At 65.1% G+C, this 112,775-nt stretch carries 109 protein-coding genes, 1 tRNA gene and 1 pseudogene (1 of these 111 running past the window's edge); 48 read left to right on the forward strand and 63 right to left on the reverse strand.

Translation table 11 applies throughout. The features are described 5' to 3' along the window. The 3 genes and pseudogenes from RBB31_RS13035 to yaaA form a co-directional block, all read left to right on the forward strand. Positions 1–339 (forward strand): annotated as a pseudogene (locus tag RBB31_RS13035) (alanine dehydrogenase); the annotation flags it as partial. Positions 340–508: 169 nt separating this feature from the next. After that, positions 509–2,548, forward strand: a complete 2,040-nt coding sequence (gene recQ / locus RBB31_RS13040) for a DNA helicase RecQ (protein WP_306129741.1) — start codon at positions 509–511, stop codon at positions 2,546–2,548. 136 nt (positions 2,549–2,684) lie between these two features. Continuing rightward, positions 2,685–3,443 carry a peroxide stress protein YaaA gene (gene yaaA, locus RBB31_RS13045; RefSeq protein ID WP_306129742.1) on the forward strand — a complete coding sequence of 253 codons (759 nt, stop codon included), beginning with the start codon at positions 2,685–2,687 and terminating at the stop codon, positions 3,441–3,443. A 19-nt stretch (positions 3,444–3,462) separates the two neighbouring features. Here yaaA and RBB31_RS13050 read toward each other — a convergent pair whose 3' ends face one another. The 10 genes from RBB31_RS13050 to RBB31_RS13095 form a co-directional block, all read right to left on the reverse strand. Further along, positions 3,463–4,683, reverse strand: a complete 1,221-nt coding sequence (locus tag RBB31_RS13050) for a phenylacetate--CoA ligase family protein (protein WP_306129743.1) — start codon at positions 4,681–4,683, stop codon at positions 3,463–3,465. A 46-nt stretch (positions 4,684–4,729) separates the two neighbouring features. Beyond that, complete coding sequence (locus RBB31_RS13055; protein WP_103762880.1) at positions 4,730–5,557, reverse strand: ABC transporter ATP-binding protein; 828 nt, start codon at positions 5,555–5,557, stop codon at positions 4,730–4,732. A 119-nt stretch (positions 5,558–5,676) separates the two neighbouring features. Further along, positions 5,677–6,957, reverse strand: coding sequence for an ABC transporter substrate-binding protein (locus RBB31_RS13060; protein ID WP_306129744.1), 1,281 nt, complete (start codon positions 6,955–6,957; stop codon positions 5,677–5,679). A gap of 91 nt (positions 6,958–7,048) precedes the next feature. Further along, the gene (locus RBB31_RS13065) at positions 7,049–8,125 is read right to left on the reverse strand and encodes a branched-chain amino acid ABC transporter permease (protein ID WP_306129745.1); all 1,077 of its coding nucleotides are present in this window, start codon (positions 8,123–8,125) and stop codon (positions 7,049–7,051) included. A 99-nt stretch (positions 8,126–8,224) separates the two neighbouring features. Further along, on the reverse strand, positions 8,225–8,473 hold the full coding sequence (locus tag RBB31_RS13070) for a hypothetical protein (RefSeq protein WP_306129746.1): 249 nt from the start codon (positions 8,471–8,473) through the stop codon (positions 8,225–8,227). Beyond that, positions 8,470–8,859: a VOC family protein gene (locus RBB31_RS13075; RefSeq protein ID WP_306129747.1), complete on the reverse strand. Its 390-nt coding sequence runs from the start codon at positions 8,857–8,859 to the stop codon at positions 8,470–8,472. The genes RBB31_RS13070 and RBB31_RS13075 overlap by 4 nt, the downstream gene beginning before the upstream one ends. Beyond that, positions 8,856–9,068 (reverse strand): hypothetical protein, encoded by a 213-nt coding sequence (locus tag RBB31_RS13080; RefSeq protein WP_306129748.1) that lies wholly within the window; start codon positions 9,066–9,068, stop codon positions 8,856–8,858. Before RBB31_RS13080 ends, RBB31_RS13075 begins: the two co-directional genes overlap by 4 nt. Before the next feature lie 3 nt (positions 9,069–9,071). Beyond that, on the reverse strand, positions 9,072–10,061 hold the full coding sequence (locus tag RBB31_RS13085) for a branched-chain amino acid ABC transporter permease (protein ID WP_306129749.1): 990 nt from the start codon (positions 10,059–10,061) through the stop codon (positions 9,072–9,074). A 143-nt stretch (positions 10,062–10,204) separates the two neighbouring features. Next, positions 10,205–11,023: an ABC transporter ATP-binding protein gene (locus RBB31_RS13090; RefSeq protein WP_306129750.1), complete on the reverse strand. Its 819-nt coding sequence runs from the start codon at positions 11,021–11,023 to the stop codon at positions 10,205–10,207. Positions 11,024–11,087: 64 nt separating this feature from the next. Beyond that, positions 11,088–13,061 (reverse strand): AMP-binding protein, encoded by a 1,974-nt coding sequence (locus RBB31_RS13095; RefSeq protein ID WP_306129751.1) that lies wholly within the window; start codon positions 13,059–13,061, stop codon positions 11,088–11,090. A 529-nt stretch (positions 13,062–13,590) separates the two neighbouring features. On the opposite strand from RBB31_RS13095, the gene RBB31_RS13100 reads away from it, so the two are divergent. The 3 genes from RBB31_RS13100 to RBB31_RS13110 are packed head-to-tail and all read left to right on the forward strand — an operon-like array spanning position 13,591 to position 16,816. After that, on the forward strand, positions 13,591–14,193 hold the full coding sequence (locus tag RBB31_RS13100) for a 2-hydroxychromene-2-carboxylate isomerase (RefSeq protein WP_306129752.1): 603 nt from the start codon (positions 13,591–13,593) through the stop codon (positions 14,191–14,193). After that, complete coding sequence (locus RBB31_RS13105) at positions 14,190–16,103, forward strand: PAS-domain containing protein (protein ID WP_306129753.1); 1,914 nt, start codon at positions 14,190–14,192, stop codon at positions 16,101–16,103. The genes RBB31_RS13100 and RBB31_RS13105 overlap by 4 nt, the downstream gene beginning before the upstream one ends. Continuing rightward, positions 16,100–16,816, forward strand: a complete 717-nt coding sequence (locus RBB31_RS13110) for a response regulator transcription factor (protein ID WP_306129754.1) — start codon at positions 16,100–16,102, stop codon at positions 16,814–16,816. Before RBB31_RS13105 ends, RBB31_RS13110 begins: the two co-directional genes overlap by 4 nt. 85 nt (positions 16,817–16,901) lie before the next feature. On the opposite strand, the gene RBB31_RS13115 is transcribed toward RBB31_RS13110, so the two are convergent. The 11 genes from RBB31_RS13115 to RBB31_RS13165 form a co-directional block, all read right to left on the reverse strand. Continuing rightward, positions 16,902–19,352 (reverse strand): FAD-dependent oxidoreductase, encoded by a 2,451-nt coding sequence (locus RBB31_RS13115; protein WP_306129755.1) that lies wholly within the window; start codon positions 19,350–19,352, stop codon positions 16,902–16,904. Then, on the reverse strand, positions 19,345–20,019 hold the full coding sequence (locus RBB31_RS13120; protein ID WP_306129756.1) for a hypothetical protein: 675 nt from the start codon (positions 20,017–20,019) through the stop codon (positions 19,345–19,347). The genes RBB31_RS13115 and RBB31_RS13120 overlap by 8 nt, the downstream gene beginning before the upstream one ends. Before the next feature lie 13 nt (positions 20,020–20,032). Next, entirely contained in the window at positions 20,033–20,932 is a 900-nt protein-coding gene (locus RBB31_RS13125) for a homocysteine S-methyltransferase family protein (protein WP_306129757.1), read from the reverse strand. 106 nt (positions 20,933–21,038) lie between these two features. Next, a complete protein-coding gene (locus tag RBB31_RS13130; RefSeq protein ID WP_306129758.1) occupies positions 21,039–21,665 on the reverse strand; it encodes a LysE family translocator in 627 nt (208 codons plus the stop codon). Positions 21,666–21,717: 52 nt separating this feature from the next. Next, positions 21,718–24,162 (reverse strand): FAD-dependent oxidoreductase, encoded by a 2,445-nt coding sequence (locus RBB31_RS13135; RefSeq protein ID WP_306129759.1) that lies wholly within the window; start codon positions 24,160–24,162, stop codon positions 21,718–21,720. Between the two features lie 39 nt (positions 24,163–24,201). After that, the gene (locus RBB31_RS13140) at positions 24,202–24,570 is read right to left on the reverse strand and encodes a GFA family protein (RefSeq protein WP_306129760.1); all 369 of its coding nucleotides are present in this window, start codon (positions 24,568–24,570) and stop codon (positions 24,202–24,204) included. Next, complete coding sequence (locus RBB31_RS13145; RefSeq protein WP_306129761.1) at positions 24,563–24,964, reverse strand: GFA family protein; 402 nt, start codon at positions 24,962–24,964, stop codon at positions 24,563–24,565. Before RBB31_RS13145 ends, RBB31_RS13140 begins: the two co-directional genes overlap by 8 nt. A gap of 1 nt (position 24,965) precedes the next feature. Further along, positions 24,966–25,586, reverse strand: coding sequence for a LysE family translocator (locus RBB31_RS13150; protein WP_306129762.1), 621 nt, complete (start codon positions 25,584–25,586; stop codon positions 24,966–24,968). Positions 25,587–25,596: 10 nt separating this feature from the next. Then, the gene (locus tag RBB31_RS13155) at positions 25,597–26,145 is read right to left on the reverse strand and encodes a helix-turn-helix domain-containing protein (RefSeq protein ID WP_306129855.1); all 549 of its coding nucleotides are present in this window, start codon (positions 26,143–26,145) and stop codon (positions 25,597–25,599) included. Between the two features lie 162 nt (positions 26,146–26,307). After that, on the reverse strand, positions 26,308–26,763 hold the full coding sequence (locus RBB31_RS13160; protein WP_306129763.1) for a GAF domain-containing protein: 456 nt from the start codon (positions 26,761–26,763) through the stop codon (positions 26,308–26,310). Positions 26,764–26,828: 65 nt separating this feature from the next. Further along, the gene (locus RBB31_RS13165) at positions 26,829–28,001 is read right to left on the reverse strand and encodes an acetyl-CoA C-acyltransferase (RefSeq protein WP_306129764.1); all 1,173 of its coding nucleotides are present in this window, start codon (positions 27,999–28,001) and stop codon (positions 26,829–26,831) included. A 118-nt stretch (positions 28,002–28,119) separates the two neighbouring features. Here RBB31_RS13165 and RBB31_RS13170 point away from each other — a divergent pair, with 118 nt between their 5' ends. The 3 genes from RBB31_RS13170 (at position 28,120) to RBB31_RS13180 (ending at position 30,714) form a co-directional block, all read left to right on the forward strand. Continuing rightward, positions 28,120–28,458 (forward strand): STAS domain-containing protein, encoded by a 339-nt coding sequence (locus RBB31_RS13170; RefSeq protein ID WP_306129765.1) that lies wholly within the window; start codon positions 28,120–28,122, stop codon positions 28,456–28,458. Positions 28,459–28,467: 9 nt separating this feature from the next. Next, positions 28,468–28,935 carry an ATP-binding protein gene (locus RBB31_RS13175; protein WP_306129766.1) on the forward strand — a complete coding sequence of 156 codons (468 nt, stop codon included), beginning with the start codon at positions 28,468–28,470 and terminating at the stop codon, positions 28,933–28,935. A gap of 201 nt (positions 28,936–29,136) precedes the next feature. After that, on the forward strand, positions 29,137–30,714 hold the full coding sequence (locus RBB31_RS13180; protein WP_306129767.1) for a gamma-glutamyltransferase family protein: 1,578 nt from the start codon (positions 29,137–29,139) through the stop codon (positions 30,712–30,714). A gap of 45 nt (positions 30,715–30,759) precedes the next feature. Here the strand turns inward: RBB31_RS13180 and hspQ are convergent, their stop codons facing one another. Next, the gene (gene hspQ, locus RBB31_RS13185) at positions 30,760–31,086 is read right to left on the reverse strand and encodes a heat shock protein HspQ (protein ID WP_103762965.1); all 327 of its coding nucleotides are present in this window, start codon (positions 31,084–31,086) and stop codon (positions 30,760–30,762) included. Positions 31,087–31,286: 200 nt separating this feature from the next. Between hspQ and RBB31_RS13190 the strand changes: the two genes are divergently transcribed. Beyond that, positions 31,287–31,883, forward strand: coding sequence for a lytic transglycosylase (locus tag RBB31_RS13190; RefSeq protein ID WP_306129768.1), 597 nt, complete (start codon positions 31,287–31,289; stop codon positions 31,881–31,883). Positions 31,884–31,903: 20 nt separating this feature from the next. Here RBB31_RS13190 and RBB31_RS13195 read toward each other — a convergent pair whose 3' ends face one another. From RBB31_RS13195 to RBB31_RS13215, 5 genes are all read right to left on the reverse strand, one after another. Continuing rightward, positions 31,904–32,500 (reverse strand): outer membrane lipoprotein carrier protein LolA, encoded by a 597-nt coding sequence (locus tag RBB31_RS13195; protein WP_306129769.1) that lies wholly within the window; start codon positions 32,498–32,500, stop codon positions 31,904–31,906. Positions 32,501–32,617: 117 nt separating this feature from the next. Beyond that, a complete protein-coding gene (locus tag RBB31_RS13200) occupies positions 32,618–33,196 on the reverse strand; it encodes an exopolysaccharide biosynthesis protein (protein ID WP_306129770.1) in 579 nt (192 codons plus the stop codon). An 83-nt stretch (positions 33,197–33,279) separates the two neighbouring features. Further along, on the reverse strand, positions 33,280–36,249 hold the full coding sequence (locus tag RBB31_RS13205; protein ID WP_306129771.1) for a DNA translocase FtsK: 2,970 nt from the start codon (positions 36,247–36,249) through the stop codon (positions 33,280–33,282). A gap of 15 nt (positions 36,250–36,264) precedes the next feature. Beyond that, the gene (locus RBB31_RS13210; RefSeq protein ID WP_306129856.1) at positions 36,265–37,443 is read right to left on the reverse strand and encodes an aminotransferase class I/II-fold pyridoxal phosphate-dependent enzyme; all 1,179 of its coding nucleotides are present in this window, start codon (positions 37,441–37,443) and stop codon (positions 36,265–36,267) included. Positions 37,444–37,654: 211 nt separating this feature from the next. Continuing rightward, entirely contained in the window at positions 37,655–38,983 is a 1,329-nt protein-coding gene (locus tag RBB31_RS13215; RefSeq protein WP_306129772.1) for an amidase, read from the reverse strand. Positions 38,984–39,074: 91 nt separating this feature from the next. Here RBB31_RS13215 and RBB31_RS13220 point away from each other — a divergent pair, with 91 nt between their 5' ends. Beyond that, positions 39,075–40,325, forward strand: coding sequence for an FAD-dependent monooxygenase (locus RBB31_RS13220; RefSeq protein WP_306129857.1), 1,251 nt, complete (start codon positions 39,075–39,077; stop codon positions 40,323–40,325). 104 nt (positions 40,326–40,429) lie between these two features. Here the strand turns inward: RBB31_RS13220 and rsmD are convergent, their stop codons facing one another. Next, positions 40,430–40,984: a 16S rRNA (guanine(966)-N(2))-methyltransferase RsmD gene (gene rsmD, locus RBB31_RS13225; RefSeq protein ID WP_306129773.1), complete on the reverse strand. Its 555-nt coding sequence runs from the start codon at positions 40,982–40,984 to the stop codon at positions 40,430–40,432. After that, positions 40,981–42,186: an NAD(P)/FAD-dependent oxidoreductase gene (locus RBB31_RS13230; RefSeq protein ID WP_306129774.1), complete on the reverse strand. Its 1,206-nt coding sequence runs from the start codon at positions 42,184–42,186 to the stop codon at positions 40,981–40,983. The genes rsmD and RBB31_RS13230 overlap by 4 nt, the downstream gene beginning before the upstream one ends. A 91-nt stretch (positions 42,187–42,277) precedes the next feature. Between RBB31_RS13230 and RBB31_RS13235 the strand changes: the two genes are divergently transcribed. Next, positions 42,278–42,766 (forward strand): peroxiredoxin, encoded by a 489-nt coding sequence (locus RBB31_RS13235; protein WP_306129775.1) that lies wholly within the window; start codon positions 42,278–42,280, stop codon positions 42,764–42,766. Between the two features lie 36 nt (positions 42,767–42,802). Here RBB31_RS13235 and RBB31_RS13240 read toward each other — a convergent pair whose 3' ends face one another. From RBB31_RS13240 to RBB31_RS13275, 8 genes are all read right to left on the reverse strand, one after another. Further along, entirely contained in the window at positions 42,803–43,531 is a 729-nt protein-coding gene (locus tag RBB31_RS13240; protein ID WP_306129776.1) for a hypothetical protein, read from the reverse strand. A 75-nt stretch (positions 43,532–43,606) separates the two neighbouring features. Beyond that, positions 43,607–43,792, reverse strand: a complete 186-nt coding sequence (locus tag RBB31_RS13245) for a hypothetical protein (RefSeq protein ID WP_306129777.1) — start codon at positions 43,790–43,792, stop codon at positions 43,607–43,609. Positions 43,793–43,800: 8 nt separating this feature from the next. After that, entirely contained in the window at positions 43,801–44,100 is a 300-nt protein-coding gene (locus RBB31_RS13250) for a 4a-hydroxytetrahydrobiopterin dehydratase (RefSeq protein WP_152476232.1), read from the reverse strand. After that, positions 44,097–45,284 (reverse strand): GNAT family N-acetyltransferase, encoded by a 1,188-nt coding sequence (locus RBB31_RS13255; RefSeq protein WP_306129778.1) that lies wholly within the window; start codon positions 45,282–45,284, stop codon positions 44,097–44,099. Before RBB31_RS13255 ends, RBB31_RS13250 begins: the two co-directional genes overlap by 4 nt. A gap of 60 nt (positions 45,285–45,344) precedes the next feature. Next, complete coding sequence (locus tag RBB31_RS13260) at positions 45,345–46,112, reverse strand: glycerophosphodiester phosphodiesterase family protein (protein WP_306129779.1); 768 nt, start codon at positions 46,110–46,112, stop codon at positions 45,345–45,347. Further along, a complete protein-coding gene (locus tag RBB31_RS13265) occupies positions 46,109–46,570 on the reverse strand; it encodes a RidA family protein (RefSeq protein ID WP_306129780.1) in 462 nt (153 codons plus the stop codon). Before RBB31_RS13265 ends, RBB31_RS13260 begins: the two co-directional genes overlap by 4 nt. Before the next feature lie 215 nt (positions 46,571–46,785). After that, positions 46,786–48,093, reverse strand: a complete 1,308-nt coding sequence (locus tag RBB31_RS13270; protein ID WP_306129781.1) for an HlyD family type I secretion periplasmic adaptor subunit — start codon at positions 48,091–48,093, stop codon at positions 46,786–46,788. Then, the gene (locus RBB31_RS13275) at positions 48,090–49,829 is read right to left on the reverse strand and encodes a type I secretion system permease/ATPase (protein ID WP_306129782.1); all 1,740 of its coding nucleotides are present in this window, start codon (positions 49,827–49,829) and stop codon (positions 48,090–48,092) included. Before RBB31_RS13275 ends, RBB31_RS13270 begins: the two co-directional genes overlap by 4 nt. Positions 49,830–49,996: 167 nt before the next feature. Between RBB31_RS13275 and RBB31_RS13280 the strand changes: the two genes are divergently transcribed. The 3 genes from RBB31_RS13280 to RBB31_RS13290 are packed head-to-tail and all read left to right on the forward strand — an operon-like array spanning position 49,997 to position 52,093. Next, on the forward strand, positions 49,997–50,794 hold the full coding sequence (locus tag RBB31_RS13280) for a VacJ family lipoprotein (RefSeq protein WP_306129783.1): 798 nt from the start codon (positions 49,997–49,999) through the stop codon (positions 50,792–50,794). Next, positions 50,787–51,389, forward strand: coding sequence for a phospholipid-binding protein MlaC (locus tag RBB31_RS13285; RefSeq protein WP_306129784.1), 603 nt, complete (start codon positions 50,787–50,789; stop codon positions 51,387–51,389). The genes RBB31_RS13280 and RBB31_RS13285 overlap by 8 nt, the downstream gene beginning before the upstream one ends. 50 nt (positions 51,390–51,439) lie before the next feature. Then, the gene (locus tag RBB31_RS13290) at positions 51,440–52,093 is read left to right on the forward strand and encodes an isochorismatase family protein (protein WP_306129785.1); all 654 of its coding nucleotides are present in this window, start codon (positions 51,440–51,442) and stop codon (positions 52,091–52,093) included. 69 nt (positions 52,094–52,162) lie between these two features. Here the strand turns inward: RBB31_RS13290 and RBB31_RS13295 are convergent, their stop codons facing one another. Beyond that, complete coding sequence (locus tag RBB31_RS13295; protein WP_306129786.1) at positions 52,163–54,349, reverse strand: transglycosylase domain-containing protein; 2,187 nt, start codon at positions 54,347–54,349, stop codon at positions 52,163–52,165. A gap of 343 nt (positions 54,350–54,692) precedes the next feature. Between RBB31_RS13295 and RBB31_RS13300 the strand changes: the two genes are divergently transcribed. The 5 genes from RBB31_RS13300 to RBB31_RS13320 all read left to right on the forward strand — a co-directional run bounded on the left by RBB31_RS13300 (position 54,693) and on the right by RBB31_RS13320 (position 59,715). Further along, the gene (locus RBB31_RS13300) at positions 54,693–55,031 is read left to right on the forward strand and encodes a P-II family nitrogen regulator (RefSeq protein WP_152490972.1); all 339 of its coding nucleotides are present in this window, start codon (positions 54,693–54,695) and stop codon (positions 55,029–55,031) included. 29 nt (positions 55,032–55,060) lie between these two features. Next, entirely contained in the window at positions 55,061–56,395 is a 1,335-nt protein-coding gene (locus RBB31_RS13305) for an ammonium transporter (protein WP_306129787.1), read from the forward strand. A gap of 128 nt (positions 56,396–56,523) precedes the next feature. Continuing rightward, positions 56,524–57,420 (forward strand): CPBP family intramembrane glutamic endopeptidase, encoded by an 897-nt coding sequence (locus RBB31_RS13310; protein WP_306129788.1) that lies wholly within the window; start codon positions 56,524–56,526, stop codon positions 57,418–57,420. A gap of 61 nt (positions 57,421–57,481) precedes the next feature. Further along, positions 57,482–58,444 carry an acetyl-CoA carboxylase, carboxyltransferase subunit beta gene (accD, locus tag RBB31_RS13315; protein ID WP_306129789.1) on the forward strand — a complete coding sequence of 321 codons (963 nt, stop codon included), beginning with the start codon at positions 57,482–57,484 and terminating at the stop codon, positions 58,442–58,444. Further along, a complete protein-coding gene (locus RBB31_RS13320; protein ID WP_306129790.1) occupies positions 58,441–59,715 on the forward strand; it encodes a folylpolyglutamate synthase/dihydrofolate synthase family protein in 1,275 nt (424 codons plus the stop codon). Before accD ends, RBB31_RS13320 begins: the two co-directional genes overlap by 4 nt. A 214-nt stretch (positions 59,716–59,929) precedes the next feature. Here the strand turns inward: RBB31_RS13320 and RBB31_RS13325 are convergent, their stop codons facing one another. Together RBB31_RS13325 and RBB31_RS13330 are read right to left on the reverse strand one after the other, a co-directional pair. Next, complete coding sequence (locus RBB31_RS13325) at positions 59,930–60,796, reverse strand: SDR family oxidoreductase (protein ID WP_306129791.1); 867 nt, start codon at positions 60,794–60,796, stop codon at positions 59,930–59,932. Positions 60,797–60,812: 16 nt separating this feature from the next. Beyond that, positions 60,813–61,250 carry a VOC family protein gene (locus RBB31_RS13330; RefSeq protein ID WP_306129792.1) on the reverse strand — a complete coding sequence of 146 codons (438 nt, stop codon included), beginning with the start codon at positions 61,248–61,250 and terminating at the stop codon, positions 60,813–60,815. A 96-nt stretch (positions 61,251–61,346) separates the two neighbouring features. On the opposite strand from RBB31_RS13330, the gene RBB31_RS13335 reads away from it, so the two are divergent. The 3 genes from RBB31_RS13335 to RBB31_RS13345 all read left to right on the forward strand — a co-directional run bounded on the left by RBB31_RS13335 (position 61,347) and on the right by RBB31_RS13345 (position 65,054). Further along, positions 61,347–62,831 carry an AMP nucleosidase gene (locus RBB31_RS13335; protein ID WP_306129793.1) on the forward strand — a complete coding sequence of 495 codons (1,485 nt, stop codon included), beginning with the start codon at positions 61,347–61,349 and terminating at the stop codon, positions 62,829–62,831. Between the two features lie 203 nt (positions 62,832–63,034). Continuing rightward, entirely contained in the window at positions 63,035–63,469 is a 435-nt protein-coding gene (locus RBB31_RS13340; protein WP_306129794.1) for a universal stress protein, read from the forward strand. A 40-nt stretch (positions 63,470–63,509) separates the two neighbouring features. Continuing rightward, entirely contained in the window at positions 63,510–65,054 is a 1,545-nt protein-coding gene (locus RBB31_RS13345) for a sodium:alanine symporter family protein (protein ID WP_306129795.1), read from the forward strand. 586 nt (positions 65,055–65,640) lie between these two features. Here the strand turns inward: RBB31_RS13345 and RBB31_RS13350 are convergent. Both RBB31_RS13350 and RBB31_RS13355 read right to left on the reverse strand, forming a co-directional pair. Continuing rightward, positions 65,641–66,720 carry a PAS domain-containing protein gene (locus RBB31_RS13350; protein ID WP_306129796.1) on the reverse strand — a complete coding sequence of 360 codons (1,080 nt, stop codon included), beginning with the start codon at positions 66,718–66,720 and terminating at the stop codon, positions 65,641–65,643. Between the two features lie 113 nt (positions 66,721–66,833). Beyond that, positions 66,834–67,547, reverse strand: a complete 714-nt coding sequence (locus RBB31_RS13355; protein ID WP_306129797.1) for a Crp/Fnr family transcriptional regulator — start codon at positions 67,545–67,547, stop codon at positions 66,834–66,836. 98 nt (positions 67,548–67,645) lie between these two features. Between RBB31_RS13355 and RBB31_RS13360 the strand changes: the two genes are divergently transcribed. The 5 genes from RBB31_RS13360 to RBB31_RS13380 all read left to right on the forward strand — a co-directional run bounded on the left by RBB31_RS13360 (position 67,646) and on the right by RBB31_RS13380 (position 72,338). After that, positions 67,646–68,491, forward strand: coding sequence for a helix-turn-helix domain-containing protein (locus RBB31_RS13360; protein ID WP_306129798.1), 846 nt, complete (start codon positions 67,646–67,648; stop codon positions 68,489–68,491). Next, entirely contained in the window at positions 68,488–69,486 is a 999-nt protein-coding gene (locus RBB31_RS13365; RefSeq protein ID WP_306129799.1) for an ArsJ-associated glyceraldehyde-3-phosphate dehydrogenase, read from the forward strand. Before RBB31_RS13360 ends, RBB31_RS13365 begins: the two co-directional genes overlap by 4 nt. Continuing rightward, positions 69,483–70,763: an organoarsenical effux MFS transporter ArsJ gene (gene arsJ / locus RBB31_RS13370; protein WP_306129800.1), complete on the forward strand. Its 1,281-nt coding sequence runs from the start codon at positions 69,483–69,485 to the stop codon at positions 70,761–70,763. The genes RBB31_RS13365 and arsJ overlap by 4 nt, the downstream gene beginning before the upstream one ends. A 345-nt stretch (positions 70,764–71,108) precedes the next feature. Next, the gene (locus tag RBB31_RS13375) at positions 71,109–71,396 is read left to right on the forward strand and encodes an HU family DNA-binding protein (RefSeq protein WP_306129801.1); all 288 of its coding nucleotides are present in this window, start codon (positions 71,109–71,111) and stop codon (positions 71,394–71,396) included. Between the two features lie 72 nt (positions 71,397–71,468). Beyond that, positions 71,469–72,338: a DMT family transporter gene (locus tag RBB31_RS13380; RefSeq protein ID WP_306129802.1), complete on the forward strand. Its 870-nt coding sequence runs from the start codon at positions 71,469–71,471 to the stop codon at positions 72,336–72,338. A 122-nt stretch (positions 72,339–72,460) separates the two neighbouring features. Here the strand turns inward: RBB31_RS13380 and aroC are convergent, their stop codons facing one another. Continuing rightward, complete coding sequence (gene aroC, locus RBB31_RS13385) at positions 72,461–73,564, reverse strand: chorismate synthase (protein WP_306129803.1); 1,104 nt, start codon at positions 73,562–73,564, stop codon at positions 72,461–72,463. A 207-nt stretch (positions 73,565–73,771) separates the two neighbouring features. Here aroC and RBB31_RS13390 point away from each other — a divergent pair, with 207 nt between their 5' ends. The 4 genes from RBB31_RS13390 (at position 73,772) to RBB31_RS13405 (ending at position 79,869) form a co-directional block, all read left to right on the forward strand. Further along, positions 73,772–75,412 carry an ABC transporter substrate-binding protein gene (locus RBB31_RS13390; RefSeq protein ID WP_306129804.1) on the forward strand — a complete coding sequence of 547 codons (1,641 nt, stop codon included), beginning with the start codon at positions 73,772–73,774 and terminating at the stop codon, positions 75,410–75,412. 557 nt (positions 75,413–75,969) lie between these two features. After that, positions 75,970–77,319, forward strand: coding sequence for an aminotransferase class III-fold pyridoxal phosphate-dependent enzyme (locus RBB31_RS13395; protein WP_306129805.1), 1,350 nt, complete (start codon positions 75,970–75,972; stop codon positions 77,317–77,319). A gap of 155 nt (positions 77,320–77,474) precedes the next feature. Then, complete coding sequence (locus RBB31_RS13400; RefSeq protein WP_306129806.1) at positions 77,475–78,851, forward strand: cytochrome ubiquinol oxidase subunit I; 1,377 nt, start codon at positions 77,475–77,477, stop codon at positions 78,849–78,851. Between the two features lie 7 nt (positions 78,852–78,858). Beyond that, a complete protein-coding gene (locus tag RBB31_RS13405) occupies positions 78,859–79,869 on the forward strand; it encodes a cytochrome d ubiquinol oxidase subunit II (protein WP_306129807.1) in 1,011 nt (336 codons plus the stop codon). 20 nt (positions 79,870–79,889) lie between these two features. On the opposite strand, the gene RBB31_RS13410 is transcribed toward RBB31_RS13405, so the two are convergent. Both RBB31_RS13410 and RBB31_RS13415 read right to left on the reverse strand, forming a co-directional pair. After that, positions 79,890–80,177, reverse strand: coding sequence for a hypothetical protein (locus RBB31_RS13410; RefSeq protein ID WP_306129808.1), 288 nt, complete (start codon positions 80,175–80,177; stop codon positions 79,890–79,892). Between the two features lie 67 nt (positions 80,178–80,244). Further along, positions 80,245–83,823 (reverse strand): hydantoinase B/oxoprolinase family protein, encoded by a 3,579-nt coding sequence (locus RBB31_RS13415; RefSeq protein ID WP_306129809.1) that lies wholly within the window; start codon positions 83,821–83,823, stop codon positions 80,245–80,247. A 123-nt stretch (positions 83,824–83,946) separates the two neighbouring features. On the opposite strand from RBB31_RS13415, the gene RBB31_RS13420 reads away from it, so the two are divergent. Continuing rightward, the gene (locus RBB31_RS13420) at positions 83,947–84,363 is read left to right on the forward strand and encodes a TIGR01244 family sulfur transferase (RefSeq protein WP_306129810.1); all 417 of its coding nucleotides are present in this window, start codon (positions 83,947–83,949) and stop codon (positions 84,361–84,363) included. Continuing rightward, positions 84,360–85,082 (forward strand): 2-dehydro-3-deoxygalactonokinase, encoded by a 723-nt coding sequence (locus RBB31_RS13425; RefSeq protein WP_306129811.1) that lies wholly within the window; start codon positions 84,360–84,362, stop codon positions 85,080–85,082. Before RBB31_RS13420 ends, RBB31_RS13425 begins: the two co-directional genes overlap by 4 nt. Here RBB31_RS13425 and RBB31_RS13430 read toward each other — a convergent pair. Genes RBB31_RS13430 through RBB31_RS13445 form a run of 4 tightly spaced genes read right to left on the reverse strand, consistent with a single transcriptional unit; the run spans position 85,079 to position 88,978 of the window. Continuing rightward, positions 85,079–86,011, reverse strand: coding sequence for a metal ABC transporter permease (locus tag RBB31_RS13430; RefSeq protein ID WP_306129812.1), 933 nt, complete (start codon positions 86,009–86,011; stop codon positions 85,079–85,081). The two genes, RBB31_RS13425 and RBB31_RS13430, sit on opposite strands and share 4 nt — an antisense overlap. Continuing rightward, positions 86,008–87,207 (reverse strand): metal ABC transporter permease, encoded by a 1,200-nt coding sequence (locus tag RBB31_RS13435; RefSeq protein WP_306129813.1) that lies wholly within the window; start codon positions 87,205–87,207, stop codon positions 86,008–86,010. Before RBB31_RS13435 ends, RBB31_RS13430 begins: the two co-directional genes overlap by 4 nt. Positions 87,208–87,213: 6 nt before the next feature. Next, positions 87,214–88,002 carry a metal ABC transporter ATP-binding protein gene (locus tag RBB31_RS13440; protein ID WP_306129814.1) on the reverse strand — a complete coding sequence of 263 codons (789 nt, stop codon included), beginning with the start codon at positions 88,000–88,002 and terminating at the stop codon, positions 87,214–87,216. Between the two features lie 10 nt (positions 88,003–88,012). Further along, on the reverse strand, positions 88,013–88,978 hold the full coding sequence (locus tag RBB31_RS13445) for a metal ABC transporter solute-binding protein, Zn/Mn family (protein WP_306129815.1): 966 nt from the start codon (positions 88,976–88,978) through the stop codon (positions 88,013–88,015). A 241-nt stretch (positions 88,979–89,219) separates the two neighbouring features. Between RBB31_RS13445 and RBB31_RS13450 the strand changes: the two genes are divergently transcribed. The 5 genes from RBB31_RS13450 (at position 89,220) to rfbA (ending at position 94,167) form a co-directional block, all read left to right on the forward strand. Next, a complete protein-coding gene (locus RBB31_RS13450; protein WP_306129816.1) occupies positions 89,220–90,635 on the forward strand; it encodes a mannose-1-phosphate guanylyltransferase/mannose-6-phosphate isomerase in 1,416 nt (471 codons plus the stop codon). 123 nt (positions 90,636–90,758) lie between these two features. Beyond that, positions 90,759–91,325, forward strand: coding sequence for a dTDP-4-dehydrorhamnose 3,5-epimerase (gene rfbC / locus RBB31_RS13455; RefSeq protein WP_306129817.1), 567 nt, complete (start codon positions 90,759–90,761; stop codon positions 91,323–91,325). Further along, positions 91,322–92,365 carry a dTDP-glucose 4,6-dehydratase gene (rfbB, locus tag RBB31_RS13460; RefSeq protein WP_306129818.1) on the forward strand — a complete coding sequence of 348 codons (1,044 nt, stop codon included), beginning with the start codon at positions 91,322–91,324 and terminating at the stop codon, positions 92,363–92,365. The genes rfbC and rfbB overlap by 4 nt, the downstream gene beginning before the upstream one ends. 55 nt (positions 92,366–92,420) lie before the next feature. After that, positions 92,421–93,311: a dTDP-4-dehydrorhamnose reductase gene (gene rfbD, locus RBB31_RS13465; protein ID WP_306129819.1), complete on the forward strand. Its 891-nt coding sequence runs from the start codon at positions 92,421–92,423 to the stop codon at positions 93,309–93,311. Next, on the forward strand, positions 93,298–94,167 hold the full coding sequence (rfbA, locus tag RBB31_RS13470) for a glucose-1-phosphate thymidylyltransferase RfbA (protein WP_306129820.1): 870 nt from the start codon (positions 93,298–93,300) through the stop codon (positions 94,165–94,167). Before rfbD ends, rfbA begins: the two co-directional genes overlap by 14 nt. Before the next feature lie 100 nt (positions 94,168–94,267). Here rfbA and RBB31_RS13475 read toward each other — a convergent pair whose 3' ends face one another. The 3 genes from RBB31_RS13475 to RBB31_RS13485 form a co-directional block, all read right to left on the reverse strand. After that, positions 94,268–95,380 (reverse strand): site-specific DNA-methyltransferase, encoded by a 1,113-nt coding sequence (locus RBB31_RS13475; RefSeq protein WP_306129821.1) that lies wholly within the window; start codon positions 95,378–95,380, stop codon positions 94,268–94,270. A gap of 94 nt (positions 95,381–95,474) precedes the next feature. Beyond that, positions 95,475–96,113, reverse strand: a complete 639-nt coding sequence (locus RBB31_RS13480; protein ID WP_306129858.1) for a ribonuclease HII — start codon at positions 96,111–96,113, stop codon at positions 95,475–95,477. A gap of 110 nt (positions 96,114–96,223) precedes the next feature. Next, on the reverse strand, positions 96,224–96,754 hold the full coding sequence (locus tag RBB31_RS13485; RefSeq protein WP_306129822.1) for a hypothetical protein: 531 nt from the start codon (positions 96,752–96,754) through the stop codon (positions 96,224–96,226). Positions 96,755–96,965: 211 nt separating this feature from the next. Here RBB31_RS13485 and RBB31_RS13490 point away from each other — a divergent pair, with 211 nt between their 5' ends. From RBB31_RS13490 to RBB31_RS13500, 3 genes are all read left to right on the forward strand, one after another. Next, positions 96,966–97,208 (forward strand): hypothetical protein, encoded by a 243-nt coding sequence (locus RBB31_RS13490; RefSeq protein WP_306129823.1) that lies wholly within the window; start codon positions 96,966–96,968, stop codon positions 97,206–97,208. 18 nt (positions 97,209–97,226) lie between these two features. Beyond that, positions 97,227–97,931 (forward strand): hypothetical protein, encoded by a 705-nt coding sequence (locus RBB31_RS13495; protein WP_306129824.1) that lies wholly within the window; start codon positions 97,227–97,229, stop codon positions 97,929–97,931. 162 nt (positions 97,932–98,093) lie between these two features. Next, entirely contained in the window at positions 98,094–99,704 is a 1,611-nt protein-coding gene (locus RBB31_RS13500) for a BCCT family transporter (RefSeq protein ID WP_306129825.1), read from the forward strand. Between the two features lie 339 nt (positions 99,705–100,043). Here the strand turns inward: RBB31_RS13500 and RBB31_RS13505 are convergent, their stop codons facing one another. The 3 genes from RBB31_RS13505 to RBB31_RS13515 all read right to left on the reverse strand — a co-directional run bounded on the left by RBB31_RS13505 (position 100,044) and on the right by RBB31_RS13515 (position 102,045). Beyond that, positions 100,044–100,649 (reverse strand): hypothetical protein, encoded by a 606-nt coding sequence (locus RBB31_RS13505; RefSeq protein WP_306129826.1) that lies wholly within the window; start codon positions 100,647–100,649, stop codon positions 100,044–100,046. Then, positions 100,646–101,512 carry an HAD family hydrolase gene (locus RBB31_RS13510; protein ID WP_306129827.1) on the reverse strand — a complete coding sequence of 289 codons (867 nt, stop codon included), beginning with the start codon at positions 101,510–101,512 and terminating at the stop codon, positions 100,646–100,648. The genes RBB31_RS13505 and RBB31_RS13510 overlap by 4 nt, the downstream gene beginning before the upstream one ends. Positions 101,513–101,968: 456 nt before the next feature. Further along, a tRNA-Arg gene (locus RBB31_RS13515) sits at positions 101,969–102,045 on the reverse strand. A 114-nt stretch (positions 102,046–102,159) separates the two neighbouring features. Here RBB31_RS13515 and RBB31_RS13520 point away from each other — a divergent pair. The 3 genes from RBB31_RS13520 to rpsO all read left to right on the forward strand — a co-directional run bounded on the left by RBB31_RS13520 (position 102,160) and on the right by rpsO (position 104,942). Further along, complete coding sequence (locus tag RBB31_RS13520; RefSeq protein WP_306129828.1) at positions 102,160–103,188, forward strand: LacI family DNA-binding transcriptional regulator; 1,029 nt, start codon at positions 102,160–102,162, stop codon at positions 103,186–103,188. Between the two features lie 327 nt (positions 103,189–103,515). Then, a complete protein-coding gene (locus RBB31_RS13525) occupies positions 103,516–104,508 on the forward strand; it encodes a calcium-binding protein (protein WP_306129829.1) in 993 nt (330 codons plus the stop codon). A gap of 164 nt (positions 104,509–104,672) precedes the next feature. After that, entirely contained in the window at positions 104,673–104,942 is a 270-nt protein-coding gene (rpsO, locus tag RBB31_RS13530) for a 30S ribosomal protein S15 (protein WP_057790702.1), read from the forward strand. An 88-nt stretch (positions 104,943–105,030) separates the two neighbouring features. Here rpsO and RBB31_RS13535 read toward each other — a convergent pair whose 3' ends face one another. From RBB31_RS13535 to RBB31_RS13570, 8 genes are all read right to left on the reverse strand, one after another. Continuing rightward, positions 105,031–105,978 (reverse strand): GGDEF domain-containing protein, encoded by a 948-nt coding sequence (locus tag RBB31_RS13535; protein WP_306129830.1) that lies wholly within the window; start codon positions 105,976–105,978, stop codon positions 105,031–105,033. Then, positions 105,978–106,556, reverse strand: coding sequence for a methanogen output domain 1-containing protein (locus RBB31_RS13540; protein ID WP_306129831.1), 579 nt, complete (start codon positions 106,554–106,556; stop codon positions 105,978–105,980). Before RBB31_RS13540 ends, RBB31_RS13535 begins: the two co-directional genes overlap by 1 nt. Before the next feature lie 144 nt (positions 106,557–106,700). After that, positions 106,701–107,261: a F0F1 ATP synthase subunit B gene (locus RBB31_RS13545; protein WP_306129832.1), complete on the reverse strand. Its 561-nt coding sequence runs from the start codon at positions 107,259–107,261 to the stop codon at positions 106,701–106,703. 5 nt (positions 107,262–107,266) lie between these two features. Continuing rightward, the gene (locus RBB31_RS13550) at positions 107,267–107,818 is read right to left on the reverse strand and encodes a F0F1 ATP synthase subunit B' (RefSeq protein ID WP_306129833.1); all 552 of its coding nucleotides are present in this window, start codon (positions 107,816–107,818) and stop codon (positions 107,267–107,269) included. A 214-nt stretch (positions 107,819–108,032) separates the two neighbouring features. After that, positions 108,033–108,269, reverse strand: a complete 237-nt coding sequence (locus tag RBB31_RS13555; protein ID WP_057790696.1) for a F0F1 ATP synthase subunit C — start codon at positions 108,267–108,269, stop codon at positions 108,033–108,035. 91 nt (positions 108,270–108,360) lie between these two features. Further along, complete coding sequence (locus RBB31_RS13560; RefSeq protein ID WP_306129834.1) at positions 108,361–109,140, reverse strand: F0F1 ATP synthase subunit A; 780 nt, start codon at positions 109,138–109,140, stop codon at positions 108,361–108,363. Further along, positions 109,130–109,492, reverse strand: coding sequence for an AtpZ/AtpI family protein (locus RBB31_RS13565; RefSeq protein WP_306129835.1), 363 nt, complete (start codon positions 109,490–109,492; stop codon positions 109,130–109,132). Before RBB31_RS13565 ends, RBB31_RS13560 begins: the two co-directional genes overlap by 11 nt. Positions 109,493–109,726: 234 nt before the next feature. Next, a complete protein-coding gene (locus tag RBB31_RS13570) occupies positions 109,727–110,263 on the reverse strand; it encodes a prolyl-tRNA synthetase associated domain-containing protein (RefSeq protein WP_306129836.1) in 537 nt (178 codons plus the stop codon). Positions 110,264–110,558: 295 nt separating this feature from the next. Here RBB31_RS13570 and ffh point away from each other — a divergent pair, with 295 nt between their 5' ends. The 3 genes from ffh to RBB31_RS13585 all read left to right on the forward strand — a co-directional run. Then, positions 110,559–112,064, forward strand: coding sequence for a signal recognition particle protein (gene ffh / locus RBB31_RS13575; RefSeq protein ID WP_306129837.1), 1,506 nt, complete (start codon positions 110,559–110,561; stop codon positions 112,062–112,064). A gap of 132 nt (positions 112,065–112,196) precedes the next feature. Next, positions 112,197–112,766, forward strand: coding sequence for a GNAT family N-acetyltransferase (locus RBB31_RS13580; RefSeq protein WP_306129838.1), 570 nt, complete (start codon positions 112,197–112,199; stop codon positions 112,764–112,766). After that, positions 112,763–112,775, forward strand: the 5' end (the start) of a protein-coding gene (locus RBB31_RS13585; RefSeq protein ID WP_306129839.1) for a GNAT family N-acetyltransferase. It continues 515 nt past the right edge of the window; only the first 13 of its 528 coding nucleotides appear in the window; its start codon is at positions 112,763–112,765; its stop codon lies beyond the right edge, outside the window. The genes RBB31_RS13580 and RBB31_RS13585 overlap by 4 nt, the downstream gene beginning before the upstream one ends.

Here is a 112,775-nt window from a genome sequence, read left to right on the forward strand (position 1 = left end):
CGGCGCGGTGCTGGTGGACGTGGCCATCGACCAGGGCGGCTGCTTCGAGACCTCGAAGGCCACCACCCATGCCGACCGATCTATGACGTGGACGGGATCATGCATTACTGCGTCGCCAACATGCCGGGCGCCGTGGCGCGCACCTCGACGATTGCGCTGGGCAACGCGACGATGCCGTTCATGCTAGCGCTGGCCGACAAGGGCTGGAAACAGGCCTGTGCCGAGGATCCGCATCTGTTGAACGGTCTGAACGTCCATGCCGGGCAGCTGACCTATTTCGCCGTGGGCAAGGCGCTGGGGATCAACGTGATTTCGCCGCAGATGGTGGTGAAGGGTTAGGTTCTGAGCGCGAGGTCCCGGGTCAAGCCCGGGACGGGTGCTCTCTTCAATCCAACTGCCGTCCGCCGGGCCGGGGAAACCCGATATGACCAATCCGGACTTGTTTACGATTCTTTAGTGTGGGACTGTCACCTGTAAGAGCAGAAAACTAAAATCTTACAGGTTTCCCATGCAAAGCGCTGCCACGCTGCTGCAAGACGTCTTTGGATTCTCCGCCTTCCGCCCCGGGCAGGAAGAGATCGTGCAGACCGTCGCCGAAGGATCGAACACCCTTGCCATCATGCCCACCGGTGGCGGCAAATCCCTGTGTTATCAATTGCCTGCGCTGTTGCGCGACGGCGTGACCGTCGTCATCTCCCCCCTCATCGCGCTGATGCGCGATCAGGTGCGCGCCCTGCGCGCGGCGGGGGTTGAGGCCGGCGCACTCACCTCCGGCAATACCGAGGAAGAAACACAGGCCGTCTGGGACGCGCTCGATGAGGGCCGCCTGAAACTTCTCTATATCGCCCCCGAGCGCCTCGCCGCCGGGTCCGCCATGGGCATGTTGCGCCGCATCGGCGTCAGCCTCATCGCCGTGGACGAGGCCCACTGTGTCAGCCAGTGGGGCCACGACTTCCGCCCCGACTACCTGCGCATCGGGGAGCTGCGCCGCGCCCTCGACGTGCCGCTTGCCGCCTTCACGGCCACCGCCGATGCGGAAACACGGGCCGAAATCGTCGAGAAACTGTTCGAAGGCCAGCAACCGCAAACCTTTCTGCGCGGCTTCGACCGGCCGAACATCACCCTCGCCTTCTCGGCCAAGGACAGCCCGCGGCAGCAGATCCTGAGCTTTGCCGCCGCCCGCAAGGGTCAGTCCGGCATCGTCTACTGCGGCACCCGCGCCAAGACCGAGACGCTTGCGAAAGCCCTGCGCGAAGACGGCCATTCGGCCTGCCACTATCACGGCGGCATGGACCCCGACGACCGCCGCCATGTCGAACACCGCTTCAGCACCGAGGACGGGCTGGTGGTCGTCGCCACCATTGCTTTCGGCATGGGCGTGGACAAGCCCGACATCCGCTGGGTCGCCCATGCCGACCTGCCGAAGTCGATCGAGGCCTACTACCAAGAAATCGGCCGCGCGGGCCGCGACGGCGCCCCCGCCGACACGCTCACGCTCTTCGGCCCCGACGACATCCGCCTGCGCCGGTCCCAGATCGACGAAGGCCTCGCCCCGCCCGAACGCCGCGCCGCCGATCACGCCCGTCTCAACGCCCTGCTGGGCCTGGCCGAAACCCACGCCTGCCGGCGTCAGGCCCTGCTGCGCTATTTCGGCGAGAACCCGGCCCCGTGCGACAATTGCGACACCTGCGCCACGCCGCCCGAAACCTTCGACGGCACGCAGGACGTGCGCAAGGCGCTCTCGGCCATCCTGCGCACCGAGGAATTCTTCGGCGCGGGCCACCTGATCGACATCCTGACCGGCAACGAGACCGACAAGATCCGGGCGCGCGGCCATGACGGGCTGCCGACCTTCGGCGTGGGCCGCGACACCGACCGCCGCACCTGGCAGGGCATCTTCCGCCAGATGATGGGGTGCGATCTCATCCGCCCGGACCCCGAGCGCCACGGCGCCCTGCGCATGACCGAACGGGCCATCCCCATCCTTAAGGGCGAGCAGGAGATCACCCTGCGCCGCGACACCCTCGCGCCCAAGTCCCGCCGCCCCGCCGCCAAGACGCTGGTGGCCGAGGAAGACGCGCCGCTGCTGTCCGCGCTCAAGGCCAAGCGCCGCGCGCTGGCCGAGGCTGCCAAGATGCCCGCCTACATCGTCTTCAACGACCGCACCCTGATCGAGATGGCCGAAACCCGGCCCCGCACGCTGGACGACATGGCGCGCATCTCGGGCGTCGGCTCCAAGAAGCTGGAACAGTACGGCGCGGCCTTCCTCGAGGTCATCAACGGCGAGGCCGAGGTGATGCACCCCACTCGCCGCAAACTTGCAGGCCGCGAAACCGGCACGGTCTATGACCGACTGCTGGAGGTTCAGGCCAACCTCGCCCGCGGCGAAGACGGCATCGACAAGCCGCTGTCCTGCTCCGCCAGCCTTCTGGCCCGTGTCGCGGCCTCGAAACCCCGCGACCTCGGCGACCTCGAACGCCTGCTGGGCGACAAAAGGACCGAGCGTTTCGGCCCGGCCTTTCTGGACGTTCTGCACGCGGCGGACTGAGGTGTTTCGAGGACAACATGACCAGAGTATCGCCAATGTCCCGAGAACGCCGAAGGCGTGACAGGGTATTGGCGATTCCATTTTTCCTCGAAACGCCCTAGATCAGCCCGAACACGGAACCAGCCAAGGGTCACATATGCTCGTCGTCGTCTCGCCTGCCAAGAAAATGGACATGTCCCCGGCCGAGGGGATCCATCCCACCGGCCCGGCCTTCGCCAAGGACGCCCACGCCTTGGCCGACGTGGCCCGCGACTTGTCCCAGAGCGATCTGAAGAAACTCATGGGCATTTCCGACGACCTTGCCAGGCTCAACGCCGAGCGGTTCAGCAATTTCGGCTCTCAGGACAAAAAGCCCGCCGCCCTGGCCTTCGCCGGCGACACCTACCAGGGACTCGAGGCCGGCTCGCTGGATGCGGATGAACTCGACTGGGCGCAGGATCACCTGCGCATCCTCTCGGGCCTCTACGGCCTTTTGCGCCCCTTGGACAATATCGAACCCTACCGGCTCGAGATGGGCAGCCGCCTCAAGACAGAGCGCGGAAAATCGCTTTACGATTACTGGGGCGACCGGCTGTCAAAGGCTCTGAACCGGCAGGCGAAAGAGACCGGAAGCAAGACCCTCGTCAACTGCGCCAGCCAGGAATATTTCGGCGCCGTCGACCGCGACGCGCTCAAGCTGCGGGTCATCACCCCCACATTTCTCGACACCAAGAATGGCGAGGCCAAGGTCATCAGCTTCTTCGCCAAGAAAGCCCGCGGCGCCATGGCCCGCTTCATCGTCCAGAACCGCCTGACCGATCCCGAAAGCCTGAAGGATTTCGATAGCGGCGGCTATCGCTACGACGCTGCGCGCTCGACCGGGGACGAACCGGCGTTCATCCGCGACGAACAGTAGACCCGCCCGACGGTGCGCATCACTCGTAGCTGCGCAGATCCTCGATCACCTTGCCATCGTTCGGCAGACTGCCCCGCGCCACCACCTCGATCTTGCCCTTCAGCTTCAGCACGTCGCTGACCGTCGCCGCATAGGCCTCGGGCGCGCCGCCATCGGCCTCGATCTGTACGGTCATCACGTCCATCTCGCCCTCGCGGCTGGCCACCACGCGGGCGCGAGCGATCTCGGCATGCTTGGCCACCAGCGCGGCCACCTGCTCGGGACGCACGAACATGCCCTTTATCTTGGTGGTCTGGTCCGCGCGCCCCATCCAGCCCTTGATGCGCATGTTGGTCCGCCCGCAGGGGCTTTCTCCCTCCATCACCGCGCTCAGGTCGCCCGTGGCGAACCGGATCAGCGGATAATCCGGGTTGAGCGTGGTTACCACGACCTCGCCCACTTCGCCGGGTGCCACCGGGGTGCCGGTACCGGGCGTCACGATCTCCACGATCACGCCCTCGTCGACGATCATCCCCTCCTGCGCCGGGCTCTCATAGGCGATGTTGCCCAGATCGGCGGTGGCATAGCATTGCAGGCATCGAATGCCGCGATCCGCATATTCCTGCCGCAGCGACGGAAACAGCGCCCCGCCCCCGACAGCGGCCTTGGTGATCTTCAGCGCCAGCCCCATCTCGTCCGCCTTGTCCAGGATCACCTTCAGGTAATCCGGCGTGCCGGCATAGGCCGTGGTCCCGATGTCATGCGCGGCCTGCACCTGCAACTCGGTCTGGCCGGTCCCGGCGGGCAGCACCGTGGCCCCGACCGCGCGGGCGCCGTTCTCGAACATCATGCCCGCCGGCGTCAGGTGATAGCCGAAGCAGTTCTGCACGATATCGCCCGCACCGATCCCGCAGGCATGCAGGAACCGGCCCATCCGCCACCAGTCGGTTCCGGCGCCACCCGGCTCGTAGATCGGCCCGGGGCTCTGAAACACGTGCGCAAAGCCCGAGGCCGGCCCCGCCGTCAGCCCGCCAAAGGGCGGCGCCGCCTTCTGGGCCTGCCCCAGGTCCGCCTTGCGCAGCACCGGCAAACCCGCCAGGTCGGCCACGCTCTTGATGTCGTCCGGGATCACGCCGCGCAGTGTATCGCCATAGCCCGGCAACGCCTGCGCCCGCCGCACCTGCGCCGCCAGCGCTTCGGCGATGGCCGCCGCCCGCGCATCGGGATTCCGCGTCTCAAGATCGTCGTAAAACTGGCTCATCTCTTTGCTCTCCACCGGCCCTTGCCTGCCATTGCGACCCTGTCTCTCAGCTCAGCCACCGCTTTCGCCGGCGATAGCTGCGCACGTCGCGGAAAGACTTGCGCCCCTCGTCCGACATGCCGAGGTAGAATTCCTTCACATCCGGGTTCTCGCGAAGCTCCTTCGCGGGCCCGTCCATCACCACGCGGCCGGATTCCAGGATGTAGCCATACTGCGCGAACCGCAGCGCCACGTTCGTGTTCTGCTCGGCCAGCAGGAAGGTATAGCCCTCCTCCTCGTTCAGTGATTTCACGATGCCGAAGATCTGCTCCACCAGCTGCGGCGCCAGCCCCATGCTGGGCTCGTCCAGCAGGATCGTCTCGGGCCGCGACATCAGCGCGCGCCCGATGGCGCACATCTGCTGCTCCCCGCCGGACGTGTATCCCGCCTGGCTCCGCCGCCGCTCCTTCAGCCGTGGAAAATATTCGTACACAAGGTCCAGATCCTTCTCGATCTCGCCCTTGCTCGACCCGCGCGTATAGGCCCCGGTCAGCAGGTTTTCCTCGACCGTCAGGTGCTCGAAGCAATGGCGCCCCTCCATCACCTGGATCACGCCCTTCTTCACAAGTTCCGACGGCACCAGATCCTGCACCCGCTCGCCGCGGTAGCGGATATTGCCCTTCGTCACCTCGCCCCGCTCCGACTTGAGCAGGTTGGAAATCGCCTTCAGCGTGGTGGTCTTGCCAGCCCCGTTGCCGCCCAAGAGCGCGGTGATCCCGCCCTTGGGCACGCTCAGGCTCACGCCCTTCAACACGAGGATCACGTGGTTGTAGATCACCTCGATATTGTTCACCTCAAGCAGGTTTTCCTGCGTCTCGACGGCGGCCTCGGCCATGGCTCAACTCTCCCGCGCTCACCCCGGGGCACATGCGCGCCCCCGGCTTTCACTGTTCTTCAAATACTCAAAATGCCCCGGCCGCCACCGCGTGCAGCGGCCGGGGAAGTAGCGCCCGATCAGCAGCCCGGCTCGATGCCGGTCTCCTCGGCAAAGGCAGCCGCATCCTCTTCAACCAGCGGCTGGATGATCTCCTGGTCCGATTGGTAGTACTCGGTGATCAGGTCGAACTCGCCGGTCTCGGCGTTCCACTGCGACACCGCGCCAAAACCGTTGCCGCCGTGGTTCTCGCACGACACCTTGAACTCGGGGCCGAAGTTCGGAAGGCCAAGCGCGGCCATCTTTTCCTCGGTCATTTCCAGGTTCTCCATGCCGTCGCGCATTTGGGCCGCGTTGATCGCGGAGGTGCCATGCATCTCCTGCGCGGTCTTGATCGCCTCGGCGGCCAGCATCGCGGCATACATGCCCCGGTTATACAGGACCGAGCCGATCTGGTCGCCCGCACCCGCGGCGTTGCCGGTATCCACCACATGCGTCTGGATATCGTCATAGACCGGGTAATCCGACCCGAGGTTGTGGAAGGTCAGCGCCTTGTAACCATCGGCGCCAGCCCCGGCGGACTTCACGTCGTTCTCCGAGCCGGACCACCAGATGCCGATGAAGTTCTCCATCGGGAACCGGATGTTCACGGCTTCCTGGATCGCGACCTGGTTCATCACGCCCCAGCCCCACATGATCACGTAGTCCGGGCGCTGCTGGCGCACCTGCAGCCACTGTGACTTCTGCTCTTGGCCGGGGTGATCCACCGGCAGCAGCATCAGCTCGTAACCATGCTTCTCGGCCAGCTTCTCCAGCGTCCGGATCGGCTCCTTGCCATAGGCCGAGTTGTGATAGACCAGCGCCACCTTCTTGCCGCTCAGGTCGCCGTCATTCTGCTCTGCCAGGTGCGTGATCGCGAGGCTGGCGCCGTCCCAGTAGTTGGCGGGATAGTTGAACACCCACTTGAACACCTCGCCGGCCTTCGCGCTGGTGCGGCCATAGCCCATCGTGTGAAGCGGGATGCCGTCGGCCGTGGCCTTCGGGATCAGCTGATAGGTGATGCCGGTGGAAAGCGGCTGATACACCAGAGAGCCTTCGCCCTTGGTGGCCTCGTAGCATTCCACGCCCTTCTCTGTGTTGTACCCGGTCTCGCATTCGATCAAGTTGATCATCTCGCCGCCGATGCCGCCGTCACGCTGGTTCAGCAGGGTGAAATAATCCTGGTAGCCATCCGAGAACGGGATGCCGTTCGCCGCATAGGGCCCGGTGCGATAGCTGGTGTCGACGATGGTCAGTTCCGCAAGCGCGGGGCTCGCCACCATCGCCACAGCCGCAATCGCTGTCAGCAGTCTCTGTTTCATCGGTTTGTTCCTCCCTTGGTATGTCCGATGTCTCTTAATGGGCGCGAGCGCCCAACCCGTAGGGCGGGATTTCATCCCGCCATGCCGCCCCCTAATGCGGGAAGGGCCACAGTCTCAGTTTCTCCTTGGCCACCCGCCACAGCTGTGCCAGCCCGTGCGGCTCGGCCACCAGGAATATCACGATCAGCCCGCCCACGATGATGAACTCGAAATGCGCCGCCAGGTCGGTGGGCCAGCCCAAGCCCCCCACCAGCACGTTCTTCAGCAGCACCGGCAACAGCACCAGGAACGCCGCCCCGGCGAACGAGCCGAAGATCGACCCAAGCCCGCCGATGATCACCATGAACAGCACCAGGAACGACTTGTTGATGCCGAACACCTCGCCCACTTCCACGGCGCCCAGGTAGACGGCAAAGAACAGCGCCCCCGCGATGCCGACGAAAAAGCCCGACACGGCAAAGGCGCTCAGCTTGGCCTTCAGCGGGTTCACCCCGATGATCTCGGCGGCAATGTCCATGTCCCGGATGGCCATCCACTGCCGCCCCTGCATCCCCCGCGTCAGGTTCCGCGCCACCAGCGCGCAGACCACGGTGAACACCAGGCAGAAAAGATACGCGGCCCAGGGCGCGGTCTCGGCCCCCGTGATCGGCACACCCAGCACCGTGCGCTCCGGCGCGTTGATCTGGCCCGAGGCCGAGTAGTTGTAGAACCATCCCACCCGGTTGAAGAGCCACACGAGGAAAAACTGCGCCGCCAGCGTCGCCACCGCCAGGTAGAACCCCTTGATCCGCAAGCTGGGCAGGCCAAAGAGAACACAGACCCCCGCCGTGATCCCGCCCGAGATGATCACGTGGAAAAAGATGTTCACCTCGGGGAACCCGGTCATCAGCTTGTAACAGGCATAGGCCCCCACGGCCATGAACCCCCCGGTGCCAAGGCTGACCTGCCCGCAATAGCCCACCAGGATGTTCAGCCCGATCGCGGCAATCGAATAGATCAGGAACGGCAGGAAGACCGCGTTCACCCAGTAGTCGTTGATCACGAAGGGTACGACGGCAAAGGCCACCAGCAACACCGCGTAATAGCGGAACCTGTCGAACTTGATCGGAAAGGTCTGGCTGTCCGCCACGTAGGACGTCTTGAAATCGCCCGCCTCACGATAAAACATCAGATCTCTCCTTCACCAAAGTCACCTGCGCCCATCGAAGATCCCGGGCGGGCGGGTGCCGTGGCCCGCAGGGACACGCGGTCGCCCGACCGCGACCTTTCAAACCAGTTCCGCATCGTCATCCTCCCGCTGGACCACCCGGTTCGCGGGCCGGGCATAGCCCGTCTCTTCCGCGTGCCGCACCAGCCAGAAATAGGCCAGCATCCCCGTGCCGCCGCCCAGCGCGGCCAGCATCGCGGCCACCACCATCTGGCCGCTCTGATCCACGCTCGAGGTCAGCGCCAGGTACCCGAAGGCCCAGAACCCCGACCAGGCGACGACATTCAGAATCGCGATCAACTGTCTCATGTCCCGGTCTCTCCCTCGAACTCGGTCGCATCGCCGGGCCAGTCGTCGCCCTGCGGCCCCACCAGGCAGAACCGATGCCCGGTCGGCGCCTCCATCACGATCCAGCCGCGCAGCCGATCGACCTCCCGCGCGCCCAGCGCCGTCAACCGCGCACATTCCGCCTCCTGGTCGTCGGTCTCGATATCCAGATGCACGCGCGGTGCGTGATCCACGGCCTGCAACAGCACCTTGGGATGGCCCTCATGCCCGTCGAACTCGGTGTATTTCCCGCGCTCGTCGATCTTTCCATCCTTGCCCAGCGCCGCCGACCAGAACGCCGTCGCCTCCGACAGGTCGTCGGTCTGGCAATCAATGCAGACCACGCTGATGCGCGCCTTGTGGGTCATGCCTTGCCCTCCCCGGCCTTCAGCATGTCCGCCTTGAGCGCCGCGAACTTCGCCTGCGCCGCGCCCCAGCTTTCCTCGGCGCGCCCGGCCATGGAGATCTCCGCACCGCAATTGCCACAGGCAAAAGACGCCCCTGCCATCAGCGCCCGCGTCTCTATCGCGATGGGCGTGCCGCAATCCGGGCAGTCTATGCTCTGCTCAAGGCGCACCGCTCATACCCTCTCGATGATCTTCTCGCCAAAGAGGCCCTGCGGCCGGAACACCAGGAAGATCAGCGCCAGCACGTAGGCAAACCAGATCTCCGTCGCCCCGCCGAGGTAGGGCGCGCCGATGGCGAACTCGAACAGCTTCTCGCCCACGCCGATCAGCAGCCCTCCCACGATGGCGCCGGGGATCGAGGTGAAGCCCCCCAGCATCAGCACCGGCAACGCCTTCAGCGCGATCAGGCTCAGCGAGAACTGCACGCCCGACTTGGTGCCCCACATGATCCCCGCCACCAGCGCGACGAACCCCGCCAGCGACCAGACCATCACCCAGATGAAGTTCAGCGAAATCCCCACCGACAGCGCCGCCTGGTGATCGTCCGCCACCGCCCGCATCGCGCGCCCCTGCTTGGTGTATTGCGCGAAGACGATCAGCGTGAAGACCAGCGCGGCCGCAATCACCGTCGCCACGATATCCAGGTTGTCGATGAAAAAGCCGTAACCGAACCAGCCCGCCGTGGTCGTGTCGATCACCTCGTTGATCCCCTGTGGCAGGCCCACGTCCATCGTCTTGATGTCCGACCCCCACATCATGTCCCCGAACCCTTCGAGGAAATAGGCAAGCCCGATCGTGGCCATGAACAGGATGATCGGCTCCTGGTTCACCAGGTGCTTGAAGATCAGCACATTCACCACCCAGGCCAGCGCGACCATCACCACCATCGTCAGCAGGATCGCCGCCAGCGCCGGCACGTGCCAGCCGAAATGGTGTACCTCCGTGCCGAAGATCGCGTTGATCAGGTGCGAAAACGGCACCTGCCCTTCCATGATCCCCACCAGCGTCAGCGCCGCGAAGAGCGCCATGACACCTTGGGCGTAGTTGAAGATGCCGCTGGCCTTGTAGATCAGCACGAAGCCCAGCGCCACCAGCGCATAAAGCACCCCGGCCATCAGGCCGTTCAGGAACACTTCCATCCCGAAAATCAGCTGATCAGGCATCACGAACCTCCTTCGCATTCCCGCCCCGGACCAGATCCGGGGCCTCCCGGCCACCGAGGTCCCGGCTCAAGGCCGGGACGGGGCGCCGCCCCGCATCAATCACGCGCCTTTGGCGGGTAAAAACCCAAGCTACGCGCCCCACATCAATCATGCGCCACCCCCAGGTAGGCGTCGATCACCGCCTGGTTGCTGCGCACCTCGTCGGGCGTTCCATCCCCGATCTTCTTGCCGTAATCCATCACCACGACACGGTCGGACAAATCCATCACCACCCCCATGTCATGCTCGATGAGCACGATGGTGGTCCCGAACTCGTCATTCACATCAAGGACAAAGCGGCTCATGTCCTCTTTCTCCTCGACATTCATCCCCGCCATCGGCTCGTCCAGGAGCAGGATCGACGGCTCGGCCGCCAGCGCCCGCGCCAGTTCCACCCGCTTCTTCAAGCCGTAGGGCAGCCGCCCCACCGGTGTCTTGCGGATGTGCTGGATCTCCAGAAAGTCGATGATCCGCTCCACGAAGGCCCGGTTCTCGACCTCCTCGCGCTCGGCCTTGCCCTTCCACAGCGACTGCGCCAGCAGCCCCGATTTCATCTGCCGGATGCGCCCCGTCATCACGTTGTCCAGCACGCTCATCCCCTCGAAGAGGGCGATGTTCTGGAACGTCCGCGCAATCCCCTGCTGCGCCACTTGGTAGGGCTTCATCTGCGGGCGCTTTTCGCCCTTGTACCAAACCTCGCCTTCCTGCGGATTGTAGAAGCCGGAAATCACGTTCAGCATCGAGGATTTGCCCGCGCCATTGGGCCCGATGATCGCCCGGATCTCGCCCTCGCGCACGTCAAAGCTGATATCCTGGATCGCCACCACCCCGCCGAACCGCAGCGTGATGTTCTTCATCTCCATCACCACGCCGCCAATCTTGCGGCCGTCTTCGGTGGTGTATCCTTCGGTCTGATCCAGCATCAAAACTCTCCCAACGCCAAACTGGATGGCGGGCGGGGCGACAGCGAAGCTGAGCGTCGTCCCGTCATTCCGCCGCCACCTTTTCCTGCGCCACCGGCACCACCTGCGCCTCCACGATCTTCAGCGTGGCCGAGATGCTGCCCTTGCGCCCATCCTCGTAGGTGACTTCCGTCGTGGTGAACTTCTCCTCCGACCCGTCGTAGAGCGCCCCAAGCAACTCCTCGAACTTCTCCGAGATCACCCCCCGCCGCACCTTCCGCGTCCGGGTCATCTCGCCGTCATCCGCATCCAGCTCCTTGTGGAGCACCAGAAAGCGGTGCACCTGGCAATGCGCCAGCATCGGGTCCTCGGCCAGGCTCCGGTTCACCTCTTCCACGTGTTCCTTCACCGTCTCCAGCACCCTCGGATGCCCCGCCAGTTCCTGGTAGGAGGCATAGCCGATATTGTTCCGCTCGGCCCAGTTGCCCACGGCATTGAGGTCGATGTTGATAAAGGCCGTGCACTGCTCCCGCTGGTTACCGAACACCACGGCCTCCAGGATGTTGGGATAGAATTTCAGCTTGTTTTCCACGTATTTGGGCGCAAACAGGCTGCCATCGGCCATCTTGCCCACATCCTTGGCCCGGTCGATGATCTTCAGATGCCCGGTCGCCTCGTCGATGAACCCGGCATCGCCCGTCGCGACCCAGCCCTCGGCATCCTTAGTGCTCGCCGTGCTTTCGGCATTCTTGTAATATTCCTCGAACACGCCATCGCCGCGATAGAACACCTCGCCGCTCTCGGCAATCTTCAGCTCCACCCCCGGCGCGGCCACGCCCACCGTATCGCTGTAAACCTCGCCGTCGGGCTGCAGCGTGATGAACACCGACGCCTCGGTCTGGCCGTAAAGCTGCTTCAGGTTGATGCCCAGGGAGCGATAGAAATCGAAAATCTCCGGCCCGATCGCCTCGCCCGCCGTATAGCCCACGCGCACGCGCCCCAACCCCAGCGTATCCTTCAAAGGCCCGTACACCAGCAGCCCGCCAAGCTTGTATTTCAGCCGGTCCCAGCCGCTGACGCTCTTGCCGTCCAGGATGGCCGGTCCCACCTTCCGCGCATGCGCCATGAAGGTGTGGAACAGCCATTGCTTCATCCGGCTGGCATCCTCCATCCGGATCATCACGTTGGTCAGCTGGCCCTCGAACACCCGCGGCGGCGCGAAATAATACGTCGGACCGATCTCGCGCAGGTTCACCTGCATCGTATCCGGGCTTTCGGGGCAGTTCACGCAGAACCCGCACCAATAGGCCTGCCCGATGGAAAAGATGAAGTCCCCCACCCACGCCATCGGCAGGTAGGCCAGCACTTCCTCGTTGCGCGTCAGGTGATCGAACTCGGACGATGATTTCGACGCCTCGATGATGTTGCGGTTGGACAGCACCACGCCCTTGGGCTTGCCGGTCGTGCCCGAGGTGTACAGCATCACGCAGGTGCTGTCGTAATCCAACGCGTCCCGCCGCGCCGTCAGCTCGGACATCAGGCTGTCCTTCGCCGCACGCCCCTGCTCCTGGACTTGGGCAAACTGGTGCAGCTTGGAATGATCGTATTTCCTCAGCCCCCTTGGATCGACATAGATCATGTGCTCGAACTGGTGCAGGTCGTCCTGGATATCGATGATCTTGTCGACCTGCTCCTGGTCCTCGGCCACGGCAAACCGCGCGCCGCAATGGTCCAGCACATAGGCCATCTCGTCGCTGGCACTGTCCTGGTAGACCGGCACCGGGATCGCGCCCACCGATTGCGCGGCGACCATCGACCAGTAGAAATAGGGCCGGTTGCGCCCGATGATGGCAATGAAGTCGCCCTTGTCGACGCCAAGGTTCAGCAGGCCCAGGGCCAGCGCCTCGATTTCCTGCTCGGCCTCGGCCCAGGTCCAGCTTTGCCAGATCCCGTATTCCTTTTCCCGGTATGCGGGCCTGGCTCCGAACTGCGCGGCATTGCGCTGCAAAAGGGCCGGAATGGACGAAAGCCCATCCGCGCCTCTCGACGACTGTGCCAAATTGTGTCCTCCCTTTGTCCGCTCTCTCCCGCGAACAGATCGCTCCCCCTGGGGACGATTCTTGATCCTCCATAGAGTGCGCAGCCGACGCTGATCGTCAACTTTTTCCTGATCTTTGCCCAATCCTTACGAATTGTAACAGACGCCACGTAATGCACCGGAGCCGCGCGATCGCCAGACCGCGGGCTGACGACCTGACGGTGTTTCGCAGCAGTTTATCCATGCCAAATCCGCAAAACCTCCAATCGAAGCGCCCATTCCCGCCAATCGCCAGCCCGTCGCACCGCAGGTGCGCCGTCCACAGTCGGCACGCCTCAGGCGTGACGGGCGGTCCCCCTTTCGGCGATTGCAGGCAATCGCCTTTCGGTCAGCGGGCGATTGCGCGCGGCCCGCGGCCTTGATTCCGCGCGCCACACCGCCCCACGTCATCCCGGACCTGATCCGGGCTCTCCTGCTCCGGCATGCCCACCACCCTTGACATACCCGCCATTTCCCCGTCGATTGCCTCTCTCGCAAGAGGACCGCAACCATGACCAAACCACAGATGGATTTCTGGTTCGAATTCGCCTCGACCTATTCCTATCTCAGCGTCATGCGCCTGCCCGCCCGCTCGGCCGAGGCCGGGGTGGCCGTCCGCTGGCGCCCCTTCCTGCTCGGCCCGATTTTTGCATCGCAAGGCTGGGACACCTCGCCGTTCAAAATCTACGCCGCCAAGGGCAACTACATGTGGCGCGACATGGAGCGCCGCTGCGCCGCCCTCGGCCTCACGTTCAAGCGGTCCGACACGATGCCCCAGCACAGTGTGCTGGCCGCCCGCACGGCCCAGATCGCGCTCGAAACGCCGCAAGGCATCGCCTTTTGTCAGAACGTCTACCTCATGCAGTTCGCCGAAGGCATGAACATCGCCGACACCGACGTCATGGCCGCCTGCCTGTCGGCGGCCCGCCTGCCCGCGGACCTGTTGGAAAAGGCGCAGACCGACGCCAACAAGCACCGCCTGCGCGACACCACCGAAGAGGCGATGCGCCGCGGCCTCTTCGGTGCCCCCAGCTTCACCGTGGGCGACGAGCTTTTCTGGGGCGACGACCAGCTCGAGACCGCGCTGGCCTGGGCTGTGGAGCATGCCGCATGACCCCCCGCGACACCACGAGGATGACCACGGCGGGCCTCAACCTCATCCAGCAGGCCCTGACGATCTATGACGCCGATCTCGATCTCGCCGTCTGCAACCGGCGCTTTCAGGAGATGTTCGACCTTCCCGACCGGCTGGTCACCCCCGGCGCCCGTTTCGAGGATACGATCCGCTTTCTGGCCGAGCGCGGCGACTATGGCGAGGTGACCGACCTCGACCGCTTCGTCACCGACCGCGTGGAAATCGCCCGCGCGTTCGAGCCGCATTACATGGAACGCACCCGCGCCAACGGCCGCATCATCAGCGTCGAAGGTTCCCCCCTGCCGCAGGGCGGCTGGGTCACCGTCTATACCGACATCACCCGCACCAAGCAGCAGGAGGCGCTGCTCGCCGCCCGGTCCGAGGAACTGTCGGACCGACTGGTTACCTATTCCGACGATCTGGCGGCGGCCAACCGGCAACTTGAATCCACCATCACCGCGCTGGAGGAGGCCAAGCGCCAGGCGTCCGAGGCCGAAGCCCGCATGCGCCTGACGACCGAGATGGTGCCCGCGCATATCGCCCATGTCGGACCCGACCGGCGTTACACCTATTCCAACCGCCGCCTGTCGCTCATCATGCCGGGCAGCACCGCCGACCCGGTCGGCCTTGCCCCCGCCGAGGCGCTGGGGCCTGAGACCTTCGCCAATATCGCCCCACATCTCGACCGCGCCTTTGCCGGCGACGCGTCGGTCTTCGAGTTCACCCACGCGGCCAGCTCGCGCCGGATCCGCGTGGCGCTGACCCCCGATCCGGCCACCGGCGGAGTCTACATCCTGTCCATGGACATCACCGAAGAGGCCCAGACCCGCGCCGCCCTAGGCCAGCACCGCCGCCGCGAGATGGCCGCGCAACTGACCTCGGGGCTGGCGCATGACTTTTCAAATCTCCTGACCATCATCCTCGGAATGCAATCGCGCCTGCAATCCATGTCCCTGCCCGAAGAGGCCGCCGACCTGATCGCCGCCACCCTGGGCGCGGCGCGGCGCGGCGGCCGGCTGCTCGACCGCATCGCCGACATGACCGGCCCGCGCGAACATACCCCCGTGCCCACCGACCTGCCCGCCTTCCTGCACGATCTGGAACCGCTCGCCCGCTCCGTCCTGCCCGAGACGATCACCCTCGATATCCGGCCCACCGACGCGCCGCGCACCTGCCTGCTCGATCCCGGCATGTTGCAGGACTCGCTCATCAACCTGCTGCTCAACGCCCGCGACGCCATCGGTGGCGTGGCAAATGGGCCCGGCCGCATCACGCTTGCCGCGAGGGCGGTCCAGGACACCTGGCTCGACGTGACGGTCTCCGACACCGGTCCCGGCTTTTCCGATCACGTGCGCAGCCATGCGTTCGACCCGTTCTTCACCACCAAGGGCGGCGAGGGCTCGGGGCTGGGCCTTACCATGGTCTACAACATGACCAAGCTTGCCGGGGGGCGCGTCATGATCGAGAACACCGACAAAGGCGGCCAGGTCACGCTGCGCCTGCCGCTGCGCACCGCCGAAGCCGAGGATGCCCCCGGCTTCGTCCTTCTGGTCGAGGACAGCGCCGATTTGCGCGAAAGCATCCGCGCCATGCTGCGTGCCGACGGCCACCAGGTGATCGAGGCCGCAAGCGTTTCCGAGGCGCAGGCGCTGCTTCAGGGTCTGCCCGAGATCACCGCGATCCTGTCGGACATCACGCTCGAGGGCGAGGCAACGGGCCTTGACCTGCTCGACGCCCTGCCGTCATCGCACCCGCCGGCGGTGCTGATGACCTCCCTGCCGCCCACCGATCCGCTGCACGTCGCCGCCCTTGCCCGGACGCCCGTGCTGCGCAAGCCGTTCGATCCCGGCGCCCTGCGCACGGCCCTCGCCGCAAGGGCCGCCTCATGACCACCAAGGCGCCTCTTGTCACCGTCCTCGACGACGAACCGGCGATCCGCACCATGCTGGCACAGGCGCTGGAAGAGGCCGGCTTTCGCACCCTCACCTTTGCCCGCGCGACCGAGTTCGAGGCCGCGCTGCGCGTCAACTCTCCCGACATCTGCCTGGTGGACCTGTCCCTTCCCGACCGTGACGGGCTGACGCTGGTGCATCGGCTGGCGCTGGAACAGGGCGCGCGGGTCATCATCATCTCGGGCCGGGCCGAGGTGCAGGACCGCGTCACGGGGCTGGAACTGGGTGCCGACGACTATATCATCAAGCCCTTCGATCCGGCCGAGGTCGTGGCCCGCATCCGCGCCCGCCTGCGCCGCAATGCGCCCGCCTCGCAGACCGGCGACACCGCCCGCTTCGGGCTCTGGACCGCGCATTTCGACCGCTACGTGCTCGAGGACGAGACCGGGCAGGAGACCCCGTTTTCCCACGCCGAAGGCGAAGTGCTGCGCCTTTTCCTCGACCGCCCCAAGCGGCTGATCTCGCGCCAAGCGATGCAGGAGGCGCTCGGCGGCGCGGCCGGCGAAAGCTTCGACCGAGCCATGGACGTGCGCATCTCGCGCCTGCGCACCAAGCTGCGCGAAGACCCCAAGAATCCCCGTCTGATCAAGACGATCTACGGCGCCGGTTACATCTTCCTCGGAGATGTCAGCTGGGGTGGTAAACCGTGACGGTTTCAAGCTGCGCCTGATCCCGTCGCGCGCGCCTTGAACAGCCAACCACTTATTCCCGGCGGGACCCCTCCCGCCAAAGGCGCTAAACCTTCACCCTCTCCGATTTCGGATCGTACATCGGACGCAAGGACGCCGCGGCTTTCACCCGCGTTCCCGCCACATCGATCTCGTAGGTCGAGGCCAGCAGCTCTTCGGCGCTCTCCCCGGCGCACGGCACGTAACCCATACCGATCGCGCCGCCCAGATGGTGACCATACGCCCCCGAACTGAGGTACCCCACGATCTCGCCGTCCCGCAGGACAGGCTCGTTGTGATAGACCATCGGCTCGGGATCGGTCAGCCGAAACTGCACCAGCCGCTTCGCCAGCCCCGCCTGCTTCTTGCGCAGCACCGCATCGCGTCCGATGAAGTCGGGCTTGTCCGTCTTGACGGCAAAGCCCAGCCCGGCCTCCAGCACGTGATCCTCGCAGGTGATGTCATGCCCGAAATGCCTGAATCCCTTCTCGATCCGGCACGAATCCATCATGTGCATTCCGCACAGTTTCAGCCCGTGCTCCTGCCCGGCCTCGTAAAGCGTCTCGAACACGTGGCCTGCCACGTCGGCGCTCATATAAATCTCCCAGCCCAGCTCGCCGACGTAACTGACCCGGTGCACACGGGCGAGGCCCATGCCCAGCTCGATCTGTTGCGCCGTGCCGAACGGATTTGCCTCGTTGGAAAAATCATCCGGGCTGACAGCCTGCATCAGCTTGCGCGCATCCGGGCCCATCACGGCCAACACGCCCTCGCCTGCCGTCACATCGGTGATCACGACGCTGAACTCGCCCTTGTGCCGCGCCATCCACGTCTGGTCGGCCAGCCGCGTCGCGGCGGGCGTCACCACCAGGTACGCGGTCTCGCTCAGCCGCGTGACGGTCACGTCCGCTTCGATCCCGCCGCGGTCGTTCAGGAACTGCGTGTAAACGATTTTGCCATTCGGCACCGAATAGTCGCCGCCGCCGATATGGTTCAGAAACGCCTCCGCATCCGGCCCCTCGACCCGGATCTTGCCGAAACTCGACATGTCATACATGCCCACACCCGTGCGGATTGCCTGATGCTCGGCGGCGGCGTTCTCGAACCAGTTCTGCCGCCCCCAGCTATATCGGTACTCCCGCTCCTGGCCGCCCCCGGCGAACCAGTTCGCGCGTTCCCAGCCAGCAATTTCGCCCATCACCGCGCCGTGTTCCAGAAGGTGGTGATGGAACGGCGACCGCCGCACCCCCCGCGCCGTGCGTTTCTGCAGATAGGGGAAATGATCGGCGTAAAGCAGCCCCAGCGTTTCCTTTGAACGCTGGTAAAGATAATGCCGGTTTCCCTGGAAGGGCTGCATCCGGGAAATATCCACATCGCCCAGATCGAACGGCTTCTCGCCGCTGTCCATCCACTGGCTCAGCGCGTGACCCGCGCCCCCGGCACTCTGAATCCCGATCGAGTTGAACCCGGCGGCCACCCACACATTGTCCATCTCCGGGCAAAGCCCCAGGTGATAGGCGTCATCTGGCGTGAAACTCTCCGGCCCGTTGAAGAACGTGTGCACCCCCGCCTCCGCCAGCATCGGCATCCGGTGGCAGGCCGCTTCCAGGATCGGCTCGAAATGGTCGAAATCCTCGGGCAACTGGTCGAACTCGAAACTCTCGGGAATGCCCTGCATCCCCCACGGCTTGGCATTGGGCTCGAACGCGCCCAGCAGGATCTTGCCCGCGTCTTCCTTGTAATAGGCACACTCGTCCGGCACGCGCAGCACCGGCAACTGCCCCAGCCCGTCGATGCCTTCGGTCACGATATAGAAATGCTCGCAGGCATGCAGCGGCACGTTCACACCCGCCATGCGGCCCACCTCGTGGCCCCACATGCCCGCGCAGTTCACGATCATGTCGCAGGCGATATGCCCCGTCTCAACGCCATCGTCGGCGGCCCAGTCCACGCCCGTCACCCGGCGGCCCTCACGCGCGATGCCGGTGACCTTCACCCGCTCCTTGACCAGCGCCCCGTTCTGCCGCGCGCCCTTGGCCAGCGCCAGCGCGATATTGGCCGGGTCCGCCTGTCCGTCCTTGTCCAGATAGACCGCCCCGGTCACGTCGTTGGTGTTGAGATGCGGATAGCGTGTCTTGACCTCCGCCGCGCCGATCTCTTCCACGTCCACGCCAAAGGCCCGGGCCATCGCGGCCTGCCGGTAAATCTCCTCCCGCCGCTCGTCGGTCAGTGCCACGGTGATGGACCCGCAGCGCCGGAACCCGGTTGCGACCCCGGTCTCGGCCTCCAGGTTGCCGTAAAGCTCCTGGCTGTATTTCGCCAGCTTCGTCATGTTGGCACTGGCCCGCAGCTGCGCGATCAGGCCCGCGGCGTGCCATGTCGTGCCGCTGGTCAGCTGCTTGCGCTCCAGAAGCACCACGTCTTTCCAGCCCAGCTTGGCCAGGTGATAGGCCACCGAACAGCCCACCACACCGCCGCCGACAATGACCACGCGGGCGTGTCTCGGAAGATTACTCATCCCCTGTCTCCTTGAACGAGGCGTAAAGATTTTGCCACTGGTTGGTCATCGGCCCCACCGTGCGCCACTCGACGCGCAGCGTGTCGCGCTCGAAGTGGCGGTCGACCCAGTCCTCGACCGCCCTTGGCCGCGACATCGAGAAATTGCTTGCCCCGATCTGGAAGAGCGGCAGGTCGGCGTCGATCTCGCAGGACCGCCCGAACTCGTCCTTCGCCTGCACCTGAAGCCTGTAGCGATCCGGCGGCACATGGTTCAGCGACAGTTTCAGCACGTTGGTCGAGCCATAAGAGCCCTCCTGGATCGCCGCCGGCGCCTCCGGCACATCAGGCGTTCGGTCCCAGTCGAAATCGACCGTCACACCGTCCAGCGCGGCCCGGTCCCGGCTGGCCAGGTCGGCCTCCCTGATCGTCAGCCATTCCACGGTCAGCGCCGGTTCCAGCAGGTACGCCATGTCCGCGTCACCACTTTCGTCCGGTATCTCCTGCGGCCGCGCCGCGATCATGATGTTCAACTGAACCCCGTCGGTCTCCTGCTCCTGCTCGAAACTCTTCCACAGGATGAACTTCGCATGGCTCACCTCGAAATCCAGCCGGCCGAATTCCTTGCTTTCATAACGAAACCGCCCGCTTGCCGGGACCATGCCGGGGGGAAGCGTGCCGTCCGTCATCCCGTCACCTCTTTCATACGATCTCGTGTCCCGCCGCCTGCAGGCAGCGCGCGATCTCAGCGATATGCGCCGGCCCGATCTCGCAGCAGCCGCCGACGATGGTGGCCCCCTGCGCGACCCAGCCCATGACATATTCCGCGTATTCCAGCGGCCCCATGTCCTTGCGCTGCTCCAGCGCGTCCACGGTGGGCGCATCGCCCAGGAACCCTTCGCTGATTTCGGTGAACCCGTTGGCGTAGGCGCCGAAGGGCACGCCGAACCCCTTGATAATGTCCAGCGCGGCCCCGATCGCCTCGGGGCGCGAACAGTTCACCAGCACCGCGTCCGGCGCGTGCCGGCCCACCGTCTCGGCCAGCGCCCCGACCGGCTCGCCCGAGCGCAGGCGGGTGCCGTCGTGGTCCTCCACGCTCACCGCCAGCCACACCGGCAGGCCCTGCCCCGTGGCCGCCCGCAACGCGCCCTCGGCCTGGTCCACCGACGACATCGTCTCCAGCAGGAACAGGTCCACGTGATCCTTCATCAGCGCCACCGGTTCGGCATAGAGCTTCGCGGCCTCGGCGGCAGGCGGGCAGGTCTCGGGCTTGTAGGACTGCACCAGCGGTCCGATCGCGCCCGCCACACGGCCCTTGCCGCCACTCGCCGCCCGGGCCCGGCGCGCGGCCCGCACCGCCGTATCCGTCAGTTGCCCGACCCGGTCCTGCAACCCGATCCGCTCCAGCCGGTCGCGCAAGACCGCATAGGTGTTGGTCGTGGCCACCGTCGCGCCGGCGGCGAAGTAATCCAGGTGCACTTCGCCCACCAGCTTGGGATGGTCGATCATCACCTGCGTCGACCACAGCGGCGTCGCCCGGTCGCCCGACCGTTTCACCAGCTCCTGCCCGATCGAGCCGTCCAAAAGCGTTACCTGTGCCATCCCGTTCCTTTCGCACCCGTGTTCGGCTGTCGACGCCGTCCCGGATCACCCCTGCCCGGCCCGCCGTGGCCGGTCAGGTAGACGCCGGACATGATCGCGGACAGGCTCATCGCGCCGCCTCCTTGTCCAGGTCCTTCAGCCCCAGCAGCACCGCCGCCCCGACCATCAGCGCGCCACTCACCCGGTTGATCCACACCCCGGTCAGCGCCTTCACACGCCCCAGCGTCCGCGTTGCCGCCCAGCCCCACAAGAGCAGCACCAGACCGTCCACCACCAGGTAGGTCACGCCAAGCACCAGCAGTTGCGGCAGGATGGGCGCACCCGCGTCGATGAACTGCGGGAACAACGCTCCGAAGAACACAACCGCATAAGGATTGGCCGACGAGGTGACGACCCCCTGCCGGAACAGCCGCCCCGACTCTGCCGCGCCCGGCGCTTCGCCCCCGGCTTTGCTCAGCATCAATCGCAGCCCGATCCAGACGAGGTATGCCACGCCCACCCATTTCACCACCCAAAGCGCGTCGGCATTGGCCGAGATCACCGCCGTCAGACCAAAGGCCGCCAGCGTCATCTGCACCGCGTTGGCGCTCAGGTCGCCCGCAACCGTCGCCAGCGACCGGCGCAGCCCGTGCCGCAGGCTGTTGGAAATGATCAGCAACTGGCTCGTATCCGGCGGCGTCAGGAAAAACGCCGCCAACACGCCCAGATAGATCAGGTAGGTCTCGATACTCATCATCCGCCCTTTCGCCTTCGCGTCCCGGGCTTGACCCGGGGGGACCTCTAGCTCATGCCGTCAGTCGTGCGTTCTCTGGATCCCAAAGCGGCTGATCCGGCTGCACCACGGCGCGCCTACGCTCGCCATAGATCTCCACTTCCAGCTCCGTCCCCGCCGTTGCCACATCCTTCCGCAACATTGCCAGCGCAACGCTGGCTTTCACCCGGTACCCCCAGGCGCCGCTCGTGGTCTCCCCCACGATCTCGTCCCCGCTCCAGATCGTCGACATGTAGGGCGCGTCGGCCTCGCCCGCGTCGATGATCAGCGGGGCAAAGGCCTTCTTGCGGCCCTCCTGCTTCTCGGCCATCAACGCCGCCTTGCCCGTAAAATCCTGTTCCTTGTCGAACTTCACGAACCGCTCCAGCCCGGCTTCCAGCATCGAGTAATCCGTGCTCAGGTCGCCCTTCCACGCCCGGTACCCTTTCTCGATCCGCAGGCTGTTCAGCGCATACATCCCGAACGGCTTGGCGCCTGCCTCGAGGATGGCGTCGTAGATCGCCGGCATCTCGGCATTGTCGGCATGCACCTCCCAGCCCAACTCGCCGGTAAAGCTCACCCGGATCAGGAACGCGGGCCGCCCCGCCACGGTGCAGTGCTGATGGCTCAGCCACCCGGCTTCCAAATCGGCATCGCTGATCCCCGCCAGAACCTCCCGGCTCTTCGGCCCCGCCACCAGCAGTGCCGACCGCTCGCGCGTCGTCTCCGTCACGGTCACACCTTCCGGCACACTGTTCCGGATCAGTTCTCCGTCATGCCACTGTGCCGTCGCCGCGGTGATCAGCACGAAATCGTTCTCCGCCAGCCGGATGCAGGAAAACTCCGTCACGATCCGCCCCTGCGCGTTGGCGACATAGACAAGGTTCATCCGCCCCACCTTGGGCAGCCCCCCGGTCACGAAGCCGCGCAGCCAGTCGTCGGCCCCCGCGCCATGAACCCGGAACCTAGAGAACCCCGGCAGGTCCAGCACGCCGCAGGCATCCCGCACCGCCTCGCATTCCTCGCGGATGCGCTGCTCCCACGGCCCCTTGCGGTTCCACGTATGGGTGCTTTCCTCCGACGTGTCGTCACCCGGCTGCGCGAACCAGTTCGCCCGCTCCCAGCCGTTATACGCCCCCATCACGCCGCCCAGCTCCAACACGCGGCCATGGTTCGGCGACAGCTTCTTGTCGCGCCCCGCGGGCCATTCGTGCCACGGGAAATGCATGGCGTATTCGTTGCCGTAGACCTCCATCCCCTTGGCCACGCAGTAATCATGATCGGTGTAATCGGTGTACCGCCGCGGATCGACCGCCCACATGTCCCACTCGGGCGCACCGTCCACGATCCACTCGGCCAGCACCTTGCCCGCACCGCCGCCCTGCGCGATCCCGAAGGTAAAGACACACGCCTCGAACGCGTTTTTCACCCCCGGCATCGGCCCCAGCAGGGGCAAACCGTCGGGCGCATAGGGGATCGGCCCGTTGATGATCCGGCTGATCCCCGCCGTACCCGCCACCGGCACGCGCTCCATGGAATCCGCCACGATATCCTCGATCCGCTCCAGATCGTCCGACCAAAGCTGAAAGCTGAAATCCTCGGGCATCGGGTCCGACGGCTCGACCCAATGCGCGCGGCAGTTAGGCTCGTAGGGGCCGATGTTGAACCCGTGCTTTTCCTGCCGGAAGTAATAGGACACATCCACGTCGCGCAACAGCGGCAGCTTGCGGCCCGTCTCCTTGCTATAGGCCTCGATCTCGGGGATCTCGTCGGTCAGCACGTATTGATGGCTCATCACCATCATCGGCACGGTCCGCCCGCCATAGGGCTTGAACCATTCGCCCACGGTCTGGGCATAATACCCGGCCGCGTTCACCACGTAGTCGCAGGCGATATCGCCCTTGTCGGTATGCACGATCCAGCCCTCGCCGTCCGGCGTCACGCCCGTCGCCGGGCAGAACCGCGCAATGGTCGCACCCATGTCCCGCGCGCCCTTGGCCAGCGCCTGCGTCACCTGCGCGGGGTCGATATCGCCGTCGTTGGGATCGTAAAGCGCCCCCACGATGTCATGCGTCTCGATGAACGGATACCGCGCCTTGATCTCGTCGGGAGTCAGGATTTCCAGATCCATCCCCTGATGCTTGCCCATGCCCTTGGCGCGTTCGAACTCCTGCATCCGTTCCCTGGAATGCGCCAACCGGATCGAGCCGGTCTGGTGATAGTTCATCGGGTAGTCCACCTCGTCCCCCAGCCGGGCATAAAGCTCGGTCGAGTACCGCTGCATGTTCATGATGCCCCAGCTGGTCGAGAAGGTCGGCACGTTGCCGGCCGCATGCCACGTGCTCCCGGCGGTCAACTCGTTCTTCTCCAGCAGAACGCAGTCGCTCCACCCTTTCCTGGCCAGGTGATACAGCACCGAACACCCGACGACCCCGCCGCCAATGACGACCACTTTCGCATTCTTGGGCAGATCAGCCATGTCCGTTTCTCCCTGTTCGCATACCGCCCCGCGGCCCGTTCATTCCTGCGGAACCCCGTCCGCGATCTCGTAGTAATCGCCCTTGTCCGCGGTGAAGATATGCTTCTCCAGCCGCAGCCCCGTCGGCCCGTCCAGCGCGCCCAGGGCAAAGCTCATCGTGTCCTCGTCATGCGCTTTCCAGAACAGGAACGCCCCGCAGGTCGCGCAGAACCCGCGCTTGGCCTGCGGCGTCGCCTCGTACCAAGTCACCTCGCCCGTGATGTGCAGGTCCGCCTCTGGCACAAAGGCCGAGGACCAGACGTGCCCCGATTGCTTGCGGCACTGGCCGCAATGACAGGCCGACACCCCCTGCGGCGCGCCCGTCACGCTGAACCGGATGTTCCCGCACAAACAGCTTCCCTCAAGCATTCTCACCTCCACTGAAGCGCGCGAACTGCGGCAGCCCGTCGCCGATCTCGTAATAGTCACCCTTGTCTTCCATGAAGACATGGCACGCCATCTTCAGCCCATGCCCCGGCTCCAGCGCCCCCGCCGCCACCACCGTGCGCGGCGCATCCTCCGGCTTCCAGAACAGGCTCGACCCGCACAGCCGGCAGAACCCACGCTGCGCCGTGTCGCTCGCGCGGAACCACGCCAGCCCCTCGTCCCGCTCCAGTACGAGGCAGTCGTCGGCAACCGACGTCGCCGCCCAATAAAACCCCGACTGCTTGCGGCACTGCCCGCAATGGCAGCCCAGGATGTCCCTGGCCTTGCCCTCCAGCCGGAACGCCACTGCTCCGCACAGGCACGCGCCCTTGATCATCTCACGCCCTCCCCGGCGTCGAGGCCGCGCCCAAGAGCACGCCGTAGACCACGAAACACGCCGCCAGCCCCCGGCGCAGCCACACGTTGAACACCGCCCCCAGCGCCGCCCGGCCCAGCCCCGCGCCGAGCGCGGTGTATCCGATGTAGCTCAGCGCCGTCAGGCTCAGCGCGGTGGGAAAGATCACCCACATCTGGCTCCAGATCGGCACGCCCGGTTGCACGAACTGGCTGAACGCGGCCAGGTATCCCGCCACGCTCTTGGGGTTGATCGTGGCGATGGCGAAGGCTCGCCAGTAGATGCCGCGCCCATCCGGCGCGGCCACGACCATCTGCCGCCGCGCCATGATCCAGCCGCGTATCCCAAGATAAATCAGGAACCCCGCGCCAATGAATTTCGCCACCTGAAACGCCGCGGGCGAGGCCGCGATCAGCGCCGTCACCCCCGCCGCCGACAGCGTCAGGAACAGCGCCGCCTGCGTCAGGATCGCCGCCACCCCCCACAGGCTGCGGCGAAACCCCAGCGTCATCCCGTTGGTGATGCAATTGACCGCGTTAGGCCCCGGCGTGGTCACGAACACCGCCCAGAACAGCGCGAAGACGGTCCATCCTTCCAGGCTCATCCCACCCCCCTCAATAGACCGGCGGCGCGATCACCCAGATCGCGACGCACGGCTCATCATAAGGGTTGGACCACGCATAGGTTTCATGCCGGATGCGAAAACTGTCTCCCGGCCCCACGGAAAAGTTCCGCCCGCCGATGCTCAGGTCCAGCCGTCCGGCCACGATGTACCCCACCTCCTGCGTCGGTCGCGTGGCGGGGCGCTGCATTTTCGATCCGGGCCGGAACGTGGAATGGATCACCTCGAAATCGTCGCTCAGGTCCGGCGACAACAACTCTTCGATCAGCCCTTCCTCGCTCGACCCCATCCGCCTCCGCGAGCCCTCGCGCACGATGATGCCCTGCTCTTCCGCCGGGGCGCTGGCATGGGCGAACAGGAACGACATCGGCACGTCGAACGCGCCCGCAATCGCCCGCAGGTCGGAAATCGACGGCTCGGACAGGTCCCGCTCCACCTGGCTCAGCCAACCCACCGACCGGCCCAACGCCTGCGCCATATCGCTCAACGTCAGCCCCCGCGCCTTGCGCAAGGCCCGCAGATCGGCCCCGAGGCTGCGCATGGCGGAAATCTGGCTCTGTTCCAAGGGGCACTCTTTCCGTGAAATTATTCTGTCAATTTTCACGCTGCGCGAGTCGCGTGAAAAAATCAATCAAAATTTCACTGCTTCCGAAACACTCGCGCCGGAGGGTTGGACCCCCGCACCGCGCGCGTCGGAAAGTCTCTACAGGCGTCCGAACACCATCTTGAGGATCGCGCCCAGCCCGTCGGCATCCGCCGCGTCGAACGCGGCCGGCTGATCACTGTCGATATCCAGCACCCCCAGCAGCCGCCCCTGCCCGTCCCGCACCGGCAGGACGATCTCCGACCGGGTGGAACTGGCACAGGCGATATGCCCGTCGAAACTGTCCACATCGTCGACCAGCTGCACCTCGCCGGTCCGCGCCGCCGCTCCGCAGACGCCGCGCGAAAACGGGATCTGCAAACAGCCATGCCCGCCCTGGTAGGGGCCGATCTTCAACAGATCGGGCGCAGTCACCCGGTAGAACCCGGTCCAGTCGAACCGGGTGTCGGCATGGTGCAACTCGCACGCCACCGTGGCCATTAGGGCGACCTCGTCGGTCTCGCCCTCGGTCAACGCCCCGATTGTCTTCGACAACTGATCATAATCCGCACGCATCATGCACCTCCCGCGCCAAGAGTTTTCAGAAAACTCTTGGCAAATCTTTTCCCGAAAGATTTGGCCTAGCCCCGCTCGATCGCGATTGCCGTGCCTTCGCCGCCGCCGATGCAGATCGCCGCGACCCCACGCTTGAGGTCGCGTTTCTCCAGCGCGTTCAGCAGCGTGACCATGATCCGCGCGCCACTCGCCCCGATGGGGTGGCCCAGCGCGCAAGCGCCGCCATGCACGTTCACCTTGTCGCGCGGCAGGCCCATCTCGTGCATGAAGGCCATGGGCACCACGGCGAAGGCCTCGTTCACCTCCCACAGGTCCACGTCGTCCTTCGTCCAGCCGATCCGTTCCAGCAGCTTCTGCGCCGCGGGCACCGGGGCCGTGGTGAACCATCCCGGCGCCTGCGCGTGGCTGGCGTGGCCCAGGATCCGCGCCCGCACCTTCAGCCCCTGCGCCTCGGCCGCCTCGCGCGAGGCCAGCACCAGGGCCGCCGCCCCGTCGCTGATCGAGCTCGAATTGGCCGCCGTCACCGTGCCGCCCTCGCGGAACGCAGGCTTAAGCTGCGGGATCTTCTCGGGCCGGGCCTTGCCGGGCTGCTCGTCGGTCTCGACGACGACCGTGCCCTTGCGCGTCTCCAGCGTCACCGGCGCTATCTCGCCCGCGAACGCGCCCGATTTCTGCGCCTCCAGCGCCCCTTCCAGCGAGCCGATGGCATAGGCGTCCTGCGCCTCGCGGGTGAACTGGTATTTCTCGGCGCAATCCTCGGCGAAGGTGCCCATCAGGCGACCCTTGTCATAGGCATCTTCCAGCCCGTCAAGAAACATGTGGTCGATCACCTGCCCGTGCCCGATACGCGCCCCGCCGCGCATCTTCGGCAGCAGGTACGGCGCGTTCGACATGCTCTCCATGCCGCCTGTCACCATCGTGTCGGTATGGCCCAGCGCGATCTGGTCGAACCCGATCATCGCCGCCTTCATGCCCGAGCCGCACATCTTGTTCAGCGTCGTCGCCGGCACGTCTTCGCCAAGGCCCGCCGCGAACCCCGCCTGCCGCGCCGGCGCCTGGCCCTGGCCCGCCGGCAGCACGCAGCCCATCAACAGCTCGCCCACGGTGGCCGCGCCCGCATCCTTCAGCGCCGCGGCAATCGCCGCCCCGCCCAGGACACTGGCCTCGACCCCGTCGAAATCCCCCTGGAATCCGCCCATCGGCGTGCGCGCCGCGCCTGCGATCACAACGTCTTTCATGGCCTTTGTCCTTTCATGTCTGTCCACCGAGTCCCGGCGCGTTCTTCCGGCGTGGAAAAACGGTTTGGTAAGGAATGGCGTCTAGGATGCAAGCAACATTCATGTGTCCGGAGGCATCATGCAACTCACCTGCGCCACTCACAACAACATCAACGTTATCACCGTCGAAGACAACCGCATCGACGCGGCGTCGGCCATCCGGTTCAAGGACGAGATGCGCACCCTGACGGATGAGGGCCCCGAGCATGTGGTGCTGGACCTTTCCGGCGTGACCTTCGTCGATTCCAGCGGCCTTGGCGCCATCGTGGCCTCGATGAAACAGTTGGGCGACGGGCGGCGGCTGGACCTGGCCGGTCTGACCCCGGACGTGGCAAAGGTGTTCCGGCTCACGCGCATGGATTCGATCTTCGCCATCCATGCCGACATGGCCGCGGCGCTGCAACGCGGGGCGGGCTGAGCCGGGCCAGTGGCCGCCACTGCACCCTCGGCCCCCGACCCGCTTGTCGCACGGTCCGCCCCCGCGACGGAACGGGCGGTGCGCGCCATGGTCCAGGCGCTCGCCGCCGCGCTCGCCGGTGCGGGGATCGGCGCAGACCAGCGTGGCTCCATCACCCTCGCCGTGGGCGAGGCGCTCAACAACGTGACCGAGCACGCCTATGCCGGACGTAGGCCCGGGCAGGTGCACATGATCGCCGATCTATTGCCTGACCGCGTGCTGGTCACCCTGTCCGATTCGGGCCGCGCCATGCCCGGCAACCGCCTGCCCGCAGGCGACCTGCCAGACAGTTCCGGCCCCCGCGCCGACCTGCCCGAAGGCGGGTTCGGCTGGCACCTCATCCACAAGCTGTGCCCGGAGCTGACCTATTCCCGGCAAGCGGGGACGAACACGCTGTGCATGACCTTTCCGCGCCATGCCGACGCGGAAAAAACCTGATGCCAACAAATTGCCCCAATGCAATCGCAAGGCCGCCGTAATGGATCAGCATACACGACACTGTAGCTGCATATGGCTTCCCTCGGCGCCGCGTTTAACAGCCCCCACCCAGTGCGTGGCGTCGAGGTTCTTCCTCTCCTGATTGGCATTTCCCGGCGCACCCCCTAATGTGCCCGAAAACGACCAATCTTCGGAGCTTCCATGCGCGATTTCCAACGTCCCGGCCGTTCGGCCGTCCTGGCCAGCAACGGCATGTGCGCCACGTCGCACCCCCTGGCCGCCCAAGCTGCCATCGACATCCTCAAACGCGGCGGCAACGCCATGGATGCCGCCATCGCCGGCGCCGTTCTGCTGGGGATCTGCGAGCCGCAGATGACCGGGATCGGCGGCGACTGCTTCGTTCTGTTTACGAAACCCGGCAGCGATGACATCCACGCGCTCAACGGCTCCGGTCGCGCCCCCGCCGCCGCCAACGCGGCCGACCTGCGCGCCCGCGGCCTCGATACCGTGCCCCTGCACGGCCCCGAGGCGGTCACCATCCCCGGCGCCGTCGACGCCTTTTGCCACCTTTCGGACACCCACGGCAAGCTGGGCCTCGATGCCCTGCTCGCGCCGGCCATCCATTATGCCGACGAAGGCGTGCCCGTGGCCCCCCGCGTCGCCAACGACTGGCCCACCGCGGGCGAGTGTCTGCAGGGCCACGGCCTCGCGCACTTCTCCAATGGCGGCAAGCCGTTGAAACAGGGTGAGATTTTTCGCGCCCCCGGCCAGGCCGAGGTGCTGCGCCGAATCGCCCGGGACGGGCGCGATGCGTTCTACACGGGCGAGGTGGCCGACGACATGCTGGCCGCGCTCGCCCCGCTTGGCGGCGTCCACACGGCAGAGGACTTCGCCGCCACCGCCTGCACCCGAACCGACCCCATCAGCGGCAGCTATGCCGGTATCGACCTGGTCGAGCATCCGCCCAACGGTCAGGGCGCCACGGCGATCCTGCTGCTCAACATCCTCGCGCAGTTCGACATCGCGTCGATGGAGCCCTTCGGGACCCAGCGCGCCCATATCGAGGCCGAGGCGACCAAGCTCGCCTATGACGCCCGCAACCGCTTCCTCGCCGACCCCGATCACACCGCGCGGCTGGACCACATGCTGTCGATGGACACCGCCCGCGCGCTCGCCGCGTTGATCGACCCGAAAAAAGCGATGCCCTCGGCCACCACGCTCAGCGAGGCCGTGCACCGCGATACGATCTACATCACCGTGGTCGACCGCGACCGCATGGCCGTGTCGCTGATCTATTCCATCTTCCACGGTTTCGGCTCGGGCATCGCGTCCGAAAAGTTCGGCATCCTGCTGCAAAACCGCGGCGCGGGCTTCACGCTCGAAGAAGGCCACGCCAACGAGCTGAACGGCGGCAAGCGCCCCATGCACACGATCATCCCCGGCATGCTGCGCGAGGGCGGCCGCGTTACCATGCCCTTCGGCGTGATGGGCGGCGCGTACCAGTCGAACGGCCATGCGCGGTTCGTGTCGAACCTGCGCGACTTCGGCCTTTCCCCGCAGGAAGCGATCGACGCGCCCCGCTGCTTTCCCGACGCGGGCGAGCTCCGGGTCGAGACCGGCTATGCCCCCGCTGTGCACCAGCAGCTGGCCGAACTGGGCCACAACGTCGTCGCGCCCGACGAGGCGATCGGCGGTGCCCAGGCGATCGAGATCAAGGAAAACGGCGTGCTTGAAGGCGGCTCCGACCCGCGCAAGGACGGCTGCGCCCTGGGCTACTGACGCCGCCAACGGGAGAGGGGGGCGCGGCCCCACGCGCCCCTAGGCTCAGTTCAACTGGAAATGCAGCGGGTACTGCCCGTCCTCGAACGGGCCGAAAAGATCGGGGATATCCGGGTGTCCCACCGGTTCGCCCGAATAGTCCGCGATCAGGTTCTGTTCACTGACGTAAGCGACGTAATAGGTCTGATCGTTCTCGGCCAGCAGATGATAGAACGGCTGGTCCTTCACCGGTCGGCTCTCCTCGGGAATCGAGTCGTACCATTCCTCGGTATTGGCGAATTCCGGGTCGACGTCGAAAATCACGCCGCGAAACGGATGCTTGCGGTGTTTCACGATCTGACCCAGGTGATATTTTGCGCGCGTCTTCAACATTTACAAAGCCCCTACCCTCCCACTCTACCGCCTTCAACCGAGTTTTGTCCAATCTGCGCGGGCATTTTATCGGGAAACAGTCTGTGAACCCTGGACCGACAGTCCGCGCAGCGCCTTCGCGCCAAAGGGTGAAATCCGCCATTTCCAAGCCTCGATTCTTTCGTTAAACTTGAAAGAAAAACAAACATAGCGAGAGGCAGATGAGCAGACGTCTTCGCACGATCATTGGCATGGTGGCCCTGGCCACTCTGAACGCCTGTGGCGGTGGTCCCAGCGGCCCGCCGCCCGACAACCTGGACAACGCCTGCGCCATCGTGGCGCAGAAACCGCATTACCTGCGGGCCTTCCGCGCGACCGAACGCCGCTGGGGCGTGCCGGTGCCGGTGCAGATGGCCACGATCTATCAGGAAAGCAAGTTCGACGGCGAGGCGCGCACGCCCTTCCGCTGGACGCTGGGGGTGATTCCCATGGGCCGCCAAAGCTCCGCCTACGGCTACAGCCAGGCGCTTGACGGCACGTGGGACGAGTATGTGAAAGAGGGCAATCGCCGGGCCGCGCGGCGCAACGACATCCGTGACGCGACCGACTTCATGGGCTGGTACATGGCGCAGTCGAACCAGCGGCTTGGCATCCCCATGCACGATGCCCGCAACCATTACCTCGCCTATCACGAGGGCCGCACCGGCTATAGCCGGGGCAGCTACAACGCCAAGCCGTGGCTGCTGCGCGTCTCGGGCGAGGTCGGCCAGCGCGCGGTCGTCTACGATCAACAGCTCAGAGCGTGCGGGCGGCGCTAGCCGCCCCACGCCCAACCGCGTTACCTGTCGATCCGCTTGAACTTGTCCTTGCCGGGAATGACGAACCTGTCGTTGCCCAGCTGCGTGCCCGTGGTCAGATCGCCCAGCACCACCGTGGTCTTGCTGCCACCGCTGTCGTTGATCACCCACTGACGCAGTTGCACCGGACTGCCGGTGAAGACCAGTTCGATATTGCCGTATTCCGGATGCGCCGGGTCCTGCGCGCGCACCGTGGTCGTCTTGCCGTCGCTGCTATGGCCGGTCACCATCCGCGCGCGGCCGAAATCCACGTTGCGTTGCAGGATGATCTTCAGCGGCGTGCGGTCCAGCGGATAGGCTTCGCCCCCGGTGTTTGACTTGGGGTCGATGATGCCCACCGTGTCGCCATCGGCCACCACCAGCGTCTGTTCCGGCGGGTTGTATTCGAACCGAACCCGCCCGGGCCGCTTGATATAGATCTGCCCGGTGCTGATCGTGCCATCATCGTTGATCTGGGTAAACTCGCCCGTCGCCGAACTGAAGCTGTTCAGGTATTGCGAAATCTCGTTCAGCGACAGCTTTTGGGCCATCGCCGGCGTGGCCAGCAGAAAACTCAGGGCCAGGGCAACCATGCGCATGAGGGGAAACCTCTCCTTTATTCGTCGTCCTCGAAAGATAGGCGCACCCGCACTGTTATGCGATAGCAATCGGCGCAATTGCGCGTGAGCACCCGCTTCTTCTCGGGCCCCAACGCGTCAGCCCGTCAAAAAGTTTACCGCCGCATAGAGCGCCCCGGCACTCGCCGCGAAGGCCAATACCATCAGCACCCCGTCGCGGACCGTGATCGCGAGGCCCAGAAGCGCTATGGCCGCAAACGGGATCAGCGCCGCAAAGGGCACCACTTCCAAAGGCGGGATCATCAGGCAAAGGCCCACGACCACGCAGGCGGCGGCGATCTGCGCCGGCTGCCCGGTCAGCGCCTCCAGCCGATGCCCGAAATAGCGGTCCATCCACTGCGCCACGGGGCGCGCCTTGTCGACCGAACGTGTGACCTTCTCGTCCTCCACCGCGCGGTCGCCGATCTTGTCGGGGATCCAGAAACTCTGCCGTCCCAAGAGGATCTGCGCGGCAATCAGGATCAACAGAACGGCAAACAACGTCGGCACGCCCGGAATCCCACCCAGTGGCGACGCGCCCAGAAGCGCGATGACGAAAATGATCGGACCGAACCCGCGACTGCCGATTGCCTCGACCACATCCTTGACCGAGACGTTGTCTTCCTCGTCGGCCAGTCCGTTTATCTCGCTCAGAAGGTCCTCGGCGTTTCCGGACATTCACCCATCCTCGTTCGCGTTGGCATCTCGTACCACGCCAACGCGACAGGCAGGCAATCGTTTCCCGGCGCCCGGGGCGGGCGTTATTGCTCCGGCACCAGGATCTCGCGCTTGCCCACGTGGTTGGCGGCACTCACGACGCCTTCCTCCTCCATCTGCTCGACCAGCCGCGCGGCCTTGTTATAGCCGATGGCCAGCTTGCGCTGGATGTAGGAGGTGCTGCATTTCCGGTCGGTAATGGCAATCTGCACGGCCTGATCGTACAGCGCGTCCTCGCCATCGGTGTTGCCACCCGTCGACAGGCCCAGGACCGCGTCGATCTTGTCGGCCTTGTCGTCCTCGGGGCCATCCTGCACACCGCCCACATAGGATGGCGGGCCAAAGGCCTTCAGGTGGTTGACCACCTCTTCGACCTCCTCGTCGCTGACAAACGGCCCGTGGCAGCGGGTGATCTTGCCGCCCCCCGCCATGTAGAGCATATCGCCCATGCCCAGCAGTTGCTCCGCCCCCATCTCTCCCAGGATGGTGCGGCTGTCGATCTTGCTGGTAACCTGGAAGGAAATCCGCGTCGGGAAGTTCGCCTTGATCGTGCCGGTAATGACGTCCACCGAGGGCCGCTGCGTGGCCATGATCAGGTGAATGCCAGACGCCCGCGCCATCTGGGCAAGGCGCTGGATGCAGGCCTCGATCTCCTTGCCGGCGACCATCATCAGGTCGGCCATCTCATCGACGATGACGACGATGAACGGCATCTTCTCGGGCGCGAATTCTTCGGTTTCGAACACCGGCTCGCCGGTCTCGTCGTCGAACCCGGTCTGCACCGTCCGGCTGAACATCTCGCCCTTGGCCAGCGCGTCGGCCACGCGGCTGTTGAAGCCTTCGATGTTGCGCACGCCCATCTTGGACATCTTGCGATAGCGGTCTTCCATTTCGGCCACGACCCACTTCAGCGCCACGACCGCCTTTTTCGGGTCGGTCACCACCGGGCTCAGCAGGTGCGGAATGCCGTCATAGACGCTCAGTTCCAGCATTTTCGGGTCGATCATCACCAGCCGCAGATCTTCGGGCGTCAGCTTGTACAGCAGGCTGAGGATCATGGTGTTGATGGCCACCGACTTGCCCGAGCCGGTCGTCCCCGCGATCAGCAAATGCGGCATTTTCGCGAGGTTCGCCACCATCGGGTCACCGCCGATATCCTTGCCCAGCGCCAGCGGCAGCTTCTGGTTGCCGTCGCCATAGTCGCGGCTCGACAGGATCTCGCGGAAGCTGACCATCTCGCGGTTGTCATTGGGCAGCTCGATCCCGATCACCGACCGTCCCGGCACGGTGCTGACGCGCGCCGACAGGGCCGACATGGACCGCGCGATATCGTCGGCCAGGCCGATCACCCGGCTGGCCTTCAGGCCCGGCGCGGGCTCAAGCTCATACATGGTCACGACGGGGCCGGGGCGCACGCTGACGATCTCGCCCTTCACGCCATAGTCGTCCAGCACCGTCTCCAGCATCCGGGCGTTCTCTTCCAGCGCCTCGTCGCTCAGGTGATGGCGCTGGATATTGACCGGATTGGTCAACAGGCTCAGCGGCGGCAGCTCGTACTCGATCTGCGGCTTTTCCTCGAATTGCAGCTTGGGCTGCGCCTCGGCCTGCGCCCGTGCGGAGGGTTGCGGCGCGCGGCGCGGCGGGTGCTGCACGACCTTCCTGGGCTCGGCCGCGGGCATCTCGGCGGGCGTCGCGGCGCGCGCGTAAATCGGCACCTCCGGCTCATAGCTGTCATAGGCGCCGTAGCCCTCGTCGATCACATCGTCCTCCGGCGCGGCTTCGACCATTTCCTGCATCGGCGCGTGCGTCGGGGCAGCGACCGCCCGCGGGACGGCATGGCCTGCCGTCAGCGGCGGCTCGGCCCGTACGGCGTTGCGCGGCGCGGTGTTCAGGATCAGCGGGTCCGGCCCCCGGCCACGGCCACGGGTCAGCGGTGCGACCGTCTCGACCTGCACGGCGGGGTTCTGGCGGACGCGGCTCTTGATCACATCGGCGATCTTGGCGCTTACCCGGTCGCCACTGGGCGCGGGCATGTCGGGCATTTCCGACGCCTCGACCAGTTCCGGCTCTGGCTCGCGCTCGGGCCGGCGCATCAACGACGGCATCCGCGACAGCAGGCCCCCGGTCCTTTCCGGCGCCTGGCTCACCTCGTAGTCCGGCACGTGGCGCTGGGCCGGCGCGGCCTGGGCGTGCCGCGGGGCATTGGCGGCCAGCGCGGGCTCGGCCCGGCGGACGCGCGGTTCGGGCACGGCGGCCTCGGCGCGGGCCATCTCGTCGGCCTCGGCGCGTTCCTGCATCCGGCGGTCCCGGCGCTCGGCGGCCTTGGCCTGCGCGGTCTTCGCGGCCCCTGCCGCCATCCCGCCGCCATGGGCCAGCACGGCGCGCAGCGTGGCGTAGGTCATGATCGTACCCACCACCAGGAACCGTGCGATCTGCGACAGTTCCAGACGGCTGAACCCAAGGATGAAGGCGCCCAGCGTCACCATCCCGGCGGCCAGAAGCAGCGACAACAGCTTCAGCCCGAATGTCGCGCTGATCGGCAGGAACCCCAGCACCGTGCCCAGCGCCATTTCCCCGAACAGCCCGCCATAGTCGAAACTGTGCGAGGATGCCCATTCCGCGCTCGGCTCCAGCGACGAGGCGTACATCGCCAGGAGCGCGATCCAGATCGGCGCATAGATCAGCCGTCCGATGGCCCGGTCCTGCCCCCGGTGCAGGGCGAAACGCACACCCCACGCCCCCAGGACAATGGCAAGACCCCACGCGCCCCATCCGACGATCATGAACAGGGGCGCTGCAATCGACGCCCCGATGCGGCCCAGCAGGTTCTGCACGGGCGCGTCGGTCGCGGCCATCCAGCTGGGGTCGTCGGGGTTATAGGATGCGACCATCATTGCGGCGGCCAGTCCCAGCGCCAGCAGCGCCAGTCCCAGAAGTTCCTTGCCTCGTTTCTCGATCGCCTCCGCCATCGAGCTGTCCAAGAGCGGGTCACGTCCGCGCGTCTGATATGCCATGTCGCCTCTTCCTCGTTAATTATAAAGGCAGTCACGAAGCTGCGTCAGGCCGCGTGCCACCTCCTTCTTTGGGGCCACCATCGCGACCCTTATGTATTCGTGGCCGGGGTTCAGCCCGCCGGCCTCCTGTGCCAGGTACGCGCCGGGCAGCACCCGCACGCCTGTTTCTTTCCAAAGCTTCAGCGCCGCCGCCTCGCCATCCTCGACCGGCAGCCACAGGAAAAACCCTGCCTCGGGGCCCTGATAGCCCGGCACACCGCCCAGGATCTCGTCGGCCAGCTTGAATTTCTCCTGGTAAAGCCTGCGGTTCACCTCCACGTGCTTTTCATCCGCCCAGACCTTGGCCGCCGCGTGCTGCAACGGCATCGGCAGCGGCGTGCCCGCATAGGATCGCAACTGCCGGATCCGCTTCATGCTCTGCGGTCCCGCCACGACGAAGCCCGACCGCAACCCGGCCAGGTTCGACCGTTTGGACAGGCTGTGAAACGCCACCACCCGCTCGGGGTCCGCGCCCATGTCGCGGGCGACTTCCAACGCCCCCACGGGCGGTGTATCGCGGTAGATCTCGGAATAGCATTCGTCGGCGAAGACCTTGAAATCGTGGTTTTCTGCCAGCCCGATCAGTGTCTTCCAATAGGTCGCGTCCGCCACCGCCCCCTGCGGGTTCGACGGCGAGCACAGGTAGGCCACCGTCACCCGGTCCAGCACATCGGCGGGCAGCCCGGCGAAATCCGGCAGGAACCCCGTCTCCCGCGTCGCCGGCAGAAACATCGGCTCGGCGCCCACGCTCAGGGCCGCCACCATGTAGACCTGATAGAACGGGTTGGGCAGCAGAACGATCGGCTGCTTGCCGTTCTTCGTCTCGGGGCACAGCGTCATCATCGCGTTGTACAGCCCCTCGCGCGTGCCGTTGAGGGCCATCACGTGCCGGTCGGGGTTCAGTTCCACACCATAGCGCCGCGAAACCCAGTCGCAAAACGCCGTGTTCAGCGCCGGGATGCCCTCGTTCACCGGGTACTTGCGGAACTCCTCTGCGTGTTTCTCGATCACGTCCAGGATCCAGCCCGGAAAGTCGTGCTGCGGCTCGCCGATGGTCATGTGGATCACATCACCGCCGGGGTCGTGCACGTCCAACAGGCTCCGCAAACGCGGGAACGCATATTCCGGAAGGTTCGAAAACCGCTCGGGAAACATCAACACTGCCTCTGGTCATCGGGATCGTTGTCGCCCCGTTTAGAGCAAATCTACAAAAGCCCCCGCGTTGCGTCCAGCAAAACCAACCGGGGTCGCGGGGATTGTGGCATTTTTGGCAAGAGGTTAGCGGATACCTCTAATGTAGGCCAAGTGTTGTGGCCGCCCGGCATCACCCAAACAAGATTTTGCGTCCAGTGATGATTTCGCCTGTTCAGGCCAACGCCGCCTCGGCGGCCTTGGCAACCCGCAGAATCCGCTCTTCGCCGAAGGCTTCACCGCACATCGACAGCCCGCAACCGGGCGTTCCCGTAGGCAGATTGACGGCCGCCAGCCCCATCAGATTTCCCACCCGCGTGTTGCGCAGCGCCAGCAGGTTTTCGGTGACGTAGTAGTCGTCATCGCTCATCAGCCGGTCGACCTCGGGCGGCAGGTTCGGCGCTGTCGGCATCAGCACCGCGTCATAGGGTTTCATCCGTTCCGCCCACTGGATTCGCAGCGCCGTCAGCAGGTTCCAGCCCGCCACGTAATCGCAGGCCCGGAACGCCTTGCCGGACTCGAAACGCTCTCGAATGGGCTTGAACATCTTGTCAGGATTGGCCGAAATGAGGTCGCCCCAGATGCCATAGGCCTCGGACGTGAACAGGATCGCCGACAGCGGCATCGCCTGTTCGACTTCGGGCGATGTCACTTCCTCGATCTTCGCGCCCGCCGCCATAAGCCGCTCCAGCGCACTGAAATAGGCATCGCGCGGTCCGTCCCGGATGTCGTCGAACACCACCGACTGCAACGCGGCAAACCGCATCCCCTCCAGCGATACGCCCTCCAGGTCCGCCGCCCGTCGGCCTTCCAATGCGGCCAGCACCAGCGCGCAATCCTCCACGGTTCGCCCCAGCGGCCCCACCGTGTCGAACTTCGCGCAAAGCGGCACGACCCCGTCCAGCGACACGCGCCCCGAGGTGGTCTTCAGCCCCACAAGATCGTTCCACGCCGACGGGATGCGCACCGACCCGCCCGTGTCCGACCCGATGCCGCAGGCCGCCAGCCCATGCGCCACGCTCGCCGCCGCCCCCGAGGACGAGCCCCCCGGCGCCAGCTTCGGATCGTTCACATTCGGCGGCGTGGCCGTCATCGGGTTCAGCCCCAACCCCGAAAACGCCAGCTCGCTCATATGCGTCTTGCCCAGGCACACCAGCCCGGCGGCGGTCGCGTTGCGCAAGACCTCCGCATCCCGCTCCGGCACCCGGCCCTTGAGCAGCCGCGTGCCGGCCTCCGTCGCCGTCCCGGCACTGTCGAACAAATCCTTCCAGCTGACCGGCACGCCATCGAGCGGACCCAGCCGCCGTCCGGCCCGCGCGCGCGCTTCCGCTGCCTGCGCCTCGGCCCTGGCGCGCTCATGGGTGACCACCGAATAGATCTCGTCCCGCGCCGGATGCGCGTCGATCGCTTCCAGATACGCCTCGGTCAGCGCCACCGGCCCGATCTCTTCCGCCTCGATCCCGCGCCCCAGATCCGCCGCACTCATCTTCAGCCAATCACTCATCCAAGGTCCTCCGCGCCCATGCAAAATCGCCTGCATGAATGCAGATGACCCTGCGCAACGCAAGCCCGCCGGACAATTGATGCCGCCACACATGGACAATCCGGCCCGCGCCGACATATTGAACCGCATGGACCATGACAGCGATATCCTGATCGTCGGTGGCGGCCTTACCGGCCCCGCGCTGGCGCTGGCCGCAGCGCAGTCCGGGCTGAGCGTCACCGTGATCGACAGCCTGCACCAGACCGTGCGCAAGAACGCCGCCTTCGATGGCCGCGCCTATGCACTTGCGCTGGCCTCGGTGCGTCTGTTGGCCAATATCGGCATCTGGGAGCGGGTAGCCGCAAACGCCCAGCCGATGCTGGAAATCAAGGTCTCCGATGGCCGCGCCGGCGAAGGCGCCGCCCCCTTCTTCCTGCATTTCGACCATGCCGAGATCGAGGAAGGCCCGATGGGCCACATGCTCGAGGACCGCTACCTCCGCCGCGCCTTTCTCGAGGCGATGAAGGCCGACGACCGCATCCGCCAAGTCACCGACACCGTCACCGCGCAGGATGTCACGACCTCCGGCGTTACCCTGACACTGGATTCGGGCAAGACCCTCTCGGGACGCCTCTTGGTCGGCTCCGACGGCCGCGCCTCGGGCACCGCGCAACGCGCCGGGATCGCCCGCACCGGGTGGAACTACGGCCAGACCGCGCTGGTGGCCGCCATCGCGCACGAGTTGCCGCATAACGGCATCGCGCACCAGTTCTTCATGCCGCCCGGCCCGCTGGCCATCCTGCCCCTGCCCGGCAATGTCAGCTCCATCGTCTGGTCCGAGACCGAGGCCACGGCGGCCCGTTTCGCCGCATTGAACGATGCCGAGTTCATGGAAGTGCTGCGCCCCCGCTTCGGCGATTTCCTGGGCGATATCTCCCTGCGCGGCAAGCGCTTTACCTACCCGCTGAGCCTGACGCTCGCCAACGCCTTCGTGGCCGACCGCCTGGCCCTGATCGGCGATGCCGCCCACGGCATGCATCCCATCGCCGGCCAGGGCCTCAACGCCGGCCTGCGCGACGTGGGCGCGCTGGCCCAGGTCCTCACCGAGGCCACCCGCCGGGGCGAGGATTTCGCCGCCGCCGATGTGCTCGCCCGCTATCAGCAGTGGCGCCGCTTCGACACAGCGACGCTGGCGGTGACGACCGACCTCACCAACCGGCTCTTTTCAAACGATAACCCCCTCCTGCGCGCCGCGCGCGATATCGGCATGGGCGCGCTCTCGGCCATGCCCGGCCTGCGCCGCACATTCATCCGCGAGGCGGCGGGCCTGACCGGCGACCTGCCGGAGTTGATGAAGGGCTGAACCGGCAGCGCTCCGGTCAATGGGGTTCTCGGATCAAATCCGAAGATGACGGCCGCGCAACGCGTAGGGTGGGTGAAAACCCACGCGTCTGACCAAAATGCGCCCTACCCCGCTTGCAGAACCCTGATCACCGTATCCCCATACGCCCGCTCATCGAGCAGGCTCCACCCCTCCGGCAATGCCACCGCGCCGCCTTCCTCCCAGACCACCAAGGCCCCCGGCGCGACCCATCCGCCCGCCATCGCCGCGCCCAAAGCCGCCTCGCCCAGGCCCTTGCCATAGGGTGGATCGAGGAACACCAGCCCGCAGGCTTCCGTCGCGGCCCCCAGCTTGCGCGCATCCCGGCCAACCAGCGTCACCCGGTCCGCAACACCGCACAGCGCAACATTCTCCCGAATGAGCCTTTGCCCCACCCGCCCGCTTTCCACGAACACCGCACGCGCGGCCCCACGCGACAACGCCTCCAGCCCCAGCGCCCCGGTCCCGGCGAAAAGGTCCAGCACCACGGCGCCTTCCACCCGGTCCCCGAACCGTGCCATCAGCACGTTGAACAGGCTCTCGCGCACCCGGTCCGAGGTGGGCCGCAGCCGCGCGCCCTCGTCCCCCTTGCCAACAGAGGCCAGCCGCCGCCCGCGAAACTCGCCGCCGATGATCCTCACGCCTTCAACAGCGCCTTGAGGTCCGCGCCCGGGTCCGCCACCACCGCCGGATCGGCGGTCTTTCCGTTGTCGATCAACCGCTTGCCCACCATGTAGGCCCGCGCGTCATTGGCCGCATCCACCGCCAACAGCGTGTCGCCCTGGTAGTACCAGAAGGAAATGCCGCCCTCGCTGTCGCGCGTCACCACCCGGTCATACCCCACGTTCAGCCCCGCGATCTGCAATTTCACGTCATACTGATCCGACCAGAACCACGGCTGCGGCACATAGGTCTTCTCCGCGCCCATGATGTTCTCGGCCACGCATTCCGCCATGTCGATGGCGTTGGGCACGCTCTCCAGCCGCAGGCGCTCGCCCCGGAAGGGAAAGCTCGCGCAATCCCCGGCGGCCCAGATCGACGGATCGCTCGTGCGGCCGTGTGCATCCACCTTGATGCCGTTCTCGACCTCGATGCCGGCAGCCTCGGCCAGCGCCGTGGCGGGGGTGATCCCCACGCCCACGATCACGAAATCCGCCGCCAACTCGCTGCCGTCACTCAACAGCGCCCCGCTCACTCGCCCCTCGCCGGTCAGCCGGTCCAGCCCGACACCCTCGCGAATGTCCACACCGCGCGAGCGGTGCAACTCCCGGAAATAATCCGACGTCTCCCTCGCCGCCACGCGCTGCAGGATCCGGTCCGCCATCTCGACCAGCGTCACCTGCAACCCTTTCGAGGCGGCCACGGCGGCCGCTTCCAGCCCGATATACCCGCCGCCCACGATCAGCACCTTGGCGCCTTCGCGAAACTCCGGCGCCATTCTGTCCACGTCGCGCAGATCGCGTACCACGTAGACACCCTCCAGCGCCCCGCCGATCGCGGGCGGCAACCGCCGCGGCACCGATCCGGTGGTCAGCACCAGGTGTTCGTAGGGCAACGCGTGCCCGCCCGCGACGACCACCTTGTCGGCACGGTCAATCGCCGTCACCGCCGCATCCAGCCGCAGGTTGATCATGTTCTCGGAATAGAAACTCTCGGGCCGCAGATAGAGCCGCTCCAGCTCCATCTCGCCCAAGAGGTATTTCTTCGACAAGGGCGGCCGCTGGTAGGGCGGCGCGTGCTCTTCGCCGATCAGCGTCACCTTGCCCTCGTACCCGAGCGTCCGCAGCTTCGCCACCAGCGAACTGCCCGCCTGACCCGCGCCCACGACAACGATCCCCGACATGTGCCCTCCTGCAACTTTCAACATGGCCCTCGGGCCTTCAGGGGCTATGTTTACAGGTATTCGAAACGCAAACGAAAGACAGGATGCGACAATGACGATCACAACCGGCGACAAACTCCCCGACGCGACCCTCCTCAGGATGGGCTCCGACGGCCCCGAAGAAGTCGCCCTGTCCGACAAGGTCAAAGGCCGGAAGGTCGCGATCTTCGCCGTGCCCGGCGCCTTCACCCCCACCTGCCACTCGGCCCACGTGCCAAGTTTCATCCGCACCAAGGCCGATTTCGACGCCAAGGGCGTGGACGAGGTGATCTGCATTTCGGTCAACGACGCCTTCGTGATGGACGCCTGGGGCAAGGACACCGGCGCCACCGACGCCGGGATCACCATGCTGGGCGATCCTCAGTCGGAATTCACCAAGGCCGTCGGTATGGATTTCACCGCGCCGCCCGTGGGCCTCATCACGCGGTCCAAGCGCTACGCGATGCTGGTCGAGGACGGCACCGTCAAGGTCCTGCATGTCGAGGACAACCCCGGCGTCTGCGAAACCTCCGCCGGAGAAGCATTGCTCGACGCGATCTGATCCGTCAGGTCAGGCCGGGGCGCGTCCGCGCCCCGGTTATCCTTCCACCTCCACGGCCAACACGCGTCCCGTGACGTCGATCCGCACCGTGCCCTCGTGCGTATCGCCGTCCGGCCACTCCGAGACGAAGCGCAGCGCCAGCGCATCGCCCGTCTCGTCCATCGCCGCATCGAACAGCATTAGCCCACCGCCCGGATCCGTATCATCCGCCGCGCTTTGCACGGCACCGGCAAAGGCCTGCCCCGCCGCCTCCACACACCGCTGCATCTGCCCCAGCACGGCGTCCCACCGCGCCAGCCACGCCTCGATGACAGACAGTTCCGCCGCCAGCCCCTCGGACTGCCGCACGCCCGGCACCTCCAGCACCAGCGCCGCGCGGACCGCGACCGCGCCGCCATCCCATGGCGACACCACCACGGCCCAGTCCTCGTGCCCATGAAACACCGGCACACGCACGCGGCCAAACGGCACCTCTGTCCCCGCCACGGCAACGCCCGTCAGCAGCAGCCATCCATCCTCGACCGCCTGACGCAGATCGTACAACGCCCCCGGCAGAGGCGCACCCGCCCGCCACCGCGCGAGCATTTCGGCAAAGCCAATCTCCAGCGCCGACAGATTGCCAGCCCCCGCCCGCCAGATCGTCAGCATGGCATGGCTGCCACCGTCATCGCCGGGCCACAGATACTGCCACGTCAGCTCGCGCCCCTCCACGATCCGCTCGGGATCGTCCGGGTCCACCACGGGCCGCCCCTTGGCATAGACCACCTCGGTCGCCGTCCCTCCGCCCAGGTCAACCTCTGCGATCCGCGCGACCGTGACCCGCTGCGGGGCTCCGAGGTTCTATTGATGATGGCGCATCGTCTTGGCGTACAGATCCGCCCCGACCCACACCAGCGACACGTCCACGCCGCCTTGCGCGAAATACGAGTTCAGAACGTCCTTCGAAAACCCTTCCGCATCGGGCGGATCGTCCAGCCCGCGCAGGTCAAGCGCCGCCACCACACCTTCGACAATCCGCAACGCCATTGCGGCGCTCAGCCTTCGGCCAGCTTGTCCATCTTCCGCGCCAGCTTGGTGTCGCGCGAACTCAAACCTTCCACGTCATGGCTGGTCAGCGTCACCTCGACCGTCTTGTAGACATTCGACCATTCCGGGTGGTGGTCCCATTTCTCGGCCCAGATCGCGCAGCGGGTCATGAATCCGAACGCCTCGACGAAATTGGCGAACTCAAAGGTCTTGTGGATCGCATCACGCCCTTCAACCATTTCCCAGCCGCTCTCCAACAGCGGCTCCAGCGTCGTTTTCCGCGCCGTATCGCTCAACTTCTCACTCATTCCTGCTCCTCCACGTTTGCTTTCCTGAACGGGCCGAAGCTCGTCAGGATCTCGATATCCTCTGCCACGGCATCCCGTTCCGCCTCAAGGTAATGCGCCACCGCATCGGAAAAAGGCGGGTCGCGAAACCAGTGCAGCGAATGGGTCTCGACCGGCAGGTATCCGCGGGCCAGCTTGTGCTCGCCCTGCGCGCCCGCCTCGACGCGCGAGAGCCCGTGTTCGATCGCATAGTCGATCGCCTGATAATAGCACAGTTCGAAATGCATCGCAGGGTGATGCGCCGTGCACCCCCAGTAACGGCCATAAAGCGCGTCGCGCCCGATCATGTTCAGCGCGCCGGCCACCGGCACGCCGTCTTCCAATGCCATCACCAGCAGGATATCGTCGCGCAGCCGCTCCTGCGCGATGTCGAAGAACTCGCGCGTCAGGTACGGCATCCCCCATTTCCGCGCCCCGGTATCCTGATAGAATTCCCAGAACGCTTCCCAGTGTTCGGGCCGGATCGCGTCCCCGGTCAGCTGCACGATCTCGCCGCCGAAGCCCTGTGCCTGCGCCCGCTCCTTGCGGATGTTCTTGCGCTTGCGCGAGCTCAGGGACCCGAGAAAATCGTCAAAGCTTCCGTAGCCCCGGTTCAGCCAGTGAAACTGCTGCGTGATCCGCGGCAAGAGGCCCATCGCGGTGCCCACTTCCCGCTCATACTCCGTGCAGAAGGTGACATGCAGCGACGACAGCGCGTTGCGGTTCGCGATGCTGACGGCAGCCTGCATCAACGCGTCGCGCCCCGGCTGCTCGTATCCCGGCCGGGTCAGCATCCGCCGCCCGGTGACCGGCGTGAACGGCACCGCCACCTGCAACTTGGGATAATACCGCCCCCCCGCGCGCTCATAGGCATGACCCCAGTTGTGGTCGAAGATGTACTCGCCCTGGCTGTGGGATTTGACGTAAAGCGGCGCGCAGGCGATCACCTGGTCGTCCATCTCGGCCACCATGTAATGCGGCTGCCATCCCGTGCCGGTCCCGACCGAGCCGCTGTCCTCCAGCGCCTTCAGGAAACGGTAGGTCGTGAACGGATCTTCCGCCCCGCGCCCCTCCGCAACCTCCGGGCAGGCGCAGGCGTCCCAGTCGGCCTGCGCCACGTCGCCCAGGCTTTCATAGACGCTCACAAGGACCGATCCGCCGTCCATCAGGGCCGCTCTTCGCTTTCGGAAATCATGGCCTTCAATCTGTGGCCGGCCCGCGCCGGTTCAAGCGGGAATCGCCGGCAGGTACCCCTCGAAGGTGATGTTCTGCGCGACGCGCCGCGCCTCTGCCTCTTGGTGTGGCGAGCGGATCGTCCAGCACAGGATGTCCGCCCCCGCGCCTTGCAATTCCGCCACGCGCGACCGGCCCAGATCCCGCGCCTGGTGGCTGATGAACGACGCCCCCGCGCGGTCATAATCGGGGATCTCCCGCAACCGCTCACGCACGTCCGAGCGCAGCAGGGTCCAATCCGCGGCGTCGTAGTCGCAACTCACGATGCCCCGCACCACGTCCGGCGCAAGATCGCGCATCGCCACCATCATTTCGGGGTTGAACGACATCACCGCCACCGGCCCGGCATACTCCCGCAGCGCCACCGCCGTCGCGGCCTCCAGCCGCCCGTCGGTCTGGCCCATCTGCCCCTGCTGGTCCTTCAGTTCGATCAAGAGCGGCACTTGGCCCGCCACCAGTTCCAGCACCTCGGGCAGCGTCGGTATCCCCTCGTCGCCACCGAGAAGCGGCAGCTTTCCCAGCTGGGCCGCCTCGCGCTGCTGCACCGGCCCGGATTGCCCCGTCAGACGCTTCAGGTCATAATCGTGAAACACCATCGCCGCGCAGTCCCGGCTCAGTTGCAGGTCGATCTCGATGCCATAGCCGTGGCGTATCGCCGCCGCGACGGCCGCGCGCGAATTCTCGGGCCGGCCGCAGCCCACGTCATGCAGCGCCCGATGCGCCAGCGGCGCGCGCAGAAAGGCAGGGTCCAGCCGCGTCATCCGATCTGGAACACGCCTTCGATCTCGACCGCCACGCCAAAGGGCAGCGCCGGCGACGACACGGCGGCCCGCGCGTGCTTGCCCGCCTCGCCCAGCGCCTCGCCGAGGAAATCCGACGCGCCGTTGATCACCTGCGGCTGCTGGGTGAAATCGGGTGTCGAGTTCACGAACCCGCCCAGCTTCACCACGCGCTTCAGTCGGTCGAGGTCGCCGCCGCACGCCGCCTTGACCTGCGCCAGCAGGTTGATCGCGCAGGCCTTCGCCGCTTCCGCACCCTCGGCCACGTCCATGTCGTCGCCCAGCTTGCCGATCATCATCTCGTCGCCCAGCTTCGGCAACTGCCCCGATACGTACAGCATGTCGCCCACCTGCACATACGGCACGTAATTCGCCGCCGGTGCGGCCGCCTCCGGCAGGGTCACGCCCATCTCTGCCAGCTTGTCCTCGAATTTACCCATGGTTCCGATCTCCTCGGTTGTCTCGACGCGCACGCTAGCCCGTCGCGACACCGATGCAACCGCAAAAGCCGGCCCGGGCTTATTCTTGCGAAAAATGCTCAGACCCTGTCACCGGCCCCGGGGCCCGCTCTTTACACCCAAACGTCACGCCCGCCACGCGCCCCGAGACGTCCCGAAGGGACGCCGAGACACCCTGCGCGCCGCAGGCGCACCGCCTATTCGCGGAACGCCTTGGCGAAGTAATCCGTCAGCGGCTTCGTCAGGTAGGCCAGCGGCGTGCGGTCGGCGGTGCGGATGAAGGTCTCCACCGGCATGCCGGGGATCAGCGTCACATCTTCCGGCAGGCGCTCGCGCTGGCCTTCGCTCAGTGCGATCTCGGCCCGGTAATAGCTTTGCCGCGTGTTGTCGTCCTGGAACGAATCGGCCGAGATCTGCACCACCTGCCCGATCAGTTCCGGCGTCGTCCGCTGATCCAGCGCGGAAAACCGCAGGGTCACTTCCTGGCCCACGAACAGCTTGTCGATATCCGTAGGCTCGACCTGCGCGTTGATGATCAGCGGGCGGTCCTGCGGCACCACGTAAAGGATCGGATCGGCCGGCCGGATGACAGACCGCAGCGCAAAGACCTGCAAGCCGTAAACCACCCCGCCCACCGGCGCGGTGATGTCCAGCCGGCTCATCTGCTCGATCAGCGCGCGCCGTTCCTCCAGCAGTTCCAGCTCGCGGAACTGCAAGTCGCGCAAGGTCGTGATCGCCTCCTCCCGGCGTCGCGTGCCCAGCTTCAGCGTCTCGATGTCGATCTCGGTGATCCGGCCTTCCGATTGTGCCACCTGCGCCGCCAGCTCCCCCAACTGGCCCAGCAAACGCGATTTTTCCCGTTGCAGGGCAAGGACGCGCGAGGCCTGCGCCAGGCCCCGGTCCAACAGCGACTGCTGGTCGCTCAATTCCTGCTCGATCAGCGCCAGTTGCTCGTCCAATGCGTCCTGCTGGGCCTCGATCCCCTCGATCTGGTTGGCGATCTGGCCGCGCCGCTTTTCCAGCTGCGAAATCTCGCTCGCCACGGTCTCGTTGCGCGCCGACATTAGACGCCGCTGCCCGTCCAGCAGCCCGGCCACCTCGTCATTGCGCGCGGCCACCTCTGTCACCAGGTCGGGAAAGGTGATCTCGTCGCGCTCGTCGCGCTCAGCCTCCAGCCGTCCGCGCCGCGCCTGAAGCTCGAAAAGCTGGTTCTCGGTGATCGCCAGTTGCGACCGCAGGGTCGTCGGGTCCAGCCGCAACAGCACCTGTCCGGCCTCCACCGTGTCGCCCTCGTCGACCTCGATTGCCGCCACCACGCCGCCATCCGGGTGCTGGACCACCTGGCGGTTCTGGTCGACCACGATCTGGCCGCCGGCGATCACCGCGCCCGAAATCTCGGTGACCGCGGCCCAGGTTCCGAAGCCGCCCAGCAGAATGATCAGCCCGCTCACCCCGACGATCATCGGCGTCCGCACCGACCACGCCTTGCGCTTGTCGTGGCTCATCGCACACCTCCCGGCAGGGCGCTGGCGGTAATCTCCCCAGCGTTCTTCACCACGTCCTTCAGCACCTCGTCCTTGGGCCCGAACGCCCGCACCATGCCGTTCTCAAGCATCAGCAACTGGTCGCATTCCCGGATCGCCGCGGGCCGGTGCGCCATGATCAGCACCGATTTGCCATCGGCCTTGAACTCCCGGATCGCGTGGTTCACCGCCTCGCTGCCCTCGTTGTCGAGATTCGAGTTGGGCTCGTCCAGCACCACCAGCACCGGGTCGCCGTACATCGCCCGCGCCAGCCCGATCCGCTGCATCTGGCCACCCGACAGGCGCCCGCCCCCGGCGGTGACCCGCGTGTCATAGCCGTCGGGCAGCTTCAGGATCATGTCGTGCGCATCGGCCTTCTTCGCCGCCTCGACGATCTTGGCGGCGTCCGGCTCTTCGGCCAGGCGCGAGATGTTCTCGGCAATGGTCCCCTCAAACAGCTGCACCCGCTGCGGCAGGTACCCGATATGCTCGCCCAGCACGCGCGGTTCGAACTGATCGAGCGACGCGCCATCCAGCCGGATGCGCCCGCCGGCGGGCCGCCACAGCCCGGTCAGCGCCCGTGCCAGCGTCGACTTGCCGGCACCCGAGGGACCGATGACGCCCACCGCCTGGCCCGGCAGGACAGTGAAACTGATGGTCTTCAGCGCCGCCTGCTGGTCGCCCGGCGGCACGACCGTCACCTGCTGCACCTGCAACAGCGCCTTGGGCTTGGGCAGCGGCGTGCGCGGCTGCTCGGGCGGCACCAGCGCCAGCAGCTCGGTCAGCGAATGCCAGCCCTGCACGGCCCGTTGCACCAGCGCCCACTGCCCGACGGCCAGCTCGACCGGCGCCAGCGCCCGGCCCATAAGGATCGACCCCGCGATCATCGCGCCGGGCGTCAACTCGTTCTGCAACACCAGGTAGGCCCCCAGCCCCAGCATCGCCGACTGCAGGAACAGCCGGAAGGTCCTTGTCGTCGTGGTGAACGTGCCGACAAGGTCCGACGACGTGATCTGCGATTTCAGCGACTCGTCCCGAGCCTTCTGCCAGCGCGAGAACGCCTGGTCGCGCATCCCCATCGCCTGCACCATTTCCGATTCGTTGCGGATCTGGTTGGACAGCATTTCCGCCGCGCCCGTGGCCCGCGCCGATTTCATCGCCGGCTGGCGGGTGACCCACTGGTTGACCACGGTGATCAGGATGATGACCCCCCCGCCGATCAGCGCCAGCGCCCCCAGCCAGGGGTGGAACAGCCAGATCCCGGCCAGGAAGACCGGCGTCCACGGCAAGTCGAAAATCGCCATCAGCACCGGCGAGGACATCAGCCGCTGCACGGCCTCCAGGTCGCGCAACCCCGTTTCCGTATGCTCGTCGGGGGCCACCGCCGCCTTGCGGATCACCGCGTCGAACACCCGCCGGTCCAGCCGGGCCTGGAACCGCGCCGCGACCCGGCCCATGATCCGCCCGCGGGCATAGTCCAGCAGGCCCATCATGCCGTAAAGAAACACCACCAGCACGCTCAGCGCGATCAGTGTCTCGACCGATCGGCTGCCCAGCACGCGGTCATAGACCTGCAACATGTAGAGCGGCCCGGTCAGCATCAGCAGGTTGACGAAAAAGCTGAAGATCCCGACGAACCAGTACAGCCCGCGGCTCTCGCGGCGGGCGGCGCGCAGTTCCTCGCGGCCTGCATCAAGTCTCGCCTTGCTGAGTTGCATCCCGACCCTTCCGCGCGCCCTCACATCGTCGCTTGAACGATACCCCGATCCGCCTTACTACCATTGTCACCGTTCTGCCACAGGACATCGCCTACACGTCGATGTATCTGGGTAAATTCAGCAGTTTGTTTATGTATGCCCGCAATAGCTTAACCAAAGTCTGACCGTTGCCACATTTCTCGTCTTTCCGTCAACCGAAGCTGTTCGCGGCCTGCCTTGCGCTTGTCGCGGCCCTCGCGGCTCCGGGCTGCACGCCGACCCCGGCGGGCCACCCCGCCGGCCAGGTCTTCGATCCCTACGAAGAGGAAAACCGCCGCACGCACGCCTTCAACCGGGCGCTGGACAGAAACCTGGTCGGCCCCGCCGGCAAGGGCTATTCCGGCTTCATTCCCGACGATGTCGAGAACATGATCGGCCGTTTCGCCTTCAACCTGTCGATCCCCGGCGCGGTGGTGAACAACATCCTTCAAGGCAACATGAAGGGCGCGACCGAAGATACCTACCGCTTCCTCGTGAACACCACGATCGGGCTGGGCGGCCTGTTCGACACCGCGTCCGAACTCAACATGCCCCAGGCCACCGACGCCGATTTCGGCCAGACGCTCCATGTCTGGGGCGTGCGCGAGGGGGCCTATATCGAGCTGCCCCTGCTGGGCCCCTCGACCGAGCGCGCGGCGGCGGGCAGGATCGTCGATCTCTTCACCAACCCGCTGACCTATGTGCTCGACGAGCCCGAGAACTACTACGGCACCGTCGCCTCCGCCGCGACCGGCCTGTCGGACCGGGGCCGCTACGCCGACACCATCGATTCCATCCTTTACGACAGCGCCGACAGTTACGCTCAGGCGCGGTCGCTCTATATTCAGAACAGGCGCTTCAAGCTGGGCGGAGGCTCGGGCGGGGCGCTGGAAGATCCTTATGATGCCGAACTCGGCACGCCGCTGGAGGACCCCTACGATGAATGACATTTCCAGACGTTTCCTGATCGGGGCCGGCGCGGCGGCCACGCTGCTGCCCGCTGCCGCAACCCCCGCCTTTGCCCTGACAGAAGCCCGCGCCCGCGGCCTCATCGACCAGGTCGTCGCCGATATCAACCGCGTCATCGCCTCGGGCAGGTCGACCGGCGCCATGATCGGCGAATTCGAACGCATCTTCGCCCGCTATGCCGACGTGAACATCATCGCCCGCTCCACGTTGGGTGCGGATTCGCGCCGCGCCACCTCGGCCCAGATGCGGGCTTTCACCGCTGCCTTCCAGGGCTATATCGCCCGCAAGTACGGCAAGCGGTTCCGCGAGTTCATCGGCGGCCAGATCGAAGTGACGGGCGTGCGCCAGGTCAAATCCTGGCACGAGGTCCGCTCGACGGTGAAGCTGCGCGGCAAGTCGCCCTTCACCGTGCTTTTCCTGGTCTCCGACCGCTCGGGCCGCGACCTGTTCTTCGATATGGTGATCGAGGGCGTCAGCCTGCGGCTCAGCGAGCGCACCGAGATCGGCGCCATGCTCGACCGCAACGGCGGCAATATCGACGCACTCATCGCGGACGTGCAACGCGCCGGCTGACCCCGGCGCCGGCCACCTGTGAAAGCCCTTGTCAGACTGGATGCGTGAACATGATTGATCAATTCGGAAAAGAAACCGCCCTGTTGCTGATCGACGTCCAGAAGGGCGTGCACGACTTCGGGCACTGGGGCGGCAAGACCGGGCGCATGAACAATCCCGATTGTCATGCGCGCCTTATCGACCTTCTCACCGCGTTTCGCCAGGCAGGTCGGGTTGTGGCCTTTACCCGGCACGACAGTATCGAGCCCGACAGCCCGCTGAAGCTGTCGCTGCCGACCGGCGCACAACTGGATGGGCTCGAGATCGGGCCGGACGACATCGTGATCGAGAAAAGCGTCAATTCGGCCTTTATCGGAACGCCGATGGAACTGCACCTGAGACGGGCGGGCATCACCCGGCTGGTCGTCGCCGGCTATTTCACCAACTTCTGCGTGGAAACCTCCGTCCGCATGGCCGGAAACATGGGGTTCGACGTGTATCTCGCCCACGATGCCTGTGCGACCTGCAACCGGCTCGATCTGAACGGGGTCGATCACGACCCGGAACTGGTGCATGACCTGTCGGTCGCGGCGATGCACGGGGAATTCTGCACCGCCCTGACATCCGGCCAGATCGTCCGGCTTCTGGCGTCCGGCGCGCCGGACCTGACCCGCGCGCAGGGAAACGAGGCGCAGAGCCAACGGCCGGAACTGCGCTCGGCTTAGAACGCGCCCCGGCAGGCCGGACCGGAGCGCAGCCGCGGCCCTTGCCCCGAGGCCAAGGGCAAACGCGGCTCACTGCCCCCCGTGGGCCGGCCCCAGGAGCTCTTTCAGCATCCGGTTGATCGTGTTGCCCCTGTCCTGGCGCGGCTGCGTCTGCGTGCGGGGCTGCTGCTGCACCTGCGGCTGCGGCTCGACCCGGATCATCGGAAGGTCGCTGACCGGAACACCCTCGTTCACCCGTACCATCGTCTCGCGCCAGATATCCGCCGGCAGGCCGCCACCGGTCACACCCTTCAGAGGGGTATTGTCGTCATACCCCATCCACACGCCGGTGACGTAATCCGCGGTAAAGCCCAGGAACCACGCGTCGCGCGCCGCCTGGGTCGTGCCCGTCTTGCCCGCGGCCTGCCGGTCGGGCAGCTTGGCGCGCGCGCCGGTGCCCGACTGCACCACCTCGTACATCATGCCCATCAGCTTCTGCGCCGCCTCCTGCTGGATCACCCGCTCGCCGATGCCCCCGCTCTTGCGCATCAGCGGCGCGTCGTCACCCAACAGCTTCAGTTCGACCAGCCCGTAAGGCGTCACCGACGAGCCGCCGTTCAGGATCCCGGCGTATGCGCCCGTCATCTCCAGCAGCGTGCTTTCCGACGCGCCCAGCGCCAGCGCCGGCCCATCGGCCAGTTCGTTGTCGATTCCGAAATCGCTGGCAATGCGACGCACCAGGTCGCGCCCCACGCTTTCCGACACCTTCACGGCCGGAATGTTGTAGGATTCCGCCAGCGCCGTGATCAGCGGCACACGGCCGTGAAACTTGTTGTCGTAATTGTCCGGGCACCACCGGCCCGAGCCCGTGATATCAAGGCAATAGGGCTCGTCCACCACCATCGAGTTCGGCTCGTAGCCCAGTTCCAGCGCGGTGGCGTAGACAAAGGGCTTGAACGCCGATCCAGTTTGCCGCTTGGCCATCGTGGCCCGGTTGAACGCGCCGGTGACGCGCGACTTGCGGCCGCCCACCATGGCCCGCACCGCGCCGTCGGCGCTCATGACGACGATCGCCGCCTGCGCCTCGGACCCGTCGCTCACCTTGTTCTCGAAGATCCAGTCCAGCGCCTCCTCGGCGGCGCGCTGCATGCGCTGGTCCAGCGTCGTCTGGATGATAACGTCCTCGGTCGTGTCGCGGGTGAAAAGCTCGGGTCCGCTGTCCATCACCCAGTCGGCGAAATAGCCCCCCGCCTGCGCCTCGGCGGCCTCCGACAGGGTGGCGGGATTGTCCTGGGCGGCCTGCTCCTCGGCCTCGGTCAGGTAGCCCTGCTCGTTCATCAACCGCAGCACCGTCGCCGCCCGCGCCTGCGAGCGTTCCAGGTTGGTCGTGGGCGCCAGCCGCGTCGGCGCGGTCAGCAAACCCGCCAGCATCGCCGCCTGCGCCGCGTTCACCTCGCGCGCGCTGACGCCGAAATAGCGCTGCGCCGCGGCCTCGACACCAAAGGCGCCACCGCCGAAATAGGCCCGGTTGAGATAGATCGACAGGATCTCGTTCTTGGAGTACTTCGCCTCCATCGCCATGGCATAGATCGCTTCCTTGGCCTTCCGGCTCAGCGATCCGCGGCGGCAATCCTGAACGTAATCCGCCTCGCTCTCCCACTCGCTCTCGTCGTATTCCACGCCCAAACACAGCAGTTTCGCGGTCTGTTGCGTGATGGTCGAGCCGCCATGACCGCTCAGCGGCCCGCGCCCCTCGCTCAGGTTGATGCGGATGGCGCTGGCGATGCCGCGCGGGCTCAGGCCGAAATGGCTGTAGAACCGCTTGTCCTCGGTGGCCAGCACGGCGTTGCGCAGGTCGGGGCTGACGGTGTCGGCGGTCACCACGCCGCCGAACTGATCGCCGCGCCAGGCAAAGACGTCGCCCTCGCGGTCCAGCATCGTGACCGACCCGCGCGCCCGCCCGTCCAGCAGCGCCCGCACGTCCGGCAACCCGGCATAGACGTAAGCCACCGCAAGCGCCGTCACCAGCAACAGCACCGCCGCCACGCGCCACGTCACCACCCAGATCAGCCGCAGGATCCAGCGGAACAGGCGCTTGATCCACGCCACCGGGCCGCGCCCGCCGCCCGAACCGCCACCGCTCTTGCGTTGCGTGCGCAGGGGTTTCGCCGGCTTGCGCGCAGCCGTCGCGGACCGACCCTTTGCCGGTGCCTTCGTGGTCTTGCCGTATCGCCTGTCTGCAACGAGTCGCGGCGCTTTTCGCCCCTGATTTCCCATGCCCTACCTGCCCGGACCTCTGGTTTTGCGGCAGTTTACAGGTCCTCAACCCGAAAGTAGACCCCCGAAATGCATCGCAGGCCCTCTGCACCGCGTCACCCCGGCCTGTGATCCGCCCGGCCGCCCGGTGGCCGCGCTCGGCGACATACCGCCTAGGGTAGGGCCCCAAATATGATTCTTAATCGCACATTTATTAGTCATATACGCATATTTGCGCATAATTTGTGCATAACTCGTCGATTTCCGCCCGTTTCCTCGCCGCTCACCCTTCCAGCCCGCCGCATCTCCGTCACTTTCTGCATCAGCGAAACCAACCTCGCCCAAGCAACCGAAAGGGACATCTGTGAAACTCATCATTGCAACCATCAAGCCGTTCAAGCTTGAAGATGTGCGCGAAGCGCTGACGGGGATCGGCGTGCGCGGCATGATGGTGACCGAGATCAAGGGCTTCGGCTCGCAATCCGGCCACACCGAGATCTACCGCGGCGCGGAATACGCCGTGAACTTCGTACCCAAGATCAAGCTCGAGATCGCCGTCACCGCCGGCATGGTCGACCAGGTGGTCGAGACCATCGCGACGACAGCGCGCACCGGCAAGATCGGCGACGGCAAGATCTTCGTGCTCGATATCGGACAGGCCATGCGCGTGCGCACCGGCGAAACCAACGATGACGCGCTTTGAACACGCGCGATAGAAGGGATAACATCACAATGAAACGCTTTATTCATCTGGGGCTCGCCGCAACCGCAATCACGGTCCTGCCCCAACTCGGCTTCGCTCAGGAAGCCGCCGAGACCGAAGCAGCCGCACCTGGCTTCGACGAAATCGGCCCCTACATCATGACGACCCTGCTGTTCTGCATGGCCGGCTTCCTGGTGTTCTTCATGGCCGCGGGTTTCGCCATGCTCGAAGGCGGGCTGGTGCGCTCCAAGAACGTCACCATGCAGATGACCAAGAACATCGCGCTCTTCTCGATTGCCGCGATCATGTACTGGCTCGTCGGCTTCAACACGATGTATCCGGGCGACTTCAACGGCTACTTCGCCATCGGCGGTCAGACCGTGCTCGATCCGGTGGGCGTGGCCGCGGCGGACGCCGCGCTCGATTACGCGTCGGTCGGCTCGGACTTCTTCTTCCAGCTGGTCTTTGTCGCTGCCACCGCCTCGATCGTGTCGGGCGCGCTGGCCGAACGGATCAAGCTGTGGCCGTTCCTGATCTTCGTCGTCATCCTGACCGGCTTCATGTACCCGATCTCGGGCTCGTGGAAATGGGGCGCAGGCTGGCTCGACGCCGCCGGCTTCCAGGACTTCGCCGGCTCCACCGTGGTGCACTCCGTGGGCGGCTGGGCCGCTCTGGCAGGCGCCATCGTGCTGGGCCCGCGCCTGGGCAAGTACGGCAAGGACGGCAAGGTCACTCCGATGCCCGGCTCCAACCTGGCGCTCGCCACTCTCGGCACGTTCATCCTGTGGCTCGGCTGGTTCGGCTTCAACGGCGGCTCGCAGCTTGCCATGGGCACCGTGGGTGACGTCTCCGACGTAAGCCGCATCTTCGCCAACACCAACATGGCCGCCGCGGCCGGTGCCGTGACCGCGCTGATCCTCAGCCAGGTGATGTACAAGAAACCGGACCTCACCATGGTGCTCAACGGCGCCCTGGCCGGCCTTGTCTCGATCACCGCGGAACCGCTCGCACCCACGCTCTTCGGTGCGCTCTGGATCGGTGCCGTGGGCGGCGTGATCGTGGTCCTGACGATCCCGATGCTCGACAAGCTGAAAATCGACGACGTGGTCGGCGCCGTTCCGGTGCACCTCTTCGCCGGTATCTGGGGCACCATCGCCGTGATCTTCTACAACGGCGACGCCAACCTGATCACCCAGCTGACCGGCATCGTGGCCTACGGTGTGTTCACCTTCGTGGCCAGCCTGATCATCTGGTTCATCCTCAAGGCCGTCATGGGCATCCGCGTCGGCGAAGAGGAAGAGATCGCAGGTCTCGACATGTCCGAACTGGGGATGGAAGCCTACCCCGAGTTCTCGAAGGGCTGAGACCGCTGACAGAGATGGGTCCTCCCGACCCTTGATCCTGACCCGGGCGTTCGCGCCCGGGTTTTTTCTTGTGCCGCAAACCCCGAACGCCATTGCGGTCGATGCCCTCGCGCCCTAGCTCTGATCCCATGTCCGACGCCTACCGCCCGCACGAAGCCCTGGTCGCCGCGGCCCGCCCCACGGCATCGCTCGTGCGCCTCGTGCTCGGCGCGGTGATGCTGTCGGTCCTGTTCCTGTCCTTGATCTTCACCACGTCGGCGCTGCTCAACGTGATCGTGCCCGGCACGCCGATGGACGACACCGTGACCGCGCTGGAACGCGGCGACACACCCTACGGCGTGCTGGCCAATCTCTATGTCTTCGGCTTCATCCTCTTCGCACTGGCCATCACCGGGCGCACGGTTCACAACCGCACCCTGCCCAGCTTCATCGGCGATCCCGGGCGCGCGCGGCACCATTTCGGCCGCGTCTGCCTCTACATGGTGGGCTTGCACGTGGCGCTGTCGCTGCTCCTGCCCGCCACCCCCGATCTCGTGCCCGAGACCAACCTCAACCCCTCCCTCTGGCTCAGCTTCCTGCCGCTGGCCCTGCCCGCGCTGCTGATCCAGACCGGCGCCGAGGAACTGGTGTTTCGCGGCTACCTGCAAAGCCAGCTCGCCGCCCGCTTCGCCAGCCCCCGGGTCTGGCTCATCGTGCCCTCGATCCTCTTCGGCCTGCTGCATTACGACCCGATCATGAACGGCGACGCCACCTGGCTGATCGTCGGCTGGGCCACGCTTTTCGGCATCGCCGCGGCCGACCTCACGGCGCGCACCGGCACCATCGGCGCCGCCCTCGGCCTGCATTTCGTCAACAATTTCTTCGCGATCCTCGTGGTCGCGCCCGAGAACAATCTCGACGGCCTGGCGCTTTACACCTACCCCTTCGCGCTTGACGATACCGACACGCTCTGGGTCTGGGCCCCGCTCGACCTGATGCTGCTGCTCGTCAGCTGGCTCACTGCGCGCCTCGCCCTTCGCGTCTGATTGCATTTCCCCCGCGCACGGCTTATCTCAAGGGCGATTTGCAACGGGAACTGGGCCACCGATGAACTGGATCACCAATTACGTGCGTCCGCGCATCAACTCGATCTTCTCGCGCCGCGAGATCCCCGAGAACCTGTGGACCAAGTGCGAAGAGTGCGGAACCATGCTGTTCCACCGCGAATTGCGCGAGAATCTCAACGTCTGCACGTCCTGCGGCCACCACATGGCGATCACCCCGCGCGACCGCTTCACCGCGCTTTTCGACGGCGGCGCCTTCACCCAGGTCGCCGTGCCCCAGCCCACGCCCGACCCGCTGCACTTTCGCGACCAGAAGAAATATCCAGACCGGATGCGCGCCGCGCAAAAGGCCACGGGTGAAACCGAGGCGATGCTGGTGGCCTCCGGCGAAATCGGCCGCACCCCCATTGTGGCGGCGGCGCAGGATTTCTCCTTCATGGCCGGCTCCATGGGCATGTATGTCGGCAACGCCATCATCGCAGCCGCCGAAGAGGCGGTGAAGCTCAAGCGCCCCCTCGTGCTCTTTTCCGCCGCCGGTGGCGCGCGGATGCAGGAAGGCATCCTGTCGCTGATGCAGATGCCCCGAACCACCGTCGCCGTGCAGATGCTGAAAGAGGCGGGACTGCCCTACATCGTCGTGCTCACCCACCCCACCACCGGCGGCGTCACCGCCTCCTACGCCATGCTGGGCGACGTGCATATCGCGGAACCGGGCGCGCTGATCTGCTTCGCGGGCCCACGCGTGATCGAACAGACGATCCGCGAAAAACTGCCCGAGGGCTTCCAGCGCGCCGAATACCTGCTCGACCACGGGATGCTCGACCGCGTGACCCCCCGCGGCCAGATGCGCGCCGAGCTCATCTCCATCCTGCGCATGCTCCTGAACCTGCCCCCCGCCGTCACCGCCGACCTTCCCGCCCCCGAGCTCCCGCTCGAGGACGAGGCGCAGGGCGCGGCACAGCCCGACACGGGCGAAGAGCAATCCGCGGACACATCCGACAAATGACCGCCCCCACATCGGACGTCATCCTCGACCGGATGATGGCCCTGCACCCCAAGATCATCGACCTCACGCTCGACCGCGTCTGGCGCCTGCTCGACGCGCTCGGCAACCCGCAGGATGCCCTGCCCCCGGTAATCCACATCGCCGGCACCAACGGCAAGGGCTCGACGCTCGCCATGATCCGCGCAGGCATCGAAGGGGCGGGCAAGACCGCCCACGCCTACACCTCGCCCCACCTCGCCCGCTTTCACGAACGAATCCGGCTGGCCGGCGAGCTGATCACCGAGCCGCACCTGACCGAAGTGCTCGACGAGTGCTACGCCGCCAACGGCGACGCGCCGATCACCTATTTCGAGATCACGACCTGCGCCGCAATCCTCGCCATGTCGCGCGTGCCCGCCGATTACACCCTGCTCGAAGTGGGCCTGGGCGGACGGCTCGATGCCACCAATGTCGTGGCCAAGCCCGCGCTCACCATCATCACGCCCGTGTCGATGGACCACGAGCAATACTTGGGCGACACGCTGGCCAAGATCGCGATGGAAAAGGCCGGCATCCTCAAACGCGGCGTCACGTGCGTCGTCGGCCCACAGGACGAAGAAGGCATGGACGCCATCGAGGCCGCCGCCAGGCGACTGGGCGCGCCCCTTCTGGCCCACGGCCAGCACTGGCATGTCACCACCGAGCGCGGTCGCCTGATCTACCAGGACGAAACCGGCCTGCGCGACCTGCCTCTGCCCAACCTGCCCGGCGCGCACCAGTACGAGAACGCGGGCGCCGCCCTCGCCGCCCTGCGTCACCTGCACCTTGGCGATGCCGCGCTCGAGGCGGCGGTCACGCACGCCCATTGGCCCGCCCGGATGCAACGCCTCTCCACCGGCCCGCTGGCCGAGGCGGCACCGCAGGCCGAACTCTGGCTCGACGGCGGCCACAACCCCGCCGCGGGCCGCGCCCTGGCCGCGCATCTTTCTTCGCTGCCACCGCGACCGACGCACCTCGTCTGCGGCATGCTCAACACCAAGGATATCTCGGGCTACCTCTCGCCGCTCGCCGGTGTCGCCCAAAGCCTCACCGCCATCTCCATCCCCGGCGAGGCCAACACCCTTCCCGCCGACGCCACCGCCACCGCCGCCGCCAACGCGGGCCTGTTCGCCGGTACCGCGCCCAACGCCCGCGCCGCCATCGAGGGCATCGCGGCGAAAGACCCAACCGCGCGCATTCTCATCTGCGGCTCGCTTTATCTCGCCGGCGCGATCCTGCGCGAAAACGGCTAATCGGGTGCGTTTTGTCGTATCGCCGGCATGAGTATTTGAAGAACAGTGAAAATCGGGGGAGACCAAACCTTTCATTGTTCCCGAAATACTCACATACCGCGGGCAGCGATCGGCAGGACCGTCTGGATTTTCAGCCTGAATGACACCAAGGCCGCGCCCGTCCCGGACTTGATCCGGGACCTCGTAGGGTGGGTGAAAACCCACGCGCCGCGCCTCACCCCTTGCGCGCGCTTTCGTCTCCTAACAACGCGGTCAACCCCGCCCGGTAATCCGGATAGATCAACGCGACCCCCAACTCGTCCTTGATCCGGCTGTTGTCCACGCGCTTCGATTCCGCATAGAACGACCGCGCCATAGGGCTCATGTCCGCCTCCTCGAAATCCACCGCCGGCGGCAGCGGCACCCCCAGCAATTCCGCCGCATAGCCGATCACATCCTGCGGCGGCGCCGGATCGTCGTCGCAGACGTTGTAGGCCGCACCCGGATTGGGCCGCTTGATCGACGCCTCCAGCACCTGCGCGATGTCCTCGACATGGGTCCGGCTGAACACCTGGCCTTGCTTGATGATCCGCCGCGCCGTGCCCTTTCGCACCTTCTCGAACGGCCCGCGCCCGGGGCCATAAATGCCCGCCAGCCGGAAGATATGCAGCGGCAGGTCCGGTATCGCCGCCCAGGCCGCCTCCGCCACGACCCGCCTCTGACCGCGCTCGGTCGAAGGCTCCAGCGGCGTGTCCTCGGTCACCCACTCGCCCTCGTGGTCGCCATAGACCCCGGTGGTCGACAGGTAGCCGGCCCATTCCAGCCGCCCCGCGATGGCCGCGATCTCGTCCTCCAAAGCGTTCAGCACCGGGTCGCCCTCCTCCCCCGGACTGACCGAGGTCAGCAGGTGCGTCGCCACGCCCAGCGCCTCCGACAGGTCGCTGCCGGGCCAGACCACGCCTTCGACGCCTTGCTTGCGCAGCGCCTCGGCCTTCTCTGCCGTCCGGGTCGTCCCGATCACGCGCCAGCCCTGAGGGATCAGCCGCCGGGCCAGCGCCCGCGCCGAAAACCCGTGCCCGAAAGACAGCAACACCTTGCCCATGCGTTTCTCCTGTGCCTCACCCGGCTGATATATCCTCCAGCGGCCGCGACGCCACCCAGGCATAACCGTTCTCGCACAGGATGGTGGTCTCGCGCAGGCCATGCGGCTTGTCCGTCGGCGGCTGCAACACGTGCCCGCCCGCCGCCTCGGCCCGTGCCGCCGCCTCGTCCGGGTCGCTGTCGAACAGATGCAATTGCGCCCCGCCCCCGCGCGGCGCGCCCTCGGGCACCAGGCTCAGCGACGGATGGCTGGCATAGGTCCCGTCCGCATGCAGTTGCAACAACTGCTCGCCATATGCCATGATCGCGAAATCCGCGCTCACCCGATGGGCCGTCATCCCGAACACGGCCTCCAGAAACGCCGCTTCCCGCGGCACGTCGCGCACCAGCAGGTTCAGCCCCAGCCCCCGCAGCGACGCGCCGAACACCTCCGGCGTGACCGTCTCGAAATCCATAAGCCTCTCCCTTGCGGCGATAAATCCGCGCCAGCTTGCGAACCGCATCCCGCTCTGTCAACGTGTCCCGCAAAAGTTGAATGTATCGGGTACACCATGGCTCACACCGCCGAATTCGGCCGCTATCACAGCCCCGAGGCCCCCGCGCCGCAAAATTTTTCGGACGCCGCCGCCGCCGTGGACCACCTGATCGCGCTCTATGACGGTGCGGTGGAGTTTCTGTGCCAAGCGTTCCAGACCGCCATGCACGAAGGCCAGCCCGACCGGGCGATCCGCGCCTACTACCCCGAGATCCGCATCAGCACCTCCAGCTATGCCAAGATCGACAGCCGCCTCAGCTTCGGCCACCTCGCCGAGCCCGGCACCTACAGCACCACCGTCACCCGGCCCCGGATGTTCCGCAACTACCTCGAACAGCAGATCGGCCTCCTGCTGCACAACCACGAGGTGCCGGTCACGATCCAGCTGTCCGACACACCCATGCCGGTGCATTTCGCGGTGGCCAACGACCCCGCCATCACCGTGCCTCAACAGGGCGCGGCCGATTTCACCCTGCGCGACTTTTTCGACGTGCCGGACCTGTCGACCACCAATGACGACATCGTCAACGGCACCTACACCGTGATGCAGCAGGACCCCGCGCCGCTCGCCCCCTTCACGGCGCAGCGCGTGGACTACTCGCTCGCCCGGCTTGCGCATTACACCGCCACCGCGCCCGAGCATTTCCAGAACCACGTCCTCTTCACCAACTACCAGTTCTACGTGGCCGAGTTCGAGGCCTATGCCCGCAAGGTGCTCGCCAATCCCGACAGCGGCTACGACAGCTTCATCGGCCCCGGCGACACGGCCATCACCGGCCCCGACGAGGTGCTGCGCCCCACCTCCAAGCTGCCGCAGATGCCCACCTACCACCTCAAGCGCAAGGACAGCAGCGGCATCACCCTGGTCAATATCGGCGTCGGCCCCTCCAACGCGAAGACGGCGACCGACCACATCGCCGTCCTGCGCCCCCATGCCTGGATCATGGTGGGCCATTGCGCGGGCCTCAGGAACTCGCAATCGCTGGGCGATTTCGTCCTCGCCCATGCCTACCTGCGCGAGGATGCGGTACTCGATGCCGATCTGCCCGCCTGGGTGCCCATCCCGGCGCTGGCCGAAGTGCAGATCGCGCTGGAAAAGGCCGTCGCAGCGGAAACCGAACTGGAAGGCTACGCGCTGAAAAGCGTCATGCGCACCGGCACCGTTGCCAGCTTCGACAACCGCAACTGGGAACTGCGCGACCAGTCCGGCCCGGTCCAGCGCCTCAGCCAGTCCCGCGCCATCGCGCTCGACATGGAAAGCGCGACCATCGCCGCCAACGGCTTTCGCTTCCGTGTACCCTACGGCACGCTTCTGTGCGTGTCGGACAAGCCCCTGCATGGCGAGCTGAAACTGCCCGGCATGGCCAGCGATTTCTACAAGACGCAGGTGTCCCGCCACCTGATGATCGGCATCCGCGCGATGGAGCATATCCGCGACATGCCCCTGGAACGCATCCACAGCCGCAAACTGCGCAGCTTCGACGAAACGGCGTTCCTCTAGACTCGACCGGGCATCGAAGAACACCCGTCCCGGACTTGATCCGGGACCTCCCTGCGCTTTGCCACCCCAATGAACACGATGATCGGCCACCCGCCCCCAATGGCACCGCCCTGCCCACATAGATTGAAAATACTCGCGCCGACTCGCGTTTTACGTCTACGCTGCTCGGATTCCGATCCGGAATGACACGACAGGAGAAAACAATGTCAAAAAAACTGGTCCTGGGATTTGACGACAGTGAAAGCGCCAAGGCGGCTCTCGACTTCGCCATCACGATGGCAAAGGCACAAGGTTCCGAGGTGATCGTTGCTCACGTGCTGGAATGGTCGCCCTATTCCTTCCTCACCAAGGAAGAGCTCGAGGAACGGCACATGCGCCGCAAGGAGGAACTGGCCCGCGCCGAGGAGGCGCTGCTCAAACCCGTTCTGAAGCAGCTCGCCGATGCCGGCATCACCGCCACCACGGTCCTGCGCTATGGCCACATCGCCGACACGCTGGTCGAGATCATCAACGAGAACAAGGCTCAGCAGGTCGTCATCGGCCGCACCGGACATTCCGCGCTGTCGTCGCGGATCTTCGGCTCTGTCGCGGGCAGCCTCGCGCAGGCCGCGCCGGTGCCCGTCACCATCGTGCCGTGACAACGTGCCAAGCATTCAACAAGAAAATCGAGGGACACAGATGAAACATTCACTCAAGACGCCCCTGGCGGCGCTCTTCGCCCTGCTGGCGCTCAGCGCTCCGGCCCTGGCGCAATCCGTCGACGAACGCGTCAACGAGATCTTCGCCAACTCCACCGGCTGGTTCGTCAGCCTGATCTTCTCCGACTTCCCGGGCACGAACTTTCCCTGGATCGTGGGCTGGCTGGTCATCGCCGCCACCGTCTTCACCATCTATTTCGGCGTGGTGCAGTTCCGCTGGGTCGGCCACTCCATCGCGCTCGTGAAGGGCGACTATTCCGATCCCAACGACGCGGGCGAGGTCAGCCACTTCCAGGCGCTCGCCACGGCGCTTTCGGGCACGGTGGGCCTTGGCAACATCGCGGGCGTCGCGGTCGCCATCGGCATCGGCGGTCCGGGGGCCACGTTCTGGATGATCCTCGCCGGCCTCATGGGCATGGCATCGAAATTCACCGAATGTACGCTGGGCGTGAAATACCGCAACGAATACCCCGACGGCAAGGTCTCGGGCGGCCCGATGTACTACCTGTCGAAGGGCTTCAAGGAACGCGGCATCTTCGGCGGCGGCATCCTGGCGGTCCTCTTCTCGATCTTCTGCATCCTGGGCGCACTTGGCGGCGGCAACATGTTCCAGGCCAACCAGGCCCATGCGCAGCTGACCAACGTCTTCGGTGAATATCCCGGCTGGGTCACCGGCCTCGTCATGGCCGCGGTCGTCTTCGCCGTGATCGTCGGCGGCCTCAAGTCCATCGCCCGCGTCACCGAAAAGGTCGTGCCCTTCATGGGCATCCTCTATGTCGGCACTGCGCTCATCATCATCGCGATGAACTACGACCAGATCGGCACCGCCTTCGGGCGCATCTTCGAGGGGGCGTTTACCGGCCTCGGCGTCGCCGGCGGCATGGTCGGCGCACTGATCCAGGGCTTCCGCCGCGCCGCGTTCTCGAACGAGGCGGGCGTGGGGTCTGCCGCCATCGCCCACTCGGCCGTGCGCACCAAGGAACCCATCACCGAGGGCTTCGTCTCGCTGCTGGAGCCCTTCATCGACACGGTCGTGGTCTGCACCATGACGGCGCTGGTCATCATCATCACCGACCAGCTGATCACCGACCCCGAAACCGGGCTTTTCGTACTGAACGAGGCCGGCACCGCGATCCAGACGGTGGGCGACAACACCGGCGTCGCGCTCACCTCGGCGGCGTTCCAGTCCTCGATCGACGGGTTCAAGTACATCCTGGCGCTGGCCGTGATCCTCTTCGCCTTCTCCACGATGCTCAGCTGGTCCTATTACGGGCTGAAGGCGTGGACCTACCTCTTCGGCGAGGGCAAGACGAAAGAACTGGTGTTCAAGCTGATCTTCTGCGTCTTCGTGGTGATCGGCGCGGCCGCCAGCCTCGGCCCGGTGATCGATTTCTCCGACGCCGCGATCTTCGCCATGGCGGTGGTCAACGTGCTGGGCCTCTACTTCCTGATGCCGATCGTCAAGCGCGAGCTGCAAAGCTACGCCGCGCGCCTGCGCTCGGGCGAGATCAGGAAGTACAAGTAAGGCGCTGCGGTCCCCGAACTGGCACCGTCACATCAACGACACCGCCCTCGCAGGATCTGCGGGGGCGGTTTTTTCGTTGGCTGCCGCCGATGCCAAGGGGCGCAGGTCAACCTTGAACCGGCAAGACAATGTCCTTGCAACGAGACCCGCACACAGAGGCCCCCATCGCATTTCGCGTTGCCGCAAATGTCCGGTGCCAGTCCTTAAGTTCCACACTCACAAAGCGCCCGCGCGGAACAAGCGCGAAGCCCGCCGCGCATCGCCGGGCCGTCCCGTCACGCCAGAGGCGTGCCGACTATAGTTGGCGCACCTTTGGTGCGACGGCACGGCGATTTGGCAGGTGAAGTGTCACGCTCTCAGGTTGGATGTGCTTGGCGGGCATAAATTGCCCATCACCATCGTCGGTTCGCCGCACCACGGCCCGTCAATGCGCGTCTCCTCACCGTCAGTACAGAACGTCCGCCTCGTCCCGCAAAGCAGACTTACCCCTACCGCAAGACCGATCTACCGATCACGACGCAAAGGCCAAGCCACCAATCGCCGCGCACCGAAACCTGCGCGAGACGCGGGCCGCCGGTTCAGCCCGTCACAGCTCGACCGTCACCCGCGTGCCCTGTTCCAGACGCTCGACCGACAGATCCGCCTCCAGCGATTGTGTCAGCGCCTGCACGATGCTGCCGCCGACGCCGGGCTTGCCGTTTTCGCCGGTCGTGTCCAGCGCGCCCTCGTGATGCTCGGCCCGGTCCCGCTGCGCCTCGATACTGGCCGCCGAAAAGGGCCAGTTGCTGCCCTCCGGCAAACCGTTGCCGTCATCCTCGACGATCAGACGCACCCCGCCCTCGTCGCGCCGCGCGAACCGCACCTCGACGCTGCCCGCGGACCGGCCTTCGAAGGCATGTTCAAGCGCGTTGGTCAGAAACTCCGACAAGAGCAGCCCCAGCCTTGCCGCCTGGTCCACCGGCAGCGAGACCTCGTCGCACTCCACGTTCACCCGGATCGCCCCGCGCGGCTCCAGGCTGGAAATGACCGAGGCGATCCGGCTCAGATAGGCGCCCGCCGCAATTTCCTCACTGGTGCCGTCGCTCCCGTCGCTCAACAGCTCGTCATAGAGCACCGACAATGCCTCGATCCGCCGGCTGATCGCCTTCAGCGAGTCCTCGGTGACCTCCTGTCGCGCCTGAAGGCGGATCATGCTGACGATCATCGCAAGGTGGTTCTTGACCCGGTGCTGCAACTCCCGCAAGAGCCCGATCGAGTCGTCCTCTCCCGCCGCGTCGGCGCCGCCGGGCACCTCCCGCTGCAACCCGAAAAAGGCCGTCAGCTCGCCATCCTCGCCATGTATCGGCGCGACCAGCAACTGGTTGCGAAACGCCGAGCCATCGGCCCTGTAATTGGTCAGCGTGACCTCGAATTCCTTCTCGGAATCCAGGCCGTCGCGAATGCGCCCGACATGCTGCGTATCCGTCTCCGGTCCCTGCAGAAAGCGGCAGTTCCGCCCGATCGCATAGCTGCGGCTGTACAGGGTCAGCGTCTCGAAGGCGGTGTTGACGTAGGTGATCGGGTTGTCCTCTATCCGCGGATCCGTCAGCACGATCGACAACGGAGAATGCCGAATGGCATTCTTCATTGTATCGTCACCATCCATGCTGGCGTCCATCGGTTTCATGCGCAATCCCCCGGGTCCGAAATTGCTCAGATTATATGACTTTTCGAAGCTGGTCCAACCTTAGGGCAGGTCAACTGCAATATCTGTACGGTAACGTACTTATTGAAGGGAATTCAACCGTTTCGACCGGCATTGGGCAACAGGGCCCGATTGGCATTCCGAACAAGGTCGTAACATTCGCAACTCGCCTCCCTCAGCCCTTTCCGGTTTGTGATCCTGATGCGTCCCCGCGTGTAGGAGATCAGGCCGTTTTCCTGAAGATCCTGCGCCGCCTTCGTGACTGTCGCGCGCCGGACACCCAGCATCTCGGACAGGAAATCGTGGGTCAGCCGCATCTCGGCGCCGTCGATCCGGTCGGCCATCGTTAAGAGCCACCGCGCCAGCCGTTGCCGCGCGTCATGCGTGCCGTTGCACGCACCCGAGATCATGACCTGGTAGAACACCGATTGCGCACTTGCCAGCAGCACCCGCTCAAACTCCGCATGGTCCGACTTCAATTTCAAGAACCGCTCCGCCGGCAGGCGCAGCGCCGCGCCCCCGATCTGCACCTCGTCGGTGTGCAACTGGTGCGACTGGCCCAACAGCAGGTTCACCGCCGTCGACGCCTCGCGCCCCATGTTGGCCATCTCGATGCCAGACCCGTCGCTGTAGGTCGCAATCGCCGACACCACGGCAGTTTCGGGAAAATAGACCGCGTGCGTTGCCTCGCCCGAGCGCTGCAATACCGCCCCGGCCTTCAGCGTCACGTCCTCGCATTGTCCGGTCACCGCGTAATGCGTCTTGGGACCCAGCGCACAGAGAACCCCGTTATTCGTGCCATAAACCATGAAGGGGCAACGCCTCTCGGCCCGGTTTCGTTCACGCGAGAGGGCCACGGGCAAACACAGACTTGCGGACAATCCTTTATTTCAGTAATTCATGAATTATGGAAACACTGATTCCCCATCGGCTCGCCACCCTCGGCCACCCCCAGCGCATGGCGGTCTTCCGCCTTCTGATGCGGCGCTACCCCGATGCCGTGCCGGCGACCGAACTGGCCCACGCGCTCGACCTCAAGCCCAACACGCTCTCGACCTACGTGAACGCGCTGGTGCAGGCCGGGCTGATCACGCGCACGCGGCAGGGCACCTCCCTGCGCTACAGCGTCGAGATGACAGCGATGCGACAAACCCTCGATTACCTCATCGGCGACTGCTGCCGCGGCCGCCCCGATGCCTGTTCCCTCACCTCACTGCACACCCTTCTCGGAGTTTCCCAAATGACCGACCGCAAATACAACGTGCTCTTCATCTGCACCGGCAATTCCGCCCGTTCGATCTTTGCCGAAAGCCTCCTGCGCGCCGAGGCGGGCAACCGCTTCAACGCCTATTCGGCAGGCACCAGGCCCAGGTCCGAACTCAACCCCTTCGCGCTCGACGTACTGAAACAGAAGGGCCACGACACCTCGGTGCTCGAGGCCAAGAACGTCGCGGTCTTCCAAGGACCCGACGCGCCGCAATTCGATTTCGTCTTCACCGTCTGCGACCAGGCCGCGAACGAGGATTGCCCGGCCTGGACCGGCCAGCCCGTCAGCGCCCACTGGGGCATGCCAGACCCGGTGAAAGCGACAGGCACCGACGCGCAAAAGGCGCTCGCCTTCCAACAGGCCTACGGCGCGCTGCAAAACCGCATCAAGGCGTTTACAAGCTTGTCACTCGACAGCCTCGACCGGATTTCCCTACAAAAAGCCGTAGATGACATCGGCCGCACCAACGCAGGAGCCTCCGCATGACCACCTACGCCGTCAACGGGCTCGGCCGCATCGGCAAGCTGATCCTCAAGCCGCTGCTGGAGCGCGGCGCGAAAATCGCCTGGATCAACGACGCCGTGGGCGACCCGGAAATGCACGCGCATCTTCTGGAATTCGACACCGTGCATGGCCGCTGGGAGGCCGCGTTCGCCCATGACGCCGACAGCGTCACCATCGACGGCACCCGCATCCCCTTCATCGGCACGAAGGACCTCTCGGCCCTGCCGCTCGACGGCGTCGACGTGGTCATCGACTGCACCGGCGCCTTCAAGACCGAGGCCAAGCTGGCCCCCTATTTCGACGCCGGCGTGAAAAAACTGGTCGTCTCCGCCCCGGTCAAGGACGGCGACGCGGCCAACATCGTCATGGGCGTCAACGACGAGATCTACGACCCCGCCCGCCACCGCATCGTCACCGCCGCCAGCTGCACCACCAACTGCCTCGCCCCCGTGGTCAAGGTCATCCACGAGAACCTGACGATCAAGCACGGTTCCATGACCACGATCCACGACGTCACCAACACCCAGACCATCGTCGACCGCCCCGCCAAGGACCTGCGCCGCGCCCGCTCGGCGCTCAACTCGCTCATTCCCACCACCACCGGCAGCGCCACGGCGATCACGCTGATCTACCCCGAACTGAAAGGCCGCCTGAACGGCCATGCCGTCCGAGTACCGTTGCTCAACGCCTCGATCACCGACTGCGTCTTCGAGGTCGAGCGCGAAACCACCGCCGAAGAGGTCAACACCTTCTTCAAGGCCGCGTCCGAAGGCTCGCTGAAAGATATCCTCGGCTACGAGGAACGCCCGCTGGTCTCCGCCGACTACACCAACGACACCCGCTCCGGCATCGTCGACGCGCCCTCGACCATGGTCGTCAACGGCACCCACGTGAAGATCTACGCCTGGTACGACAACGAGATGGGCTATGCCCACCGCCTCGTCGACGTGGCCCTGATGGTCGGCGCCTCGCTGTGACACAGGCCACCGCCCGCCCCGAAGGCCTCTCGGCCTATATCGCCGTTACCGCCGCCTACTGGGCCTTCATGCTCACCGACGGGGCGCTGCGGATGCTGGTGCTTCTGCATTTCCACACGCTGGGCTTTTCGCCTGTCCAACTGGCCTACCTCTTCGTCCTCTACGAGATCGCCGGCATGGTCACCAACCTCGCAGCCGGCTGGATCGCCGCCCGCTTCGGCCTGACCTCGACGCTCTATGCCGGCCTCGGCATACAGGTGCTGGCCCTGCTGGCCCTCACCCAGCTCGATCCCGACTGGGCCATCGGCCTCTCGGTCGCCTTCGTGATGGTCGTCCAGGGCGCCAGCGGCGTGGCCAAGGACCTCGCCAAGATGTCCTCCAAGTCCGCGGTCAAGCTCCTCGCCCCCACCACCGGCGGCGGTCTCTTCCGCTGGGTCGCCATGCTCACCGGCTCCAAGAACGCCGTCAAGGGTCTGGGCTTCCTGCTGGGCGCGGCCCTCCTGGCGCTCATCGGCTTCACCGGCGCCGTGCTCGGCATGGCCGCCATCCTCGCCCTCATCCTCGTGGCGGTCCTTCTCGCCATGCCCCCCGGCCTGCCCAAGGGCCGCAAGGGCGCGAAATTCTCCGAGGTCTTCTCCAAGTCCCCGAACGTCAACTGGCTGTCGGCAGCCCGCGTCTTTCTCTTCGGCGCGCGCGACGTGTGGTTCGTGGTGGGCATCCCGATCTACTTCTACGCCGTCCTGTCCGACGGTTCTGAGGCGGGCAACCGCGCCGCCTTCTTCCTCATCGGCACGTTCATGGCCGTCTGGGTCATCCTCTACGGCGCCGTGCAGGCCGGCGCCCCCCGCCTCCTGCGCGCCGCCGCCCGCCCCGAGTCCGATCTGGTCACCGCCGCCCGCGGCTGGGCCTGGACCCTCGCCGCCATTCCCGCCGCCCTGACCGCCGCCGCGCTCATGGCTTCCGGCCCACAGCCCTGGCTGACCGTCACGCTGGTCATAGGCCTGCTGGTCTTCGGCGCCGTCTTTGCGGTGAACTCCTCGCTGCACTCCTACCTGATCCTCGCCTTCACGCAGTCCGAGCGCGTCACGATGGACGTGGGCTTCTACTACATGGCCAATGCCGGCGGGCGGCTGGCCGGCACCGTGCTCTCGGGCCTCACCTACCAGCTGGGCGGCCTGCCCCTGATGCTGGGCACCGCGACCGCGATGGTCGCAGCCTCGGCCCTGGCGTCCGGTCGCCTCGATCCGGCCCTGGACCAGGAACGCCCGGCCACGTAGCGTCAGCCCCCTGTTAACCACGTACGGCCTGTTAACCTCGGTAAACCGCGACACGCGCACCGTCGGAATACCACCCGGATACCGACGCGATACCGACGTAGGTTTTCGGCCGTTTTGCCCCATTAACCAAGTTTGACTGGCGATTCCCCGCCTCCCTTGCAAGATCGCCATTTGCGCGTTGTGGTCCACCGAATCTCGTGTAAAACGGCGCAAAGCCCAAAAAAACAGGCCCAAAACGCAGAAATCGGCCTTGTTTCACGACACTATTTGTTGTGTTTGCCTACAAGATACAGTTAAATCCCGCGCAGGAGGCCCAAGAAACGGGCAGTTGAAGGAGACCAGAAAATGGCAAAACCGATGACCAAAACCCAGCTCGTTGCGGCCCTCGCCGAAGAAATGGGCAGCGACAAGAAAACCGCCACCAGCGCCCTTGATGCCATGGTGGACATCATCACCAAGGAAGTGTCGAACGGCGGCGCCGTCACCCTTCCCGGCGTCGGCAAGATCTACTGCCGCGAGCGTCCGGCCCGCATGGTGCGCAACCCCGCCACCGGCGAGCAGATCCACAAGGATGCCGACAAGGTCGTCAAGATGACGATCGCCAAGGCCCTCAAGGACAGCGTGAACGGCTGATCTTGTAATCCTTTCAGGTTTCGGAAAGGGTCGCCCCACCGGCGGCCCTTTTCATTTCAGGACGAGTAGAATATGGACTTTCGCGCGTTATTCATGGGGCTGGCCTTTGCCGTCATGTGGTCCAGCGCCTTTACCTCCGCGCGCATCATCGTCGCCGCCGCCCCCCCCGTCAGCGCGCTTGCCCTGCGCTTTCTGATCTCGGGCATCCTGGGCGTCCTGATCGCCCGCGCCCTGGGCCAGTCCTGGCGTCTGACACCTGCGCAATGGCGGGCGACGATCATCTTCGGCCTGTGCCAGAACGCGCTCTATCTCGGCCTGAACTTCGTCGCCATGCAAACGGTCGAGGCCTCGCTCGCCGCCATCATCGCCTCCTCCATGCCGCTGCTCGTCGGCCTCGCCAGCTGGCTGTTCCTCGGCCAACGCGTCAGCGCCCTGGGCTTTGCCGGCCTCGCCGCAGGCATGGCCGGCGTCGCGCTGATCATGGGCACACGGCTCCAGGGCGGGGCCGACCTTTATGGCGTCATGCTCTGCATCGGCGGTGTCGTGGCGCTCACCTTCGCCACGCTGATGGTGCGCGGCGCCACCTCGGGCGGCAACTTCCTGATGATCGTCGGCCTGCAAATGCTGGTCGGCAGCGCCGCGCTCGGAATCGTCGGCCTCTCGACCGAGACACTCGAAATCGCCTGGTCCTGGCCCTTCATCGCCGCCTTCGTCTACACCACGCTGATCCCCGGCCTGGCCGCTACGCTCGTGTGGTTCGCGCTGGTCAACCGCATCGGCGCGGTCAAGGCCGCCACCTTCCACTTCCTCACCCCGTTCTTCGGCGTGACCATCGCAGCACTCGTGCTTAACGAAGCATTAGGGTTCTGGGATATAATCGGCGTGCTGGTGGTCACGGCGGGCATCCTCGCCGTGCAACTCTCGCGCCAGCAAGAAACCTGAGTTCCGGCCCGTCTCTTCCTCTGGCCGAAAATATCCTGGGGTGAGCGTCGAAACGCCGTTTCGACACGAGGGGCAAAGCCCCTCACCCAATCAAACCTGCGCGGCGCAGCCGCACGATTGACCTATCCGATCACGCCGCGCGGGCCGTCGCCGACCTGCCCGCGATGCAACAGCAGGTGATCGAGCACGACACAGGCCATCATCGCCTCGGCGACCGGCACCGCACGGATACCCACGCACGGGTCGTGCCGCCCCTTGGTGACCACCTCGGTCGCGCTGCCATCCATCCGGATCGACCGGCGCGGCGTCAGGATCGAGCTGGTGGGCTTCACGGCAAAGCGCACCACGATGTCCTGCCCGGTGGAGATCCCGCCAAGGATACCACCCGCGTGGTTGCTGCCGTATTCCGGGCCGTTCGCGCCCATGAAGATCTCGTCGGCATTGTCGACGCCCGTCAGCCGCGCCGCGGCCATACCCTCGCCGATCTCGACGCCCTTGACGGCATTGATGCTCATCATCGCGGCGGCCAGATCGGTGTCCAGCTTGCCATATACCGGCGCGCCCAGCCCCGCGGGCGCCCCGCGACACACCACTTCGATCTCTGCCCCAACCGAGTTCTGCGCCTTGCGGATGCCTTGCAGGTACTCTTCCCACACCGACACCGCACCCGCATCGGGCAGGAAGAAATCATTGCGGTCGATCTCGGCCCAATCGATCCGGTCGGCGTCGATCGTCACCTCCCCCATCCGCGTCATGTAGCCTTTCACCTCCAGGCCCGGCGCAAGGCTTGCCAGCGCGGCCCGCGCAAGCCCGCCCGCCGCAACCCGCGCGGCCGTCTCGCGGGCGGAACTGCGCCCGCCGCCGCGATAGTCACGGATACCGTATTTCTGGTGATAGGTGATGTCGGCATGGCCGGGCCGGAAGGTCTGGGCGATGTCGCCATAATCCTTCGACCGCTGATCGGTGTTCTCGATCATAAGCTGTACCGGCGTGCCGGTTGTCTGCCCTTCGAACACCCCCGACAGGATCTTCACCGCGTCCGGTTCCTTGCGCTGCGTGGTATGCTTGCTCTGCCCCGGGCGTCGCTTGTCCAGGAACTGCTGCAGAAACGCCTCGTCCACCGGAACGCCCGGCGGACATCCGTCAACGGTCGCGCCCAGGGCGGGCCCGTGACTTTCGCCCCAGGTGGTGACGCGAAACAGATGTCCGAACGTATTGAGGCTCATGCCGTTTCTCCTTTGCGGCCTGATCTACCCGTGCACCCCTGCCGTCTCAAGCAAATTCGCCGAAGGCCCGCGACCGGCAGGAGACACGTCGCGCGTTTGCGATTGGTCACTCGAAGGCCCGAGACCGAATCCCGCTCCGTTGGTTTCGCGGGACCAAAGGCCGGAATAAAGATGGAAAAACGTCCCCAGAACAGGCAGACATCGATAATGACCGACACGCAAGCGCCCCAGCTGCGGCCCCGCCTGCGCAAACTGGCCGCGGACACCCGCGCCGGAAAGGTGGACCGCCGCGAATTCATCGCGCTTGCCTCGACCTTCGGCGCCAGCGCCGCCGCCGCTTACGGCCTTCTGGGCAGGACCCAGCCCGCGATGGCACAGGATGGCGACGGCAAGAAAGGCGGCGTACTGCGTGTCGCCATGCGCGTGTTGGAAATCACCGATCCGCGCAAGTACGACTGGGCCGAGAAAGGCAACCTCGCCCGCCAGTTCTGCGAACCGCTGGTGCGCTGGAACGCCGACTACAGCTTTACCGGCCTGCTGCTGGACAGCTGGGACGTGTCGGACGACGCGCAGAGCTACACCCTCAACCTGCGCCGGGGCGTGACGTGGAACAACGGCGACGAGTTCACTGCCGAGGACGTGATCCACAACATCACCCGCTGGTGCGACATGTCGGTCGAGGGCAACTCCATGGCAGGCCGCATGGCCTCGCTGATCGACGCGGAGTCGGGGCAACTGGCCGATGGCGTGATCGAGCAGGTCGACGATCATACGGTGAAGCTGCACCTGCCCCGCCCCGATATTTCGCTCATCGCCAGCATGTCCGACTATCCCGCTCTCATCGTGCACCGCAGCCATGGCGATGACGCCGACCTTGCCCACAGCCCCATCGGCACCGGCCCCTTCGAACTGGTCTCGATGGATATCGGCACCGGTGCCGAGGTGAAGCGCCGCGAGAACGGTGAATGGTGGGGCGGCGAGGCTTATCTTGACGGGGTCAGGTTCATCGACTTCGGCACCGACGAAGCGGCCATCGTCGCAGCCTTCGAAAGCGGCAAGATCGACGTCAACGATGAGACCACGCCGGAACTCATCGACGCGCTGGACGATCTTGGCCTCGTCAAGAGCACCATGCCCACCGCCAACACCATCGTGGCCCGGATGCGCATGGATACCGAGCCCTACAGCTCGAAGCAGCTGCGCAATGCCGTTCAGATGGCGGTGGACAACAAAATCGCGCTGCAACTGGGCATCAACGGTGACGGCATCACCGCCGAGAACCACCATGTCGCGCCCTTCCACCCGGAATATGCGGCGCTCCCCAGGAAAGCGCCGGATCCCGCCGCAGCCATCGCGTTGGCGAGGTCCGCCGGGCACGGCGAAACCGAGCTGGAGCTGATCTCGATCGAGGGCGACTGGCGCACGGCGACCACCGACGCCATCGGCGCGATGCTGCGCGAGGCCGGTTTCAACATCAAGCGCACAGTCATTCCCGGCTCGTCGTTCTGGAACGACTGGACCAAGTTTCCTTTCTCGACCACCAACTGGGGCCCGCGCCCCTTGGGTGTGCAGGTGCTCGCGCTGGCCTACAAATCGGGCGCGGCGTGGAACGAATCCGGGCATTCCGACCCGGAATTCGATGCCCTGCTGGAACAGGCCGTGGGGGTTTTCGACGCCGACGAACGGCGCGAATATTCCGCCAAGCTGCAAGCCCGCCTTCAGGAGAACGGCGTCATCATACAGCCCTTCTGGCGCAACCGGACCAAGCACTTTGCCCCGCATGTGAAGAACGATCAGGTGCACCAGTCCGGCTTCATGCATTTCGAAAACGTCTGGCTCGACACCTGAACGTGCCCGAAACCGCTTTGAAACCGGCGGCATTGCCCGTGCGCCGAGATTTTTTTATCGAGTCGGTTTCGAGGCTTAGCGAAAAGCCGTGTGAAAACGAATCAGCGAATATTGACCGCCGCGAATCGCTTCGCCTATACCTTGTAAAACTGCATTCCAACGCACGGGGACAGGGGATCGGATCCGTGCCGGTATCGGGGGACGCCGTGTTGCGAACGGCACTGTGGCACTTCAACATATCGGAACCGCGTCGACACGCGGGGCGCACATCATGATCGCGGCCGTGGCGACCCGCTGGGGCATTTTCGCCCATGCCGTACGCCGCGCCGTTCCAGCACACTCGATAAAGCATTCCGCGACCAGCAAATCGCGGCAGACCGTCGCCGGACAGCAAAGCAAAAGCCCGGCACGGTGATCCTACAACGCGGCAGGAGGGAATGAGGGGCCGAACCAACGGCCCCCTTTCTTTTTGCACGGGGTCCTATCGGCGTCTCTGGACAGCCGCCCGCCCCGGTGCCACGTTTGATCAAATCCGCGACTCAGCGACGGGGGCTTTCATGAAAGACGACAATTTCCTGCGCGAGATGAACGCGCGACACCTGTGGCATCCGATGGGCCACCCCGGAGAGCAGCAGGAACACGCCCCGACGATCATCAAGAGCGCCGAGGGCGTCGAGATCACCGATATCGACGGGCATCGCGTGGTCGATGCCGTGGGTGGCCTCTGGTGCACGAATCTGGGCTATTCCAACGACGCCATCAAACAGGCGATCAGTGACCAGCTGTGGCAGTTGCCGTACTACTCGGCCTTTGCCGGCACCACCAATCCGCCCGCGATCGAAGCATCCTATGCGGTGCAGGAATTCTTTGCCGAGGACGGCATGGCCCGCGTCTTCTTCACCTCGGGCGGGTCCGACGCCGTCGACACGGCCCTGCGCATGGCGCGGCAATATCACCGGCTGCGGGGCGAGCCCACACGCACCAAGTTCCTGTCGCTTAAAAAGGGCTATCACGGTACGCATTGGGGCGGCGCATCGGTCAACGGCAACAACCGCTTCCGCATCACCTACGAGCCGCTTCTGCCCGGCTGTTTCCACCTGCCCAGCCCGTATACCTATCGCAATCCGTTCGACGAAACCGATCCCGCCAAGCTTGCCGAGAAAATCGCCGCGGCGATGGTGGACGAGATCGAATTCCAGGATCCCGGCACCATTGCCGCCTTCATCATGGAGCCGATCCAGGGCGCGGGCGGCGTCATCGTTCCCGACGCCAGCTTCATGAAGCACATGCGCGAAATCTGCGACCGCTACGGCATCCTGCTGATCTCGGACGAGGTGATCTGCGGCTTCGGGCGCACCGGCGACTGGTCGGGCGCGCGGCACTGGGGGGTGAAGCCCGACATGATGACCGTCGCCAAGGGCATCACCAGCGCATACTTCCCCGTGGGCGGCGTCCTCTTGAGCGAGCCGGTCGCGGAGGTGTTCGAGACCGCCGATGCAGGCGGCGCGATCTGGACGGGCTACACCTATTCCGCCCATCCGGTCGGGGCCGCCGCGGTCGTAGCCTGCCTTTCGGAAACTCTGCGGCTGGATACCAGGACCAATGCCGCGGCCCGCGGCACGCAGCTTTACGATGGTGTTCGGAACCTGATGGAAAAGCACGACATCATTGGCGATGTCCGGGGCGGACACGGCCTGATGACCGGCATCGAGTTGGTCAGCGACCGTGCAGCCAAAACCCCGATGGACGCAACAACGGTCAAGCGGGTTCACAAGGCCACGTACGAGGCCGGCGCGATGGTCCGGATCGGGGGCAACAACCTACTGATGTCACCCCCGCTGATCATCACCGAGCAAGAGGTCGACCGCATCCTGTCGGCGCTGGATACCGGGTTCGCCGCCGCCTGATCGCGGCATTTGGCAAGCCGCCACCCGGCGCCCGCGCCCAGGGTTCCCGAAACCGCTGCGCTTTCTGGTCGCATTGGGCGGATATTCGCGTATTCGGCCCTAGATTGATCGGTGGCGGTCGCTGTCGCCCGTCGCAACCTGTCAATCTGAGGGCCATGGACACACTCCTGCTTTCGCGCATCCAGTTCGGTGCAAACATCTCGTTTCACATCCTGTTCCCGACGATCACCATCGCCTTGGGGTGGGTGCTTTTCTACTTCAAGCTGCGCTTCAACAGCAGCGGCGAGGAACGCTGGATGGATGCCTACCGCTTCTGGGTCAAGGTATTCGCACTCAGCTTCGGCCTTGGTGTCGTGTCGGGAATCACCATGTCGTTCCAGTTCGGCACCAACTGGCCCGGGTTCATGGAAACTGTCGGCAACATCGCCGGGCCGCTTCTGGCCTACGAGGTCATGACCGCCTTCTTCCTCGAGGCCGTGTTCCTCGGCATCATGCTCTTCGGCATGAGCCGCGTTCCGGGCTGGCTGCACACGCTGGCCACGTTCCTCGTGGCGTTCGGCACGACCATGTCAGCCTTCTGGATCCTGGTCCTGTCGAGCTGGATGCACACGCCGGCGGGGTTCGAGATGCGCGAGGGCGTGGCCCACGCGACCAACTGGTGGGCGATCATCTTCAACCCCTCGATGCCGTACCGCGTGACCCATATGCTGCTGGCCTCGGGCCTGACGGTCGCGTTCCTGCTGGCCGGTCTTTCCGCCCTGCGCTGGCTGCGCGGGGACAAGGGCGCAGACGTGCGCGTCTCGCTGGTCACGGGCCTCGGCCTCGGCGCGTTGCTGATCCCGATGCAGATCTTCGCGGGCGACATGCACGGGCTCAACACGATGGAACACCAGCCCGCCAAGGTGGCCGCGATGGAGGGCAACTGGGAGACCCAAGGCAACGCCCCGCTTCTGCTCTTCGCGATCCCGGACGAGATCGCGCGCGAAAACCGTGCAGAGATCGGCATCCCGAACCTTGCGTCGATCATCCTGACGCACCATGCCGACGGCGAAATTCCGGGCCTCAACGACTTTGTCGCAGAGGACGGCACCCCTCTTCACCCGCCGGTCGCGCCGGTGTTCTACGCCTTCCGCGTCATGGTCGGCACCGGCATGGCGATGCTGCTGCTCAGCTGGGCCGCGGTGGGATTCATGGCGTTCCGACGGCGCGGCCCCGAAGGCTTGCCCAAGCCGCTGCTGCTGGCGCTGGTGCCGATGGCCTTTTCCGGCTGGGTCGCCACGCTCGCGGGATGGTACACGACCGAGATCGGACGTCAGCCGTGGCTGGTCAGCGGCGTGATGACGACCGAGCAAGCCGTGGCCGAAGTCCCCGCACCGATGGTGGCAACGACGCTGGTCATTTACCTGTCGGTCTATGCCGGTCTGCTGCTGGCGTTTATCGGCGTGCTCTACTACCTCGCCTCCGTCGGACGGCAGGCGAAAAAGCGCGGCCGCCCCGACCTGCCGGGCCTGAACCCCACACCGGCGGAGTAGTAGACGCATGGACATGTTCGGAGACCCCGCGATCTGGTTGCCGCTGGCCTTCGCCAGCCTGATGGGCCTGTCGATCCTGATCTATGTCTGCCTCGACGGTTTCGACCTCGGGATAGGGGTTCTCTTTCCCTTCGCCACGGAGGCCGAGAAAGACCGGATGGTTGCGTCCATCGGGCCGTTCTGGGACGCCAACGAAACCTGGCTGGTTCTGGCCATCGGCATCCTGCTGGTGGCCTTTCCCTCCGCGCATGGCGTGATCCTGACAACGCTCTACCTGCCGGTCGCCATCATGCTGGTGGGCCTGATCCTGCGCGGCGTGGCGTTCGAATTTCGCGCCAAGGCCCCGGCCCGGCGCAAGCGGCTCTGGGACCTGTCCTTCTGGATCGGAAGCCTGATGGCGTCGCTGGCCCAGGGCTTCATGCTGGGGCTCTACGTCATGGGCCTCGAGATGACACCCTTTACCCTGTTCTTCGGGGCGCTCACGGCTGTCTTCCTGACGGTGGCCTATTCCTTCATCGGGGCCGCCTGGATGATCCTGAAAGCCGAGGGCGAACTGCAGGTCAAGGCGATCCAATGGGCGCAGGGCGGGATCTGGGGTGTGGTTCTGGGGCTCGGTGCCATTTCGCTGGCCTCGCCCTTCGTCAGCAGCCGGATCTTCGACAAGTGGTTCACGCTGCCCGAACTTTACTTCCTCGTGCCGCTGCCCGTGATCTCGGCGGGCCTGATCTTCCTGCTCTGGGGCCTGTTGCGCAGCCTGCCGCGCGAAAGCGACGCGCTCTGCGCCGCGCCGTTCGTCCTGACGATCGCACTGTTCACGCTGGGCTTCATCGGCATGGCGTATTCGTTCTACCCCTACGTGGTGCCGGACCGCCTGACCATATTCGAGGCCGCAAGCGCACCGGAAAGCCTGATGATCATCTTCGTCGGCACGCTCGTGGTCCTGCCGATGATCATCGGCTACACGGTTCTGTCCTACGTGATCTTCCGCGGCAAGGCGACGGAATTGCGCTATGACTGAGGCGCGGAGCGTCTAGCGGTTCAGCCGAACCGCTTCCACGCATCCTGCATCGCCTTCGACATGTCGTCCCAAGCCTTGTCGGCACCGGCCTTGACGTCATTCCACGCCGCCGACTGGTTGCGCTGCAACTCGTCCAGTTTGACCTGCATCTCGTCGCGCCGTGCACGAAGCTCATTCAGGTGCGCTTCGTATTGTACCTGCGCATCCGCCTGCGCCGTCTCGGCCTGCGCGCGCATCTTTTCGATGTTATCCTGCCACTCCTTCATCTGGGCTTCGAGTTTCTTCGTATAGGCGTCCTTGTCCGTCATCGGTTTCGCTCCTCCCTTGCGTTGCCGGTCGGCAACCATCGGCCCAACTATAACACGCCTCGCGAGTTCATGCAGAGGGGTCGCCCCATCCGCCACCGCCGGGCGTCTCCATGCCAAAGATCGCGCCTTCGGGCAGGTCGACCTCGTCATTGCCCGCCATCTCGCGCACGGTGCCGTCCGGCAACTCGACCCAGTTGCGCCCGACCTCTCCGGGGTCGCCCCCATCACCGCCGAAGGGCGGAATGATCCGGTGGTTGCTGAGGGTCGTCACCGTCACGGGCTCAAGAAAGCGCATGGTACGATAGACGCCATGCCCGCCGCGCCACTTGCCCGCACCGCCTGAATCGGGGCGGATCGTGAACGCCTCCAGCCGCACAGGAAAGCGTTTTTCCAGCACTTCGGGGTCGGTCATGCGTGTATTGGTCATATGGCTTTGCACCGCGTCGCAGCCGTCGAAGCCCGGCCCGGCCCCGGTGCCGCCTGCAATGGTCTCGTAGTTCTGGAAATCGTCATTGCCCCAGACGAAATTGTTCATCGTCGCCTGCGACCCCGCAATGACCCCCAGCGCGCCGTAAAGCGCGTTGCAGGTCGCCTGGCTGACCTCTGTATTCCCCGAGATCACCGCCGCCGGATAAACCGGGTTCAGCATCGAACCATCCGGGATGACGATGTTCAGCGGCTTCAGGCACCCCTCGTTCAACGGGATATCCGCACCGACCATCGTGCGGAACACATAGAGCACCACAGCCCGGCAGATCGACTGCGGCGCGTTGTAGTTGCCCTTGTGCTGGGGCGACGTGCCGGTGAAATCTATCGTCGCCTCGCGCGCGGCCCGGTCCACGCTGACGCGCACCTCAATCGTCGCGCCGTGGTCCATCGGATAGGTGAATTGCCCGTCGGTCAGCTTGTCGATCACCCGCCGCACGCTTTCCTCGGCATTGTCCTGCACATGGCGCATATAGGCCTGCACCACGTCCAGACCGAACTGGTCGACAACCTTCAAAAGCTCCTGCCGCCCGGTTTCGTTCGCCGCCACCTGCGCCTGCAGGTCGGCCAGGTTCTGCGGGATGTTGCGGCACGGGTACTTGCCCGAGGACAACACCGCCTCGGCCTCGGCCAACTGGAACTCGCCTTCGGCCAGCAGCCTGACATTGTCGATCAGCACGCCCTCCTCGTCGATGTGGCGGCTGTCAGGCGGGGCGCTGCCCGGCGTGCGCCCGCCGATATCGGCATGGTGCCCCCGGCTGCCCAGCCAGAAGACCGGACTGCCCTCGATAAAGACCGGCGTCACGACCGTCACATCCGGCAGGTGCGTGCCGCCCTTGAAGGGCGAGTTGAGCATGTAGGCGTCGCCCGGCTTCACATCCGGATTGAGCCGCATCACCGTCTTGATGCTGTCGGACATCGACCCAAGGTGCACCGGCACATGCGGTGCATTGGCCACAAGGTCCCCCTTGGCGTCGAAGATCGCGCAGGAGAAATCCAGCCGTTCCTTGATGTTGACCGACCAGGACGTGTTCGCCAGCGTCGCCCCCATCTGGTCGGCCACCGACATGAACAGGTTGTTGAACACTTCCAGCAGCACCGGATCGACCTGTGTGCCCGCCGCATGCTCGCGCGCCTTTGTCTCGACCCGGTCAAGGATCAGGTTTCCCAGCCGGTCCACCCGCGCCGCCCATCCGGGTTCGACCATGTTGGTGCCGGTGGGCTCGGTGATGATGGCCGGGCCCTTGACCGTTGCCTCCGGGCCCAGCGTTCCGCGGTCATGGATCGGCACGTCCTGCCATTCACCGTCCGTGTAGAAAGGCACGTGCGCGATGGCCTGCCCGTCGCCCTGTGGCACCGGCGGCGCGGGGGTGACCCCGCTCTTGCCGGTGGCCTCGACGCTGATCATCTCGATCACCACGCCCCGGTCGGGCGAGGCGAAACCGAACCGCGCCTTGTGCGCCGTCTCGAAAGCAGCCCGCGCCTCGTCTTCGGTCTCTGCCTCGATAGGCAGCGCCTGGTGCGAGCCATCGTAGCGCAGATGCAGCCGCTTTGTTGCCGCAACCTCGGTGCCGCCCTGTGCCTCGACCTCGGCGGAGGCATCCTCGGCCATGTCCTGCGCCCGGGCCAGCGCCGTCTCGATCCGATCGAGAGGCACGTCCATCTGCGCCTCCTTCATCGACTTTATCTCGGCCAGCCCCATGCCGAAGGCCGAAAGCACACCGGCATAGGGATGGATCATCACCCGCGTCATCCCCAGCGCGTCAGCCACCAGGCAGGCATGCTGCCCGCCCGCACCGCCGAAACATTGCAGCGTGTATCCCGTCACGTCATGACCGCGTTGCACGCTGATCTTCTTGATGGCATTGGCCATGTTGTCCACGGCGATGCGCAGGAAACCCTCGGCCATGTCCTCGGGGCTGCGCGGCGCCGCGCCGGTCTCTTGCGCGACGGTCTCGGAAAGGGTGGCGAATTTCTCGCGCACCACCTCGGCATCGAGGGGCGCGTCGCCGTCGGGCCCGAAGACGGCAGGGAAATGCTCGGGGTTGAGCTTGCCCAGCATCACGTTGCAATCTGTCACCGCCAGCGGGCCACCCCGCCGATAGCAGGCCGGGCCGGGATCGGCGCCGGCGCTTTCAGGGCCGACCTGAAACCGGCCATCCTCGAACTTGCAGATGCTGCCGCCGCCCGCCGCGACGGTGTGAATATCCATCATCGGCGCGCGCATCCGCACGCCCGCCACTTCGGTCTCGAAGGATCGCTCGTAGCTGCCGGCATAGTGGCTGACATCCGTCGATGTGCCGCCCATGTCGAACCCGATCAGCTTGTCGAACCCGGCAGCCTCGCCCGTGGCGGCCATGCCGACGATCCCGCCGGCAGGCCCCGACAGGATCGCGTCGCGCCCCTGGAACCGCCGCGCCTCGGTCAGCCCGCCGCTCGATTGCATGAACAGCAAGCGTTGGCACGCACGTCCCAGATCCAGCGCATCGGCCACCTGATCCACATAGCGCCGCAGGATCGGCGACAGGTAGGCATCCACCACAGTGGTATCGCCCCGACCCACCAGCTTGGCCAGGCGCGAGACATCGGCGCTCGTCGAAACCTGGGTGAAGCCGATCTGCCGCGCCATGTCGGCGACGCGATCCTCGTGATCGGGGTTGAGGTAGGCGTGCAGCCCGGCGATGGCCACGGCCCGGATGCCCGCGTCAAAGGCTTCCTGCAGCGCCTCGCGCACCGGCCCCTCGTCAAGGTCGCGCACGACTGCGCCCTCGGCATCCAGCCGCTCGTCCATCTCGACCACATCTTCGTACAGCAGGTCTGGCCGCCTGATGGCCAGGTCGAAGAGCCGCGGCCGCGCCTGGTAGCCGATCTTCAGCAGGTCGCGGAACCCCTTGGTGATGACCAGGAGCACCCGCTCGCCCTTGCGCTCCAACAGCGCGTTGGTGGCCACCGTGGTGCCCATCTTCACCGCGTGGATCGAGCCCTCTGCGAATTCCCCGTCGACGCCCATCATCTCGCGAATGCCCTGCACGGCGGCATCGCGATACCGATCGGCGTTCTCGGACAACAGCTTGTGGGTATGCACCGCACCGTCCGGGTCCAGCGCCACAACGTCGGTGAACGTCCCGCCCCGGTCGATCCAGAATTCCCAATGACCCATCTTCGCGCTCTCCCCGTTTCGCCCTGCACCCTTGGGCCGCGCCCCGGGAATGTCAACGAAGCGGGCATTGATCTTGCGCCGGGTTTTTGTCCATATGGGCACGACCCGAACAGGAGCCAGACCATGGACATTCGCCCCCTGACCAAGGAATTCGCAGTCTCGCCGCAGATCGACGCCGACCATATCAGGGAAATCGCCGGTGCGGGATTTCACTCGATCCTCTGCAATCGTCCGGATGGCGAGGAGCCGGACCAGCCCGAGTTCGATGCGATCGAGGCCGCCGCCCGGGCCGAGGGGCTCGAGGTGCGCTGCGTGCCGATCACTTCGGGCATGATCACGCCCGACGCCCTGGCCGCGTTCGATCAGGCGCTCAAGGAATTGCCGAAGCCGATCCTCGCCTACTGCCGCAGCGGGACGCGATGCACCATGCTCTGGGCGGCGGTCGAACATGGCCGGCGCGAAGATGACGAGATCATCGCACGCGCAGGCAAGGCCGGCTATGACGTCGGCCCGCTGGTGCGCCAGATGCAGGCACGATGACCCGCTGGATCGCACTGATCCCGGAGATTTCAGGAACGGCTGGCTATCTGCTCGACGGCGCCCGCATCGAGCGGCAGGCCGGTGCCCGGACCGAAGACGCCGTTCGTGCCGATCTCGGCGATGCGCCGCGGATGGTACGGCTGGGCGACGGCCCGCCCGATCGCCTGCCCACCGCCATCCTGCCGCAAGGCACAAGCGGCCTGCCGGCGCTGGAACAGGTCGCGCCCCCAGACATCATCGGCGCATCGGTCCGCCTCTGGATCGCCGGCGCACTGGCAAGCCGCCCGCACTGGGACGGGGTGATCTGCGCGACGCAAGGCGACGTGACCCACTGGATCCACATCAGCGCGGACGAGGCGGTCAGCGCCCAGACGGTCCTGACCCCGCGCCTCGTGACTGCGCTCGGCGGTGCCGCTTCGGTGGATGCCGATGCGCTGGCCGACACGCTCAGCCGCCCCGAACGCCTCGCCGCGCACCTGCGGCAGGCCGAAATCACCGGGGACCACGCCGCGATGACGGGGCACCTTCTGGGGGCGGAACTGGCGGCGACACGGCCATACTGGCTGGGGCAGGAGGTTCTTGTCATCAGCGCCACACCGGCCCCGCACATGACCGCGCTCGAGGCTCAGAGCGTTCCCGCGACCGCACTGGACCCGGCCGAGCTTGTCGGGCAGGGTCTTGCTGCGCTCGGCAAGGCAATGGGTCTGTCCGAGGGCTAGGCGTGTTCCGCACGTGCGCCGCTCCGGTGCCGGTACGGCCCGAAGACGGCCGCCAGCGCCAGGATCACGCCCGAGACCGTGGCGATCATCCCCGCCGCACTGACCGCGTCGTCGAAGCCAAGCCACAGGGGCCCGTAGCCGGCCAGCACATACCCCAGGATTGCCGACAGCACCGCGAACAGGACCGACCACGCCACCTGCGCCTCCAGCCCGTTCGTCATCATGCGGGCAGCGGCAGGCGGGCAGATGAACATCGCGATCACGATGATCGAGCCGACCGCATCGAACGCCGCCACCGCCGCGATGGCGGCCACCACGACCAGCCCCAGCCCGATCGCGCCGACGGGCAGTCCCGTCGTGCGGGCGAATCCCTCGTCGAAGGTCGACAGCTTCAGCGGCCGCCAGAACACCCAGGTCAGCACCGTGACGAACGCCAGCGTCAATGCCATGCGCGGCAACTCCGGCGGAAGGCCCCGCAACGCCGCCATGTCCAGCAGCGAGCCCCAACCGCGGGCGTCCAGCCAGATCAGGCTTTCCAGGTTGCCGTAAAGCGCGTGTTCCACATCCAGATGCACCGACGAGGTGTCGGACTGTTCCAGCAACAACACGCCGCCTGCGAACATCGCGGTAAAGACCACGCCCATCGCGGCGCCCGGCTCGATGCCACCCAGCCGGCGTATCGCCTCGATCAGGGCCACAGCCACAAGCGAGGCGGCCCCCGCCCCCAGCATCATCGGCCATGCCGCCACCACGCCGGTCAGCAGGAACGCCACGACGATCCCCGGCAGGACGACATGACTGATCGCGTCGCCGATCAACGCCTGCCGCCGCAGCAGCAGGAAGTTGCCGGGAATGGCGCAGGCCACCGCCGCGAAAATCCCGATCAGCATCGGCGGCAGGGACAGGACAACGAATTCCTCCCCCATCATGACACCCCTTTCGGACGCAGCCCGCTGTCCAGCGCGGCCAACTGGTCGGGCGTCAGCACGTCGTCAAGCGGCGTCAACCCGTCGTAGCTCGCCGCTGCCTCCTCGTGCGCCGGGTCCGAGCGCAGCACCTGCCAACGTCGCTCGTCCCTCAGCGCCCGCGCGGCTTCGATCCGGCCAAGGTCGGTTGCCACACCATCCGCCCGGATCAGCCCGCGCCGCCGCATCAGCCGCAGCGTCAGCCCCTCGTAGATCGGTTGCGCCTGCGCCAGCGCCAGCAGGCCCTGCCGCACATGCACCCGCGCCCGAAAGCGCCGGTGCCGCAGCAACGCGGCCATCACCCCCCGGTTGGGCGCGGCGAACAGCGACAGGGTGAACAGGCCGAAGGCCACCAGCACGATGATAGGCCCGGTTGGCAGCGCCGGCGCGGTCGCGGACAGCGCCGCGCCGATATAACCCGACGTGCCGCCGATCAGGCCCGCAAGGATCACCACCTGCCCCACCCTGTCGGTCCAGAATCGTGCCGCAACGGCCGGGATGATCAGCAAGGCGACGATCAGGATCAGCCCCACGATCTTTAGCCCCACGACAGTGATCGCCAGCGCCAGCCCCATCATCGCCAACTCGATCCGGGGCACGTTCATGCCCGCACCCGCAGCGAACTCCCGATCGAAGGCCACCATGGTCATCGGCCGGCGCAACAGCACGACCAGCAACAGCACGACGGCGCCCCCGGCCGCGATCACCACCGCGTCCTGCAACAGCATCCCGGCGGTCGAGCCCAGCAGAAAGCTCTCCAGCCCCGCCTGCCGCCCGGCGGTCATCGACTGGATCACGGTCAGCAGGACGATCCCGAAACCGAAGAATACCGAAAGCACCGCACCGATGGCCGCATCCTCGGACAGGCGCGTGCGGTTGGTCAGGCCACTGACGCATAATAGGCCCACCGCCGCCGACAGGGCCGACCCGGCCAGCAGCCCCGGCAGGGCCCGCCCGTCGCCGCCCAGTGCCACCATCACCACGAAAGCCAGCGCTACCCCCGGCAGGGTCGCATGGCTGATCGCATCGCTGACCAACGCGCGTTTGCCCAGGAACAGGAACGTCCCCGTCGCCCCCGCCGCCATGCCAAGCAAGGCGGCACCCAGCGTCACCAGCGTGGCGTTGTATCCCAGCTGAAGTGTCAGCGCCTCCCACACCATCGCGCCTTAACCCAAGGCCCCCATCTGCGCCGCGGCAAGCCGCCCGCCATAGGCCTCCTGCAGGTTGGTACGGGTGAACGCCTCGGACACAGGCCCTTCGGCCACCTTGCTGGTGTTGATGACGAAGACGCGGTCGAAATAGTCCGGCACGGTGGACAGGTCGTGATGCACCGCGACCACCGTCCTGCCCTGATCGCGCAACGCTTTCAGGACCGAAATGATCGCCGTTTCCGTCGCCGCATCGACCCCCGCAAAAGGCTCGTCCAACAGGTATAGGTCGGCATCCTGCGCCAGCGCCCGGGCCAGGAACACGCGTTGCTGCTGCCCGCCCGACAACTGGCCGATCTGCCGGTCGGCGAACCCGTCCATGCCGACCCGCTCAAGACAGTGCAGCGCGGTGCGCATGTGCTCTGTCCGCACCCGGCCCAACAGCCCAAGCTGCCGGTATTGGCCCATCATCACCACGTCCAGCACCCGGGTCGGGAAATCCCAGTCCACGCTTGCGCGCTGGGGCACGTAGGCGATGCGGTCCCGCATTTTGTCCAGCGGCGCGCCCCAGGCCGTGACCCGCCCGGACAAGGGCGTCACGATCCCCAGCGCGGCCTTGAGCATCGTCGACTTGCCGGCCCCGTTCGGGCCGACGATGGCGGTCATGACCCCCGGCTGAAACGTCGCGTCGACAGAGAACACCGCCGGCTTTTCGCCGTAGGATACCGTCAGCCCGCGAACGGCCAAAGGGCTGGCCTCCAGCAGGGCGCGGTCTTCGGTCCCGGTTTCCGGGGTGACAAGTTCCATGCCCGACGCCTCAGCTTCCTGCCGCCAGCTTGCCCTGCATGCCGCGCTCCGGCACCGCGCCGCCAAGCGCGCTGGCAATGGTGGTGACGTTATGGTCGATCATGCCGATATAGGTGCCTTCATAAGTGCCCGGTTCGCCCATCGCGTCCGAGAAGAGCTCGCCACCGATCTGAACCTCGTGGCCCTGCGCCGCCGCACCCTCGACCAACGCCCGCACGTTGCGGTCACTGACCGATGTCTCGACGAAGACAGCGCCGATCCCGCGATCGACCAGCATGTCCGCCAACGTCCTGATCCGGTTCAGCCCGGCCTCCGATTCGGTCGAGATGCCCTGGATGCCGACGACCTCGAAATCGTAGGCCTTGCCGAAATAGCCAAACGCGTCATGCGCGCTCAACAGCACCCGCGCAGGCTCGGGCACGCTGGCCAGCACGGTCCTGGCATAGGTGCCGAGGGCGCGAAGGTCCTCAAGGTAGGTGGCCGTGTTCTCGGCAAACGCCGCTTCGTGATCCGGAGCCGCCCTGCTCAGAACGTCACGCACGCCTGTCACCACATGACTCCACAGCTCCGGAACCATCCAGACATGCGGATCGAACTTGTCCGCATAGTCCTCGTGCGCGATCCGCATTTCCGGCGGCACGCTTTCGCCCACCGGCACTGCCGTACCACGCTCGCCCAGCTTCAGAAGGAACTCCTCCATCTGGGCCTCGAGGTACAAACCATGCCACAGCACCACGTCGGCCCGGATCGCCGCCTGGATGTCGGTGCGGGTCTGGCGATAGGAATGCGGGTCCACGCCGGGCCCCATCAGCGCCCTGACATCTACATGCTCCCCGCCCACGCGTCGCGCGGCATCGGCGATCATCCCGGTCGTGGCCACCACCGACAACCGTGCGTCCTGAGCCCGCAGCGGCGCTGCGGCCAAGGCCGCGGCAGACAAGGACGTGATCAGCAAATCTCGGCGAGACAATCGCATCGCGGAAAGCTCCTCTTGCAGGCTTCTTAAAATGAATATGCAATTCATTCTCAAAAAGTCAATTCATCGTCCGACTTTTCGTGTGAGACCATGCCGAACCGGCATGGCGGAACCGTCTGAAAGGACCGAAGCAAGCGCCGTGGTAATCGGAAAGCGCGAAAATTCTTTCTGTAAGTGTGACACTTCGCACGGTAAGAGCGAACTGAAAGTCTTTTCTGACGGTGACAAAAGGCAAGGCGACATGATCACACCAGTGCTTTTGTGCGGCGGCTCCGGGACGCGACTTTGGCCGCTCAGCCGAAAATCCTACCCCAAGCAGTTTGCGCCGATCTGGGGCCAGGAAACCCTTTTTCAACGAACAGCGCAGCGTCTGTCGGGGCCGGATTACGCCGCTCCTCTGGTGGTCACCGCCTCGGATTTCCGCTTCATCGTCGCGGAACAATTGCAGGGGGTCGGTATCGACCCTGGCACGATCATGCTCGAACCCGAGGGTCGCAACACCGCTCCGGCCATCCTTGCCGCCGCGCTTCTCGTGTCTCGAACCGATCCTGACGGCCTGATGCTCGTCGCGCCCTGCGATCACGCGTTCAACGACTCCGACGCATTTCGTGCCGCCGTGCAAGCCGGCCTCCCGGCCGCGCTCAAAGGTGATCTGGTCACCTTCGGCATCACACCCAGCTACGCCGAAACCGGCTACGGCTACCTCCGGCTCGCCGAGGAGCCGGACGGTACCAACCCCGTTGCACTCTCGCGCTTTGTCGAGAAACCCGACGCCGCCCGTGCGGCCGAGATGGTGGCGGACGGCCGTCACCTCTGGAACGGCGGAATCTTCCTGTTCCGCGCCAGCGATATCCTGGCCGCCTTCGCTGCCAGCGCACCGAACCTGTTAGAACCCGTCCGCGCGGCGCTTGAGGGCGCAATGCCCGACCTGGGCTTCCTGCGGCTTGCGCCCGAGCCCTGGGCGCGTGCCGAGGATATCTCGATCGACTTCGCGGTCATGGAACGGTCCGAGAACCTGTCGGTGGTGCCTCTTTCGCATGGCTGGTCGGATCTTGGCGGCTGGGACGCGATCTGGCGTGAAAGCGAAAAGGATGATCGCGGCGTTGCCACCAGTGGCCCCGCCACGGCGCTGGAATGCGAGAATACACTCCTGCGCTCCGAATCCGACCGGCTCGAACTGGTGGGAATCGGCCTCAAGGATATCGTGGCCGTCGCCATGCCCGATGCAGTTCTGGTGGCCCACGCCTCGCAGGCGCAGGAGGTGAAGAAAGCCGTCGACGCGCTCAAGAAGAAGTCCGCGGTGCAAGCAACGCAGTTTCCCAAGGACCACCGCCCCTGGGGCTGGTTCGAAAGCCTCGCCATCGGTGAACGCTTCCAGGTCAAGCGCATCCTCGTGCATCCCGGCGCGGCGCTCAGCCTGCAAAGCCACAACCACCGCTCCGAACACTGGGTCGTGGTTCAGGGCACGGCCAAGGTGACGATCGATGGCAACGAAGACCTGATCACCGAAAACCAGTCCGTCTACATCCCGCTTGGTGCGGTGCACCGGATGGAGAATCCCGGCAAGGTCCCGATGGTCCTCATCGAGGTCCAGACCGGCAGTTACCTGGGCGAAGATGACATTATCCGGTACGAGGACGTATACGCCCGCTCATGACCCAACCCGCTCGGGCGCAAGGCTTCTCCGGGCAGCGTCTGTCTTGTCTGGCTGCAAAGCGGGCCTCGTGACAAGGCCCCTGTCGGCTGATACTACCGGCGCGACGTCGACCGGAGACACCCTTTGAACATCACCGAAACTGCCTTACCGGGCGTATTGCTGCTCGAGCCACCCCGTTTCGGCGACGCGCGCGGATTCTTCAGTGAGAGCTGGAATCGCAAGACACTCGCGGCACACGACATTCGAATCGACTTTGTCCAGGACAACCACTCGCTGTCGGCTCAGACCGATACGGTGCGCGGCCTGCATTTTCAGTCGCCCCCCCACGCTCAGGCCAAGCTGGTACGCTGCGGGCGCGGCCGGCTCTTCGATGTGGCCGTCGACATCCGCAAGGGCAGCCCCACCTACGGCCAGTGGGTCGGGTACGAGCTGAGTTTCGAGAACGGGCTTCAGCTTCTGGTGCCCGAGGGCTTTCTGCACGGGTTCGCCACCCGCGAGCCGGACACCGAGATCGTCTACAAATGCAGCGATTACTATGCGCCCGAATGCGATGGCGCGGTCCTGTTCGATGATCCCGATATCGGCATCGACTGGAACCTTTCCGGAGACGTGATCCTGTCCGACAAGGACGCGGCCGCGCCACGTCTGGCCGATTTCGACAGCCCCTTCCTCTGGGAGGGCCCTGAATGAAGCTGCTCGTGACCGGCGGCGCCGGGTTCATCGGCTCGGCTGTGGTGCGCCTGGCCATCGCACGCGGGCACGCGGTGGTAAACCTCGATGCGCTGACCTATGCCGCGTGTCTGGAAAACGTGGCAACCGTCGCGTCCGACCCCGGCTACAGTTTTGTAAAGGCCGATATCCGCGACCGGAAGGCGCTTGACCAGGCTCTGGCCGATCATCGGCCGGACGCCATCATGCATCTCGCCGCTGAATCCCATGTCGACCGCTCCATCGACGGTCCCGGCGCCTTCATCGACACCAACGTGATGGGCACGTACACCCTGCTGGAAGCCTGCCGCGCCTACTGGGAGGCTCGAGGCCGCCCCGAAACCTTCCGCTTCCACCACATCTCGACGGACGAGGTCTTCGGCTCGCTGGGGCCTACCGGAAAGTTCACCGAAACCACGCCCTACGACCCGCGCTCGCCCTACTCGGCATCCAAAGCGGCCTCGGACCACCTCGTGCGCGCCTGGCACGAAACCTACGGGCTGCCGGTGGTGCTCACCAACTGCTCAAACAATTACGGACCCTACCATTTTCCGGAAAAACTGATCCCGGTGATCATCCTCAACGCGCTTGCGAGCCAGCCGCTGCCGATCTACGGCGACGGCTCCAACGTGCGCGACTGGCTCTATGTCGACGATCACGCCGATGCCCTGCTGACCGTGCTGCAAAACGGCGCGGTGGGCGAAAGCTACAACATCGGCGGCGAGAACGAGCGCACGAACCTCGAACTGGTCCGCACGCTCTGCGCCATTCTCGACAGCAAACGACCAAAGAAAAGCGGCTCCTATGCCGATCAGATCACCTTTGTGACCGACCGGCCCGGTCATGACGCGCGCTATGCCATAGATTCCACCCGCATCAGGAAGGAACTGGGCTGGCGTCCTTCTGTTACGGTCGAAGAGGGGCTGGAACGGACCGTTCAATGGTATCTCGATAACGAAGCATGGTGGCGCGCGTTACAGGGCCGGCAGGGTGTCGGCGAACGCCTTGGGGTCGCGAAATGAACGCGTTCCGCGGCCGGGCTGGATCTGCAATTTGCGACGCCATGAAACAGGACACATGAAGATTCTCGTATTTGGAACCAACGGCCAGGTCGCGACCGAACTGCGGCGCGCGGCCCCCGACGCGTTTTTCCTGGGTCGGGATCAGGCCGACCTCTCCGACCCGGACACCTGTAGCGCTGCGATCCTTGCGCATCGCCCGGACGTGATCATCAACGCCGCTGCCTATACCGCGGTCGACCGCGCCGAGGAAGAAGAGGCATTGGCGCGCACGGTCAACGGCGCCTCCCCGCGCCGCATGGCCGAGGCGGCGGCCCAGCTGGGTGTCCCCTTCGTGCACATCTCGACCGACTATGTTTTCGACGGCTCCGGCAAGCGCCCCTGGTCGCCGTCGGACACGCCCGCTCCGCAAAACGCCTATGGCCGCACCAAGCTGGCGGGCGAGGATGCGGTGCGCGCCGTCGGCGGCATCCACGCCATCCTGCGCACATCGTGGGTGGTGTCCGCGCACGGGTCGAACTTCGTCAAGACGATGCTCCGCCTGGGGGCCGAGCGCGAGGCGCTGACCATCGTTGCAGACCAGGTCGGCGGGCCAACCCCCGCACGCGATATCGCCGGCGCTTGCCTTCGCATCGCACACGTGTTGCGCACCGATCCGTCGGCCTCCGGCACCTATCACTTCTCCGGTGCGCCGGATGTCAGCTGGGCCGAATTCGCCCGTGCGATCTTTGAGACCGCTGGACTTGATTGCAAAGTGACTGACATCCCGACCACCGACTATCCCACGCCCGCCGCCCGGCCATTGAATTCCCGGCTCGATTGCAGCACAACCAAGGACGCATTCGATCTGCCCCGCCCCGACTGGCGTACCGGGTTGCAGGATATCCTGAAAACCCTCATGGAGGCCCGAGATGTGCGCAATGCAGGACACGAACGTGACGACACGTAAAGGCATCATCCTCGCCGGCGGCTCCGGTACGCGGCTTCTCCCCATCACGATGGGGGTCTCGAAACAGCTGCTGCCGGTCTACGACAAACCGATGATCTATTACCCGCTTTCGGTGCTGATGCTGGCCGGCATCCGCGAGATTGCGGTGATCACCACCCCCGAAGACAAGGCCCAGTTCCAGCGCACGCTGGGCGACGGCGCTCAATGGGGTCTTGCTCTGACCTATATCGAGCAACCCTCGCCGGACGGGCTTGCCCAGGCCTATGTCCTGTCCGAAAATTTCCTCGACGGCGCGCCCTCGGCAATGGTGCTGGGCGACAACATCTTTTTCGGCCACGGTCTGCCCGATCAACTGGCCGAGGCCAGCGCGCAGGAAACCGGCGGCACCGTCTTCGGGTACCGCGTCGCCGATCCCGAACGGTACGGTGTGGTCGATTTCGCCCCCGACGGCACGGTAAAGACCATCATCGAAAAGCCCGCCAGGCCTCCCTCGAACTATGCCATCACCGGCCTGTATTTCCTTGACGGCACCGCGCCGGAACGCGCGGCCCGGGTAAAACCGTCCGAACGCGGCGAACTGGAAATCACCTCGCTTCTGGACATGTATCTCGCCGAGGGTCTGCTGAACGTTCAGCAAATGGGCCGCGGCTATGCCTGGCTCGACACCGGAACCTACGGCTCGCTTCTTGATGCGGGCAACTTCGTGCGCACGTTGTCCGAACGGCAGGGCCAGCAGGTCGGTTGTCCCGAAGAAATCGCCTTTGAAAAAGGCTGGATCAGCAAGGGCCAGCTTGCAGCCCGCGCCAGGCTTTTCAAAAAGACCACCTACGGCACCTACCTCAGAAGACTGGTGTAGGCTCGCACAAAAAAAGCCCCCGCCGTCAGGGGCGGGGGCAAGGTGAGTGCCGTGTGTCAGGCCACAGGCACCGGCGGTGTTCTTGAATTCTGGGAAACTTCTAGTTGGCGCGATCGGCCATCTCGGCCCGGATCTGTTGCCGGAACACGTCGATCGAGACCGGCTTGCCCTCGCGCTTGATGCACCAGTAGGTCCAGCCGTTGCAGCTGGGCGCGCCCTCAAGCGCCGCACCGACCTGGTGGATCGAGCCCTTGACGTCATCGCCCACCAGCGTGCCATCGGCGCGCAGCTTGGCCTTGTGACGCCCGTTCATGCTCAACAGTTCCTCGCCCGGGCGCAGCATACCGCGCTCGATCAGCTGCCCGAAGGGCACGCGCGGCTCGGCCCGCTTGCTGGTGCTGACCTGCAAGGCCTCGCGGTCGTATTTCCGCACGCTCGCCAGCCGTTTCTCGGCCACCTTGCGATAGGCTTCCTCGCGCTCGATCCCGATGAACTCGCGCCCCAGCATCTTGGCCACGGCGCCGGTGGTACCCGTGCCGAAGAACGGGTCCAGCACCACTTCGCCGGGATTGGTCGTGCCCAGCAGCACCCGGTGCAACAGGCTCTCGGGCTTCTGCGTCGGATGCGCCTTGTCGCCCTGCTCGTCCTTCAGGCGTTCATGCCCGGTGCAGATCGGCAGCACCCAGTCGCTGCGCATCTGGATGCCTTCGTTCAGCGATTTCAGCGCTTCGTAGTTGAAGGTGTACTTGGCTGCTTCGTCGCGGCTGGCCCAGATCAGCGTCTCATGCGCGTTGGTCAGGCGCTTGCCCCGGAAATTCGGCATCGGGTTCGACTTGCGCCACACCACGTCGTTCAGGATCCAGAAGCCCGCATCCTGCAACGCCGCGCCGACCCGGAAGATGTTGTGATAGGATCCGATCACCCAGATCGCGCCGTTGGGCTTCAGCAGCCGCCGCGCAGCCTTCAGCCAGTCGCGTGTGAAGCGGTCGTAGACCTCGAAACTTGCGAACTGGTCCCACGCGTCGTCGACCGCGTCCACCTGGCTGTTGTCCGGCCGGTGCAGGTCGCCGCGCAGTTGCAGGTTGTAAGGGGGGTCGGCAAAGATCAGGTCGACGCTGCCTTCCGGCAGGCCGTTCATGACCTCGATACAATCGCCACCAAGGACAGTATTCAACGGGAGCGTTTGCACGCCCTTCTTGGTCTTTGTCGTCATCTTTTCTGCCTCTGTCCCGGCGCCTTGTTGTGCGCTCTGGTCGTTGAGGCCAAGGATGAGTCAAAGCGGATTCGCGGTCAATTTCTTTTTTGAATCAGTCGGTTATGTTTTTCTCTTGATACAATATATTGTGGACCGGTCGGAACGAACGTCTATGGTGTGGGGTCACACCAAGATTTTGCAAAGCCGCCATGTGGCTTTTTGATCCATAGCCCACGTTGGTCTCCCAGCCATAGCCGGGATACTGTTGCGCCAAATCCCACATGATGCGGTCGCGCCTTGTTTTGGCCACAATCGAGGCCGCCGAAATCGACAGGCAGAGCGCGTCGCCCTTGATGATCGCGCGCCCTTCGCACGGCATCTCGCGCGGCAGAAGGTGGCCATCGACCAGCGCCAGGCAGGGCGGGCGCGACAGCCCCGCCAGCGCCCGCGTCATCGCCAGTTGCGCCGCCCGCAGGATGTTGATCTCGTCGATCTCCTCGACGCTGGCATGTCCCACCGACACCTCTGCCACCTCCAGGATCGCATCGTGCAGCGCCGCGCGCCGCTTCGCCGTCAGCATCTTGGAATCGTTCAACCCGTCGGGAATGCGCCCCGGCGCCAGAATCACCGCCGCCGCCGTCACCGGCCCGGCCAGAGGGCCGCGCCCGGCCTCGTCCACCCCGGCCACGTGCAACGCGCCAGCGGCCAGCGCTTCGGTCTCGAACTGAAAATGGGGCCCATGCACGGTCATGCTCATGGACCCCTAGTAATAGCGTTCTCATGGAAGGAAAAGAAGGGAGGCGCCCGAAGGATGCATTGAACCGCGCGCCCCCCTTCACTGCTCGACCGGTCCTCGCGGCCTTATTTCCGGTATTTGTCGCTTCTGCGGTCGTAAAACCCGTAACGCTCGAGACAGTGGCTGTCGTAAACCACGTCACGCCGGCCGTGCCCGCGTGTCTCCACGGCGCAGCGATGCGGCAGCGCGTTGAACCGCGGATAGTTGTTCAGCAGGCAATGCCGCCCATACCCGCGCAGCACGCCGCCCCGGACCTGCACATCGCGGCGGCACTGCTGCGGCAGGGCAAAATGCTGGCCGTGACGGCCCCGATGGGAATAGCCATCATGCCCGCGCCGGTGACCGCGCTTGTCGTACCGGTCATGCCCGCGGCGATGGCCGTTGTAGAACCGCGGCCCGTGTCCGCCGTGATGGCGCGTCACTGCGCGGTCGTCGCGGCGCTGGTCGGCGATGGCCGCACCGATCAGCCCCAGGGCGACCGCCCCGGCGACCCATTTGGCGACATCCCTGTCGGTGGCCTGCGCCGGTGCCGATGTCATCCCGGTCACGGCCAGCGCCGCGGCCAGTATCAGCGATATGAACTTGCGATGTGTCATGTCAGGTCCTTTCTTTATGTTGAGCCTGGATCGGTCCCCGACACCGGAAACGACGTCACCGTGCCGGCCCGGCTCAGGCGATGCACCAAGGATGGGTCCACCCCGCCAGGACAGGCAATATCGCCCGCCTGTTATCCGATAACACGGCGCAGAAGGCCGTTTCCGCCGACCGGATATTGAATAGCGGCGGGGATACGCGCATCTTGGCGCAATGAAACGCACACTCCTCCCCCTCGTCGTGACGCTCGGCCTGGCCGCCGCCACGACCGGCGCCGCCCAGGCCGCCTGCTATGCCGAGTACAAGGCCAAGCGCGACACCCCGTTCGAACTGATCTACGAGGTCGCGCAGGTCAGCGGGCCCTGCACCGTCGCCAACGCCACCGCCGAGTTGAGCGCCCGCCTTGCCAGCCAGGGCCTGACCTTGCTCAAGGTCCTCTCGGTCCGCGAAGGCTAGGGCAGGAGACCGGGGCACGTGCAGGATTTCGAGACCTCCATCACCGACACCCGCCGGTCCGGCAACCGGATCGTGGTCTTCGGCGTCGTGGCCATCGTCACGATCCTTGTCGCCGCCGCCGTCTTGCTGGTGCTCACCCTGCCCGACGCCAACGCCTTCAACGACAAGGTCGCCCGGATCTTCGCCGAGAACGATGCGCTCACATCGGATGCCGAGATCAAGCTGCTGGAGATCCTCGCCCTCTCCGGCACCGCCTTCTCGGAAACGCTGGGCAGCTACCGGATGCTGATCCTCGTGCTGCTGATCTTCGCCACAGCCCTCCTGGTGGCGGCGTTGGTGTTCCTTGTGATGCTCGTCGGCATGAACCGCCGACTCGCGCAGATCGAACATTCCGGCATACAGGTCAGTTCGCTTCTGATCAGCCGCGAGGAAAACGCCGTCTATCTCAACAACATGGGCTTCAAGCTCACCGACGCGGCGATGGAAACCCTCGCCGTTCTGGCCGAGGCGCGGATGGACGACGACGTGCTCTCGGGCGCCGAGATCGAGGCGGTGATCTCCGGCCGCTCCGCCGAAGATTGCGAAGAGGCCGCGGGCGCGACCCGCATCAAGCGCCTGCGCGACACGCTGGGCAACCAGATGGTCTCGGAACTGCTGGTCAAGAACATCGCCCGCCGCGGCTACATGCTCGCGATCGACAAGAACGTCATCCGCGTGATCTGACCACCCCGCTTCTTTCGCCACCCCGAACACCCCGCGCGGCGCCCCGGCCGAACCCGCGCGCGACGCCTTCGGGCGCGCGCCACCGGGCGTTGTGGAACTCCCGCCCTTCCCTCGCGTTAGGATATTCAATAGCAACAAAAAAACGTCCAGGGGGACAGTCATATGGATACGTGGGTTGACCGGCTGGGCCTGAAGACCGATCCGGTGATTTTCTTCGTATCCGCGATCTTCACCCTCGTTTTCGTTCTTGCGCTGGTCATCGCTCCCGAACCCATCGGCAATGCCTTCGCCGGCGGACGCGCCTGGATCGTCTCTAACCTCGGCTGGTTCTTCATTCTCGGAGTGAACCTCTGGCTTGGCTTCCTCGTGTGGACCGCCATGAGCCGTCACGGTCATATCCGCCTCGGCCCGCGCGGTTCGCGCCCCGATTATACCAACCTTTCATGGTTCACGATGCTCTTCGCCGGCGGCATCGGCACCGTTTTGATGTTCTGGGGCGTCGCCGAACCCATGAGCCATTTCGCCACGCCGCCGCTGCCGGGGGTCGAGCCCTATTCCGAAGAAGCAGCTCAGGACGCGATATCCATCGCGATCTATCACCTCGGACTGCACACCTGGACGATCTTCACCCTTCCCGGCCTCGCTTTCGCCTATTTCATCAACCGCTACGACCTGCCCGTGCGTGTCAGTTCGGTCTTCTATCCCCTGCTCAAGGACCGGATCTATGGCCCATGGGGCAAGGCGATCGACATCGCCGCCGTTCTGGGCACGCTGTTCGGCGTCGCGGTCTCACTGGGCCTCGGTTCGTCGCAGATCGCCGCCGGTCTAGAGGCTCTGTTCGGCTGGGAAGACGGCGTCATGCTCAAGGTCGTGATCCTCGCGACACTCACGGCGGTCGCCGTGGGCTCCATCGTCGCGGGCCTCGACAAGGGCGTAAAGCTTCTGTCCAACATCAACATCGGCATGGCCGTGGGCCTGATGATCTTCGTTCTGATCTGCGGCTCGACGCTCTTTTTGCTGCGCGGCATGGTCGAAACCGTCGGCCTCTACCTTGGCAATCTGCCGCGCCTCGCGTTCTGGAACGACATGCTGTCCGAGATCGGCCCCGAATCCGACGGCTGGGGCTGGCAGGGCAGCTGGACCGTCTTCTACTGGGCCTGGACGGTAACATGGTCGCCCTTCATCGGCCTTTTCGTCGCCCGCATCTCGCGCGGGCGCACGATCCGCGAATTCGTCTTCGGCGTTCTTCTGGCGCCCTCGCTGTTCACGCTGGTCTGGTTCTCGATCTTCGGCTGGCAAGCGATGGAGATCGACGGCATCGGCGCCGCCGCCCGCGACGCCCTGGGCGCGCAGGCCGGCGTATTGAGCGATGCAGTGGCCGAGTCCGTGCCGCTCGCCATGTTCGCCTTCTTCGAGAACTTCCCCTTTGCCGACCTCGTTCAGGGCATCGCCGTGGTGGTGGTGGCGATCTTCTTCGCCACCTCGTCGGACTCCGCCTCGCTGGTCGTGGACATGCTCTGCACCGGCTCGCCAGAGCCCGGACCGACAAGGCAGCGCGTCTTCTGGGGCGTGTCCGAAGGGCTGGTGGCCGCGATGCTGATCGTGCTCGCGGGCGACGCCGGGCTCACAGCTCTGCAACAGGTCATCACCGTTGTTGGCCTGCCGATCTTCTGCCTCGTGTTTCTGATGATACCCGCGCTGATCCTCGGCTTCCGCAACGAGGAAATCGACCATATCTCGATCGGCAAACGCCCGGGATTGTCCAAATTCTGACGCATGCACCGGTCCGCATCCCATGTCGTTCGGCTTCAGATTTTCCGATAGAGCGGCGAAAAATCTTTTAGCCGTGAAGGCAACGTTTCCTGACGCACCGGCAGGCCGATCGCACGACGAATCCCATCCAGGGCCCGACATTTCGGGGCAAAGGCTGGCGACCCCGGCAGGATTCGAACCTGCAACCTGCCCCTTAGGAGCGGAATAGGATGGTTATTTTTTATATTTAATTACAATATTTTAAAGGAATATCGGATTCATGTGCGCGGAAATTGCGCGCCCGCGAATAGGTAAGAGGCTTACTCAATTAGCTTGGAACACTGGGTTCATATCCGTTGGTTAGTTTTGGTCGGTCACTTTTTGGGTGTGGTCAGGGGAGCTTGCCTCTATTTCGGCCACATTAATCAACGAAAAGCCAACTACGAAAATAGCTAATCCGAGAGCCAGATAGAAGAAGTCCATTTTGTACTCTGAGTGCATTTTTCGTTTTGGAAACTTCCAAAACGAAGTCTCATCTCCTTCGCCTTTGCGCCCCCACAGCCTCCACTCAAAGGGACTGGATTTGCTAATCTCTTCGCCAAGCGCAACGGGGTACCCCATCTCCTTCAGCTTTGCTTCCAAGGGTATTCCGGCCATCACTGCACCTTTCAGGAGGCGGTGATACCACCAGCGATCCATGAAGTAGAACGCTGCGAGCGGAATCAGAGATGACCAGATAATCAGACCTGCTGCGGAAAGGCTAATACCAAGAATTGAGACCGTCACGGATTCTCTAACCGCGTATCCACCGAGCGCAAGCAAGGCGCCTACAACAATGAGTGCGAAGTTCCGAATTCTCAACTCCAAATCATTGAAGTGTTGTTGAACGTCTACAGTCTTCTTCCACAATTCCAATACAACAGTCTCGTTCAAGCCTTCGCGGTTCTCATTCCGCTCTACTGTCATGATGCGACCTTAGAGGTCGTGAAGAAGGGAAGAACCTCGGAAAACTGATCTCTCAATGTGTGAGTTGGTGTTACGTCTCGTCCGCTATTTATTTCCGCTTCGCGTTTCACTTGCGCCGGCGTCCAATGAGTTACCTTCTTTAGCAATTCATATTGTTCTCGATGTTGTGCCTGACCATACTCAGCCCATGCGTCGAGAACTCCAGCACCTTGCGCCATGGCTATATCTTTCATCTTGCTGTCACCAACGTACAGCGCCTGCTCCGGGGCCACTCCTAGATCATCCAAAATTGACATCAGAATGTGCGGGTTCGGCTTAACTTCACCACGAGGTGTATGCATTTGTTTCGTGAGCTTCATTTCGTACCGCTCAGGATCGTACTTTCTTAAGGCTCCGACATCGTCGACGGGCAGTTCATGATCAGGTGGTGAATAGAGGTAGTCAATTAGTTGATCCAAGCCCAGTTTCCGAAAACGATACTGTGTATAGAATTCTTGGGACTCAGTATAAGCAACGATTTTAATTCCTTTTGCGCGCAGTTCTTCTAGTGTTTCAGACACTCCAGGATACAGTCGCATTGCTTCGCGTCGCGCCTCGCGAAATGCAGCAATCGCCGGGGATAAAACCTCAAGTGTTTTGTCACCGTATCTCGAATGCAGTTCTGGCACCTCTTCGAGTAGAAATGCATATTCGCTGGTTTGGTGGGTTTGGTGGATAGAACTGATCGATTGATACAGTTCTTCCTCTCTAAGACCAGAAATCGAGCAAACCTCATCGAGCATTGCTCGGAAAGACCGATACCAAATATCAACCCAGTCAAAGAGGGTATTGTCGACGTCGGTAATTAAGACGGTGCGATGCATGGGCCTCTCTCTTTACGCATATGTGTCACTCTCACCCTTGGCTGTCATCAGCGCAAGCGAGACTTCCCGCAATCAAAATTGCGAACCGCAAAATCTATTGTTCGCGGATCATGATAGAGCCTTGTCGTAGCACATGGTTTCAATCGTTCAGACGACCAGTTGACGAAGCTTTTTGGGTACCAACAGAACCTTTTCTGCACCGGTGCGACCCAAAGTTTGAACCGAGCTGTAACCAGTCCCTATGCCAGAAATCTGCTCACATTTTCAAATCAACCAGCATAACAAGGGGATTTGCTCAAACTGTGGGGAACAAACGCTGAAAAAGTGCGCGGATTTTGCGCGGATAATCCGCGCACATTCCACGAATTCACCTTAATCAACATGAACTCACCTTATATGACGCGCCCGAAAATCGGTCGGGAAGCCGAAAAAATCCAATGAAAATCAATAGTTTGCTGGCGACCCCGGCAGGATTCGAACCTGCAACCTGCCCCTTAGGAGGGGGCTGCTCTATCCAGTTGAGCCACGGGGCCGCGTGACGCCTCCATAGCGTCTCTCCGCGCGCTTGTCAGCCTCCAAGCGTCCAGTTGCGCGGCCCCTCGTGATTGCGGTAACATCTGCGCAACGCTTCCCATCGGACACCCCACTTGACCAAGCACGACACACGCCCCCTGACCCTGCGCGACGTTTCCGAGGCCTCCGGCGTGTCCGAGATGACCGTCAGCCGCGTGCTGCGCAACCGGGGCGATGTCTCGCAGGCCACCCGCGAACGCGTCCTCGCCGCCGCCAAGGCGCTGGGCTACGTGCCCAACAAGATTGCCGGCGCCCTTGCCAGCCAGCGGGTGAACCTGGTGGCCGTCATCATTCCGTCAATGTCCAACATGGTCTTTCCGGAGGTCATGACCGGCATCTCCGAAGCACTCGACGAGACCGAGTTGCAACCCGTCGTCGGCGTCACCGGCTACCGCCCCGAAAAAGAGGAAAAGGTCCTCTACGAGATGCTCTCGTGGCGCCCCTCCGGCGTGATCATCGCGGGCATGGAGCATTCCGACGCGGCGCGCGCCATGCTCCGCGCCTCCGGCATACCGGTGGTCGAGATCATGGACGTGGACGGCACCGCGATCGACTCCGTGGTCGGCATCTCGCACCGCCGCGCCGGGTCGCATATGGCAAAGGCGATCATCAAGGCCGGCTACCGGCGCATCGCCTTCCTTGGCACCAAGATGCCCCTCGACCACCGCGCCCGCAAACGCTTCGAGGGGTTCACCGAGACCCTCGCCAAGGCTGGGATCGAGATCGAGGACCACGAGTTCTACTCCGGCGGTTCGGCGCTCAAGAAGGGTCGCGAGATGACCCGCGACGTGCTGTCCCGGAGCCCTGATCTCGACTTCATCTACTATTCCAACGACCTGATCGGCGCGGGCGGCCTGCTTTACCTCACCGAGCAAGGCATCGACATTCCCGGCCAGGTGGGCCTTGCCGGCTTCAACGGCGTCGATCTGATCAAGGGCCTGCCGCGCGAACTGGCGACGATGGAGTCCTGCCGCCAGGAAATCGGCCGCCGCGCTGCAGAACTGATCGTGGCCCGCGCCACCGGCGCCGACAGCGCGGCGGGGCCGTCCCGGATCGTTCTGGAACCCACCCTCACCTACGGTGACACCCTGCGCCGGTTCTAGGGTCAGTCGTTTAGGGCTCCGTTGCCTCGTCACGGACGGACGGGATCGCGGTTTTCCCGCCCCGCACCATTTGAGAGACCTGAAGGAGGGCTGGCCATGAAAACCGGCTTCAGCGGGCTCCGCAATGTTGGTACGAATGGAACCTCCGGGCGGACCGCCTGAGACGTCCGTTTCGGACGCCGAAAACCCATCCGAATCTTTACCCTCGATTAACCTAACGGTGTCAGGGTCCGACGCACTGGGCCGTTAACCATGGCACGCGGTTTGAATTGAAAAATCGCCGCTCATGTGGCTTTGTCGGGCGGGGTTTTGTTGTGGGTAGAGTAGATGCTGTTTCTGGCGGGTCTGATCGGTATGGTGGCGGTAAGCACCGCTGCAGTTTGGGGACTTGATGACGTCTCCGTCAACAATGCGCGCGACGATATCGATTCGCCCGGCGACACCGAACAGCTCGACAGCGGTGGCACCTCGCTTCTCGACATCGCGTCCGAACCCGACCTTCCCGCTCAACCCGACGACCCCGAGGGCGACGACTATGGCCTCGCACGCGGCACCACCGCTGCCGACATTATCCCCGGCACCGCCATCAACGAGTTTCTCGATGGCCTCGGCGGCGACGACACGATCCAGGCAGGCGACGGCGACGACATCGCGCGCGGCGGCGAAGGGGAGGACGTGGTTGCCGGCGAGCGCGGCCACGACACCCTGCATGGCGAGGCCGGGAACGATTTCGTCGCGGGCGGCGATGGCAATGACAGTGTCCTGGGCCATGACGGCGACGACCTGCTCGATGGCGGCAACGGTGACGACAGCCTTCTGGGCGGCGAGGGCGCCGACACGCTGACGGGCGGGGCCGGCGACGACGCGCTGCACGGCTATCTCGACGACGACACGCTCGATGGCGGGGCCGGGGCCGACACGCTCTTCGGCGGCGACGGCAACGACCAGCTGACTGGAATCGCGCCCGAGGGCACGCCCCCCGAAGACGACCGGGATTACCTCAACGGCGGGGCCGGCGACGATCGGATCACCTTGGGCGCGGGCGACATCGCGACCGGCGGCACCGGCGCCGACGGTTTCATCCTTCGCGACTGGACCGACGCGGGGCACCAGGGCCGGATTGTCGATTTCAACACCGCCGAGGACAGTCTCGTCGTGCTCTACGACGGCACCGGCAATGCCGCGCCCGACGTCACGGTCGAGAACGATCGCGAAATATCCGACCTGCATCGCATCCTTCTGGACGGCGCCGTGGTGGCCGAGGTGACCAGCGACACCGCCCTGACGCTGGCGCATATCTCCCTGATCCCACAGACCTAAGACTGATCCCCGGCGCCGGGTCGCCATGGCAAATCCCCCTTTCCAAACGCCCGAGAATCTCCTATACGCCCGCATCTGCCGCTGAAACGGCAGGTATCTCCACAGGACCTTGCTGGACGACATCCCGGCTCGTGCCCTTCACCCTTCAACCAAAGGAGACCCCGATGTCGATCACTGTCGAAGAAAAGGCCAAGGTGCTGAAAGATTTCGCGACCAAGGAAGGCGACACCGGCTCGCCCGAAGTTCAGGTTGCAATCCTCACCTCGCGCATTTCCACCCTGACCGAGCACTTCAAGACCCACAAGAAGGACAACCACGGCCGCCGTGGCCTTCTGAAAATGGTCGCCCAGCGCCGCAAACTGCTGGACTACCTCAAGGGCAAGGACGAAGCGCGATACCAAGACCTGATCAAGCGTCTCGGCATCCGCCGCTAAACGCCTCGATCAACCGGAATTCACGACGAATGCCCGCTCCGACGAGCGGGCATTTTTTTGTCTGGATCCGACCGGCGGCGTCAGGCCTCTACATGGGCAGGTCCGGAACCCCCGGCGATCCGGTAGAGACTACAGGCCGCGCTTTCGCGGCGTACATCCGCATGTCCGCGCAGGCCATCAACGCCTCGAAATCGCTGCCGTCCTCCGGGGCCACGGCCACCCCAACGGAAAGGCCGACCGCAACCGCCTCCGCGTCTCCGACGCCAAAGTGTCGCGCAAAGGACCGCTCCACCGCCTGCGCACTCATTTCCGCCTCGTCGCGCCCGGCCGCGGGCAGCCATGCCGCAAACTCGTCCCCTCCGATCCGCCCGCAGATGCCGTTCACCTCGAAAACCTCGCGCAACCGCAGCGCGGCCTGCTGCAACACGCTGTCCCCCGCGCCGTGGCCCAGCCGGTCGTTCACAGCCTTGAAATCATCGAGGTCGCAGAAAAGCACCGCGCCACTTGCGCGACGCAGCCCGTTGCGCACCGCCTCCTCAAAGGCGCGCCGGTTCAGCAGCCCGGTCACAGGATCAATCCGGCCCAGCTCGCGCAGCTTTCGCGCTTCGCGGCGCAGGTCCGCCTGCCTCCGCAGACTGAGTTGCAGCGCACCGTCTTGCGTCTTAACCAACTCGCGCGCTTTCAGGAACTTGCTGACCATACCCTTGTTCTGGTCTTCCAGCACCAGGATCAGCCGATCCTGCGCCGGACAGGCCCGGTCCAGCCGCTTGAGCTTGAACAAGGCTGTGGTAGATCCGTTGCGGAAAAGCCGCAGGAATGACGTGCCCGTGGTGCGCAACACGCGCCTCAGCTCCGCCACGACCTGCTCGCGCGGTGCCTCGGCCAGTTCGACGATCCCGCCGGCCCGGCGCGCGCCATAGCGATCCCGCGCCGGGCGGTTGTCCAGCACGATGGCGCCCGTCCCGTCCACCACCATCGCCGCCTGCGACAGGGCGTTCAGCGCGATTTCGATCCCCGCAAGCCTCGGATCGCCCATCACTTGAAGAACTCTACACCATCGCCTTTCCGGTCATCGACCAGCCGGACCCGCACGCGACAGCGACCATGCGCCATCGCCAGGGACTCCTCGATCTTGACGCTGGCATACCCGTTGCGGTCCGCAACCACACGGCCGAACACCATGGTCGTCATCATGCACAGCGAACTGCGTCCGGTCACCTGCACGCCGAACGGGCACCGCCCGTTCGTCAGGACAATCTCGCTGTCATCGCAGGATTCGATCTCGAATGTCCCGCCCAGCCGCGCTTTCAGATCCACCAGGATGTGCCCCAGCGCCTCGGCGTCCTGCGACAACCCGCCATCCATCGCATCGGCATACTGGCGGCTGATCTCGTCGCCCAGCTCGTCCCCGACCACGCCGATAAAGGCCGACGCATCTTCCAGCCCGACGGTATCTTCCAGTGTCCCGGCCAGTGTCGCACTCACGGTGTTGAAGAACCCGCAAGGCTCGAGGGCGACCGCGGGCACCCGCCCCTTGTCCCGCGTCGCACCCACCGGCGACGCTGTCGTTTCCACCTGCACCAGGCTCTCGTCCAAACCGTTTACTCCGTCCACCACTCTTCTCCTTAAGACCTGTTAAGAAGCACGTAAGAGGGTCTTTCTTAAAATCGGGTAAACCGGTTCTCGGGAAGTGATTAAAAATAAACCCGGCACCTTTCGGCACCGGGTTCTTGCACCTTCAAGGCTGCGCAAAACGCGTCAGTGCAGCTTGGACTGCACCTCGCCAATCGACTGGTCGATCAGCTTGCTGTTGTCCTCCGCGGTCAGGCTCTTGGCGACCACGTCCTTGGCGGCGGCGACGGCCACGGCAATCGCCTGGTCGCGCACGTCCTTCACCGCGCTGGCCTCGGCCGAGGCGATCTGCTCCTCGGCGGCCTTGATCCGGCGCTTGATGGACAGCTCGAGGTCCTTCTTGGCCTGCTCGGCGGCTTCGGCGGCTTCGGTCTTGGCATGGGCCACGATCCGGTCGGCCTGGTCCTGGACTTCCTTCTGCTTGCGCTCATAGCTCGCCAGCAGGGTCTGGGCTTCCTCGCGCAGCGCGCGCGCCTCGTCCAGCTCCGACTTGATGCCGTCGGCCCGCTTGTCCAGCATCTCGCCGATCTTGCCGGGCACCTTCAGGTAGACCAGCAGCGCGATGAACAGGATGAAGGCCAGCATCACCACGAAGTCGGTGTTGCCCAGCGAAAGGAACGGGCCGGTGGCGGCCAGCGCGGGGCCAGCGGTGACCATGGCAGTCAGGGTTGCGATCAACTGTTTCATGGCGCTCACCCTTTCAGCCGCGAATTGACGGCGGACGTGACGGTCCGCTCATCGGCCTTGACGCCCATCGCGGCGACCAGTTCCTTGGCGGTGTCCTTGGCCACTTCCTTCACGCTCTCCAGGGCGTTCGCCCGGATTTCCGCAATGGCCTTCTCGCCTTCGGCGGCCTTGGCCGCGATTTCGGCATCGGCCTTCTTGGTGGCCTCTTCCAGTTCGGCGTTCATCTCCGCCTTGGCCTCGGCAATGATCTCCTGCGCCTGGGCGCGTGCATCGGCCAGGGCCTTGTTATAGGCGTCCTCGGCGTCGGATGCCTTTTCCTTCAGGTCTTCCGCCGCAGCCAAGTCGTTGGTGATCGTCCCCTGCCGCTCGGCCAGCACAGCCGCGATGCGCGGCAGCGCGATGCGCGACAGGATGAAGAAGATCACGACCAGCGCAATGACCAGCCAGACGATCTGGTTGCCCATCCAGTCCGGGCAAAGCTGCGGAAGGCCAATCGCTCCACCGCCTGCGTCGACGCAAGCGCTGGCTGCACCTTCTCCTAGGGTATCGGTCGCCATCTGCGTTCTCCTTGTTGCGCCTGTCCCCTTGTATCAGCTTTGCCCGGTTTTGTCCGGGGTCCGCTCCAGGGGCCGCGCAAGGCTCAATGTTCGTGTCGTGTCGCCAAGCCCGAAGACCGGACGCGGCAAAGGGCCGGCGGGAGGCCCCTCACGGACGCCGGGGGACAGGCATCTCGCCTCTCACCCCGACCCGTAAGGATCAAACCCGTCTGGCTCAGACGGCGAACATCAGCAGAAGCGCGACGAGGAACGAGAAGATCCCCAGGGCTTCCGCGAACGCGATACCGATGAACATGGTCGCGGTCTGGCCACCGGCGGCCGAGGGGTTGCGCAGGGCACCGGCCAGGTAGTTGCCGACCACGTTGCCCACACCGACGGCCGCGCCGCCCATGCCGACAGACGCCAGGCCCGCGCCGATGAATTGACCCATTTGTGCGATATCGCCTTCCATGTCTTTTCTCCTTACGATGGAATTCAGTGATCTGTTGTTCGAGTGATGCGACGCACGCGCCGCTTAGGGTGGGCGAAAGCCCACGCGTTTCCTAATGATGCGGGTGCAGCGCGTCCTTGAGGTACACGCAGGTCAGGATGGTGAACACGTAGGCCTGGATGAACGACACCAGCACCTCCAGGCCATAGACCGCGGTGATCGCCAGGATCGACAGCGGCGTGACCACAAGGCCCACCCCAGTCGAGATCAGCACCAGCGGCGCGAAGGCGGCGAACACCTTCATCACGGCGTGTCCCGCCATCATGTTGCCGGCAAGACGGATCGAGTGGCTGACCGGACGCACGAAATAGGAAATCACCTCGATCAGCGCCAGGATCGGCCGCAGCACCAGCGGCGCCGAGCTGATCCAAAAGAGGCTCAGAAAGCTCGCGCCGTTCTTGACGAAGCCCAGCACGGTCACGCCGATGAACACCATCATCGCCATCACCGCCGTCACGCCGATATGGCTTGTCGAGGTGAACGCCCCGGGGATGAGGCCCAGGAAGTTCGCGAAGACGATGAACATGAACAGTGTCATGATATAGGGGAAGTACGGCAGCGCCTCCTTGCCCGCCACGTCCTCGACCATCTTGCGGATAAAGCCATAGGCCAGCTCCGCGATCGACTGGATGCGGCCCGGAATGACCGACCTTGCGGACGTGCCCAGCACCATCAGCGCAAAGATCGCCAGCACCGTCAGAGCCATCCACAGCGTGGCGTTGGTGATCGTGAACAGCCCCACCGGGCCGTCACCGGTCAGCGGCTTGATGATGAACTGATCCATCGGGTGGAAAACCAGCCCTTCGCTTTCGCCCTGCGCTTCAGTGGCCATCTGTCATCCTCTTGTCGTCACCCTCGCGGGCTCGCTCTGCGTCCAGCGTTTCCGCCGCATTCTTCAGCTGGATCTCGTTGGCGCTGCGCATCATCGTCTTGATGCCCGCCGCAAGGCCCAGCAATGTAAACAGCACAAGGAAGATCGGGATCGTCCCGAACAGGTAATCCAACCCGTACCCCATGCCAAAGCCGATCCCCAGACCGGCCACAAGTTCTATCACCATCCGCCAGGCCAGCTGTGCCTGTGAATAATGGTTCTCCATGTGGGGCTTCGGCGCATCCACGCCTTTCAGCGCGTTGATCCTGTCTTCAAGCCGCCTCAGCCGCTCTTGTCGGTCAGGATCGTCCACCTTTTTCCCTCCGGAACCGTTGCGCTGTTGCTATGCCGCACCCGGCTCCGAGTCAAGCGCGGGGCAGCTCCCTTCAACCCATTGATAAATATAGAACTTATCAGACTGCGCCGCTCCGCCGCAGCCATCTTAGGGCGTCATGAATCGGATTTCGCATATTCAACCAAGCGGTTGAGATTGCGCGCGCCACCCGGTTTTCACTGTTCCTCAAATACTCAAATCTTGCCGCCAGTTCTAAAGCTCCAGCCAAGCCACCTCGGCACCCCACCCCGCCAGAAGCGCCTCTAGATCACCGGGCCGGATCGCCACCGTCCGGTCGTTCACCAGTGGATGCGCATGGACAAGCCCTGCCTCCCGCACCGCCGCGTCCATCCACAGCTGCACGCCGGCCTCCGCCCCGTTGACCATCGCCAGCGGGCTGACCGCGCCGGGCCGCACGCCCAGAAACTCCATCAACCGCTCCGCCGAGCCGAAGGACAGCCCCGCAACGCCCATCTGCGCGCCCAGCGCCTTCAGGTCCACCTCCCGGTCCTGCTCCAGCACCACCAGGTGGTTCCGCTTCTTGCGGTCCCTAAGGTAGAAATTCTTGATGTCGATCCGTCCGTCGCCTGCCGGAACGGTTCCACCCTGCACCGTCTTGGCGTCCTCGACCGTGCGCAGCGGGATATGCTCGTAATACTCGAAGTTCACGCCAGCCGCGCGCATCCGCGCCAGCAGATCATCGGACCTCACGGGCAACCCGTCCTGAAAGGCGGAAGAGGCATCGACCATGTCCAAAGGCTCCTTGACCGGAAAGGCGGCTGTTCCGCCGGGTCATCCTTCTCGAAGAACGGCTTCAGCCTGTCAACCGCCTCCGCCGTCTTGTAAGACGCCACCGTATTGACTCGGCTCTCGCAAAGGCCTATCAGCCGGCACAACATCACGGAAGACAGCGCTCTTCCGGTCCCATGGGCGCAGCCCGGGATCGCCCCCCACCAGCGAGTTTCGCCCGTGGGGGCGTTTATCGTTTGAACCGTCATCCCTATGTTGGGACGACATGACAGAAACCGGCGAAGGAGGCCGAGGCATGTTTGAAAATCTTTCCGAACGTCTCTCCGGCGTCTTCGACCGGCTGACCAAACAGGGCGCCCTCTCCGAAGAGGACGTCAAGACCGCCCTGCGCGAGGTCCGCGTCGCCCTGCTAGAGGCCGACGTCTCGCTGCCCGTCGCGCGCGACTTCGTCAAACGCGTGCAGGACCAGGCCACCGGCCAGGCCGTCACCCGCTCGGTCACCCCCGGCCAGCAGGTCGTCAAGATCGTGCACGACGCGCTGGTGGATACACTGACCGGCTCCGAAGACCCCGGCGCGCTGAAAATCGACAACCCGCCCGCGCCGATCCTCATGGTCGGCCTTCAGGGCTCGGGTAAAACGACAACCACCGCCAAGCTCGCCAAGCGCCTCAAGGACCGCGAGGGCAAGCGCGTGCTCATGGCCTCGCTCGACGTCAACCGCCCCGCGGCAATGGAACAGCTCGAAATCCTCGGCCGCCAGATCGGCGTCGACACCCTGCCCATCGTCAAGGGCGAGGATCCCGTCACCATCGCCAAACGCGCCAAGACGCAGGCGGGCCTTGGCGGCTACGACGTCTACATGCTCGACACCGCTGGTCGCCTGCATATCGACCAGGAACTCATCGCCCAGGCCGCAGCGGTCCGCGACGTCGCCAACCCGCGCGAAACACTTCTGGTGGTCGATGGCCTGACGGGTCAGGACGCCGTCAACGTCGCCACTGAGTTTGACGACAAGATCGGCGTCTCCGGCGTCGTCCTCACCCGGATGGACGGCGACGGCCGCGGCGGTGCGGCCCTGTCGATGCGCGCCGTCACCGGCAAGCCCATCCGCTTCGTCGGCTTGGGCGAAAAGATGGACGCCATCGAGACCTTCGAGCCCGAGCGCATCGCCGGCCGCATCCTCGGCATGGGCGACATCGTCTCCCTCGTCGAGAAGGCGCAGCAAACCATCGAGGCCGAACAGGCCGAAAAGATGATGCGCCGCTTCCAGAAGGGTCAGTTCAACATGAACGACCTCAAGATGCAGCTCGAGCAGATGCAGAAGATGGGCGGCATGGAAGGCGTGATGGGCATGATGCCCGGCATGGGCAAGATGGCCAAGCAGATGGAAGGTGCCGGCATCGACGACAAGGTCATCACCCACCAGATCGCGCTGGTCAACTCCATGACCAAGAAGGAACGCGCCAACCCCAAGCTGCTGCAAGCCTCCCGCAAGAAACGCATCGCGCAGGGCGCCGGGCTGGAAGTCTCCGAGCTCAACAAGCTTCTGAAGATGCAGCGCCAGATGGGCGACATGATGAAGAAGATGGGCAAGGGCGGCATGCTGAAACAGGCCATGAAGGGCATGTTCGGCGGCAAGGGCCAGCCCTCGCCCGAGGACATGGCCCAGAGCATGGACCCGAAGGCGCTCGAAAAAGCCGCCAGGCAGATGGGCAAGGGCATGCCCGGCGGCGGCTTTCCCGGCATAGGCGGCGGCGGCGGGTTGCCCCCCGGCCTCTCCGGCTTCGGGAAAAAGAAATAATCCCATGGCTTTTTCTTGCCCCAAATACTCAATCCGGCCCCTGCCGCACACGCCCCGGCCCGCCCCGGCGCGTCGCGGTGAAGTTGCGTGTAAAAGAGCCGCGCGGCAGCGCGTTCTTTTGGCAGGTGCCGCATGACCCTCCGCCTCGACATCCCCCGGATCGAGACCGACCGTCTCGTCCTGCGCGGGCCGGAAGCCGGCGATTTCGAACCGCTGGCCGGCTTCCTGCTGGACCGCGAACGGTCGTGGGGCTTCGGCACGGAAAAAAACATGTCCCGCGCCTGGCGCTGGTTCGCCATGTCCATCGGCCACTGGGCGCTGCACGGCTTCGGCTATTTCACCATGGAGTGGAAAGAGACCGGCCAGCCCTGCGGCATCACCGGAATCTGGGCGCCCGAAGGCTGGCCCGAGCCGGAACTCGGCTGGGTCGTCTATGACGGCTTCGAGGGCCGCGGCATCGCCTATGAGGGCGCCGAACGCGCTCGCCGCTGGGCCTATCAGGATCTCGGCCTGACCACGCTGACGTCCAACATCGTGCCCGGCAACACCCGGTCGATCGCCCTGGCCGAACGCCTCGGCGCGTATTACGAAAAGACCTACGACAACGTCGAGATGGGCGAGGATTACCTCTACCGTCACCCCGGTCCGTCCGAGCTGGGCCTCGATTGCGACGCCGACGGCTCCCCCGAGGCCTACGCATGAAGATCACCG

Source organism: Roseovarius sp. MMSF_3350, from assembly GCF_030733425.1.
In the GTDB taxonomy this organism is placed as follows: Bacteria; Pseudomonadota; Alphaproteobacteria; order Rhodobacterales; family Rhodobacteraceae; genus Roseovarius.

Bases quoted from the DNA above. Each gene is read 5' to 3' on its own strand.
- recQ (WP_306129741.1), top strand. From the start codon at position 509: ATGCAAAGCGCTGCCACGCTGCTGCAAGACGTCTTTGGATTCTCCGCC.
- yaaA (WP_306129742.1), top strand. From the start codon at position 2,685: ATGCTCGTCGTCGTCTCGCCTGCCAAGAAAATGGACATGTCCCCGGCC.
- RBB31_RS13050 (WP_306129743.1), bottom strand. From the start codon at position 4,683: ATGAGCCAGTTTTACGACGATCTTGAGACGCGGAATCCCGATGCGCGG.
- RBB31_RS13055 (WP_103762880.1), bottom strand. From the start codon at position 5,557: ATGGCCGAGGCCGCCGTCGAGACGCAGGAAAACCTGCTTGAGGTGAAC.
- RBB31_RS13060 (WP_306129744.1), bottom strand. From the start codon at position 6,957: ATGAAACAGAGACTGCTGACAGCGATTGCGGCTGTGGCGATGGTGGCG.
- RBB31_RS13065 (WP_306129745.1), bottom strand. From the start codon at position 8,125: ATGTTTTATCGTGAGGCGGGCGATTTCAAGACGTCCTACGTGGCGGAC.
- RBB31_RS13070 (WP_306129746.1), bottom strand. From the start codon at position 8,473: ATGAGACAGTTGATCGCGATTCTGAATGTCGTCGCCTGGTCGGGGTTC.
- RBB31_RS13075 (WP_306129747.1), bottom strand. From the start codon at position 8,859: ATGACCCACAAGGCGCGCATCAGCGTGGTCTGCATTGATTGCCAGACC.
- RBB31_RS13085 (WP_306129749.1), bottom strand. From the start codon at position 10,061: ATGCCTGATCAGCTGATTTTCGGGATGGAAGTGTTCCTGAACGGCCTG.
- RBB31_RS13090 (WP_306129750.1), bottom strand. From the start codon at position 11,023: ATGCTGGATCAGACCGAAGGATACACCACCGAAGACGGCCGCAAGATT.
- RBB31_RS13100 (WP_306129752.1), top strand. From the start codon at position 13,591: ATGACCAAACCACAGATGGATTTCTGGTTCGAATTCGCCTCGACCTAT.
- RBB31_RS13105 (WP_306129753.1), top strand. From the start codon at position 14,190: ATGACCCCCCGCGACACCACGAGGATGACCACGGCGGGCCTCAACCTC.
- RBB31_RS13110 (WP_306129754.1), top strand. From the start codon at position 16,100: ATGACCACCAAGGCGCCTCTTGTCACCGTCCTCGACGACGAACCGGCG.
- RBB31_RS13115 (WP_306129755.1), bottom strand. From the start codon at position 19,352: ATGAGTAATCTTCCGAGACACGCCCGCGTGGTCATTGTCGGCGGCGGT.
- RBB31_RS13120 (WP_306129756.1), bottom strand. From the start codon at position 20,019: ATGACGGACGGCACGCTTCCCCCCGGCATGGTCCCGGCAAGCGGGCGG.
- RBB31_RS13125 (WP_306129757.1), bottom strand. From the start codon at position 20,932: ATGGCACAGGTAACGCTTTTGGACGGCTCGATCGGGCAGGAGCTGGTG.
- RBB31_RS13130 (WP_306129758.1), bottom strand. From the start codon at position 21,665: ATGAGTATCGAGACCTACCTGATCTATCTGGGCGTGTTGGCGGCGTTT.
- RBB31_RS13135 (WP_306129759.1), bottom strand. From the start codon at position 24,162: ATGGCTGATCTGCCCAAGAATGCGAAAGTGGTCGTCATTGGCGGCGGG.
- RBB31_RS13140 (WP_306129760.1), bottom strand. From the start codon at position 24,570: ATGCTTGAGGGAAGCTGTTTGTGCGGGAACATCCGGTTCAGCGTGACG.
- RBB31_RS13145 (WP_306129761.1), bottom strand. From the start codon at position 24,964: ATGATCAAGGGCGCGTGCCTGTGCGGAGCAGTGGCGTTCCGGCTGGAG.
- RBB31_RS13150 (WP_306129762.1), bottom strand. From the start codon at position 25,586: ATGAGCCTGGAAGGATGGACCGTCTTCGCGCTGTTCTGGGCGGTGTTC.
- RBB31_RS13155 (WP_306129855.1), bottom strand. From the start codon at position 26,145: ATGCGCAGCCTCGGGGCCGATCTGCGGGCCTTGCGCAAGGCGCGGGGG.
- RBB31_RS13160 (WP_306129763.1), bottom strand. From the start codon at position 26,763: ATGCGTGCGGATTATGATCAGTTGTCGAAGACAATCGGGGCGTTGACC.
- RBB31_RS13165 (WP_306129764.1), bottom strand. From the start codon at position 28,001: ATGAAAGACGTTGTGATCGCAGGCGCGGCGCGCACGCCGATGGGCGGA.
- RBB31_RS13170 (WP_306129765.1), top strand. From the start codon at position 28,120: ATGCAACTCACCTGCGCCACTCACAACAACATCAACGTTATCACCGTC.
- RBB31_RS13180 (WP_306129767.1), top strand. From the start codon at position 29,137: ATGCGCGATTTCCAACGTCCCGGCCGTTCGGCCGTCCTGGCCAGCAAC.
- hspQ (WP_103762965.1), bottom strand. From the start codon at position 31,086: ATGTTGAAGACGCGCGCAAAATATCACCTGGGTCAGATCGTGAAACAC.
- RBB31_RS13190 (WP_306129768.1), top strand. From the start codon at position 31,287: ATGAGCAGACGTCTTCGCACGATCATTGGCATGGTGGCCCTGGCCACT.
- RBB31_RS13195 (WP_306129769.1), bottom strand. From the start codon at position 32,500: ATGCGCATGGTTGCCCTGGCCCTGAGTTTTCTGCTGGCCACGCCGGCG.
- RBB31_RS13200 (WP_306129770.1), bottom strand. From the start codon at position 33,196: ATGTCCGGAAACGCCGAGGACCTTCTGAGCGAGATAAACGGACTGGCC.
- RBB31_RS13205 (WP_306129771.1), bottom strand. From the start codon at position 36,249: ATGGCATATCAGACGCGCGGACGTGACCCGCTCTTGGACAGCTCGATG.
- RBB31_RS13210 (WP_306129856.1), bottom strand. From the start codon at position 37,443: ATGTTTCCCGAGCGGTTTTCGAACCTTCCGGAATATGCGTTCCCGCGT.
- RBB31_RS13215 (WP_306129772.1), bottom strand. From the start codon at position 38,983: ATGAGTGATTGGCTGAAGATGAGTGCGGCGGATCTGGGGCGCGGGATC.
- RBB31_RS13220 (WP_306129857.1), top strand. From the start codon at position 39,075: ATGGACAATCCGGCCCGCGCCGACATATTGAACCGCATGGACCATGAC.
- RBB31_RS13230 (WP_306129774.1), bottom strand. From the start codon at position 42,186: ATGTCGGGGATCGTTGTCGTGGGCGCGGGTCAGGCGGGCAGTTCGCTG.
- RBB31_RS13235 (WP_306129775.1), top strand. From the start codon at position 42,278: ATGACGATCACAACCGGCGACAAACTCCCCGACGCGACCCTCCTCAGG.
- RBB31_RS13245 (WP_306129777.1), bottom strand. From the start codon at position 43,792: ATGGCGTTGCGGATTGTCGAAGGTGTGGTGGCGGCGCTTGACCTGCGC.
- RBB31_RS13250 (WP_152476232.1), bottom strand. From the start codon at position 44,100: ATGAGTGAGAAGTTGAGCGATACGGCGCGGAAAACGACGCTGGAGCCG.
- RBB31_RS13255 (WP_306129778.1), bottom strand. From the start codon at position 45,284: ATGGACGGCGGATCGGTCCTTGTGAGCGTCTATGAAAGCCTGGGCGAC.
- RBB31_RS13260 (WP_306129779.1), bottom strand. From the start codon at position 46,112: ATGACGCGGCTGGACCCTGCCTTTCTGCGCGCGCCGCTGGCGCATCGG.
- RBB31_RS13265 (WP_306129780.1), bottom strand. From the start codon at position 46,570: ATGGGTAAATTCGAGGACAAGCTGGCAGAGATGGGCGTGACCCTGCCG.
- RBB31_RS13270 (WP_306129781.1), bottom strand. From the start codon at position 48,093: ATGAGCCACGACAAGCGCAAGGCGTGGTCGGTGCGGACGCCGATGATC.
- RBB31_RS13275 (WP_306129782.1), bottom strand. From the start codon at position 49,829: ATGCAACTCAGCAAGGCGAGACTTGATGCAGGCCGCGAGGAACTGCGC.
- RBB31_RS13285 (WP_306129784.1), top strand. From the start codon at position 50,787: ATGAATGACATTTCCAGACGTTTCCTGATCGGGGCCGGCGCGGCGGCC.
- RBB31_RS13290 (WP_306129785.1), top strand. From the start codon at position 51,440: ATGATTGATCAATTCGGAAAAGAAACCGCCCTGTTGCTGATCGACGTC.
- RBB31_RS13295 (WP_306129786.1), bottom strand. From the start codon at position 54,349: ATGGGAAATCAGGGGCGAAAAGCGCCGCGACTCGTTGCAGACAGGCGA.
- RBB31_RS13305 (WP_306129787.1), top strand. From the start codon at position 55,061: ATGAAACGCTTTATTCATCTGGGGCTCGCCGCAACCGCAATCACGGTC.
- RBB31_RS13310 (WP_306129788.1), top strand. From the start codon at position 56,524: ATGTCCGACGCCTACCGCCCGCACGAAGCCCTGGTCGCCGCGGCCCGC.
- accD (WP_306129789.1), top strand. From the start codon at position 57,482: ATGAACTGGATCACCAATTACGTGCGTCCGCGCATCAACTCGATCTTC.
- RBB31_RS13320 (WP_306129790.1), top strand. From the start codon at position 58,441: ATGACCGCCCCCACATCGGACGTCATCCTCGACCGGATGATGGCCCTG.
- RBB31_RS13325 (WP_306129791.1), bottom strand. From the start codon at position 60,796: ATGGGCAAGGTGTTGCTGTCTTTCGGGCACGGGTTTTCGGCGCGGGCG.
- RBB31_RS13330 (WP_306129792.1), bottom strand. From the start codon at position 61,250: ATGGATTTCGAGACGGTCACGCCGGAGGTGTTCGGCGCGTCGCTGCGG.
- RBB31_RS13335 (WP_306129793.1), top strand. From the start codon at position 61,347: ATGGCTCACACCGCCGAATTCGGCCGCTATCACAGCCCCGAGGCCCCC.
- RBB31_RS13340 (WP_306129794.1), top strand. From the start codon at position 63,035: ATGTCAAAAAAACTGGTCCTGGGATTTGACGACAGTGAAAGCGCCAAG.
- RBB31_RS13345 (WP_306129795.1), top strand. From the start codon at position 63,510: ATGAAACATTCACTCAAGACGCCCCTGGCGGCGCTCTTCGCCCTGCTG.
- RBB31_RS13350 (WP_306129796.1), bottom strand. From the start codon at position 66,720: ATGAAACCGATGGACGCCAGCATGGATGGTGACGATACAATGAAGAAT.
- RBB31_RS13355 (WP_306129797.1), bottom strand. From the start codon at position 67,547: ATGGTTTATGGCACGAATAACGGGGTTCTCTGTGCGCTGGGTCCCAAG.
- RBB31_RS13360 (WP_306129798.1), top strand. From the start codon at position 67,646: ATGGAAACACTGATTCCCCATCGGCTCGCCACCCTCGGCCACCCCCAG.
- RBB31_RS13365 (WP_306129799.1), top strand. From the start codon at position 68,488: ATGACCACCTACGCCGTCAACGGGCTCGGCCGCATCGGCAAGCTGATC.
- RBB31_RS13375 (WP_306129801.1), top strand. From the start codon at position 71,109: ATGGCAAAACCGATGACCAAAACCCAGCTCGTTGCGGCCCTCGCCGAA.
- RBB31_RS13380 (WP_306129802.1), top strand. From the start codon at position 71,469: ATGGACTTTCGCGCGTTATTCATGGGGCTGGCCTTTGCCGTCATGTGG.
- aroC (WP_306129803.1), bottom strand. From the start codon at position 73,564: ATGAGCCTCAATACGTTCGGACATCTGTTTCGCGTCACCACCTGGGGC.
- RBB31_RS13390 (WP_306129804.1), top strand. From the start codon at position 73,772: ATGACCGACACGCAAGCGCCCCAGCTGCGGCCCCGCCTGCGCAAACTG.
- RBB31_RS13395 (WP_306129805.1), top strand. From the start codon at position 75,970: ATGAAAGACGACAATTTCCTGCGCGAGATGAACGCGCGACACCTGTGG.
- RBB31_RS13400 (WP_306129806.1), top strand. From the start codon at position 77,475: ATGGACACACTCCTGCTTTCGCGCATCCAGTTCGGTGCAAACATCTCG.
- RBB31_RS13405 (WP_306129807.1), top strand. From the start codon at position 78,859: ATGGACATGTTCGGAGACCCCGCGATCTGGTTGCCGCTGGCCTTCGCC.
- RBB31_RS13410 (WP_306129808.1), bottom strand. From the start codon at position 80,177: ATGACGGACAAGGACGCCTATACGAAGAAACTCGAAGCCCAGATGAAG.
- RBB31_RS13415 (WP_306129809.1), bottom strand. From the start codon at position 83,823: ATGGGTCATTGGGAATTCTGGATCGACCGGGGCGGGACGTTCACCGAC.
- RBB31_RS13420 (WP_306129810.1), top strand. From the start codon at position 83,947: ATGGACATTCGCCCCCTGACCAAGGAATTCGCAGTCTCGCCGCAGATC.
- RBB31_RS13425 (WP_306129811.1), top strand. From the start codon at position 84,360: ATGACCCGCTGGATCGCACTGATCCCGGAGATTTCAGGAACGGCTGGC.
- RBB31_RS13430 (WP_306129812.1), bottom strand. From the start codon at position 86,011: ATGATGGGGGAGGAATTCGTTGTCCTGTCCCTGCCGCCGATGCTGATC.
- RBB31_RS13435 (WP_306129813.1), bottom strand. From the start codon at position 87,207: ATGGTGTGGGAGGCGCTGACACTTCAGCTGGGATACAACGCCACGCTG.
- RBB31_RS13440 (WP_306129814.1), bottom strand. From the start codon at position 88,002: ATGGAACTTGTCACCCCGGAAACCGGGACCGAAGACCGCGCCCTGCTG.
- RBB31_RS13445 (WP_306129815.1), bottom strand. From the start codon at position 88,978: ATGCGATTGTCTCGCCGAGATTTGCTGATCACGTCCTTGTCTGCCGCG.
- RBB31_RS13450 (WP_306129816.1), top strand. From the start codon at position 89,220: ATGATCACACCAGTGCTTTTGTGCGGCGGCTCCGGGACGCGACTTTGG.
- rfbB (WP_306129818.1), top strand. From the start codon at position 91,322: ATGAAGCTGCTCGTGACCGGCGGCGCCGGGTTCATCGGCTCGGCTGTG.
- rfbD (WP_306129819.1), top strand. From the start codon at position 92,421: ATGAAGATTCTCGTATTTGGAACCAACGGCCAGGTCGCGACCGAACTG.
- RBB31_RS13475 (WP_306129821.1), bottom strand. From the start codon at position 95,380: ATGACGACAAAGACCAAGAAGGGCGTGCAAACGCTCCCGTTGAATACT.
- RBB31_RS13480 (WP_306129858.1), bottom strand. From the start codon at position 96,113: ATGACCGTGCATGGGCCCCATTTTCAGTTCGAGACCGAAGCGCTGGCC.
- RBB31_RS13485 (WP_306129822.1), bottom strand. From the start codon at position 96,754: ATGACACATCGCAAGTTCATATCGCTGATACTGGCCGCGGCGCTGGCC.
- RBB31_RS13490 (WP_306129823.1), top strand. From the start codon at position 96,966: ATGAAACGCACACTCCTCCCCCTCGTCGTGACGCTCGGCCTGGCCGCC.
- RBB31_RS13500 (WP_306129825.1), top strand. From the start codon at position 98,094: ATGGATACGTGGGTTGACCGGCTGGGCCTGAAGACCGATCCGGTGATT.
- RBB31_RS13505 (WP_306129826.1), bottom strand. From the start codon at position 100,649: ATGACAGTAGAGCGGAATGAGAACCGCGAAGGCTTGAACGAGACTGTT.
- RBB31_RS13510 (WP_306129827.1), bottom strand. From the start codon at position 101,512: ATGCATCGCACCGTCTTAATTACCGACGTCGACAATACCCTCTTTGAC.
- RBB31_RS13525 (WP_306129829.1), top strand. From the start codon at position 103,516: ATGCTGTTTCTGGCGGGTCTGATCGGTATGGTGGCGGTAAGCACCGCT.
- rpsO (WP_057790702.1), top strand. From the start codon at position 104,673: ATGTCGATCACTGTCGAAGAAAAGGCCAAGGTGCTGAAAGATTTCGCG.
- RBB31_RS13535 (WP_306129830.1), bottom strand. From the start codon at position 105,978: ATGGGCGATCCGAGGCTTGCGGGGATCGAAATCGCGCTGAACGCCCTG.
- RBB31_RS13545 (WP_306129832.1), bottom strand. From the start codon at position 107,261: ATGAAACAGTTGATCGCAACCCTGACTGCCATGGTCACCGCTGGCCCC.
- RBB31_RS13550 (WP_306129833.1), bottom strand. From the start codon at position 107,818: ATGGCGACCGATACCCTAGGAGAAGGTGCAGCCAGCGCTTGCGTCGAC.
- RBB31_RS13555 (WP_057790696.1), bottom strand. From the start codon at position 108,269: ATGGAAGGCGATATCGCACAAATGGGTCAATTCATCGGCGCGGGCCTG.
- RBB31_RS13560 (WP_306129834.1), bottom strand. From the start codon at position 109,140: ATGGCCACTGAAGCGCAGGGCGAAAGCGAAGGGCTGGTTTTCCACCCG.
- RBB31_RS13570 (WP_306129836.1), bottom strand. From the start codon at position 110,263: ATGGTCGATGCCTCTTCCGCCTTTCAGGACGGGTTGCCCGTGAGGTCC.
- ffh (WP_306129837.1), top strand. From the start codon at position 110,559: ATGTTTGAAAATCTTTCCGAACGTCTCTCCGGCGTCTTCGACCGGCTG.
- RBB31_RS13580 (WP_306129838.1), top strand. From the start codon at position 112,197: ATGACCCTCCGCCTCGACATCCCCCGGATCGAGACCGACCGTCTCGTC.